A 112,137-nucleotide genomic window follows, 5' to 3' on the forward strand; every position below is an offset into this window, starting at 1 on the left:
TTCTCACGACGCCCACTCCGTCAGCCGGTCGGGTTTCTCAGCTCACCACGCACGCCGGCCTCCTCCTCGATGTGAACGGGTCCGAAGGGTAGCCAACGCCCTTGATAGTAAATTACCTTTCTTACTACCAAGGGTGGTCGCGGGAAAGGAAACACGCGATGGGCCGAGGATGGAAGACGTTCCCCGTTGTGGCAGTCCTGCTGGCGGCCGCCTGCGGCACCGGCTCCGGCGGCGCGCCGGGCGCTACCACATCCGCCGACTCCCAGCAGGAAGGGGCGACGATCGCCCTGTTCCTGCCGGAGTCCAAGACCACGAGATACGAGGCCTTCGACCGGCCGCTGTTCGAGGCGAAGGTGAAGGCTCTCTGCGCCACCTGCCAGGTGCTCTACAACAACGCCGACCAGGACGCCGGCAAACAGCAGCAGCAGGTCGAGGCCGCTCTCACCCAGGGCGCCGACGTGCTCGTGCTCGACGCGGTCGACGCCGCCGCGGTGGCGCCGCTGGTCAACCAGGCCAGGCAGAAGAAGATCCCGGTCATCGCGTACGACCGGCTGATCTCCGGCATCGGCTACGACTACTACGTCTCGTTCAACAACGTACGGGTCGGCGAGATGCAGGGTCAGGCGCTGCTCGACGCGCTCACCGCCAAGGGCACCGCCGGCAAGGGCCAGATCGTGATGATCAACGGCGCACCGACGGACCCCAGCTCGGCCGACTACAAGAAGGGCGCGCACAACATCCTCGACGGCCAGGTCAGGATCGGCAAGGAGTTCGACACCCCTGACTGGAGCCCCGACAAGGCCCAGCAGCAGATGGAGCAGGCGATCACCGCGCTCGGCCGCGACTCCGTCGTGGGCGTGCTGTCGGCCAACGACGGCATGGCCGGCGGCGCCATCGCGGCGATGAAGCGCGCCGGATACACCGAACTCCCGCCGATCACCGGCCAGGACGCCGAGCTCGCCGCGGTCCAGCGCATCCTCACCGGCGAGCAGTACATGACCATCTATCTCGACATCAGAGCCGAGGCCGAGAAGTCCGCCGAGCTCGCCGTCGCGCTCACCAAGGGCCAGGCACCCGCCGCCCCCGCCAAGGTGAACAACGGCACCGCCGACATCCCCGCCTTCCTCCTCGACCCCATCCCGGTCACCAAGGACAAGATCAAGGACACGATCGTCAAGGACGAGTTCTACAAGGCCGCGGACATCTGCACGGCCGAGGTCAAGGACGCGTGCGCGAAGGCGGGCATCCAGTAGATGTTCTCCGTCACCGGCATCTCCAAGACCTACGGCGCGGTCCAGGCCCTCGACGGTGTGCGCCTGGACCTGCGCGAGGGCGAGGTCGTGGCCCTCGTCGGCGACAACGGCGCCGGCAAGTCCACGCTCGTCAAGGTCCTGGCCGGGGTCGTCACCCCCGACGCCGGAACGATCTCCGTGGCGGGCCGTCCCGTCAGGATCGCCACTCCCCGGGACGCCCAGTCCCTCGGCATCTCCACCGTCTACCAGGATCTCGCCCTCTGCGAGAACCTCGACGTGGTCGCCAACCTGTATCTCGGCGCCGAACTCCGCCGCTGGTCGGTGCTCGGCCACCTCGCCATGGAACGCGCCGCCCGCGACCTGCTGACCTCCCTCGACGTACGGATCCGCGACATCAGGGTGCCCGTCGCGATGCTCTCTGGCGGCCAGCGCCAGTCCGTGGCCATCGCCCGCGCCCTGATCGGCGCTCCCCGCCTGGTCATCCTCGACGAGCCCACCGCCGCGCTCGGCGTGGAGCAGACGGCCCAGGTCCTCGACCTGATCGCCCGCCTGCGCGACCGGGGCCTGGCCGTGCTGGTCATCTCCCACAACCTCGCCGACGTACGGGCGATGAGCAACCGGGTGGTCGTGCTGCGGCTCGGGCGCAACGCCGGCGAGTTCCCCACGGCCGAAGCCTCCCAGGAGACCATTGTGGCCGCGATCACTGGAGCGAGCGCAGATGGGCGCTGACATGTTGACGCGCACGCCGTACACGCCGAAGGAGGCGGTGAGACGGCTGCGGCGCGGAGACCTCGGAGCCTGGCCGGTCGCCGGTGGGCTCGTCGTCATCGCGGCCGTCTTCGGCACGCTGAACGAGCACTTCCTGTCCGCCGAGAACCTCACCAACCTCGCCCTGCAGATGGCGGCCACCGGCACGATCTCGCTCGGCATCATCATGGTGCTGCTCCTCGGCGAGATCGACCTCTCGGCGGGCTCCGTCAGCGGCCTGTGCGCGGTGGTGATGACGATCCTGTACGTCAAGCAGTCCTGGAACCCCGTGGCCGCCATCGCGGTCGCGCTCGCCGCCGCCGGAGCCATCGGCCTGCTGCACGGGCTGATGCACACCCGGCTGCACATGCCGTCGTTCGTCGTGACGCTGGCCGGCCTGATCGGCTGGCAGGGGCTGCTCCTCTACCTGCTCGGCCAGGGCGGCACGATCAACCTGCCGTTCGACGGGTTCGTCTCGAAGCTGAGCGACACCTGGCTGCCGGCCTGGCTCGCCTGGGCGCTGGTGGCGGCGCTGGCCGGCGGCTGGGCGGCGACCGCGCTGATCGGCAGGCGGGCGCGCCGGGCGGCGGACCTGCCGGTGCCGCCGGTGTACCTGACCGCGCTGCGGATCGGCGGGGCGGCAGTGGTGCTCGCGGGGGCCGTGACGATCCTGTCCGCCGACCGGGGCGTGCCGCTGCTGCTCGTCATCTTCGGCACGCTGGTGATCGTGCTCGACCTGGTGCTCAGGCACACCGTGTTCGGCCGGTGGATGTACGCGGTGGGCGGCAACACCGACGCCGCCCGCCGCGCCGGGATCAACGTGTTCAGGATCCGGGTGCTCGCGTTCGTGCTGGCCTCCGTGCTCGCCGGATTCGGCGGCATCCTCGCGGCCAGCCGCCTGTCCGCGGTGAACCAGGCCTCCGGCGGCAGCGACGTCCTGCTCATGGCCGTCGCCGCCGCGGTGATCGGCGGGACGTCGTTGTTCGGGGGCCGCGGCCGGCCGTACGCCGCGCTGCTCGGCATCCTGGTGATCCAGTCGATCACCAACGGGATGCTGCTGCTCAACGTGGACTCCTCCGTCAGGTTCATGGTGACCGCGGCGGTGCTGGCCCTGGCCGTGGCGATCGACTCGGTCGCCCGCAGGGGCAGCGTCAAGTGAGGCTGAACGGCCTACTTCGCAGGTCGGAGATCGACGCCCCTTTACGCGCCAAGGACATCCAGAACATTGTTCTGTACTGTGTTCCTATGACGGAGATCTTCGACGACCTCAAAGCCGAGTACGAGCAGCTCGACGCCGTCCTGGCCGAGCTCACCGCCGACCAGTGGGCCCACCCCTCGGCCGCCGCGGGCTGGACCGTCTCCGACGTCGTCCTGCACCTGACCCAGAGCGAGGAGCTGGTCGCCGCCTCGATCGCGGGCGATGAGCTGATCCGGCCGCCGGGCGACGTGGACGCCGTGGCGGACGCCCTCGTCGCCGCCCAGCGGGACATCGCCCCCGCCGCCCTCCTGGCCCGGTGGCGCGCGGCCGCCTTCGCCACCCCGGGCGCGCTGCGCGCCCGGCCCAAGGGGGCCCGCCTGTCCTGGGTGGCCACCTCACTCTCCCCGGCGACCCTGGCCACCACCCGCCTGGCCGAGCACTGGGCCCACGCCCACGACATCACCGACCCGCTCGGCATCGCCTACCCCGACACCGCCCGGCTCCGCCACATCGCCTGGCTCGGCCACCGCACCCTGCCGTACGCCTTCGAGGTCGAGGGCATCGAGGGCGGCCCCGTCCACTGCGAGCTCACCGCGCCCGACGGCGACCTCTGGCGGCTCGGCGACCCGGCCGCCGCCTCTGCCATCACCGGTGCCGCCGCCGACTTCTGCCGCGTCGGCGCCCGCCGCCTGTCCCCCGCCGACTCGGCGCTCAAGGCGACGGGCCCGTACGCCGCCCAGGCACTGACCGTCCTGCGCAACTACGCGCTCTGACGAGCCGGCTGCCAACGCCACGTGGGACGCTCGGCACCCGCCCGATCGGCCTCATCCCTGCCGGCTGGCCGGGGCAGCCAGGCGACTGGCGGCCTCGGCGAGGACTCGTGGATCGGGGCGCAGGCGTCGCAGGCCCACAGGCACAGCGCGAGCGGCTCCGCGAGCAGGCCGACCAGGCGGCCCGCGCCCGCGCCCGCGCCGACGCCGACGCCGAGACCTGGCTCCAGGCGGTCACCGAAGATCTGCGAGCGACGCGCAGCCAGCCAAGTGGCCGCCGTCCCCCCGAAGATCTGCCGTTGGGTCAGCGCCGAAACGATTTCTAGTTACTAGAGTACCTTAATAGGATACTTAAGGTTCCTATTTGGTGGGGATCAGCCGGAATGCCCGGTCGGCGAACGTCGTGGACCACGGAGCGGCACGCCGGCGATCGGCCAATGGCTCAGCCGAGGGAACGGCAACCGGGGGTTGAGTGGTGTCAGACGGTGGCGGTTACCTTCTTGGCGTGATCGCGGGGCTGCTCGTTCCTGCGCTCGTCGCCGGCGGGCTCTGGTTCGGAACCGGCCGTACGCGTGCGGATGCCCGCGCCCGTTTCGTGCGGGTGGCGTGGTTCGGGTTGGTCTGTTCGTGGCGGGATACGTCCTGGTCGCAGTCGCGTCCATGGCCTGGCTGACGAGTCCGGGCCCCATAACATGGCTGATGAGCCCCGGCCCGTCCATGGCCTGGCTGGTGGATCACGATGAGCTGCGCCGCGTGCCGTTCGGCACCTATGTCGTCCTTGGCTTGGCGGTGGTGGTGCTGGTCGGGCTGGTGGTCGCCCTGGACAGGCTCAGGCGGCTGGTGACGGGCGACGAGTCGCTGCCGCATCGGTGGCAGCGCCGGCCGCGACTGGCGCTGCGATCCGCGCGTCGGTGGGCCTGGGGGCGCGTCGCTCTTTTCGTGGCCCTGGCCGGCTTCGCGTGGTCAAAGGTCCCGTCGGCGCCCAGGGAAGGACTTCCCGGCTTCGTCGTGCCCGGGTTCGCCGTGGGGTTCACCATGGTGGTGGCCGGTCTGGTCGTGCTGGCGGTGCTGGTGTCGGCAATGCGGTGTGAATCGCCGGCCAGGCCTTGGTCGCCGTCCCAGTCCGGCGCGGGCAACTGTGCGGGGTGGGGGGCGATGATCGCGATCACCGAACTTCCCGTTTACGCGGTCACGGCCGAGCAGGCCGGTTCCGGAGTCGGTCAGCACGCCGCATGCGCTTGCTGGGCGTCACCTCCAACCCGACCGGCGGCCGCATGACCCTCGTTCGCACAAGCGACGGAGCGTCCGGCCTCGCTGGGGAGGCCGGACGCGTGAGTCTCGTCGCGGGGCTTACTTCGCCTTGGAGGTCAGTTCGGCGGCGATGTGGCCGGCCATGGCGGTGTAGCCGGCGTCGTTGGGGTGCAGGTGGTCGCCGCTGTCGTAGGCGGGATTGAGCACGTCGGCGTCGCCGGGGGCGGCCATGGCGCGGTCGAGGTCCACCACCGCGTCGTACTCGCCGGAGGTGCGGATCCACCGGTTGACGGCGTCGCTGACGGTGGCGGCGTGCGCGCCCCAATGGTCGGAGCCCTTGAAGGGCAGCAGCGTTGCCCCGACCACCTTGATCCCCTTGGCGTGCGCGAGTCCGATGAGCCGCCGGTAGCCGGCGATCAGTTCGTCGGCGGAGACCACGGGTGCGGGCGTGTAGGTGGGGGTGACGGACTCGCTGAAGCCGATGTCGTTGACACCTTGCAGGACGACCACCGTGCCGGTGCCCGGCTGGTCGAGTACGTCGCGGCGGAAGCGGGACGCCGACCGGTCGCCGTACCAGGCGGAGTCGTTCAGCACGAGGTTGCCGCCGATGCCGGCGTTCAGAACCGGCCGGGACGTGCCGCGGGCGGCGAGCTGCTCGGCCAGTTCGTCGGGGTAGCGGCCGTTGGCGTCGTTGGCCGAGCCGAAGCCGTCGGTGATGGAGTCGCCGAAGGTCACCACGGCGTCTCGTTCCGGATCCTTGCCGCCGGTGACGTCGATGCGGGACAGGTAGTACCAGGAGTGGGTCGCCTGGCTGAAAGCGGTGGCGGCGGTGTCGGCGCGGTGGTCGCCCTGGGCGCGGTAGCTGGTGGCGTAGGCCTGGGAGTGGAAGGTCGCCGGGCCGGTGGTGCCGGCGAAGTAGAGCGTCACGGCCACGGACTGGAACGGCTGGACGCGCAGCCGTACCGGATCGCTGGTCAGGGCGCCGTGCGCGGGGAGGTCGGCCGACGGGGCGCCGTCGAAGGCCAGGCGCCGCACCGGCTCCTGCCGCACCGATGCCCCCTGCCCGGCGTAGGCCACGGTGGCTCCGGTCAGGCGAACGGCCGAAGGGCCGTAGTCGTTCGACAGACGGATGCGCACGGAGGACCCGGCGGCGGTGAGCCGTACCACCTGGCGCACGCTCTGGCCGCTGAAGCCGTCCTCCGACCAGTTGGGCTCGAAACCGGTGCTGGCCCGTTGCGGCGCGGCCATCCATGCCGCCTGCCACTCCGCCTGCCGAACGACCTCAGCCTGGGCGGGGACGGCGGCGGCCGCGGGCGCCCCCGAAGCGATCATCAGTGCGGCCAGCGCGGTGCCGGTCCTGGTAGCAAAAAGGTTCATCACATCTCCCATTAATGGGAATTTAGTTCCGTTAGATGGGAATATAGCGGCATGCAGGCTTAATGGCAATGTAGTTCCGTTAAGGGCGGATGGCGGGCACGATGCGCCAGTCGCGCTGGAACACGAGGTTGTGCAGATCGGCGGCGGCGATGGCCCGCAGGACGGGAACGAGCTCCGCCGCGTGCTGCGCGTCAGTGACGTTGAGCGGCCACTCCCTGACAGTGGCGCCCCGCAGGTGCGGGTGGTGAAATCCAGCGCCGAAGTGGGCGGTCAGGGTGATCGGCGCGATGCCCGCCGCCCGCTGCGCCGGCCACGACAGCGACCAGGTGGCGAAGCTGCCACCCGCGGCGTCGGCGCGCAGGCCGGTGGCCTCGATGGTGCCGGCGCCCAGGAGGAGGTGCCGGTCGAACTCGGCCAGCACCTGCCGTGCGGGCGCGTCGAGGAGGCCGACGGCCTGCCCGAAGGCGCGCTCCTTGCCCTGGCGGGTGGCGTGCCCGGCATGGGTGCCGTCGCGCAGGTCGACGAAGTGGCGGACGAGAGCCTCAAGCGAGGCGGGGGGAACATTCACGGTTATCGCGAGTCCTTTCGCTGGTCGGATGGGGCGAGCCTGCGCAGAGCCTCGGCGAGGTGGAGCAGGGCTCCGCCCGCGGGGTTGCTCTCCAAGAGCGGCAGCACGGCCCTGGTCATCCGGACGGCGGCGTGCAGGTTGAGCTCGAAGGTGGCGTGCCACTGGTCGTCGCCGATGGCGGCGAAGGAATCGCGGGAGGTCAGGGCGGCGGCGTTGTCGACCAGGCCGTCCAGCCTGCCGTACCGGTCCATGACCTGGGCGACGGCCCGTGCCGGGGTGGCCGCGTCGGTGAGGTCCGCGCGGATGAGCAGCGTGCCGGGCGGCAATGCGGGGGTGCCGGAGTCGCCGCGCGCCAGGGCCGCGACGCGAGCTCCCTCGGCGGCCAGCACCTGGGCGGTGGCCAGGCCGATGCCGCTGGTCGCGCCGGTCACGAGGATCACCGTGCCGGTGAGCTGAAGATCCATGATGTGCTCCGTGAAGACAAGGCGGGGTCGGTCAGGATTGGGCGCGGTCGGCCAGGGGTGAGCGGGGCCGGTCAGGAGTGGGGGCCGGTCAGGTGTGGGCGCGGTCGCGCCGGGCGCGCAGGAAGAGCGCGGCGATGAGCACGCCGAGCAGGACCAGGGCTGCGTTGGCCGCGATGGCGACGGTGACTCCGTGCAGGACGGCGCCCGCGGTCACGACGCCGCCCGTAGTGGCGGTGACGATCGCGGACATGATCGGGGTGCCCATGGTGATGCCGACCTGCTGGGACATCGAGGCCAGTCCGGTGGCCAGGCCCTGCTGGTGGTCGGGCAGCCCGGTGGTGGCGGTGACCATGAAACCGACGATGACCAGCATGTTGCCGACGCCGCCGAGGAAGGTGGCGGGCAGCAGCAGCCCCATCGAGGCCGGGGTGCCGCCGAGGAGGAGCAGGACGGCGGTGCTGACCGTCTGCAGCAGCCCGCCGCCGACCAGCACGGTCACGACCGAGGTGCGGGCGATCGCCTTCGGGGCGAGCAGGCCGCCGATCACGGTGCCGAGCCCGAGCACGCCGAAGGACAGCCCGGCGGCGAGGGCGGAGAAGCCGAGGGTCTTCTGCAGATAGAGGGTGAGCAGGTACACCAGCGAGGTCTCGGTGACGAAGGCGAGCAGGCCGAGCAGATTCCCCCAGGCCACGGTCGGCTTCCGCAGCACGTGCAGGGGGACCAGGGGCTGGGCGGCCGTGCGTTCGACGCGGTGGAAGACGATGAGCAGGGCGGCGCCGGCCAGCAGCCCGATCAGGGCCAGGGGGTGGGTCCAGCCGTGCTCGCCCGCCTGCGTCAGGCCGTAGACGATGCCGAGCAGGCCGAGGGTCACGCTGAGCGCGCCGGGCAGGTCCAGCCGGGGCCGGGCGGCGGGGCGGGACTCGGCGATGACGGCGGGGGCGAGGAGAAGCACGGCGAGGGCGACGGGCACGTTGATGAAGAACGCCCAGCGCCAGGACAGCAGGTCGGTCAGGACGCCGCCGAGCACGGCGCCGGTGGTGAACCCGGCGGACATGAGAGCCCCGTTGAGGCCCAGCGCCTTCTGCCGCAGCGGCCCTTCGGGGAAGGACGTGGTGAGCAGCGCGAGCCCGGCGGGGGTGGCAGCGGCGGTCGCGAGGCCCTGGGCGACCCGGGCCGCGATGAGGATCTCGGGGGTGGGGGCGAGGCCGCCGGCGAGGGAGGCCGCGCCGAGGAGCGCGAGGCTGCCGAGGAAGATGCGCTTGCGGCCGATCAGGTCGCCGATGCGGCCGAAGAAGAGGGTGAACCCGGCCGCGCACAGGGCGAAGGCGGTGGCGATCCACTGCAGGCCGGCCAGGGGGAAGCCGAGGTCGTCCCCGATGGCGGGCAGGGCCACGTTGAGGATCGAGAAGTCGACGGCCAGCATGAACTGGGCGACCAGCAGCACCGCGAGGATGACACGCAGGCGGCCGGTCAAGTGTCGCGGCGCTTCGTGAGCGGACGCCGGCAGGGTTTCTGTGGTGGTCATGACGGGGCTTCCTCTCAGACGTGCCGGACGGCACGCCGCAGCAAACGGGTTCACAGTTCCGTTAAGATGAGAGAACGGTAGCACCAGATAGCGCGTTAAGGGAACCAGGGTCCCGATAAGTGCTCACGCAAGAAGGAGTTCGTCATGACCGCCGCCCCACCACCCGGTGCCATCCGTCCTGGCGGACGCACCGCCCGCGTCCGCGAGGCCGTCCTCCAGGCCGCCGGCGACACCCTGGCCGAGAAGGGCTTCCACGGGCTCGACCTCGGCGAGGTCGCCCGCCTCGCAGGGGTCGGGAAGACCACCGTCTACCGCCGCTGGGGCACGCCCGGCGCGCTCGCCGCCGACCTCCTCAAGGACATGGCGGAAACCTCGCTCCCCCGCGCCCGCACCGGCAGCGTGGCGGAGGACCTGCGCGACAACGCCCGGCTGGTCGTCAAAACCCTCACCGACCCCCGCCAAGGACGCCTGTTCAAGGCACTGATCGCCGCCTCGCTCTGCGATGAGGAGGCCGCGCGGGCGCTGCACTCCTTCTACGCCGTACGCATCGACGAATGGTCCGGCTGCGTCACCGACGCGATCGCACGCGGTGAGCTGCCTCCCGGCGCCGACCCGCACCGGGTGATCGCCGCCGTCTCCGCGCCCTTGTACTACGCCTTGCTCAACACCGGGGAAGCGCTCGACGAGGCCGCCGCGGACCGGGCCGCCGCGGCGGCACTGGCGGCGGCCCGAAACGGGGTCATCTGATGAGGCGGAGACGATGAGCACGGCTCAGTCGCCGGTCAACCGCGGGTGTCGGCCGGGACGTGCGGCGAGAGGTGCGGGGACAGGGCGCGCAGAAAGCCTGAGGCTTCGAAGATCGCGCCCGCGGAGGCGACGCCGGTGGTCATGGTCCGGCCAGATCGGCGTCAAGCTCGGCGGCACCCTCACCGGGACCCGCTCGGTGGACCTCACCCGCAGGTACGTCGCAGCCTTCCTCGACCTGCACCTGCGCGGAAAGCGGCAGCCACTGCTCGACAAGCCCTCCCTGCGCTACCCCGAGGTCGCATTCTGCTCGCCGCCGGCGACGACCTGCCGATAGCGGATCGCCCGCACGCAGTGCTCACCGGACCGGAGGTGTCGCGTCGGTCCGGTGGACCCAGCCGAGGAACACGCCCTCGGGGCTGTGCGTCGCCAGCGCCGCCGCGATCGAGCCGTGCAGGATGGCGTCATTGGGCAGCGTGAGGGAGTGCTCGTCCGGCTGATCGTAGAGGGACAGGTCGAGCCGCACCGACGGGTGCCTGCGGACGCCGTCCACGACCGCCGCTTCGCCCTGGTAGGAGAGGGCGACCGAGCGGAGCCTGGACCAGGGGTGCTCGTTGATGTGCCGCTCGGTGATGGTCAGTACGCCCATCGCCCCAGCCTGGAGATTTATCCGGATATATCCGGCGATGCCGATGATCACCACCAGCACCACACCGACCATGAAGGCGGTGTAGTCCAGAGCGTTCATCCCCCGGCCAGCGGGCAACATGGCGCCGATGACGCCGACCACGAGCAGCATGAACACGGTGACGACGATCATCAGGCAGCCGAACCTGCCCCTGTTCTGCCGGAGTGCGGCGGCCCGCAGGTCGAAGGCGGTTCCGTCGGGCGGCTGGCGGACCATCCCCACCGCGACGGTCGACTGGCTCCACCTCTTGACGTCCCCGCGGCTGAGCAGCACCCCGCCGGCGATCCCGCACAACGCGGCCGCGACCCCGATCAGCTGCGACGGGTACACCTCACCGTCAGTGATCCCGATGGCCACGGCACTGGCACCAATCATGATCGGGCAGATCGTGAACAGGGCCTTGCGCATCAGCCCGATCGCCATCGGCCCACCGAGCCAGATCCGGGCAAGCCAGAAATACCAGACCGCGCTCCAGAACACCCCCACGAAGATCTCGAAGGGGACGACGTCGTTCCGCCAGACGAGCACGAAGCCGGCGATGAGGCCGAGCCAGAGGACGGCGAGCAGGCCGACGGCCAGTTTGTGGGCAAAGGGGCGCTGCATGCGCGGCATCCTAGCCCTCCCGGCTTCACCGACATCAGCCGGCCGAACACCGGAGGCGAGCAGGCAGGGCGGGCGGGCGAGCGCAAGACGCGATCTTGCGAGACCGCAGCGCGGCGGAAGTGTTCGTGACGGTCAGATAGGCCAGGCGAAGAAGCACGGCCGATCATCATGCCGCACGCGCTTCCCTCCCCTGGCGGCCGGAACTCGCGCACACCACGCGAAACCCTCGCAGGGTTGTGACGTGAGCGAATGTGATCATCGGCAGGCGAAGTGCTCGCCGCCCTCCGCAACCTTGCCCTCGGCCTGTTCGACGACTGGTCGGTAACGTTGTGCGGTCTGGACTACGATTCTCGATCGGCTAGCGCGAACCGGCCTGATTTCGCCTAACCGGCGGACCGCAGAAGCATGGCCTCTAGCTCTGCGCCGACGTCAGCCGTGCAGGCGTACGCGTGGCTTCCGGACACCGGATCAACCATGTACAGGGTCGCACGCTTGCCGCATTTCGAGCACCAGGTGCCCTGCTCGCCGCCGAGTTCGGCCAGGCCGACCTTGATCTCCGGGATAACAAATGCCATGCCGGAAGCGTAGATCAGCCTGGCCAAGACACATCCGGGCTGACAGCGCGCCTTGCCGAATTCATGCCCCGTAGAGTCTTCGACGTGGGGCAACGACCCGAACTCTTCGCCGGGAGACGGCATCCAAGGAAGGGATACCGACGGCTGCTCGGAAGAACGGGGCGATGGGGATGCGCATGACGCGACCGGTAAACGGCGGCAGTGATGGCCGCGAGTGCTGCGCTGATGATCGTGAACCCGGCGGGTGCCGCCACCACCGGACCGGGCACCTTCGGCCCGTACGGCTACGGCGGTGTCAAGCTCGGGATGACCGTCAAGCAGGCCAAGGCCACCGGCAAGATCGTGCTCAAGCGGCGCGACAACTGCTCCCGCTGGGACTTCAAGGCCCACCGCGACAAGGGAGGGCTCTACATCTCCAAGAAACGCGGCGTCGCCGTCATCTTCGCGCCCACCGGGGCACGCACCCCCGGCGGCATCGGCGTCGGCTCCACCCTCCGCCAGGTCAAGCGGGCCTACCCGAGCGTCAAGAAGGCGGTGAGCGGTTATTACGTCACCGTGCCGGGCAACCGCAAGGCGTACTTCTACTTCGGCGTCAACCGGCGAGACAAGGTGGCGGAGCTCGGCCTCGGCCTCAACACTCAGGACTGCGTGAACTGAGTCCTGCCCGCCCCGGGCGCCATCCGCGGCACCGGCCGGGCGCATCGGGCACGGGGATGACCAGGTCGACGGGATCGGGACGAAGCCGTGGCCGGGCGGTCCGCCGATGCAGTGCAGTTCCATGACCGTAACCGTTCCGGCGCGACCGCCTTTCCTTGAAACGCCCACCCTTGAAACGCCCCGCCTCGAACACGCCAGCTGATCCGGAGCCCGCGCATCGCGATTCACGGCGTCGCACCTGCTCCGCTCTGCCCTACCCCGGAAACGATCACAGACCCCGGGCGAATCGCCGGGGCTGTCTCCACGGGTCCAACGGTCGGCCGAGCATGGGGCAGTTGTTCACTCGAGCCGGCGTGAGGCGGTTGCCGAGAGCTCCGGAGCGGTCGGGATGCCGGGCGACGTGTGCAGCGCCATCGCCTCCCAGACCGGGAGTTGAGGGGCGCCGACCGGACGGACCGGTTGGCGCCCCGGGTTCATGGGAGAGGTGTCCGCGTTCTCGTCGTATCAGGTCGCGGACGAGAGCAGGTGCAGGGCGAGAAAGATGATCACTGCGCTGGAGATCAGGGCGGTGGCCAGCCGCCCGCGGCTGCCCGTGATGAGCCGGCCGAGCAGCGCACCACTGCCGGCCAGGAGTAGTTGCCAGCTCGCCGAGGCCGCGAAGGCGGCTGCGACGAACACGGCCTGTTCGAGGACATGCACGGTTGCCGAGGTTTGCATGCCGAGCACCAACGCCGCGAAGTAGATCACGGTGAGGGGGTTCAGCATCGTCAGGCCCAGCAGCGACCAGAAGGCACCTGCCGGACTGATCGGCCTGTCATCGGTGGTGGTGGGGCTCCGGCGTTGGCGGAAATGCCTGATCGCCGTCGTCGTTCCCCGAAGGGCCAGGGCGATGAGGACCAGCGCCGCGCCCCAGCGCAGTGGGGCCACGACCGGTTGCACGAAAGGGGTGAGCGCGGCACCGCCGAGGGCGGCGATCAAGGCGTACAGACCGTCTGCGGCCGCCACCCCGAGGGCGGCGAAGGCTCCGGTCTTCAGGGACGTTCGAGCGGTGAGAGCCACCAGATATGTCGCGACCGCGCCCACCGGGATGGCGATGCCATAACCGGCCAGGAGCCCCGCGACCAGGGCGGCGATCATGCTCGGAAGAGCATCGGCCTCCAGAGGCGGCGGATCTGCTGTCGGCCCGGCACCGCCGGGGCGGCGGCGTGGGCGAGCGACAGGAAGAAGGGGGTTTTGATCATGGCGAAGAGTATCTGGGGAGCTCGGTTTGTCCCGCAAGCGAATTTGGGGCTTGTCAGATGATCCGTCCGGAGAGCGCTTCCAGTGCGGCGGGCAGTTCTTGCTCCACGACGATGTCCCCCAGGGCGAGGGCGGACAGGAACCCGCTGGCGGCGATGGCGTCCAGGGCGTTGAGCAGGGGGCTCCAGAAGCCGCCCGCGTTCAGGAAACCCACGGGCTTGTGGTGGAAGCCGAGTTGCCGCCAGGTCCACACCTCGAAGATCTCTTCCAGGGTGCCGAGCCCTCCCGGCAGGGCCAGAAAGGCGTCGGCCTTCTCCGCCATGATCGCTTTACGCTGGTGCATCGTCTCGCAGACGTGCAGTTCGGTGATGCCGTCGTGGGCCCATTCCCGCTCGACCATGCTGCGCGGGATCACTCCGATCACCTCGCCGCCGGCCTCGCGGGCTCCGTCGGCGAGGGCTCCCATGAGCCCGGCGCGCCCGCCGCCGTACACCACGCCGATCCCCCTCCCGGCCAATTCGCGACCGACAGCGGCGGCCAGGTCCGCGAAGCCGGGGTCGGCGCCGGACGACGAACCAGCGAAGATGGCAATGCGCTTCATACGTCTCCATCTGATGTGAGCAGCGTTCTCGGAGCGATGTCATGGCTCGACGAGGTGCGGGGTTGATCGTGGGTGGTAGCCGGCTGGGATCTGAGTGCGGCGTCACGCACCGACAGGAGCTGTGCTTCTGGGGCGATGTATCCTCTATAATGTCTCACATAAGAGACATTTTCCCATATACGAGATCCATGGGCCAGCTGACGACCTAGGAGCGAAATGAACATCGTCGTGGACGACCGATGCGGGCCGCAGCGCGCAAAGGACGCCATATGAGCCGCTCACATCTGGTCGTCGACCTCGGTGGCGTGCTGTTTCAGTTCGACCACGCCCGTCGCCTGCGACACATGGCGGATACGTTCGCACTCCCCGCGGACCAGATCGACAAGCTGCTGTGGCAGTCCGGGTTCAGCGCCGACTGTGACGCGGGCAGATACCCGAACCCCGTGGAGATCCGGCAGCGCATCCGGGCCGCCACCGGCTTCATCGGCAGCGACGACGATCTCGACGTCGCCTGGTGCAGTGCCTTCCGGCCGGACGAGGCAGTCCGCAAGACCTTGGAACACCACCGCGGAGCACGGTCCTTGGCACTTTTCACCAACAACGGTCCGCTGGAGGAGGACGTGCTGCTCCGGCTGTATCCCACGATGTTCGCAGGCTTCGAACACCTGCTGTTCAGCCATCGCCTCGGACACCGCAAGCCCGCCCCGGCCGCCTTCGATGCCGCCTTGAAGCGCTTGGGCGCCGCCCCCGGCGACATTCTGTTCATCGATGACAGCGCCGCCAACACTGACACGGCACGCGCTGCGGGCTGGAGCGCCGTCCTCTTCCGGAGCGTGGACGCCCTTGAGCAAGCCGTGCGTCCTCCGAGCGCGTAGACACCACGATCGCGCTGCCAGGCAGCCGGTTCCCGATCGAGGCCCCGCGAGCAGCCCGTCCGCTGCGACTGGCTTCCATCCGGGCGAAAGCCGCATGCGGCCGCTCGAAGATCGCGGTTTAGATGAAGAGCCATCGGGCCAACGGCCGGCATCCCCCGGGCCTGGGTGAAATCGAGTGGTCCGCAAGACCGGGACAGACGTCGCCGACTGAGCCGATGTGCGTACTTCCCACTTACGTGGCTGCTTTCGGTCGCCCATGATGGACTTGGGCTCATCGAGGGCTAGATCTCTTGTCACGATAAGGAAGGCACCATGCCCCCTGCCATCGTCGGACACGACGGCCCCCTCACCGACCGCCGCTTCCCGCTCGGTGACACGCCGACCACCTTCGGCCGCAGGCAAGACTGCAGCGTGGTGCTCTCCAGCGAACGGGCTTCGCGCCGCCACGCCGAGATACGCAACGAGGCAGGGCGTTACATCCTGCACGACCTGGGAAGCCGCAACGGAACGCTGGTCAACGGCAGGCGCGTCACCTCACACGTGCTCCAGGCCGACGACCTGATCACGATCGGCGACGAGCAGTTCCGCTTCCAACCTTCCGACGACGTCGCGACGATCCTCGGCCCACCCCCGCTGCCGCAGGCGAGCGGACCCGCCCCGCCGGTCAATCCGGAGCCGGTACTCCGGGTGACCGTTTCCGGCGGTGGGCCCGTCGGGCTGAGCTTCGCGCTCCTCCTGGAGCACCTCATGGGCGCACGGGTGGTCGTCACCGTCTATGACGGCCGCTGGACCCAGGACGGTCCTCAGGTCAGGTGGAAGGGGCAAGATCAGGGCAATGTACGGCGCCAGCAGGTCGTCACGGTTCAGAGCCGCCAGTACATCAACCTCCCCGGCCCGGTGCAGGCTCGGCTGTTCAAGCCCGGGGCGTACTCCGAGATGTGGCCGCCCGGCCCCGACTCCATCCGAGGACACGCCCCGCGCAACCTCCGCATCGCCTACATCGAGGACACGCTCCTGGAGATGGCCGGCGAGAAGCCCGACCGCATCCGGCTCATCCCCACCCGCTTCGATCCCGGCGAGCATGGCGACAGCGCGAAGCAGGATCATGTGCTCGCCATCTGCGAGGGTGGCCGTTCGCGCACGCGGGAGCATTTCACCGGCAAGTTCGGCACCGCCGACAGCTCGATCTACTCCCTGGACGGCAAGCACCTGCAGGATGTCGTGCTGGGCTTACGCGTCAAGTCCGACCTGCCTGACGCCATGTCGGTCCTGCTGACCGTGGCCCAGAACCGCTACCTGCTCAACGCCCTGGGCGGCGAGGGTTTCCTCAACATGCGACTCACCGACGAGGAGGCCGAGGAGGTCGTCGGCATCGATCCCGTCCGTCGCGTGTTCGAGGAGTGTGTCGCCGCCAACCCGTGCATGATGGGCCGTACCGACGACGGTGACTTCCACTGCTCCACTCACGGCACCTTGTTCCTGCCCGCCCTGATCAAAGGCTCTGCCCTGTGGCGGCGGGTGCAGGAAGGGCTGGCGATGTTCGGTGTGGCCGACTACAACCTCAGCGCCGTCACCGCCTTCCGCCTCGACATGGTGCAGCGGCCGCGCTTCACCGCGCGCCTGCACGCCCCGACGTCCGCCACCCCGGGCACCTACGGCTTCCTGCTCGGCGACGCCGCCAACGCCATCCACTTCTGGCCGGGTCGCGGGCTCAACAGCGGGCTGGCCTCGGCCATCTCTCTGGCCCGGTCGCTCAGCCAGGCCTGGCGCGGGCGGGCCTTCCGCGACGCGGACTTCATCCGCCACGAGGCAGCCATGGCGATGCTCCAGTACCGGCACAAGAGCCGTGCCTGGCAGGCGATGGTCACGGCCGACGAGGACGGCGTCACCCGTGCCATCAAGGACAACATCACCAAGGGCTGCGCCGGCGCGCAGACCGCTCCGAGTTCCGAGGCGCAGGTCGCGGCGGACATCGACACACTGATGGACCGGCTTGGGATCATCCGGGGCCGTCTGTCACAACGCGTCTCCGGCCTGCCCGACGACGCCGCCCTGCGTGCCCACCTCGGCCGGCTGTCGGCTGAGACCCTGCGCATCCTGGTCATCAGCGATGAGTGGGACACAGTGGTCATGGGCGGCGAGGAGGTCGACATCGACATCTTCTACCGCGAGGAGCCCGCGTCAGCTCCGAGTGGAGAACCTGTGTGGGCTCCACGACTCGCCAGCGAACGCGAACAGCACACCATGCTGATCTCCAGATCGGCAACCCGATCGCCACAGCCAACGGCACAGGCCCCCCGGTAGATCCCGGCCCGGCGCACCGAGAAGGTGGACCGGGCCGGCCTGACCGCCGCCAGATCCGCCTCCCTTGACCCCGGCGGCCCAGATCACCCAAGGGTCGTCGGGCATGCGGACGGCAAGCCTCTTATAGACGATCTTCGCGGACGCGGCCGACCGAGGAAACCCCAGCTCACGGATGCGGGCTGCTCGAACGGCGTCGGGCGGCTGGACACACTTCGATCACCGTGCTGTGTGATCTGCATCGCCGCAGGTCGGCTCGCTGCTTCTCGCGAGGGCTCCGTCTCCGTCCAGAGCTGGGTAGGCTCCGAGCTATGGCCTCGATTGACGTGACTCGGTGAGCGCCACCCGTCTGCTGGTCATCGGAGCCGATGCGGCAGGGATGAGCGCGGCGCACCAGGCGATCCGGGCGGCCGGGACCAAGCTGGCTGTGACCGCGCTGGAGGCGACCGGCGATACGTCGTACTCCGCCTGTGGCATCCCCTACTGGGTCGCCGGAGACGTCTCCAGCGGCGACGCCCTGGTGGCCCGCACCGCCGGGGAGCACCGGGCAGCCGGGATCGACCTGCGGCTCGGCGCCACCGCGACCGGGATCGACCGGCAGGCCCGCACCGTCACCTACCAGGACGCCGGCGGTGAGCAGGTGCTGGGCTACGACGAGCTGGTGATCGCGACCGGCGCGTCGGCCGTGGTGCCGGACTGGGCCATCGACCCGAGCACCGGGCAACGGTATGCCGGCGTCGCGCCGGTCAAAACACTCACCGACGGCGCTGTCTGGCTGGACCTGCTCACGGGCCTGCCCAAGGGCGGTGGCCGGGTGGTCGTCGCCGGCGGCGGCTACATCGGCGTCGAGATGGCCGAGGCCGCCACGAGGCGTGGCTACGAGGTCACCGTGATCACCCGCACTCGGGTGATGAGTTCCTTGGACCCTGACTTCTCCGCTCGAATCGAGAAGGGGATGCACGAGGCGGGAGTCCGGGTCGTGGTCGGCTCACCGGTCGTGCGGCTGGACGTGCCGGACGGACGGGTGCGTGGCGTGTACACGGCGGAGGGCGAGCTCTATCCGGCGGACCTGGTCGTGCTGGCGCTGGGGATCACACCGAACACCGGCTACCTTGACCTCGGCAAGTTGCCGAGCGGCCCAAGCGGCGGTTTGCGACCCGAGCCGGACGGGAGCCTGGCCGACGGGATCTGGGCCGCCGGTGACTGCTGCGAGACCCGGCATCGGCTCACCGACACCTGGACCTACATCCCGCTCGGCACCCATGCCAACAAACAGGGCCGGATCGTCGGCACGAACCTCGTCACACCAGGCGCGCTGCGGTTCGGCGGCGTGCTGGGCACCGCGATCACCCGATTCGCTGTGGGCACGACCTACCTGGAGATCGCCCGCACCGGTCTGAATGAGCGTGAGGCCGCCGCCGCCGGCATCGAGGTGACGTCCCTGGTCACCGAGGGCAGCACGGCCAGCGGCTACATGAGCGAGGCCGACCCGATAGCGGTGAAGTTGCTGGCAGCGCCGTCGGATCATCGGCTGATGGGCGCGCAGATCATTGGCGGGCGTGGCGCGGGCAAGCGTATCGACACCGTTGCCACCGCGCTGTGGCACGGCGCGACCGTTGATGACCTGGCCTGGTCCGACTTGTCCTACGCGCCGCCGTTCGCCACCGCGTGGGACATCGTACAGGTCGCGGCCCGGCGGCTGGCCGAAAGGTTCTGAGCCAGAGGGGTCAGGGGGCCGGCGTGGCCAAGTAATCGCCGTGCTCCAGGTCTTCGAGCAGTGTCGGATGGGTGGGTGACCAGCCGAGCAGCTCCTGGGTGTAAAAGCTGGAGACAGGCCCGTCGAAGCCGTAGGCGATGGCCATGAACGGGCTTACGAAGTGCGTGGCGGCCTCGTCGGGGGTCAGCGAGACCGTGGGCAGATCCAGGCCCCGGGCGATCGTCTCCGCGATGCTCTTCAGAGTGACGCCGCTTTCGGCCGCCCCGTGCAGCACACTGCCTGCCGGTGCCTTCTCCACTGCCAGACGGAACAGGACCGCCGCGTCGAGCCGGTGCACCGCAGGCCACCGGTTGGCGCCGTCACCGACGTAGGCCGAGACGCCGGTCTTTCGCGCGGTGGCGACGAGCATGGGGATGAAGCCGTGGTCTTCTGGGCCGTGGACGGTAGGAGCGAGGCGGACCACGCTCGCGCGCACTCCCCGGGCGGCGAAGCCCAGGCACGCTCGCTCACCCGCGATGCGGAAGGCGGCGATCCCGGCGGTGTCGGGCTCGTCCTTCTCGGTGGTCTCCCGGCCGGCGGGCATGACCAGGGTGCCCGAGGTGACGACAAGCGGCTTGCCCGAGTGTTCCAACGGCCGGCCGAGCGCCTCGATCGCGGTCCGGTCGCGCCTCATCATGTCGTCGAGGTCAGAGAAGTCGCCGCCATAGGCCATGTGCAGGACACCGTCGGCGGCTTCGGCGCCGCTGCGCAGACTGTCGAGGTCGTCCAGGGAGCCGCGGTGTGGCGTGGCTCCCAGTGACTCCAACCGGGCGGCGGCGGTGTCCGAACGCGCCAGACCGGTGACGGTGTGGCCGGCCGCGACGAGCTCGGCGACGACCGCGGGGCCGGTCTGGCCGGAACCACCGGTGACAAAGACGTGCATGAAACGCTCCCCCACTTTACGTCAGTGACTGGCACTACGCAGCGCCAGTTGCTGACTTTAGGTAGCGCCAGTTGCTGGCGTCAAGTAGCGCCAGTAACTGACACATGCGATAGCCACGTAGCGGAGCCGGGAGGTCGCGATCTGCGCCATGGACAACGCCCACCAGTAGCCGGCAGCGGTCAGCTGGACGTTCGTTGATCAACGCCAGGTCCTGGTAGACGGTGTCGATGCCGAGCGAGCGGGCGTGGTCGACGGATTTGAGGGACACCTGTTCGCCGTCGAGCAGGATGCGGCCGGTGTCGGGCTGGTGGAAGCCGCAGATGATCTTCATGAGGGTGGACTTGCCGGCGCCGTTGTCGCCGATCAGGCCGAGTACTTCGCCTTTGGCCAGGCGGATGTCGACGTCGCGGAGCGCGGTCACGGTGCCGAAGCGCTTGGAGACGTGCTCGACACGCAGTACGTCCACTGCGTCGTCGGCTGGGCCGGTGGCGTCGGCGTTCGGAGAGGTCACGTCGTCTTGCCTGCCCTTCTCAATCGGCTCAGGTACACGTTGGCGATCATCGCCAGGAGGATCGAGCCTCCTAGGTTCAGGAAGTACGGGTCGGCGGAGATGCCGATCAGGTTGAAGCCGTCCTGGAGCTCGGCCAGCACCAGCGCGCCCAGGGCGCCGCCGATGATCGTGCCGGAGCCGCCGGCGAGGGCCGTACCGCCGATGACCGCCGCGGAGACCGCGGTGAACATCAGGCCGGTGCCGCCGCCCAGGTTGGGGTCGATCGTGTGCAGCCCCACCGCGTACGCGTGAACAACACGTGGAAGAACGCCACGATCACCAGCGCCCACGCGAGATGCGCCCAGACGGCCGCCCCCAGCCACTGCCCGACCTGGTTGTCCACCGACGCGGGAATCTCGGCCGGATAGGCGCCGGACGTGGTCAGCACGATCCCGGTCACCAGGTAGAAGCTGCCCAGCGTGGTGATGAACGAGGGCACCTTCAGCACGACCGTGACGAGCCCGTTCCCCAGCCCGACAGCCGTGCCGGTCAGCAGGGCGAGCACGATCGCCGGGACACCCGGCAACCCCCAGTAGTCGATCGCGTAGTGCATCATGAACGGCGCCAGCGCCGCCACCACCCCGACCGACAGATCGATCTCGCCGCTGACCAGCAGCAGCACGATGCCACAGGCGACGATGGCGCTGGGTGCGGCCGCCTGGGTGATGTTGACCATGTTGTCGCCGGTCAGAAACGCTGATGTCGGGCACGCCGCCCTCCTCCTCATGGAGGTACGGCTCGCGCCGGTCGCGGACGCAAGCCGTACGTCACGAACCCCGGCCGACGCCTCAGGCGCGGGCGATGGCCCCGGACCGTTCGACCACCTTCTGGGCGGTGTCCGAGCCCTCGAAGCGGGTCTTGGTGGTCTGGTACGGCCCCACGTTGTCCTTGGTCACGAAGAGCAGACCGGTGTTGGTCTCCGACGGGAACAGCAGTCCGCCGGAGAGCTTGTACAGGTAGAGGTAGAGCACCGGCAGGAATCCCTGCAGGTCACCGGCCCCGCGCAGCTCATATCTCGCAGCCGGCCTCGGTGTCGCCGATGTCGGAGAAGCAGGTGTCGGTGCCCGCCCCGCCATCGAGTGAGTCGTTGCCGCCGGTCCCGTCCGCAGCGTTGAGCGTGTCGTTCCCGCCCAGGCCGCTGATGGTGTCGGCGCCTTGTCCTGCCCGGATCTCGTTGGCCGCGCCGTTCCCCTGGACGACGTCCGGCCCGAAGCCCGCGAACACGTTCTCCACGTCTGCTCCGACGTTGTCGCCCTCGCCCGCGGCCCCGTCATTGGCCACGCCGTTCAGGGTGATGGTCAGGGCGGCCGAACGGTTGTTGTAGGCGGCGGTGTCCACCCCGGACCCGCCGGCGAAGGAGTCGGCGCCGTCGATGGGGAGATCGGCGTTGTAGATGTCGTTGCCGCCGTTGCCCACCGTGGTGTCGTTGCCCACGCCGCCGAAGAACTGGTCGGTGCCACTACCGCCCCTGAGCGTGTCGGCCCCGGCGTCGCCGTGCTGGTGCGAGCTCACCGGCGAGTTGTTGGTGACGGTGTCGGCCAGGTCGCCCGCGAAGACCCGGACCAGGTTCACGCCTGCGCACTCGACCGTACTGGAGTTGATCTGAGTGCACCCGGCGCCGGCGCGGACCGTGTCCGCGGTGTCGTTGATCACCACCTGGCCGAATCCGTTGACGCTGATGGTGATGTTGTTGGCCTTGCCCGCGGCCGCCGAGACGTTGAGGTTGCCCAGCGTCACGTTCGTCAATGTGTCGGCGTGCGACGGCAGCGCGAACACCGTCTGAAACCCGATCGCCGCCGCCGCGAGGGCGGCCACGGCTAACACTTTGCGCATGGTCTCCGCCTTTCCAGGAAGGTGGCTCCAGTAGCCCAGGACTCGCGCCGTGGAAGTACGTACAAAGCCGCACCCGGGCTGTGCCGGAGGGCATTGCGCGCCTGATAGCTGTGGGCAATCGGTTTGTAAGCGCCCTCAGAAGAATGGCTGTCATGACGAACTCTCCGGGGGTGCGGCGGACGGGTGCCGTCCTCGTCCTCACACTGATGGCGCTCGCGGGATGCGGACTCGGCAGCGGTGCGGACCGGAACGCCGACCCTGCCCCCGCGTCCGTGACCAGCAGCGCGACCACCGTACCCAGGCGAAGCCCGTCCGCTCAGGCGGAGAGCACACCCGCAGGAACCGCGACCGCGCAGCCCGACACCGGCCGATCCTCGGCGAAGGTCGAGCCGGGAGGCGTCCTCGTCGACGGCAGCACGGTCTCGGCCGAGCTGACCCGCGCGGGGCAGAAGGACACCTTCACCCTGGACCTGGGCGATGCCAGGGAGTTCTACGTCGCCGACATGCAGGGCGACGACATCCAGCTCCAGGTGTTCGCCGAGGTCGACGGCGAGCCGCTGGGCCCGTCCAGTGTCGCGATGAGCTTCGGCACCTCGATCTTCAAGCTGACCAAGGCGGGCAGGCACCGGCTGGAGGTCTGGGGGAACACGAATGTCATCGGGTCATACGGGTTCCGGATCGCGACCGTGAAGGTCCGGACGTTCCCCGCGGCGATCGGCCTGAGCATCGGCGAGGACAGCCCCGCCGGGGCCGGGCGGCTGGACGTCCCAGGACGGATCGACCGCTTCGAGTTCTACTCGGACGGCGCCACGGCCATCAAGGTCCTCGGAGGCGCGGGAGCGTGCATGGCCATCCAGCTGGAGCTGTACGACGCCGCGGACAAGAGCGTCGCCGGCGCCCGGCAGCCCGTCCCGCTGTGCGGCTACGAGTTCGACATCCCGCTCTCCAACGGGGACGGACGCTATGCCCTGGTCGTCAGGTCGGGCGAGGCGAAGACCGGCGCGTACTCCTTCCAGATAGTGCGCGCCGGCTGACCGGTCAGGAGTGGCGCAGGCTCCCGCGGTATTCGAGGGAGCCCGCGCCTTCCTGCCGCACCAGGTTCAGGGTCCCGGGCCCGGCCAGTGCGAGGGTCATGTCCCCGCCCACGCACGTGCCCTGCTGCGCGAGGGACATCTCGAGCTCGGCGTCGCTCCTGACCCGGGTCAGCGTGGCCCGCAGCACGCAGTCGTCGTCGGTCCACGTCCCGGTGCTCTGCCCGGCCGCCAGGCTGATCGTCACATCGACGCTCTCGTTGTGGTTGTCCTGTGAGACGACCTGTCCTTTCCAGACCCCCGCGAAGTCCGGGGGAATCGCGCCTGCCTTGGCCGGGGGCTGTTCGGGGGTCGATTCAGCGGCCGGCGTGCGTTCCGCGGATGGCCCTGAGGACGTATCCGGTGCCGCCTGTGTCGTCGGGCCATCGTTCGTCCCCCGCAGGTACAGCACAGCGGCGGTCGCGAGAGCCGCGACGGCGATCAACGCCACGGCCGGCCGCAGCCGCCGGGTGATCCGTTCGCCGTACGGTGCCGTCGATCCATCCACCGGCAGAGGGGCCGTGCGCAGCCCGGGCTCCGGCGGGAGCACCCTGGTCGAGCCGGGCCAGTCCGGCGGAACGTACACGCTGGGGACCGGGCCGACGTCGGGCACCGTGACGGTACGGTCCCCCGGGTCGACCAGGCCGATGAGGAGCGATCGGGCAGAAGGGCGTGTCCGGGGGTCCTTCGACAGGCAGGCGGCGAGGGTTCCGCGCAGACTGTCCGGAATGCCGGAAAGGTCGGGTTCCTGGGTGAGGATGCGGTTGAAGACGGCGGCGACGGTGTCACTGCCGAACGGCGCCCGGCCCGTCGCGGCGTAGACCATGGTGGAGGCCCAGGCGAAGACGTCGGCCGCGGGCGACCCGTGCTCTCCCCTGAGCTGCTCGGGCGCCATGTACGGAGGGGTTCCCGACAGCACCGAGGGCGCCGTGCTGGCGTCGAGTGGCCGCGCGATGCCGAAGTCGACCACGCGTGGCCCGTCGGGACCGAGCAGCACGTTGGCGGGTTTGAAGTCCCGGTGAACGACCCCGGCGGCGTGGATGGCCGCGAGGGCGCAGGCCGTGCCGACCGCCAGCCGGTCAAGGTCGCCGTGCCGCAGCGGGCCCTGCGCGCGTACGCGCTCCTGCAGTGACGGGCCCGCGACGAACTCACTCACCACGTACGGAGTCGGCTGGTCAGGCTCGGCCCCCAGCACCCGGGCCGTACAGAACGGAGCCACCCTGCGGGCCGACTCCAGCTCCCTGGTCAGCCGTCGGCGGGTTTCCGGATCGGCGCCACCTTTGAGGATCTTGATCGCGACGCGTTCGCCGGACGCGCCGCGTCCCTCGTAGACGATCCCCTGGCCGCCCTCGCCCAGGCGCGCGAGCAGCTGGAACGTTCCGAGCACACGAGGGTCTCCTGGCTGCAGCGGGTCGGCGGGCATGAACTCCTCCACGCGCGTTGGGACGAGCTGCCACCGGCACGACGTGCACCTCCAGGCTCACGCCCAACGACCGCCGCGGCGCTGTGAAAGAGATACTAGTGATAATTCGCGAGCGCGGGCAGAGGGCGCCGGCGGGCCCGCCGGCGAGCGGGGACTCAGCGCGTACGAGGCCGGGGCGAGCAGGGCCCGCCCCGGCCTGCGGGGGTCAGGTTCCGTATACCTGTAGGTCGTAGAGCGAGTAGCCGTACGGGGTGGCCCTGGTCGTGCCGTACATCCGCAGGTATCGCCCGGTGCCGTTGACGGTGAGGGTCTGAACGCCACCGGTGCCGGTGGTCGTGGAGTGGATGGTGGTCCAGGTGGTCCCGTCGGCCGAGGTCTGGATCTGGTAGGCGCGGCCGTAGGCGGCCTCCCAGTTCAGGACGACCTTGGTGATGGCGTAGGAGCCACCGAGATCGACCCGGATCCACTGCGGGTCGCTGAACGCGCTGGACCAGCGGGTGGCGGTGCTGCCGTCGACCGCGGCCGAGGCCGGGAAGGCGGCCGACTCGGTGCTGGAAGTGGTCGCCGGCTTGTTCAGCGCCAGGTTCGGGGCCGGCGGTTGCGTGCCTGATTCCTTGATCCGGACGTTGCGGAAGGCGACCTGGTCGGCGCTGCTGTGGTTCTGCAGGCCGAGGTATCCGTCCAGGTTGCGGTTGGGGTCGGTGTTGGTGAAGTCGTTGATCAGGGAGCCGTTGAGGTACACGCGGATGCGCTGGCCCTCGACGAGGATCTCGAAGGTGTTCCATTCGCCCGGCGGGTTGAGCGCGGCGTCGCGGGCGGCGAGGTTGGCGGCCTTGAACCCGTAGATGGAGCCTGTGGTGCGGTCCGGTGTGTCGCTGGCGTCGATCTGGATCTCATAGCCCTGGTTCACCGCGACGTTCGGGTCACCGCCGGGGTTGGGGAAACCGACGAAGATGCCGGAGTTGCTGTCCCCCGTGAGCTTCCAGTCCGCCTTCAGCGAGTACGAGGTGTACTGCTTGGCGTTGTACCAGAACAGGCCCATGCCGCCGGAGGAGGTCAGGGTGGCGTCGGAGTTGCCGAAGCTGCCGGGACCGGACTGCGCCCAGCCGGTGGTGGAACCGTTGTAGAGGGCGGTGTAGCCGGTCTCGGGCCGGCAGTCGGCCTTGGCCCGGGCGGCCGCGTACCGGATGCCGCCGAGGAGCTGGGAGCGGAAGGCGGGCTCGGTGAACGACTGCTGGGTGTGGCCGAAGCCGGTGTAGAACGACCGCCCGGCGTCGATGGTCTTGCACCAGGTGATCGGGTGGTCGCCCCCCATCGAGCCACCGGAGTAGGACGACTCGTCGAGGGTGGCCAGGACGCGGGCCGTGCTCCGTACGTTGGACTGGTAGTTGTACAGCTCGTCGGTGCGGGTCCAGGTCTGCGGCAGGTGCGCCGTGGCAGGGTGGGCCCGGTTCTCGGTCTTGGAGTTGACCTGCTGGATCGCCGGGTGGCTGGCGAACCAGGCGCCGACGAGCTGGCCGTAGAAGGGCCAGCCGTATTCGGTGTCGGCGGCGGCATGCACGCCCACGTAGCCACCGCCGCCGCGGATGTAGGACTCGAACGCGCTCTGCTGGCTCGCGTTGAGCACGTCACCGGTGGTGCTGACGAAGGCGACCGCCTCGTACTGGGCGAGGTTGGCCGTGGTGAACGCGCCCGCGTCCTCGGTCGCCGTGACCGTGAAGGAGTTGGCCGTGCCGAGCTCACGGATGGCCTGGATGCCGGCCGGGATCGAGTCGTGCCGGAATCCCGCGGTCTTGGAGAAGACCAGGACGTCGTAGGGGGCGTCGGCGGCCGCGGCCGGCGAGGCGTGGAAGGTGCAGGCGGCCAGGGCGATGGCCACGCTCACACCTGATAAGAGTCTGCGCATGGATCCTCCAGTTGCTGCGGTGCGGCGTGGTGCTCAGTTGCTGCCGTAGACCTCGAAGGAGAACAGGGAGTACCCGTAGACCGAGCCACGAGCCGTGCCATTGATCCGAACGTACCGGGTGGAGGCGCTCAGGCCAGTGTTGTCGTCCTCACCGCCGTTGCCACCTGTCACCGACCGGACGGTGGTCCAGGTGGTGCCGTTCGGCGACGTCTGAATCTGGTACGCCGAGCCGTAGGCGGCCTCCCATTGGAGCCGGACCCGGTTGACGGTGTAGGTGGCGCCCAGATCGACCTGGATCCACTGCGGGTCGGAGAACGCGCTCGACCACCGGGTCGTCGCCGAGCCGTCGACCGCCGCCGAGGCCGGGTAGGTGGCCGACTCCGCGCTGGAAGCGATGGCCGGCTTGTTCAGCGCCAGGTTGGAGGGCGGTGGCTGGGTGCCGCCGTTGAGGGTGAAGGTGTCGATGTCGAACAACGATCCCGCGCCGCCGGTGAAGACCAGGAACAGGTTGGACATACTCGACGGCGGTGTGACGGTGCCGGTGACATTGGTCCAGGTCTCCCATCCTCCGGTGGGTGCGACCGTGGCAGAGCCGATCACCGTGCCGGTCGCCGAGCCGGAGCGCAGCGTCAGCGTCCCGCCCGTCCCGCCGGAGGCGACCCGGGCGGTGAAGGAGGTGACTCCGGACAGGCTGTACGGCGTGAAGGAGATCCAGTCGCCGTTCTCGATGTAGCCGACCGCGTTGCCGCCGTTGGCCGAGGCCTTGGCCACGATCGTCACGCCCTGCTGGGCGCTGTAGTGCTCGGCCTGGCGGGTGCGTGGCTCCAGGACGGCCTGCGGCGCGTGCACGGGCGTGGTCGAGCCGACCGGCGTGTACTCGGCGTCCAGCACGCCGAAGATGTTGGCGTTGGCGTCGTGCTCACCGTCGGCGGTGGTCTGGATGGTGCCAGAACATCCGGTCGCGCTGGTGATCGCGTGGCCGTGGCTGTCGTGGCCGAGGATGTAGGTGAGCTTGACCCGGCTGCAGTCGATGGTGGGGGCGTTCGGGTCGGAGACGGTGATCTGGAACGGTATCGCGTCTCCGAAGCTGAACACCCTTCCGTTGACCGGCGTGTTGAGGGTGACCGTCGGCTGGCCGAGGTTGATCACCACGCTGGCCGTGGCGCTGCGGCCGGTGTTGTCGCGCACTGTCAGCGTCGCGGTGTACTGGCCGTTCGCGGTGTAGGTGAAGGTGGGGTTGGCGGCGGTGGAGTCGGTGCTGCCGTTGGTGGTGAAGTCCCACGCGTAGGTGATCGGGTCGCCGTCCGGGTCGCTGGAGCCGGCCGAGCTGAACTGCACGGTGAGCGGCGCGTTCCCGGCCTTCGGGTTGGCGTCGGCCGCCGCGATCGGGGCCCGGCCGGTGCCGTCGTTGTACTCGATGCGGTACACCGCCGAGTTGGCGTCGCCGCCGAACCAGCCGGTGCCGTAGTCGAGCACGTAGAGCGCGCCGTCCGGCCCGAACTCCAGGTCCATCACCTGCGTGCCGGTGAAGGCCGAGAAGGCCTCGATCGGGCCCACCCCGCCGGTGCCGGTCACCGTGGCCGTCTTGATCCAGCGGCGCCCGAACTCACCGAGGAGAACCTTGCCGTTCATCGACTGCGGGAACTTCACGTCCGAGGCGAGCGCCGCGTCGTAGTTGTAGACCGGGCCACCCATCGGTGACAGGCTGCCGCAGCACAGGTCGGCCCTGTCCTGCCCGTAGCCGTACGGCAGCCAGGCCGTCCTGGAGGCCGGGAGCTGGGTGATGCCGGTGTTGCGGGGCGAGTTGTTCACCGGCCCGCCGGCGCAGTTGAAGGCGGAGCCTGAGGGCCCGCTCGGGAAGGTGTAGTCGATGTAGGGCACGTTGAACTGCGAGCAGTAGGGCCAGCCGTAGAAGCCGGGCTGGGTGATCCGCTCGAACGCCACCGACCCGGCCGGGCCGCGCGCCGAACTGGCTGTGCCCGAGTCGGGCCCGTAGTCGCCCAGGTAGACGGCGCCGGTCGCCCTGTCCACGCTCATCCTGAACGGGTTGCGGAAGCCCATCGCGTAGATCTCGGGCCGGGTGCCCGCGGTGCCGGCCGGGAACATGTTGCCCGCCGGGACGGTGTAGCCGCCGGTGGCGCCCGGCTTGATCCGCAGCACCTTGCCCCGCAGGTCGTTGCTGTTACCGGCGGTGCGTTGCGCGTCGAAGGCCGGGTTGCGGTCGGATCGTTCGTCGATCGGCGTGTAGCCGGCGGAATCGAACGGGTTGGAGTCGTCACCGGTGGACAGGTAGAGGTTTCCGGCCGCGTCGAAGTCGATGTCGCCTCCGACGTGGCAGCACATGCCGCGTGAGGTGGGGACGTCCAGGATGGTGACCGCGGAGGCCGCGTTGATCGTGAAGTCCGCGTTGACGGTGTAGCGGCTCAGCCTGTTGACCCCGTTGAACGGGGCGAACTGCGCCGCGGTGCCGGTGGCGGGGGCGTCACCGGCCGGGGTGCTCAGCGGCGGGGCGTAGTAGACGTACACCCACCGGTTGGAGGCGAAGTTCGGGTCGGCCTTGATGCTCTGCAGGCCTTCCTCGTCGTGGGTGTACACCGGAATGGTGAGCGCCACCTTGGTGTTGCCGAGCGGGTCGGTGTAGCGGATCGTGCCCTCACGAGAGGTGTGCAGGACGCCCCGGTTGGTCAGGACGGTCAGGCCCATCGGCTCGCCGGTCTCGGCCGCGCCCTTGGCCAGGGTTATCTGGGTGTAGCCGGCCGCCACAGCCGGGGACGGGGCGGTGAGGCCGAAGGTGGCCACCACGATCGCGATGCATAAAGCCATTCTTCGTAACATGCTCGGTGATTCCGCTTCCTGTCGAAGGGCTTCCAGACAGGCGTTCGCCGATCACGCCGACGACGGCGGTCCGGCCCGGCGATCAGTTCGACGGCCGGTCGGCCTGCTGCACGTACCGTTCATGCCGACCGCCCGCAGCGAACGTGGCCGAGGCTTCGCGAAAAGCTCGCAGGCGTGGTGGAGGAGACGTCCCGCTCATCGGCCGGGCGGAGCCGGTCGGTCAGATCCGCCGCGCCGTCGTCAGGCGCGGCGCCTTCGCCGTCGTGCCAGTCGTCACAAGGGTGCGGTGGGCGCGGTCGGTGGTGTCATGACGACCTCCAGGCCGTGGGTGAGGGGGGTGTGGGGATCGGTCAGCCGCCGGCCGAGCGACCCGCAGGAAAGGTCGAGCCGGTTACCGATCTTGGTGTGAGGCAGCGGCCGTTCATCGCCCGGGAGGCGGAGCATGCGGTGCTGGGCGTCCAAATCGCTGCACCTCCTGCCGCTTTTGGGCATCTATGCAGGCTCGTTGTGCCGCAACATTAAGATGTTACGTCCAGATTGTCCAGATGTTTCGTTGATTGTTCGCAACTTCTGCGTTGATTAGCCGAAAGATCGGTGCGGATCGACACTTTCATTGATCAGAAGAACAAAAGGAAGCCCGGCGGGCCACCGTACGATGACCCGGCCAAGCTTTCAAGATTCCGGCGGTTATCCGACAGAACGCCTTTCCTACCGCAGCGGAAGCGCGGTACGTTCCCACCGGCGCCGGTTGCGCCGAGCAAGCGCTACATCGAGGAGTGGCGGGGTGAAGTCGAACCGGCCGGAGAACTCTCATCAGGCGGCTCTGTTGCGGGTGTTGCGGGACGGGCCACGATCGCGGGCCGAACTCGCGGATCTCACCGCGGATCCCTCCGCCTCGGGAGGCTTCCCGATGATCGGGCTCCCGGTCAGCGGCGTCTACCCGCACCCGGGCCGGATGTCGCGCTCCAAGCTCAACTCGGAGCTCGACCGGCTGGTGGGGCTGGGCCTGATCGAACCGGACGGGCTGGCGGCTTCCAGGGGAGGCCGCCGATCCGGCCAGGTGCGGCTGTCGCGCAACACCCGCTTCGCGGGAATCGACATCGGCGCGACCTCGGTCGACGTGGCCGTGACCGACGGCGAACTGCGCGTGCTGGGGCATGTGAGCGAGCCGTGCGACATCAGGCTCGGCCCCGCGCACGTGCTCGACCGGGTACTCGTCCTGGCCGGCAAGCTGCGGGACCAGGGGCTGTTCACGCAGTTGCACGGGGCCGGCATCGGGGTGCCGGGACCGGTGAGCTTCGCCGAAGGTTTCCCGGTCGCGCCACCGATCATGCCGGGCTGGGACCGCTATCCCATGCGCGAGGCTCTCAGCCAGGAACTCAACTGCCCGGCCATGCTGGACAACGACGTCAACATCATGGCGCTCGGAGAACTGCACGCCGGGGTGGCGCGCCAGGTCGGCGACTTCCTGCTGCTCAAGATCGGCACCGGGATCGGCTGCGGCATCGTCGTCGACGGCAAGATCTACCGCGGTGTATCGGGCAGCGCGGGTGACATCGGGCACATGCGAGTCGACGAACAGGGCCCGCTGTGCGCGTGCGGCAACACCGGCTGCCTGGAAGCCTATTTCGGCGGCGCCGCCCTGGCCGGCCAGGCACAGACCGTGGCGCGCTCAGGAAATTCCCCCTTCCTGGCCGAGCGCCTGGCCGCGGCAGGAACGTTGTCCGCCGAGGACGTCGCGGCGGCGGCCGCCCAGGGCGACGCGGCGGCGATCCAGCTCATCAGGGACGGCGGCCGCCGCGTGGGCCAGGTTCTCGCCGGCTTGGTCAGCTTCTTCAACCCGGGGCTCGTGATCATCGCGGGCGGGGTGGCCCGGCTGGGCCACGTCCTGCTCGCGGAGATCCGCAGCGTCGTCTATCGTCGCTCGCTGCCTCTCGCGACGGGCAATCTGCCCATTGTCCTGTCCGAACTCGAGGACATCGCCGGCGTCGTCGGCGCGGCCCGCCTCATCAGCGACCACGTCTACTCCGCCTGATTGGTTCCGTCTGCCGATCGGTGATATCGGCACGTCGTGAGCCCGGCTCCTGTGGTGTCATGAGAAGTGACGCGCCCTGCCGGACACGAGGTCGTGATGACCATGTCTACGGAACCACCGCGCAACGGCTACCGCTTCTGGGCGTTCATCTCCTACAACTGGTCCGACAAGCGGCAGGCCCGGTCGCTGCACCAGCGGCTGGAGCGCTTCACCGTCCCGCGCCTGGTGCGGCGGGCACTTCGGGTGCGGGGTTTGCGGGATCGCCACCTGCGGCCGGTGTTCAGGGACGACGAGGAGATGACCGCCTCCGGCGTTCTCGACGAGCGTCTGCGCGAGGCGGTCGACGGTTCGGCTGCCATGGTGCTGCTGGCGTCACCGGCGTCGGCCCTGTCGCCGTACGTCGACCTGGAAGTCGCCCGCTTCACCGCCACCCGGGGTGTCCAGCGGCTGGCCATCGTCGCGATCGGGGAAGGCGGGCAGCGCCATCCGCCCCTGCCCGCCTCGCTGCGGAACCTGGAAGGCGAACCGCTCTGGATCGACTGCCGGGACGACCGCGGAGTGAGTCGCCGCTCGCTCGTGCGCATCGCGGGATCAGTGTCTTCGTGACGAGGCGGCCGGGTGAGTATGTGGAGGTCCTGTCCCTGCTCGGCGACTCCACACCGCGGGTCCGCGCCGTCGGCGGTCAGAAGCAGATCGTGATCACCGATCTGACCGTCGATCGCGAGCCGCTGTATTCCGTGTACGTATTACGCGGCGCGAAATACGAGAAGATCAGTTACGAGTTCTGCGACGGCCACGGTCGCCGGCGTGGTGCCCGGCCGGCAGTGGTATCTGGTCCGGGGCTCCGCGAACGCGGACCGCAACCGGGCGGGTTTCGTCCGGGCGTCAGCCGTCCGGCACTGACCACGTAGGCTCTCCCGGCCCGAGACGCGTGCCCCTGCGGCATGGAGCAGGAGCACGCGCCCCTTTGTACCGGGGGCCCTACGCCAAGACGGGGAAGTTGGCGCGCAGCACGCCGTGCGGGTCGGCGGCCCGCTTGATGTCCCGCAGCCGGGCGAGGTCCCGCTCGGAGAAGGCCGCCGCGGCCCGCTCCCCGCGCGCCAGCATCGTGTACGGCTTGCGCCCGCTCGCCCCGAGCTCCCCGGCGAAGCGTTCCTGCACGGCGCCCACGGCCTCGGACATCTGCGGGTTGAAGCCGACACCGAGCAGGTAGAGCAGGTACGGCTCAGTGATCGGCCCGCTGGGCCCCGCGTCCGGGCGGGTGGCGGCCAGCGCCCCGCCCAGGTGCCGGACCTGCACGCCGACCAGCGGCTCCATCGGCGCGTCCAGCAGGACGTCCACCGCCGCGTCGTCCAGGCCGGTCAGCAGCTCGGCCTTGGAGCGCGCGGGCACCGGGTCGGTGGGCTCGGCGGTGATGGTGCCCAGGTCGGCCACCGCCAGGGGTCCCCGCTTGTCGGCGATCGGGTCGCCGATCTTGTCCAGCGCGGCGAGCAGCGCGCGTCCCTCGCTCTCCTCGCCGAGGAAGGCGGCGTCCAGGGCGACCATGGCCGGCGCCCCGGGGAACTGTAGGCGGTTGAACCAGACGGCCAGTTCGGCGGGCGCGTCGGCGGTGACGTGGCGGAAGACCTCGAACACCTCGCGGGCGCGGTGGCCGGGCCACATCACGCGGCCCCCGTACAGGGAAGGCGCCGGATAGAGCCCGAACTCGATCGCGGTGACCAGCGCGAAGTCGCCGCCGCCACCACGCAGCGCCCAGAACAGGTCGGGGTCGGAGGCGGCGGTCACCGTGGCGGGCTCGCCGTCGGCGCGCACCACCTCGAAGGAGCGCACGCTGTCGGCCGCGAGGCCGTGCGCGCGGCTGAACCAGCTCACGCCGCCGCCCAGGGTGTACCCGGTCACGCTCACGATGGGGCTGCTGCCCGCCAGCCCGGTCAGGCCGTGCGGACCGATCTCGGCCAGCGCCTCGCCCCAGGTGACCCCGGCGCCCACGCGGGCCAGCCGCTCCCCTGGGCGTACCTCGATGTCGCGCAGCCGCCCGGTGCGCAGCAGGATGACCCCGTCGGCGTCCCCGGTGGCGCCGTGGCCGCTCGGCTGAGCGCTCACCGTCAGCCCTGCCTTGACCGCGTACCTGACCACCGCGGCCACGTCGGCGGCGTCGGCGGCCTCCACGACGGCGGCCACGCGCTGCTCGGACAGGTTCCACGGCTTGGCCGCGGGTTCGAACCCGTCGTCTCCCGGCAGCAGCACGCGGCCCTCCACCGCGCCCCGCAGGTCGGTGTTCGTCATGTTCCCTCGCTCCCATGTCGTCATCGGCCCCGGTCGTCCGGGGACACCGATATGACGGATGCCATGGAAGAGATGTGACGGAAGCGAGAGAAAATACTCGTTTGCCTCTTCAGCCCGCGTTCGGGCATATTTCCGCAGATGGAACGCGATCTGATCAGCCACGTCGCACACGGCGACCACCCCATCGCCGCGCCCATCAGCGGCGACAACCTGGACCGCCTGCTCACCCGGGCGAAGCTGCCGCCGCGGGCCCGCATCCTGGACCTGGGCTGCGGCGAGGGGCAGTGGCTGCTGAGGGCGCTGGCGCTCTACCCGGACGCGACGGCCGACGGGGTGGATCTCTCCGAGTCCGGCCTGTCCGCCGCGGCCGAGGAGGCGGGGCGTCTCGGGGTGTCGGACCGGCTCCGGCTGCACCGCGTGCCCGCCGCCGACCACACGGCCGCCGAGCCGTACGACCTGGTCCTGTCCGTCGGGGCCACCCACGCCTTCGGCGGCCTGGAGCCGACCCTGCGCGCCGTACACGATCACGTGCGTCCTTCGTCAGGGCTGGCCCTGGTCGGCGAGGCCTTCTGGGAGCAGCCGCCCTCGCCCGAGCTGCTCACCGAGTTCGGCGCCGAGCCCGGCGAGTACGCCGACCTGGCCGGGACCGTGGAGCGCATGGAGGCCGCCGGCTTCGCGACCGTCTACGGCCACACGAGCCCGTTGACCGATTGGGACGAGTACGAGTGGTCCTGGACCGGCACGCTGACCCGCTGGGCCCTCGACCACCCGGGCCCGGACGGGGACGCCGCCCTGGCCGCCGCCCGCGAGCACCGTGACCTGTGGCTGAACGGCTACCGGGGCTTCCTGGGCTTCGTCACCCTCCTGCTGCGCCCGCTCACCAGGTGACGTGGAGGGCCGACGGGCCGAGGTCGAGTCCGTCGCGCTCCCATACGACCTCCTCGGGCTTGCCGTCCAGGCGCAGGCCGGGCAGCCGCCGGGCCAGGGCGCCGAGCGCGGCGGCCATCTCCAGGCGGGCCAGGGGCGCGCCGAGGCAGTAGTGGATGCCGTGGCCGAACACCAGGAGCGGGCTCGACCGGCGCTCCGGCAGGAAGGTGTCGGGGCGGTCGAAGTGGCGGGGGTCGCGGTGGGCGGCTTCGAGCCGCACCAGCACCAGGTCACCGGCCCTGATCGCGGCCCCGGCCAGGTCGAGGTCGGCCTGGGCGAAACGCGGGAAGGGCTCGCCGGTCAGGCCCGACTGCAGCCGCAGCAACTCCTCGACGGTCGCGCCGATCCCATGTCCTTCAGCGAGCTTCCCGGCGGTGGAGGTCCGGTGTTCTTCGGCGAGGAGGCGCAGGATGGCGGTGGAGATGGCGTTGCGGGCCGAGAGGTGGCCGGCGGAGACGATGGTGGCGGCCATGGCGACGAGCTCGGCGTCGCTGAGCCGCCCGCCACGACGCGGAACCGCTCCCGATCGCCGGGGTCCACCCCGAGCAACTCACCGATCACCGTGATCGCCATCGGCGCGGCCAGCCCCGCGACGAGATCGGCGGGCGGTCCGGTAAGAGCCAGCGTCGCCACGTGCTCGTCGGCGACCCGCTCGACACGCTCGCGCAGCAGCTCGACCCGGCGCGGGCTGAACGCCTTCGCCACCAGCCGCCGCAGCCGCGCATGCGCCTCCCCGTCCTGGAACAACGTCTCGTTGCCGGAGCCCGGGGTGCCGGGCGGCGTGAGGCCGAACCGCCGGTCGGCCAGGACGGCGGCAGCGGCGTCGTAGGAGGTGACGAGCCACGCCGGGCGCCCGTCTGGGGTACGCACCCGGGCGACGGGCGAGGTCTCGCGGAGGCGCGCGTACTCGGGAGGGGGCATGAGGGGATCGGGACGGTCGAACGGCAGAGTCAACACTTTCGGCAAGCCTTTCCTGGTGTCTGTGCCGTCCAGTCAAAACGTTGACGTCGCGTCAAGGTCAAATGAGGAAAACGCGTTGTCAGCGGCTTCGTACCCCTGGGAGGATCACGTCCTAATGACCACCGATATCCCGACCGGCCCCGTGCCCGCGATCGTCGCCGCGCTGGCGCGGGAGGACACCATCACCTCGTCTGCGAGGGGTACGGGATCGAGCCCGACGGCGAGCGCCTCGCCTACTACCGGCTGTTGTGGGACCTCGCCTAGCCGCGAGGATGACAGGACATTCCTCCTCAAGTCGGATGACCTTGTCGGAACAATTGGCCACGATCGTTACATGCGGAGAACTGCTCTGATTTTCGGTCTCTTAGGCGCGCTGGCCGTGCCCCTCCTGCCCCTCGCCCCAGCCGCGGCGGAAAGCCCGGCGGAGAGCGCCGCGGCGATCTCGTGGGCGCCCTGCGAGCAAGACCCCACGGCCGAATGCGGCACGCTGACCGTGCCCGTCGACTACGGCAAGCCCCGCGGCGAGACGTTCGAGCTCGCGCTGGCCCGCCGCAAGGCCACCGACCCGGCGGCCCGCACCGGCTCCCTCGTCATCAACCCCGGCGGTCCCGGGGGCTCCGGCGTCCAGGCCGTGGTGGAGAACTGGCTCGGCTTCTCGCCGGAGATCACCAGCCGCTTCGACGTCGTCGGGTTCGACCCGCGCGGCGTGGGGCTCAGCCATCCGATCCTGTGCTCGCTCGACCTCGCCGTCCAGGCGCCCGACCCGCTGGCGGTCAAGAGCCAGGCCGACTTCGAGGCGCTCCTGGCCTTCAACGAGCGCTACCGGCAGGACTGCAGGCAGCGTACCGGGCCGCTGTTCGACCAGGTGCACACCGGCAACGTCGTACGCGACCTCGACGCCCTGCGCGCCGCGCTCGGCGACGACAAACTGACCTACTATGGCATCTCGTACGGCACGCTCATCGGCCAGCAGTACGCCGAGCGCTACCCCGGCCGCGTGCGGGCCCTCGCGCTGGACAGCAACATGGACCACAGTCTCGGCACTTCGGCCTTCCTCGACACCGAGTCGTGGACCTCCCAGGACTCCTTCAACGAGTTCGTCGCCTGGTGCGACAGGACCGCGTCGTGCGCGCTGCACGGCAAGGACGTGCGCGCGCTGTGGCGGGACCTGCTGGCCAGGGCGGATCGGGGCGAGCTGGACTTCCCCGGCGTCCCCGGTGCCAAGCTGACCAAGATGGGCCTCATCCAGCAGGCGTTCGGCGCGTTCTACGGACCGGCGTACAAGGAACTGGCCGAGTTCCTGGTCGCGCTGGACAGCGGCGCGCAGAGCGCGCGGGCCTTCCTCACGCCCCCGGCCGCCAAGGCCGATGAGGTGATCAACGACGCCGGCCGGATCTTCTGCCAGGACTGGGCGCTGCCCATCCGCGACTACCGCGAGTACGAGCGGCACCTGCGCAGGTCGGCGGCCATCGCGCCGGACATGCTGACGAGCGCCGCGGCTCTCCCTGCGACGACCTCGTGCCTGGGCACGACCGCCGTGCCGAACCCGCAGCACCGCCTGCGCGTGTCCGGCACGCCCACACTGCTGGTGGGCAACGCCCTGCACGACCCGGCCACCGGCTACCCGTGGGCGGTCAACGCGGTGCGGCAGATCGGGCGCGAGGCGCGGCTGCTCACCTACGAGGGATGGGGGCACGGCATCTACGGGCGCGGCGAGTGCCCGACCGGCGCCATCGACGGCTACCTGACCTCGCTCAAGGTGCCGGGCCATGGCACCCGGTGCGAGGCCGTGCCGCCTGCCGAGGTGAGCCCTCTGCGGGCGCGTCCGTTCCCTGGTCCGGTGCCCGGGATGCCGGGATGGACGTTCGCACGGTCGTGACAACCCCTGGCACGGCTCCGCGAATCCGCGGGGCCGTGCTCAGCGGTGGCCCTCAATGGTGACCCACAGTGGTGACCCACAGTGGTGGTAGGTGAAGCCGAACAGGCCCGCCGCTCCGGCCGCGTACACGGCCGAGCCGTCGGGGTGCCAGGCGCAGGCGTGGAGTTCGCCGTCCACGACGGTCGCGGACTCGCAGGTGCGGCCGGCCAGGTCCCATATCCGCAGGCACCCGTTGTCGCCGGTGGTGGCCAGGAGGGTGCTGTCCGGGGAGAAGGCCAGGCCGGTCAGCCGCTCGTCCTGGCCGAACATCGCCACCTCTCCGGCCGGCAGGTCGAGCAGCTCGACGCCGTCGCGCGTGGCCGCCGCGACGTAGCGGCCGTCCGGGGAGACGGCGAGAGCCTCGACGCAGGTCTCCGTCTCCAGCCAGGTCCCCTCCTGCTCCCCGTCCGGGCACCACAGCCGTACGTGCTCGTCCCACGCGAGCGCCAGCCAGGAGGAGTCCGGGGCGATGGCCACCGCGCTCACCGCCTCGTCGTACGGTCCCAGGACCGTGGTCACCTCCCCGTCCGGCGCCAGGATCCGTACCTCCTTGTCCACGGCCACGGCCATCCAGGCGCCGTCGGGGGCGATCGCCACCGACGGAACGTCGCACAGATCCTCCTCGGAGGACATCTGCTCGGTCCCGCGTACGGTCCCGTCCGGGTCGTACAGCCTGACGCGTCCCCTGTAGCCGCCGCTGAGCAGGGAACGGCCGTCCGGAGCGACGGCCACGCTCAACGTCCTGCCATCGGATTCCCGCCATCGTCGGTTCCCGTCGGCGTCCCACCGCGTGAGCCCCTGCACTCCGGCGGTGACCACGTACGAGCCGTCGGGCGCCACCGCGATCCCGCGCAGGTCGTGCCGCTCGCGCGGCTCGGCCGGCTCCCGCACGGCCAGGTCGGCGTCCCAGATCCGGGCCGTCCTGTCGCCGCTCGCCGAGACCACCCTGCGGCCGTCGGGTGTGATCGCCAGACCGGTGATCGCCTTGGTGTGGCCGGGCAGCCTGGCCCGTACCGAGCCGTCCAGGCCCATGATCAGGATGTTCTCGTCGATGTCGCCCACGGCCAGCCAGTCGCCGTCGGGGGCGATGGCCAGGCCGTAACCGTGGAGGAGGTCGTCGTCGAACGCGGCGCGCGGGCTGCCGTCGGCGTTCACCAGGTAGAGGGAGCCGTACTCGCCGAGGATCGCCAGCCACTCGCCCGAGGGCGCGATGGCGACCGCGTCGGCCCCCTCGTCCTCGTCGTCGCCCACGCTGAGGAGCGCCCTGCGCGTCCCGTCGGCGTTCCACAACTCGATGACCTCCGCTCCGACGGCGGCCAGCCACGTGCCGTCGGGAGCGATGGCGAGGTGCCGGTAATCACCTTCTCCCGCGGTGGCACGCGGTGTCCCGTCGGCGTCCCAGAAGCGCAGGAAGCCGTCCCCGCCGGCGACCAGCCAGGTCCCGTCCGGCGCGATCGCGACGGTCTCGGCCGTGGCGGGCAGGTCGTCGAGGACGGCGCGGGGTGTCCCGTCCTGCTCCCACAGGCGGACGGTCTCGTCCCAGCTCGCGGTGGCCAGCCAGGAGCCGGTGGGAGCCACGGCGACCGACGTGACCCACAACTCGTGGCCCAGCAGGCTGTCCATGCTGGTGCCGTCCAGGCGCAGGCGCGTCACCCGTCCCCCGCTCGCCGAGGCGGCCACCCAGGCGCCGTCCGGAGCCATGGCGAGGCCGGTCATCCCCTCCGACCGGCTGTGGTGGGTGGCCAGCAGCGCCGGGTGCGGCACGTGCGGCGGCGTCCAGCGGCACTCCAGCCACGGCCGGCCGCCCTCCGCCGGCCATCGGCTGAGGTCATCGCCCACGTGCAGGATCGGGTACAGCAGGGCGGCGAGCGTGGGCGCGACGCTCACGCTCAGGTCGCGTGCCGTTTCGAGCAGGTGCGCCGAGCTCGCCAGAACACGGTGGAGCTCCTCGGCCACGACGGTGCCGGCCTTGGACAGGTCCCGCATGGCCGCGCTCACGCCGGAGCGCTGGATGCGGACGGCCATCCACGCCGGGTCGCAGACCAGACCCTCCAGCCGCTGTACGTCCCCGGTGCCGGCGTACAGCCCGGCGAGGTTGCGCAACATCCACTCGGCCGAGCCGGGAAGGTCGCCCCAGCCCTCGGGCGTCTCGTCCGGGTCGGCGTCGGCCAGCGCCTGGCGGGCCCGCTGGAGACCCTCGGGGCCGAGGAGCTCGCGGACGCGGGCTCCCACGGCGTCCGCGAAGACCAGCACCGGGTGATCGGTACGCCGGCTGACCAGCGACAGCCCCTCCAGCCTGGCGATGAGCGCGCCGATCTGGCCGCCGGTCATGGCCGCGCCCGAGCTCCACATCGTGGCGGCCACGCCGATGGGGATGGCCTCGCCCGCGCCGAACAGACCGAGGCGCAGGAACCGTTCCGCGGCGGCCGGGTCCACCGCGCGCAGCCAGCCGACCGATTGGTCCACGAGCGCGCCGATCAGCGCCGTCCGTGAGGCGGGGTCGGCGAGGTCCACCGGGCCGGGCAGCCGCCCGGCCAGGCGCCCGGTCAGGCGCCCGGTCAGGCGCAGGGCCGCGTCGGTGGCCGGCTCCCCCGTGACGACCTGGCTGACGACGAGCCCGTGCACCAGGGCCAGGGCGAGCGGCCAGCCGCCGGTCAGCTCCACCAGCCGCGCGGCCGTGCCCTCGTCCAGGGCCGGCAGGTCACGGCGCAACATCGCCACGCCCTGCGCGGACGTCATCGGGCCGACCCGCACGGTGATGGCGAACGGCAACTCCCCGTCGTCGGCGTCCGCCGCGACCAGCCACGCGCATCCCGGCACCGCGAGCGCCGGCAACATCGCCTCCCGGGCGTACCGCAGCCCGTCCACCGCCACCAGCCGGGGCCCCGGCTTGAAGACCCGCTCTTCCAGGAGCCCGTTGATCGCCTCCTCGTCGTGCACGAGGTTCGCGAAGTCGAGCTCCTCAGCCCAGGAGTAGGGCTCGACGTCCTCACCGTGCAGATGGTCCAGCACCGGGGTCAGCTCATTCACCCACTCCTCCCGGTGGGCGCCGTCGGCGCTGAAGCGGCCGATGCCCTCGGGGAAGCGCTCGGCCACCTCGGGACGGCGCAGCGCGGCCGCCACCACGGCGCTGACGCCCATCCCCTCGGCCCCCTCCACCTCGGGCACCACCAGCACCAGGCCGCTGTCCCCCGAGGTCAGCGCGGCCACGACACGGTCAACGTCCGCTGCCCGCTCGATCCAGCCATCCACGTCAAGGACCCCCTCTGATGCCGTTTTCCGGATCAACGAGGAGGGACACCGCGAAGTTCGCCGCGAAGCTTCGCAAAACGCTGAAGCGTGACGGGACGACTCCCGACCGCGACTAACGTGTCCTGCCATGCACCAACCCCCATACAACGCCCCCTATCCGCCCCAGCAGCCCCCGCCGCCGCCTCCCGTGGTGATCGACGTCGGCGGCGACGCCAAGGTCAAGGCGCTGATCGGCGGCTCCATCGCCGGCCTGATCGGGCTCATCTCGATCTTCTCGGGGCTGACCGGGCAGGTCACGGGCGGGGCGGGCACAGCGGTCGTCGTCGTGATCCTGGGGCTGATCTTCCTGTTCATCGGCCTGCTGCCGATCATCGCGTGGAAGAAGGTCGGCCGGCCGCGCAAGCTGGTCTTCGACGGGTTCGGCGTGCGCTGGGACGACCCGCAGGGCAGGCCGTGGGCCGTGGCGTGGGCGGAGTTGTCCGGGGTGGGCATCTCGCGCACGCAGCAGCGGCGGGTCAAACTGGCCGACTACATCGTGCGCAGGACCATGGTCCGGCTCGACCTGTTCCCCGGCGACCAGGGGTTCCGCGGGCGGCATCCGGACATGGAGCACCTGTGGGAGTTTCACACGGTTAAGAACGGCTACCGGCTGCCGCTCGGGTCGAGCCCGAAGTACATCCCGGTCATCGAGCACGCGATGCGGCAGTATCGTCCCGCGGTGTTCCTGGGTGTCAAGGACGAGGGGTTCATGGTGGGGCTGGTCTAGGCTCGCCGGGCAGGACCAGGCCCGTCTCGTACGCCAGGACGACCGCCTGGGCGCGGTCGCGCAGCGCGAGCTTGGCGAAGATGCGGGCGACGTGCGTCTTCACCGTCGCCTCGCTGAGCGTCAGCGCGCAGGCCAGCTCGGCGTTCGACAGGCCCTTGCCCATGAGCGTCAGGACCTCCAGCTCGCGCGGCGTGAGCGTGGCCAGGTCGTGGTGGACGGCGGGCGCCCGCGGGGCGCGGTCGGCGGCGGTGAAGCGCTCGACCAGGCGGCGGGTGATCGAGGGGGCCAGGAGTGCGTCGCCGGTGGCGACCAGGCGCACGGCGGCGGCCAGGTGCGCCCACGTCCGGGCTCAGCCTGAGTGCCTCCGTCACCGCCTGGGCGCCGTCGGCGGCCTCGCCCACGACGTCGATGCCGCGGGCGGTGAGTATGAGCCGGAAACCGGCGCGCACCAGCTCCTGGTCGTCGGCGATGAGCACCCGGGGCCCCGCGCCGGTCATGGCCGTTCCAGCGGCAGCCGGGCGCGGACGCGGTAACCGCCGCCGAGGCGGCGCCGTGCGTCGAGGTCGCCGCCGTACGCTGCCGGCGTTCATGGTGGACGTCTGGGGGGTTGCGATACTGGCGCTGCTCACGCCGGCGGGCGCGGTGATCGCGGTGCTGGGCGCCTACGTCCCGGCCCGCTCGGCGGCCTGGCTCACCATCGCCACCGTGCTGCACGACGAATGAGCGGGGTGAGCGTCGTGAGCGTCGTCAGGTGAGGCGGCGGTTGGTGAGCGGGGTGAGCTGGTCGATGTCGTGGCGGGCGCGCAGGTCCGAGATCGCCGACGGGTTCGGCGGCCCGCCGGCCGTGAACAGCCCGGCCAGCTCGCGCAGGTAGTCCTCGTGGCCGGGCGGGGAGACCAGGAAGATCATCCGTGCGGGGGCGGGGCCGGGGTTGAAGAAGGCGTGCGGGCAGCCGGCGGGCACGAACATGGTGCTTCCCGGCCCGCCGCGGAAGACGGGCGTGCCGGTGTCCGACCTCCAGGCGCGCCAGTCAGGCCCGGCCGGGCCCGCCGGGTGGAAGGCCAGGAGCTCCATCTCGCCTTCGAGGACGTAGAAGACCTCCTCGGCCGCGCGGTGCTGGTGCGCGCCCACGTCGAACCCCGGCGGCACGTCCACCTCGAACAGGGACCAGCTCTTCGAGCTCTCCGCGCCCACCTTGAGCGTCATGCCCGCAGGCTGGATGCGGCTCCCTGAGCCAGGTGGCAGCAGTAATCCGTCAGTCATGCTCGATCGCCCTCTCATCGTGGGGCTTCGGCCGGACGTGCGGCGGAGCGGGGCCCGCGCGGCGCCATCCGTGGGGGACGCTGATCAGCGTAACCGGGCGCGCCCCCCGCGGATAGCGGTGTTCAACCGTCCTGTCTGGCCGCTCGGCGGGCCGCGTCGATGGCCTCGGCGGGCGCCGAGCGGGCGGGCCTGGTCAGGATGCGGCGGACGGTCTCCGGCGGCAGTTTGGGCACGCGGTCCTCGGTCAGCAGGCCGTTGGTCTCCTGCTCGGTGTCGGTGAGCTGGGTCCAGCAGAAGCCGGCCAGCTCGACGCTGTCCAGGACGGCGTCCACGATCTGCCGGAACTCCTCGGCCAGCTCATCGGTGGAGGTGACGGTGGCGTACCCGTGCCAGGACTCGCCCGCCTGGGGCCGCAGGCTGAGCCCGCCGATCTCCGACAGCACCACCGGCCGGCCCCGCTGGGCCGGCTCGCCGAGCAGGGCGACGCGGCGCGCGGGCGGACGGTCGGACAGGACCCGGGCGATCGCCTCCCGATCGGCGTAGCGCTCGCGGATGGAGGCGCCGGTCGGGGCGTAGTCGTGCAGGCCCCAGATGTCGCTCTCGGTGTGCTCCCAGCCGTCGTTGGAGATCACCGGCCGGGTGCCGTCGAGTGCCTTGGTGAGGTGGTAGAGCGCGGCGGTGGCGTGCCGCTGCTCCGGTACGTCGAGCGAGTGCCAGACGCCCCAGCTCTCGTTGAACGGCACCCAGGTCACCACGCTCGGATGGCTGCGGTCGCGGGCTACGACCTCCAGCCACTCGCGGGTGAGCCGTTCGACGGTCCTGGGGGCGTACTCGTAGGCGCTGGGCAGTTCGCTCCACACCATCATGCCGAGCCGGTCGCACCAGGCCAGGAAGCGCGGGTCCTCGACCTTCTGGTGGATGCGCACCCCGTTGAAGCCCAGCTCCTTGGCCAGCTCCACCTCGCGGCGCAGCGCGTCCTGGCCCGGGGCGGCCAGGTGCGATCCCGGCCAGTAGTTCTGGGCCAGGACCAGGCGCAGGAAGCGGGGCTGGCCGTTGAGCAGGAACCGGCCGTCCCTGACGGCGGTGCTGCGCAGGCCCACGTACGAGGTCACGGCGTCGATCACCTGGCCGTCGCGGCTGAGCTCGACGCGGGCGTCCAGCAGGGTCGGCCGTTCGGGCGTCCACAACAGCCGCGCCTGCTCCATCTGGTGCCGGGCGGCGGGCACGGCGACCACCCAGCGGCCGTCCCTGGCATGGGTGCGGCACGTCTGGTCGGCCAGGACCTCCTCCCCCAGGGTGAGCACGACGTGCACGTCCACAGGGGTCTCGGGGGTGCGGGAGAGCTCGACCTCCAGGGTCGCCGCGGCGCCGGGCACGTCGGGGGTCCAGTGCAGGGCGCGCAGGTGCAGGCCGGGCACGACCTCCGCCCAGACCGGCTGCCAGATGCCGGTGGTGCGGTGGTACCAGATGTCGTGCGGCTCTGCCCGCCAGTCCTGCTTGCCGCGCGGCTGGGTGGCGTCGTCGCACTCGTCCTCGGCGCGGACCACGACGACCTGCTCGCCGCCGGGCACGAGGGCGTCGGTGACGTCGAAGGAGAAGGGCGTGTGCCCGCCCTCGTGCCCGCCCAGGAACACGCCGTTGACCCAGACGCGGGCCCGGTAGTCCACGGCCCCGAAGTGCAGCAGCAGCAGCTCCCCCGGGCCGGGCTCCCGGTCCAGGGCCAGCGTGCGGCGGTACCACACGACGGGGTGGGGATCGGTGTCGCGCAGCCCGGACAGCTCGCTCTCTGGCGGGTACGGCACGGTGATCGTGCGGGTGAACGGCCCGTCGTCGCGGTGCCAGCCGAGGCCCAGGCCCCGGTCCTCGTCGTCGGTAGCGAATCCCCAGGGGCCGCTCAGGTCCTGCCAGTGCGGGCGTACGAGCAGGGGGCGGGGGTGGTCGATCAACGCTCCCCCAGGGTCAGCACGGTCACGGAGTGCGGCGCGACGGCCCAGGCCCCGCCGTCCGCCTCGACGACCCCCAGGTCCCGTACGGTCACGGCGTCCGGCGCGGCCAGGGTGTTGACGGTGCCGAGGTCGCCGGACAGCGTGCGGACCCGCGCGGTGGCGGGGGTGTCGCCGTCGGCGCCGTCGAGGACGAGCCGGAGCCGGACGGCGGCGTCGCGGTGCCGGTTGACCACGGCGATCCGCACGGAGCCGTCGTCGGCGCGGGTGGCCGAGACGTCCACGTAGGGGACGGTCATGGGCGCGGTGAGCAGGCGGCCGTCGGGGCCGCGGTTGTCCCCGAGCGTGACCGAGGTGGTGCGCGCGGGTCCCTCCACCTCGCACGGCAGCACGACGCGGCCGGTGTGGTGCCGGTAGAGGTGCCAGACGTGGTAGATGGCCGAGCGCAGCGCGCCGCCGGGGCGGGCCACGACCAGGCCGTTGGCGTTGACCAGGTTGACCGGGTTGGCCATGGCGACGGGCGCGGGCAGGCCGGCGGTGCGGTGGATGGCGTGGAAGACGCCGGCGCAGAAGAGCGCGTCGGCGATCGTCCTGGGGCTCCACCGGTTCACCCGCACCTTGGCGGGGTCGCTGACGCCGGTGGTCTCGCGGGGGGCGATGCCGCCGTCGTCGCCGGGCAGCGGCTGGGGCCAGTCCTGGGGTTCGAGGTGGCGCATCGTCCACTCGTCCAGGGCGAGCGCGGGCGGGCGGTCGAGACCGGCCTCGGCGGCCAGGGCCGTGACGAGCTGGGAGTAGGCGTGGATCTCACGCTCGAAGTAGAGCGACTGGGCCACGATCGCGTCGTAGTCGTCGCCGGTCCACAGGTGCCTGCTGGCCCCGTACAGGTGCAGGGAGAGGTAGTCGAGCAGGGAGCCGGCCCGCTTCAGCAGCGGGCGGGTCCACTCCTCCTGGCGCCAGGGGATGCCGACGCCGATCAGGCGGACGTCCGGGTCGACCAGGCGCATGAACAGGGCGTGCTCGCGGGCCGCGGCGGCGTACTCGTCGGCCGTGCGGTGGCCCATCTGCCACGGGCCGTAGACCTCGTTGCCGACGCCCCAGTAGCGCACCTTCCACGGGTCGGCGCGCCCGTTCCGCGCGCGGGCGGCGGTGAGGGTGGTGTCCCTGGCGGAGTTGGTGTACTCGATCCAGCGCACCGCCTCGTCCACGTCCCGCGCGGAGTGCACCAGGTACGGCTCCGCCCCCACCGCCTCGCACCAGGCCAGGAACTCGTCGGTGCCGAACCGGTTGCTCTCCCGCCCGCCCCAGGCCAGCTCCAGCCGGCTGGGCCGGGCGTCGCGGGGGCCGATGCCGTCCTCCCAGTGGTAGGCCGAGGTGAAGTTGCCGCCCGGCCAGCGGATCGGGCCCGGCCCCAGCTCGCGGCAGAGCTCCAGCACGTCGGCACGCACGCCGTGCAGCGGGCCGGGGTCGGTGACGGACAGGGGCGAGCCCTCGTCGAACACCCCGCCCTCGATGTTGCCGAAGAAGGCCGATTCCAGGAAGTGCCCGTAGACGTCGTCGTCGAGGCGGCCCGCCGGGTGGCGGGTGTCGACGGTGACGAGCGCTTCGGGACTGGGGACAGGCATGTCAGGAGAACTCCGTTCCATTGGTACAGGTCATTGCTTGACGGCGCCGGCGAGGCTGTCGACGAACTTGCGCTGCAGCGCCACGAACACGGCGACCACCGGGATCAGCGAGATCACCGCGGCCGCGGCCAGGCCCGACCAGTCCGTGCTCCGTTCGCCCACGAAGACCGTCATGCCCACGGCGAGCGTGCGCAGGTCGGGCTCGCTGAGGGTGAACACCAGCGGCAGCAGGTAGACGTTCCAGGCGAACAGGTAGGTGAGGATGACCACCGTGGCGGTGATCGGCCAGGCGAGCGGCAACATCACGCGGAAGAAGATCGTGAAAGGTCCGGCTCCGTCCAGGCGGGCGGTCTCCTCCAGTTCCTTCGGCAGCCGCCGGAAGTAGCCCGCGTAGAGCAGGGTCGAGGCGATCTGCCCGCCCGCGCCCAGCCCGAGGATCACGCCGGCATGCGTGTTGAGCAGCCGGAGCTGGTCGGTGAGCTGGGTGATCGGGATGATCGTGTAGCCCTCGGGCAGGAAGAAGGTGATCAGGAAGAGGCCGACGAGGATCTTCTTGCCGATGAAGTCGTAGCGGCCCAGCACGTACCCGGCCAGGGCGCTGCGGATGACGACGAGCAGCACCGTGCCGACGGTGACGATGAGGGTGTTGACGAAGTAGTTGCCGAAGCCGACCTCCGTCCAGGCGCGGGTGTAGTTCTCCCACACCGGCTCCTCCGGCACCAGGCCGAGGCCGTTGAAGATCTCGGGCGAGGTCTTCAGCGACGCCGACACCAGCCAGGCGAACGGGTAGACCCACAACGCGCCCAGCACCGCCAGCAGCACGACGGTCACCACCTGGCCGGTGCTCGGGCGGCGCCGCGACCGGGTGCTCATGAGGTGCCCATCCTTCCCCGCGCCCACCGCATGCCCAGCGCCTGGGCGATCGCGAAGAGCACGGTCAGCACCCCGAACAGCACGGCGGCGGCCGAGGCGTAGCCGAGCTGGGGGACGTTGGCCTGGAAGGCCGTGCGGAAGATGAAGATCTCGATCACCTCGGATGAGAAGGACGGGCCGCCACCGGTGAGCGTCTGCATCAGGTCGAAGACGTTGAACGCCGCCACGGTGTCGATCAGCGTGATGATCACCAGGAACGGCACCAGCAGCGGCATCGTCACGTGCCGGAACTCCGCCCACGCGCCCGCGCCATCGATCATCGCGGCCTCGTGCACGCCCTGCGGGACCGTCTGCAGCGCGGCCAGCCAGTAGATCAGCGTGATACCCAGCCACTTCCACACCCACACGGCGATGCCGGCATACAGGGAGGTGCCGGCGTCGGCCGCGAAGTTCGCGGGCGAGTCGATCAGGCCCGCCCAGACCATCGACACGCTGATCGGGCCGCTCGCGTCGAGCAGCAGGGTGAACACCACGCCGACGATGGCGCCCGTGGTGACGACGGGCAGGAAGAACAGCGTGCGGAAGAAGCCCTTGAACGGGGTCTTCTTGCTGTTCAGCACGATCGCCAGCCCGAGCGCCAGCCCGACCCGCAGCGGCACGGCGATCACGAGGAAGACGATCGAGTTCCAGAAGGCGTTCCAGAACAGGTCGTCTTCCAGCAGCCGGGCGAAGTTCTCGAACCCGACGAACGTTCCCACGTCCGCGAACCCCGGCCAGTCGAGGAAGGCGAACCACCACGAGGCCAGCAGCGGATAGACCGTGTAGGCCCCGTACCCGAGGATCGTCGGGAGCAGGAAGAGGTAGATCCACCAGTCTTTGCGCAGACGCCGGGCCCAGCCCGGGCCCCGCTCGGCCCGCGGGGCCTCGATGCGCGGGCGCTCGCGCTCATGCGTTGTCGTTGTCATCGCGCTCCTGTGCTCACTGCGCCGTCAGCGCTCGGCGTAGGACTTCTGCTCGTAGTCCGCCTTGCGGTCCCAGTTGGCGAACACCCACGCCTTGAGGTCCACCTCGACGCCCTTCTCCTCGCGCACGGCCTTGACGGCGCGCTCCCGCTCGGCGCTGATCTGGTCGTTGAAGCGGCGCAACTGGCCGCCGACGTCGGTGGCGGAGCCGGTCAGGGCGGACTGGACGATGTCGCCGAGGTTGGGGTGGATGTCGCGCATCTCGGCCAGCACCTGCCAGACGCCGGGCGTGCCGACCTCGGGCGCCGGGCCGATCCTGACGTCGTCGGCGAAGTTGTTCACGCACTTCTTGTACGAGGCGTGTACCTCGGCCTGGTCGATGACCTCGGCCGCCAGCGCGGGCGGCTGGTCCATGGCGGCGGCCAGCTTGGTCTGGAACTCCTTGGTGGTCATCTGCAACATGACCTCGGCGGCGGTCTTGGCCTGCTTGGACTGGCTGGACACCCAGAACGTCCCGCCCGCCGGCGGGTTGTAGACGAAGTTCCTGGTGGTCTCGGGGCAGGGGATGTGCCACGTGCCGACGCCGCGCTCGACCGCCTCCGGCTCGTCCACGAGCAGGCCGCCGATGAACCACGCGCCCCACAGGTAGATGCCGGCCTGCCCGGCGGCCCATCGGGCGCGGGCGTCGCGGGCGCCCATCGAGGCCGAGGCCGGATGCACGACCTTGTCCTTCTGCAGCGCGAGCAGGAACTCGATGGCGTCGATGTAGGGCTGGGAGTCGTAGATGTACTCACCCGTCGCCCAGTCGATGGCGCCGGGTCCCGGCGCGCCGGCGGTCATGGCGAGCCGGTTCACCAGGATCTGCAGGTACTCGGTCTCCTTGCTGGGCACCACGATGCCGTAGGCGCCGCTGTCATTGCCCTTGGTGACCTTGCGGGCGATCTCCCGGAGCTTGTCCCAGGTGCCCGGCTCCTCCTCCGGGTCGACGCCGGCCTGCTTGAGCATCGCGGTGTTGAACCACGGCACCGCCTCGTGCCAGCGGCCCGAGAACGGCGGGAAGGAGTAGACCTCGTCGTTGAAGCGGTGGATGCCGTCGTACAGGGAGTCGCCGACCGGGCTGCCCGCGAAGTCGGCGAGCTTGCCGATCGGCTGGAACCAGCCCTGGCTCACCAGCGCGGCCGGGGAGATGCCGCCCAGGCCGGCCAGCGAGTGCACGTCGGGCATCTGGTTGCTGCGCCGCCCGACCTGCAACGCCTGTCCCAGCTCGGGGGCGTCCATCTGGCGCCGCTCGATGGTGACGCCGGCGTGCGCCTTCATGAACGGGGCGAACAGGTCGTTCTGCAACATCTTGGTCAGCGGGCGGAACTGGTCCCACCATTGCAGGGCTCCGCTGCCGCCGCTCGCGCTCTTCTGGCTCAACTGGCCGCCGCCGGTGCATCCGGCGAGTGCCGCCGCGAGGACGGCGGCGCCCGCACCGCCGAAGAGGCGGCGCCGGCTGATATCGCTTGGCCCGGCGTTGCGAGCGCCGGAGCGGGTTTCAAGGATCGGGTGATGCCGCCGCATGGCGACTCCTCTACGTCTTTGACTCGGTCACCGACCAGGTCCGCTGCCCTGGTGGCCCCAGGGATCCCCGTGGAGCGGATCTATGTTTGCGCTAACCTAAGGCCGCCGCCTATCAGCGTCAAGGATGCGGTGGTGAGGATTCTCGCGAACGTCCTGGGTTTTCCCCACGGCACGCGACCGAGCCGGTTCCCGCCGATGTACCGTTTTCCAGCCGGGCAGCCCATCACGCGCTGCCATGACGAAGGGAGACACGCCGCCGTGGTTCGACCACCGGGGACGAGGGCGTCAGGAGGGCCCTCCATGGCGGACGTGGCCAAGCTCGCCGGAGTCTCGGGCCAGACCGTCTCGCGCGTCGTCAATGGCAACGACCGGGTGACCGCCGAGACGCGGATCAGGGTCGAGTCCGCCATGAAGCAGCTCGGCTACCGCGCCAACATCGCCGCGCGGGCGCTGGCCACGGGCCGGTTCGGCACGATCGGCGTGGTCATGTTCAACCTCAGCGCGGTGCTCAACGTGCGCATCGTCGAGGCCGTCGTGTCCCACGCCCAGGCGCGCGGTTACTCGGTCAGTCTGGCCGTGGTGGACGAGCCCACGGAGAAGGACGTGCGCGCCGCCGTACGCGGTCTCACCGACCGCGCGGTGGACGGCGTGATCGTGATCGAGGCCCGCGTGCTGGACACCCCTCACCTGCGCCTTCCCGAGCAGGTGCCGCTCGTGATCGCCGACAGCAGGGCGGCGCACAAGCACCCCACGTTCGGCATGGACGAGGCCGCGGGCGCCCGCGCCGCCGTCGACCACCTGCTGGAGCTCGGGCACGCCACCGTGCACCACGTGGCGGGCCCGGCCGGCTCCAACCCGGCGCAGCGGCGCAGGGCGGCCTGGCAGCGGCAGCTCAAACGCTCGGGGCGGGCGATCCCGCCGGCCGTCGTCGGCGACTGGTCGCCGCGGTCCGGCTACGACGCCGCGCGCCGCCTGCTCATGGACGACGACGTGACCGCCGTCTTCGCGGCCAACGACCAGATGGCCGTGGGCGTGCTGCGGGCGGCGGCCGAGCTGGGGCGGCGGGTGCCCAAGGACCTGAGCGTCGTGGGCTTCGACGACCTGGACGTCGCGCCGTTCCTCACGCCGCCGCTGACGACGGTCCGCCAGGATCTGGCCGCGGTGGGGCGGCGCTGCGTGGAGCAGCTCATCGCGCGCGTGGAGGAGCCGTCCGGGGGCGGTTCCGGCCAGACGACCAGCAGGTTCGTCCGGCCGGAGCTGGTGGTCCGCGCCTCCACGGCCCCGCCGCCGCCGCGGAGCGCCTGACCCCTCACAACGGGGGCCTGCCCATTGACAGGCTGATCAAGTTAGCGCAAACATGAACGCGCTAAGCGCCGCCGGTGTCCCCCCGAGCCCCCATGGGAGCAGCACGCATGCTTCGCCGACTGTCGATCGTCGCGCTGACCGCGGTCCTCGCCGCCGTCACGCCCCACACCGCCACTGCCGCCGTCCAGGGAGGCAAACCCGTGAACAGACCACTGCCCACCGCGTACGGCGCGCTGGGCGCGAACTTCAACCAGAACCTCGACGCCCTCGACTACCGCGAACTCCGCGAGTCGGGCACCCGCTGGGTCCGCGGCTTCTACCCGATGCCCGCCACCGACCAGGGCGACCCCGCCGACCACTTCGCGATCACCACCATCACCGGTGCGGGCGAGCGCGGCTACGACACCATCCTGAGCCTGAAGTTCCCCTACAACCAGGCCTCCTTCCCCGCGCCCGGCAGCGCCGGGATGGCGAAGGAGCTGGCCCGCCTGGACCGCGTCCTGCCCACGGTGCTGAACAAGGTGGACATCCTCACGATCGGCAACGAGCCGTTCATCGAGAGCCTGCCCGCCGAGCGCGACAACCGGCTCAACACCTTCTACGAGACCGTCGCCCGGCACGTGATCGACTACCGCCGCGAGCACTGCGGAGCGAACTGCCGCACCACCCTGTACATGGGCGCGCTGAACCGGCTCGACCTGGCCGACCGCCGCACGCCGGCCGCCGAGCGCTGGATGACGTTCGTCCGCGAGACGCCGGAGATCCAGGGCGTCGACATCCATCCGCACATCCCGGCGCCGCAGGCCGCGCAGGACTTCCTGGACTACATCCTGCCGAGGATGCGGCCCGACCAGACCTACCTCGTCACCGAGTTCTCCCTGGTGTGGTACTGGAAGCAGCACCTGCAGGACCCCATCGCGGCCGGCTTCGCCAAGCAGTACGGGTTCGACCCGGGCACCCGGGTGTGGCAGGTGATCAAGGCCGCCATCGACTCGCCGTTCAGCCGCAAGCAGTGGGACGACTTCCTGGCCGGCAGCCCGTGGTTCATGGAGCAGTCGGACTTCCTGCGTGACCAGATGGCGCTGTATCGCGGCACCGGCCGGCTGGCGGTAGCCACATACGGGTTCAAGCAGGACGACATGATGGTCGCCGACTTCGGCCCGAACAAGGACCCGTGGCTGCTCAACAGCATCTTCGTCCCCTACACCGTCAAGGCCCGCGGGAACGGCCTGTCCGCCCCGAACTACTGGCTGAAGGACTTCAAGGCTCTTCAGCACTGATCCTCATCTGACGTTAAGAATCCCCGCTTAGCGTTGGTTGTCGTGCTGGTGCAAGAAGAAGTGGAGACGGCGCGGCCGGTGCGTCCCCGCTGCGTGTGGCGGGGACGGGTGGCCACAGCGGTGGCCGTGTTGTTCGCGGCGGGGGCGGCCGTGCGGCTCGGCGGGCTGGAAGCGGGCGTGTTCCTGGTGCCGCTGGTCTCCTTCACCCCTTATTTCGCGCTCGCGGCCCTGATCGTGCTGGGGATCGTGGCCGTCCTGCGCTGCAGGGCCGCGATCGCGATCATGCTGGCGGCGTGCGCCTGCCTCGCCTGGTGCGTGGTGCCACGGGCGATCGCCGGTGAGTCCCCCTCCGGGGGCCGGGCGTTGCGAGTGCTGACGGCCAACCTCAACGGCGGGCGGGGCGACGCGGCGACGATCGTCGCTCTCGTACGCAGGCTCAACGTGGACGTCCTGAGCATCCAGGAGCTGACGTACTCCGCCCGTGACCGGCTGGCGGCTGCCGGGCTGACCGGGCTGCTGCCGTACCAGGTTGGCCAGGCCGACTACCGCGGCCCCGAGGGCAGCGGCGTCTATTCCCGCCACCCCATGACCGAGCGGATCGGGCTGTTCCAGCCGGTCGGGCACCACATGCCGGTCGTCGAGGTGTCGCTGCCCGGCGGCTCGGCCGTGGAGGTCGTGGTCGTGCACCCGGTCGCGCCGGTGCCCTCGACGGTGCCGGAATGGGAGGCCGGGGTCGCCGCCCTGCCTCCCGCGCCGTCCTCGGGCCCGCCGCGGATCCTGGCGGGCGACTTCAACGCCACCCTCGACCACGCGGTCTTCCGCCGGCTGCTGGACACCGGCTACACCGACGCGGCCTCCTCCACCGGGCAGGGCCTGAACCCCACCTGGCCGCAGGGCCGCTCGCTGCCGCCGCTGGTGACCATCGACCACGTGCTGACGGACGCGCGGGGCGGGGCGGTGGGCGTGCAGGTGTTCGACGTGCCGGGCTCCGACCATCGCGCGCTCTTCGCCGACCTGCGCGTCCAGGGCTGATCCGCCGCCCCGGCCGCTGCTCGGATACGTTCACAAGCATCAAGATGCTGACGGTGAGGGGGGATCATGCCGCGTACGTGGCTGACGGAACGGTTCGGGCTGGAGGTGCCGCTGGTCGGCGCGCCGATGGCGGGCGTGGGTGACGCGCGGCTGGCCGCGGCCGTCTCCGTGGCGGGCGGGCTGGGCATGTTCGGGGCCCCCGCGACCGCGCCGGGCTCGTGGATCGCGAAGCAGGCCGAGGTCGCCGGCGCGAGTGGCAGGCCGTTCGGGGTCGGCCTGATGGCCTGGGCGCTGGCGGACAACCCGGGCCAGCTCGACGCGGTGCTGGAGGCGCGGCCCGCCCTGGTCTCGGTGAGTTACGGGGACTTCGCCCGGTACGTGCGGCCGCTGCGGGAGGCCGGGATCGTCGTGGCCGTCCAGGCGGGCACCACCGAGGAGGCGCGGGCGGCCGAGCGGGCCGGGGCGGACGTGGTGGTGGCCCGTGGCGGTGAGGGCGGCGGGCACGGCCGCGACGAGGTGGCCACGCTGCCGTTGTTGCAGAGCGTGCTGGACGCGGTCGGTGTCCCGGTGCTGGCGGCGGGCGGTATCGCGACCGCCCGGGGCCTGGCCGCCGTGCTGGCCGCGGGGGCGGAGGGCGGCTGGGCCGGGACGGCGTTCCTGGGCTGCGCCGAGACGACGCTGTCCGAGGCGGGCCGGGCACGGGTGCTGGCCGCCGGGGAGACGGGCACCGCGTACGGGCGTGTCTTCGACGTGGCGCAGCGGCTGGCCTGGCCGCCGGAGTTCGGGGGGCGGGCGCTGCGCAACACGTTCTTCGACCGGTGGGACGGGCGGGAGGAGGCCCTGGCCGCGGACGAGGCGGCGCGGGCCGAACTGGAGGCCGCGCGGGCGGCGGGCGACTTCGACACCGCCTACGTCTACGCCGGGCAGGCGGTCGGCATGGTGACGGGCGCAGCGCCGGGCACAGCGGCGGGCACAGTGGGCACAGCGGCGGGCACGGTGGCGGCGGCCGATGTGGTCGCCCGCTTCGCCGCCGTGGACGACCTGCTGCGCCGCTTCACCGGCTCCTAGCCCGCCAGGAACGGGTGGAGCAGGCCGAGGAGCGCCTCTGGGCGGTGCAGCGGGATGATGTGGCCGCAGTCCTCGATGATCCGTCCGGTGAGATCGTCCGCGATGGGCCGGAGCTGGCGTTCCAGCACCGTGCCGACCGGGTGCGCGCCCACCGCCAGTGTCGGCACCGTCAGCCGGGTGGTGGCGACGGCCCGCTCGATCTGCACGGCGCTCTCCGGCAGGGCCCGGTAGTAGGAGAACGCGCAGCGCAGCGCCGCACGCCCGGTGTAGGCGCGGACGAAGGCGTCGCGCACCTCAGGCCGCAGCCCCTCACCGAGGGTGCCGGCGTTGAGGAACCAGTCGATGTAGGCGGCCTCGTTGCCCTCCACCACCGTCTCCGCGAGCCCGGGGACGGCGTGGAAGCCGAACCACCACGGAGCCCCATGGGCCAGGAAGTCCTCCGCGCCGGGAAGCCCCCCGAGCAGGGCTTCCATGACGACGAGCCGCCGCACCCGCTCCGGGTGGCGCAGGGCGAGGAGGAAGGCCGGCGCCGTGCCCGCGTCGATCCCCACCACCGCGGCCGAGGGCACGTCGAGCGCGTCCAGCAGGGCCGCGGCGTCGCCGGCCAGGGTGGCCGCGTCGTACCCCGTCCCGGCCCGGGTGCTGGCGCCGAAACCACGCAGGTCCGGAGCGATGACCTGGTACCGGCCGGACAGCGCCGCCATGATCTCGCCCCACACCTGCCAGGTGTGGGGGAAGCCGTGCAGGAGGAGGACGGCCGGTCCTGACCCGGCCGTGGCCACGTTCAGCTCGATGCCGTTGACGGGGACTCGGCGCAGTTCAGGCATGGGGAAGCTCCTTGGTAACCAATGGTGACAAGGAAACGTTAGGGAACTACCCTGGGCTTTCCAAGACGGCACTTTCCCTTCAGGTGGTGAGCTCCAGGTGACCACGGCGAGGCGCGGCGACCTCTTCGACCCGAAGTGCCCGACCCGGCAGCTGCTCGATCGCATCGGCACGAAATGGACCTCGATGGTGATCAAAGTGCTGGCCGATGCGGCCCCGGGCGAGGTCCGCTTCGGGGAGCTGCGGCGTCGTATGCCGGGCATCTCCCAGAAGATGCTCTCCGCCACCCTGCAGAGCCTTGTCCGCGACGGCCTGGTCGCCCGCCGCGTCGAGCCCACCGTGCCGCCCGGCGTGCACTACCGGCTCACCGAACTGGGCCTCTCCCTCGACGGCCCCCTCGCCGCCCTGCGCGCCTGGGCCGAACGGCACATGTCCGCCGTCGACCACAACAACCACCTCGCCGACGGGCTGCCCCAGCGGTCCGAGTAGGCGTGCCTGACCTGCCGCGCCACGGCGTTGCCTGCCCTCGGGCCGGTCAGCGGTCCGCCTCCGGGATCCGCGCGAGAACGGCGTCGAACATCGCCCAGCCGTCCAGCTCCACGTCCTCTCCCCACCGTCGGCGCAGGACCTCGTCCAGGACGGCGCGGGCGGCCGCCGGCCGGCTGAGGTTCACGTAAGCCCCGTCACCGGCCCGCATCACACCGCCGGCGTGCACGTCCGCTCCCCCGCCACGAGCCGCCGATACGCCCCATCCCGCCGCACCATGACGGCACCTTATCCGGGTAGGGGTGACGGCATCGAGGGAGGTGGGAACGTGGGTGACGAGGGTGAGCGGGTCCTGGGCGGGCTGCTGCAGGCCATGCACCTGACCGCGATGGAGGACCTGCCGGCCACGGTCGCCGAGCACGCGCGGCTGGTCGGATTCTCCGAGATCGTGATCTACGTGACCGATCTGCAGCAGTTGCTCCTCATACCGCTGCCGGGCCAGCGCGGCGCGGACGGTGAGCCGCTGGACGCCATGCGGATCGACGGCACCGTGCCGGGCCGCGCCTTCCGCGGGGTGGAGCTCGTGCGCGTCCGGGAGCGGCGGTGGTGGTTGCCGTTGCTGGACGGCACCGAGCGGGTCGGGGTGATCGGCCTGACGGTGGATCAGGAAGGGGAGCCGGCCGAGAGGCAGGCCAAGGCGCTGGCGTCGCTGGTGGCGGTGCTGGTGATCAGCAAGCGGCCGCACAGCGACTCCTACGCCCGGCTGGTACGCGCCCGCCCGCTGACCCTGTCGGCCGAGGTGTTGTGGAATCTGCTGCCCCCGGGCACGTTCGCCACCGACGACGTGGTGATCAGCGCCGCCCTTGAGCCCGCGTACGAGATGGGCGGGGACGCCTTCGACTACGCCCTCGACGGCCGCATCCTGCACCTGTCGATCTTCGACGCCATGGGCCACGACACCTCCGCCGGCCTGACCGCCACCATCGCCGTGGGCGCGGGACGCAACCATCGCAGGCAGGGCATGGATCTGTGCGCGATGGGCGAGGCCATCGACGAGGCGATCAGGGAGCAGTTCATCGGACGGTTCGCCACGGGGATCCTGGGTGCGCTCGATCTGCGTACCGGCCTGCTGACCTGGGTCAACCGGGGGCATCATCCGCCCCTGGTGCTCAGGGAGGGGCGGCTGGTGGCGACGCTGGGCGGCGTGCCCGACCCGCCGATGGGCTTCGGCCTGGACGTCTCCACCGGGCTGCTGCGCTACCAGCTCCAGCCCGGCGACCGGCTGCTGTTCTACACCGACGGCGTCATCGAGGCGCAGAGCCCGGACGGGGAGTTGTTCGGGCTGGACCGGTTCATCGACTTCGTGCTGCGGCGCGAGGCGGACGGGGTGTCGGCGCCGGAGACGCTGCGGCGGCTGATCCAGGCGATCCTGGAGCACCAGCGCGGCCGGCTCCAGGACGACGCGACCGTGCTGACGGTGGAGTGGCAGACCCGGCGCCGGTACCACTTCCTCCTGTGAGATCGCGCTCGTGGGAGGATCGACGGCGAATCGACGATCGCGGAGAGAGGCAGCCACATATGAAGACTCCCTTGGAGCCGGTGACTCTCGGCACGTCGGGGCTCGGCCGCAATCCGGGGGACGAGCGGCTGGCGGAGGCGCTCCTGTCGGGCCGGTTCCGCCTGCTCGACACCTCCAACGAGTACGCGGAAGGCCGCAGCGAGACGTTCATCGGCCAGGCGCTCAAGAACGTGCCGGACGCCGACGTGACGATCTTCTCCAAGGCGGACCGGGACGTGGCCACGGGCGTGTTCGACGGTGACCGGGTGATGCGCTCCTTCGAGGAGACGACCTCGCGGCTCGGCGTCGAGACGTTGCCGATCTACCACCTGCACGACCCGATGACGATCACGCTGCGCGAGGCGATGGCGCCGGGCGGCGCCGTGCCGGCCCTGGTGTCGCTGCGTGAACAGGGGCTCGTCGGCGCGATCGGGATCGCGGCGGGCGGCTGGGGCACGATGGTGCAGGACTACATCCGTACGGACGCCTTCGACGCGGTCCTCACCCACAACCGCTACACCCTGGTGGACCGGCGGGCGGAGGACATCCTGGAGCTGGCCACGGAGCGGGGCATGACGGTCTTCAACGCGGCCCCGTTCGGGGGCGGCATCCTGTCCGGCTCCCCGCGCCACGCCGGCCGCTACGGCTACCGGCCGATCTCCCCCGAGTTCGCCGCGCACGTCGAGCGGCTGCGCGAGCTGTGCGAGCGGCGGGGCGTCGGGCTGGCGGCGGCGGCGCTGCACTTCTCGCTGGCCGAGCCGCGCATCCACTCCACGGTCGTGGGCATCACGTCCCTGGCGCGGCTGGAGGGGCTGGACGCTCTGGTGGACACGGTGATCCCCGACGGGTTCTGGGCGGAGGTGGACGCACTCGGCACGCCGCCCGCCTCACCGGTCGACTGACCTGATCACGGCAGCGCGCCCGCCTCGCCCGTGGGCTGACCTGGTCACGGCAGGCCGCCGGCCTCGCCGGCCGGGGGTCCGGTCACGGCAGGCCGCCCGCCTCGCCGGCCGGCTGATCCGGTCACGGCAGGGGCATGAGTCCTTCGTGCCGGACCGCCCACGAGGCGGGGAAGCCGGGCGTGGGCAGGCCGCCGTCCCAGCCCTTGGCCATGAGCGCGACCGCCGCCAGCAGGCCGCCGTTGCCCGGCAGGTAGACGGGGAGCCTGGCGTTCTGGCGGTTGTGGCCGTTGGGCAGGTAGGTGTTCTTGGCGGTGGGCATCAGCAGCGCCTCGATCGCGGTACGGGGGTCGCCCAGCCTGGTGGCGGTCATGGCGATCGCCGGGTAGTCCCAGCCCCACGTGCTCTCCAAGTCCCAGCCGGCCAGCACGTCCTGCAAGGTCGCCCGCATGGTCCGGGCGTCGATCAGGCCGGTCGGGGGGACGAAGCCGAGCGCCACCGCTGCGCCACCCCCAGGGCCCACGACCAGTACGCCGGCTCGAACGTCGGGTTGGCCGCGCTCGCGCGCACGTCCGCGTACGACTCCTGGGCCGGCACCAGCGGCGGCCCCAGGCCGTACCCGCCGGGCCCTTCGACCGCGAAGGCCGCCATGAACGCCGCCGCTGACCACGGTGTCGATCCCCAAGAGCGAGCTGGGCGGCCAGGCGTGGGAGCGGCTCTGGGCGCTGATGAACGGCGAGGGCGGCGGCTACAACGTGCGCTACCAGCCCCGCCTGCTCATCCGCGACAGCACGGGACCGGCGGGCTAGCTCACCACTCGGCGAAGGAGCCGTCGGAGTGGCGCCAGATGGGCCCGCGCCAGCGGTGGCCGCGCTCGGCGCCGCGCTCGACGGCCTGCTCGTCGATGTCGATGCCGAGCCCTGGCCGGGAGGTCCGCTTCGCGTACCCGTCCCCGAACGTGAGCGGCTCCGGATCCGCGAGGTAGTCCAGGACGTCGTTGCCCTGGTTGTAGTGGATGCCGACGCTCTGCTCCTGGATGAGGAAGTTCGGGATGGCGAAGGCGAGTTGCAGGCTGGAGGCCAGGGAGATGGGGCCGAGGGGGCAGTGCGGGGCCATGCTCACGTCGTAGGTCTCGGCCATCGCGGCGATCCGGCGGACCTCGGAGATCCCGCCGGCGTGGCTCACGTCGGGCTGGGCGACCGCGATGCCGTGCCCGATGACGTCGCGGAAGTCCCAGCGCGAAAACAGGCGCTCGCCGGTGGCGAGCGGGATCGACGTGCTCGCGGCGAGCGAGGCCAGGTTGCGCGAGTGCTCGGGCAGCACCGCCTCCTCCACGAACAGCGGCAGGTACGGCTCCAGCAGCGGCAGCAGTCTGCGCGCCATGGCCGTGGACATGCGTCCGTGGAAGTCCACCACCAGGTCGTTGTGGTCGCCGATCGCCTCGCGCACGGCCGCCACCCTGGAGACCACCTCGTGGGTGCGGGCCGGGGTGTCGATGGGGGTCAGCTCGGCCGAGCCGTTCATCTTGACGGCGGTGAACCCGGCCTGGATCTGCGCCGCAGCCTGCTCCGCCACCTCGGCCGGGCGGTCACCGCCGATCCAGGCGTACATGCGGACCTTCTCGCGCACGGGCCCGCCCAGCAACTGGTGCACCGGCAGCCCGGCGGCCTTGCCCGCGATGTCCCACAACGCCTGGTCGATCCCGGCGACCGCGCTGGACAACACCGGCCCGCCCCGGTAGAAGCCGCCCTTGGTCAGCACCTGCCAGTGGTCCTCGATGCGCAGCGGGTCCTCGCCGACCAGGTAGTCGGCCAGCTCGGCGACGGCCGCCCTGACGGTCTCGGCGCGTCCCTCCACGATCGGCTCGCCCCAGCCGGTGATGCCCTCGTCGGTGCGCACCCGCAGGAACAACCAGCGCGGCGGCACGAGAAAGGTGTCCATGGAAACGATCTTCATAGGGGTTCCGTCCTCGGGGGAATGCTCAACGCCACGATTTAATACTATTACTTCTCTCAGCGGAGCCGGTTCAGCAGCGAGCCCAGCGCCACCAGCCCCACCGACCTGCCCCGGTGGATGGACGGCTACTTCAACTCCATGATCGACATGGACGACCCGCGGCACGCCAAGATCCGCCGGATCGTGTCCAGGGCGTTCACCCCCAAGACGCTGGCCAAGGCCGGGGACGACGTCGCGCTGCGGGCCCGCCGCATCGTGGACGAGCTGATCGAGCGGGGCCCCGGCGACTTCGTGGCGAGCGTGGCGATGCGGCTGCCGGTCGAGGTGATCTGCGACATGCTCGGCATCCCGTCGTACGAGCACGCGTGGGTCGTCTGGCTGACCAACATCGTCATCGGCTACACCGACCTGACCTCCGCCCTGGTCAACGCCAACATCGACGGCGAACGGCTGAGCCCGCGCGAGTTCGCCACGTTCTTCCTGCTGCTCGTCGTCGCCGGGAACGAGACCACCCGCACCGCCATCGCGCACGGCCTCAAGCTCTTCACCGACCACCCCGGCCAGCGGGAGCTGCTGCCGGCCGACTTCGACGCCCGCATCGGCGGCGCCATCGAGGAGATCGTCCGCCACAGCTCCCCCGTCATCTTCATGCGCCGCAACCTCACCCGCGACCACGACCTGAACGGGCACCTGTTCAAGGCCGGCGACAAGGTCACCCTCTGGTACATCTCGGCCAACCGCGACGAGAGCGTCTTCGCCGACCCGGACGCCTTCGACATCACCCGCTCCCCCAACCCCCACGTCGGCTTCGGCGGCCCGGGCCCGCACTTCTGCCTGGGGGCCAACCTGGCCAGGCGGGAGATCGCGGTGATGTTCCGCGAGCTGTTCACCCGGGTGCCGGACATCAGGGCGGGCGAGCCGGACCGGCTCCTGTCCAGCTTCATCAACGGCTACAAGCGCCTGCCCTGCACGTTCACCCGTACGGAAGTAGCCCATCCCCCGGGTGCGAGCCACCTCGCGGTGCCATCACCTACGGATGAGCCCGGCTGACTGAACAGCGCGGGGGCGGACTGCGTACCTCCTTCTAGAGCGTTGTGAAGGAGGCGGAGTGAGGATGTCCAGGCTCGTTAGGGCGGCGGCGGCCGTGACCATGGGCATGGGCGTGATCGCCGGCGCGCCGGGTGCCGCCGCGGCCGATCCGACGCCCGCCCAGGCCAAGGCCAAGCTGGTGAAGCTGAACGAGCAGGCCGACCGGCTCGTCGAGCGCTACAACCAGGCGACGGAGGCGCACAAGAAGGCCCGGCAGCGCTACGAGAAGCTGGAGACGGAGCTCGAGCGCAAGACCGCGCAGGCCGAGGCGCTGCGCGGCGAGGTCGCCGAGATGGCGGTCAACGAGTATCGGCTGGGCGCCTCGCTGGGCTGGCAGCGCTACGTCATCCAGGGCCGCCCCGAGGCGGTCCTCGGCAGCATGGCCACTCTTGAGCAGATCGCCCTGGACAGGGCGGCCACGGTGCGGGCCTTCGAGGCGGCGACCAAGGAGCTGCGCGAGCGGCGCGACTCGGCCAAGGACGTGCTGGGCGAGGCCGACAGGGCGCGTGACGACGTACGCGATGACAAGGCGAAGGTCGAGAAGCTCGTCAGCGAGCAGATGAAGTTGCTGCGCCGGCTGGGGGCGTACAAGAGCGGCAACACGCGCGGCACGGGCGCCACCTACACCGGCCCGGCCTCCGGGAACGCGCGTCAGGCGCTGCAGTTCGCCTTCGCCCAGGTCGGCAAGCCGTACCGGTACGGCGGCACGGGGCCGGGCTCCTTCGACTGCTCGGGGCTCACCCAGGCCGCCTGGCGCGCGGCCGGCGTGCAGTTGCCGCGCACCACGTACACGCAGTGGAGCTGGGGTTCCGGGCGGCGCGTCTCCGTGAGCGAGGCGCAGCCGGGCGACCTGCTGTTCAGCAGGGGCCTCGGGCACATGGGCATGTACGTGGGCGGCGGCAAGATGCTGCACGCCCCGCAGACCGGGGACGTCGTCAAGATCGTCGACCTCGACGCCTACTGGCGTAACCGCCTCATCGGCGCGATCCGCCCCTGAGCATCGGGCACACGGAGTTTCCCGATTCTGCCGATCGCACACGGGTACGTCATGGTATGGATCTGTAAGCGCTTTGCCCGCACCCCTCGCGAGCTCGCGCCACGGTCATCCGCCCACCCAGCGTTGACCACACACCGCTATTGAGCGGCTACCCATCGTCAACCTAAGGTTGTGAGACAGATCGAGACGCATGACGGAGGTCCCGGATGCCCTACCTGACCCAGCTCGCCGACGTCGCCCGCCGCACCGGGCACCCGGTGACCGAGGTGACGGGGTGGCAGACCCGCGGCCACGGGCCGCAGCCCGAGGTGCAGGGCATCGTCTGCCACCACACCGCGGGCCCGGCCAGCGGCGGCGACTATCCGTCGCTCGCCGTGGTGCGTGACGGACGGCCCGGTCTCGACGGGCCGCTGTCGCAGTTCGGGCTCGGCAGGTCCGGCGGCATCTACGTCATCGCCGCCGGCCGCTGCTGGCACAACGCGCCCTCGACCTCACCGCAGCACGACAACTCCTCCTCGATCGGCATCGAGGCCGAGAACAACGGCTCGCAACCATGGCCGGAGGTCCAGCTGGACGCCTACCGGCGGCTGTGCGCGGAGTTGTGCCGCGAGTTCGGGCTGCCCGCCTCGCGTGTCAAGGCGCACCGGGAGGTCAACACCTCCAAGCCCGACCCGCACTCCATCGACATGAACGCATTCCGGGCGGCCGTCGCCGCCCTCATGAACGGCGCGCCCGCGCCGGGATCCTGGACGGAGGAGATCGTGAAGGAACTGCCGCTGATCCGGCCCGGCGACGACAACCACGACGTCAAGACCGTCAGAGGCTGCCTGTTCGCCCGGGGCCACGTTCCTCCCGGCGCGTACACGGGCATCCAGGACGGGCTGGAGGGCTGGCTGAAGTCCACCCAGTGCGACAACGGGCTGGTGGAGCTCGTACGCGGGTTCCAGCGGGCCGAGGGCATCGACGAGGACGGGCTCGTCGGCCCGGAGACGTGGGCGCCGCTCCTGCGCGTGTAACCGGTCACCGCAGGTTGGGCGGCGTGGTCACGACCAGGCCCCAGTCGCGGTCATCGCAGGTTGAGCGGCGTGGTCACGACCATGCCCCAGTCGGACGCGACTCCGTAGTCGATCCAGGCGATCACCGGCCGTCCCCGGCCGTCCAGCGTCATCGTCACGCGCTCGCCGAAGCCGTGCGGCGCCCTGCTCACCGCGACGGTCGCGCACCGTGTGCCGGCGCACCTGGCCACCGCGATCCGCCGCCCGCCCTCGTCCTGGTAGGCCACCAGAGTCCGCCCGGCCCGGTCCACGACCAGGGCGGGCGGGCCGTTCACCGCCCCGGCCAGCTTGACCGTGTCCCCTTGGGCGCAGTCGGGGGTGCGGCAGTCGAGCAGGGTGACAGAACCGTCGTTGACGTCCTGGTAGGCGATCACCGGCCGCCCGTCGGCGCGCATGCCCATGGCCAGGCCGATCACGGGCAGACTGTCGTCCTGGCGGGGCTTGCCGGCGGCGGGCCGGGCCACTTGCGGGCGGTCGCAGGCCGGGTCTTGGCAGGAGATCACGTAGATCGTGCCGCTCGTGTCGTCCACCTGCGCGGCCACGGGGCGGCCGTCCGGGGTTACGGCGAGGACGAAGCCGTTCTCCCCCAGCAGGTGCGCGCCGATGTCCAGCCGCGCGACCTGCTTGGTGACCGGAACGGAACAGACCGGATCCGCGCAGATGGTGAAGGTGACCGTCTCCGTGCCGGTCACCGTCGACTCCTTCGCCGGAACGTCCCGGGCGTGAGCGACCACCAATCCGCCGCCGGGTCGTGCCGCCAGCGCCACCGCCGACTCCTGCGCCCCCACCCGGACCTTGGCGATGGGCTCGCGCGCCGGAGCCCGTACGCAGCCCTTGGGGTCGCAGATCAGCAGGCCGAGCCAGGCCTCGCCGAAGACGCCGCCCAGCATCCGCCACGTCGTCAGGACCAGCCGCCCGTCCGGCAGCGGGGTGCTCGCCGTGACGGGCCACGGGTTGGCGTCCGCGGGCTCGGCCACGACCAGGTGACTCTCACCGCATGAGGCGTCGGAGCAGGTCAGCAGCTTGGCCGGGTCTTGCCAGCCCTCGATGAGCAGGACCAGGCGGGCGTCCCGCCCGGCGTAGGCGGTGCGCAGGTCGCGGGGGCTGAGTTTCCCGGCGAGGGGACCGCCGGTTCGCCAGTCCGCCGACAGGGTGTCCTGCCTGACCTCCAGCCAGCCGAAGGGGTTGATCAGCGCGGTCGCGCCGTGGAGGAGGCCGGGCAGCAGCAGGGCGGCGACGACGAGCCTGGTCCGGGCCGGTGCCGGAGCGTCCGGCGGGTTCTCGGGGAGGGCGTCGATGACCCCCTCGATCCCGCCCTGAGCCGGTCCCGCCCGAGCTGTCCCTGCCTGAGCTGTCCCTGCCTGAGCCGTCTCCGCCCAAGGTGTTCCCGCCCGAGCCGTCTCCGCCCGAGCCGTCTCCGGCTGAGCGGCTTCGGCGCGAGCCGTCTCGTACGAACGCCAGGCCAGCCGCTGGAGGAACATCCGGGTCAGGACGCTCGCCTGGAACGGGATGGTGAGCAGGGCCAGGACGGCGCCGGCCGTACCGGAGGCGAAGGCCGCGAGCGCGTCCGGCACGTGCGGCAGCGCCCAGGCGAGCGCCCGCGCGGCCAGGACCGGCAGGATCAGCACGCCGCACGTGAGCGCGACCAGATCCGGCCAGGTGCCTTCCACGCCCAGCGCGTACGCCCGCCCGATCGACCCCAGCGGGGAGCGGCGCTCCAGGACGAGCGCCGGGCCGGCCAGCAACATCGGCAGCGCGGCCACGGCGAACGGCGCCATCACGATGTACGCCAGCCACACCTGATCGGTCGCCAGCCGCACGCCGAACCCCACGGCCGCCACCGCCAGGAAGGCGAGCAGGACGATCACGACCAGGACGAGCAGGGCGGGCCAGCGGCGGAGCGCGGCCCGCAGCGCGGCTGACGGGGCTATGTGCGCTCCGGTCTGCTGTCCGGCGGCCAGGATCAGGGTCGCGGCGAACACCAGCGTCTGCGCCACCGCCGACCCGATCACCAGCGCCGCCCACCAGAGCGTCATCCCCGTGCCGGGATCGTCCACCACCGCGATCTCATCGTTGACCACCGCGACGGAGCCGGTCAGCGGCAGGGCTCCGAGCAGCGTGAGCGCGCCCACCGGCACGAACACGACGATGCCGGGAACGGCCAGGCACACGAGGTTGCGCGCCGCGGCCACGTATCCGCGCCAGAGCACGCCGCCCCAGCGCGACCGCTCCACGATGGCCGCTGTGTCCACGCGGCCGACTGTGCCAGGCACCCCCGCCCTGTGCCGGGCTGATGGCGAAATAGGTCTGACCGTCCCATCGAGGGCATGCGGGCGGGACAGCGCCCGGCGGGAGCACGCCCCTGGGTAGGCGGGGTGGTGGGCGTGGGATACTGCGGGGATGGCGCGGATCGTCTTCATCGGGGTCGGGGACGTGGAGTTGACGCGCCGCGTCGTCTCCGCCCTCGTGCTCGCCCCCATACTCCGCGGCGAGCTGGAGATCGTGCTGCACGACGACGACCCCGGCAGGCTGGCGACGGCCGAGACGCTGGTGCGGGCGCTGGACGCCGAGGCGGGCGCCCAAGCGAAGATCCGCAGCGTGTTCGACCGGCGGCAGGCGCTGCGCGGGGCCGGGTTCGTGGTCAGCCATCTCGACGTCGGCGGGTTCGAGGCGACCCTGCGCGACTTCGAGATCCCCCATCGGCACGGGCTGCGGCAGACCATCGGCGACACCATCGGCATCGGCGGCGTCTTCCGTGGGTTGCGGACGATCCCGGTGCTGGTGGAGCTGGCCGAGCAGATGGCCGAGGAGTGCCCTGACGCGTGGTTGCTGAGTTGCAGCGACCCGATGGCGATGAGCGGCTGGGCGGTTCACGAGGCCACCGGTTTCGAGCGGTTCGCCGGGTTGTGCCACTCGGTGTGCGACACGCACGCGTACCTGGCGGATCTGGTCGGGCGGGACGAGGACGAGGTGGACTTCCTCAGCGCGGGGCTCAACCACCAGTCGTTCGTGTTGCGCTTCGAGGCGGACGGCCGCTCGCTCTATCCCGAGCTCGACGCCGTGCTCGATGCGGACGCGCAGCTCAGGCGGCACGTACGCGCCGAGCTCTACCGCAAGTTCGGCTACTTCCCCACGCAGTCGAGCGAGCACGCCGCCGAATACGTGCCCTGGATCATGCGCCATCCGGAGGAGACGAGCAGGCTGGGCGTGCCGGTGGAGGAATACCTGCGCCGCGTCGGCAAGAGCCTGCACCTGTACGAGGAGACGCGCCGCGCCCTGTCCGCCGGCCATCCGCTGCTGATCAGGTGGCAGCACCAGGAGCCCGCCGCCGCGATGATCCTGGCGATGTTGTCCGGCGAGGAGAAGGAGATCTACGTCAACGTGCCCAACCGGGGACTGATCGGCAACCTGCCCGAGGGGTGCTGCGTGGAGGTGCCGGCCCAGGTCGGCGCCGAAGGGGTGCGCCCGCGGGCCGTCGGCGACCTGCCCGTGCAGCTCGCCGCGCTCAACCGTACGTTCCTGAATGTCGTCGAGCTGACCGTGCGGGCGGTGCTCGACGGCGAGCGCGCGCACGTCTACCACGCGGCGATGCTCGACCCGAACACGGCGGCCACGCTGACGCTGCCCGCGATCGAGGCGCTCTGCGACGAGCTGATCGAGGCGCACGGCGACCTGCTGCCGCCGGCGGTCCGTGCATGATGGAGTCGATGCCGACCGAGGTGCGGCGCGAGCGCATGCTGGCGATGCTGAGCGAGCAGGAGTTCGCGCGGGTCGCGGAGCTGGCCGAGGCGTTCGGGGTGTCCAGCGTGACCGTCCGGGCGGACCTGGACGCGCTGGAGGAGCTGGGCAAGGTGCGCCGGGTGCGCGGCGGCGCCATGGCGGCCGGGCCCGCGCCGCACGTCGAGCCGTCGTTCGAGCTGTCGCTGGGCACGGCGGCGGTGGAGAAGTCGCTGATCGGGAAGATCGCGGCGGGGCTGGTGGGCTCGGGTGAGAGCGTGCTGATGGGGGCGGGGACGACCACGTCCTACGTGGCCAGGGAGCTGGTGGCGCGCTCCGGCCTGACCGAGGTGACGGTGTTCACCAACGGGTTGCGTACGGCGCTGGAGCTGGAGCCGGCGCTGCCCAGGATCTCGGTCGTGGTGACCGGTGGCAGCCTGCGGCGGCAGCAGCACTCGCTGGTCGATCCGCTGGGCGGCAAGTTGCTGGAGGGCATCAGGGCCCACACCGTCATCCTGGGCTGCGGCGGGGTGGACGCGGCCGGTGGGGTGACGAACGTGAGCCTGCCCGACGCGGAGATGAAGCAGCGGATGTTGCGTGCCGCGGCCAGGAAGATCCTGGTAGCGGACGCGTCCAAGCTGGGCGTGGTGGAGATGGCGCCGATCTGCGCGATCGGGGAGATCGACCTGCTGATCACCGGGGAGTCGGCCGATCCCGAGTGCGTCGCGGCGCTGCGTGACAAGGGGCTGGAAGTCGAGATCGCCCGCTGAGCCCGACGCGGACCGGAGTGCGGAAGGACGGCTCCCTGGCCGGCGGCGGGTAGGTGCCACCGGCCAGGGGCCGCCGTGGTCACGCGCGCAGGGACTCCGGGAGGAGGTCGCCGTGGGCGCGGGTCAGGTCGTCGGCCATGCTCCAGATGGCGTTCAGCGGGAGGGAGGCGGCCGTGTTCGGGTCGATCATCAGGGCGTGCCTGACGTGGCGGGGGTCGCCCTCCAGCGCGGCACGTACAGTGAGCTCATTGACGCTGACATAGGTCCTGTTCAGGGCGGCGAGCTGCGGGGGCAGCGCGCCGATCGCGGTGGGCCGGACGCCGGTGGCGTCCACCGCGCAGGGCACCTCCACCACGCAGCCGTGCGGCAGGTTCGAGATGAGCCCGTCGTTGACGACGTTGCCGTAGATGACGCGCGGTGTGCCGGTGACGATGCTGTGGATGATCTGCGGGGCGTACTCGCCGGTGCCGGAGATGTCGAGTTCGCCGCCGCCGCGCACGAGGTCGCGGGTCTGCTTGTACTCGGCCAGGTTCTCCTCGCTGACGCGCAGGTACTCACCCACCGGGATGCGCAGCCGGTCGAGCTCGTCGTCGTGGTGCATCAGCCAGGGCACGTACTCGGCCGAGTGCTCGCTGGTCTCCGTCGGGTAGTAGCCCAGCCGCCGGTACATGTCCACCCGCACCCGCCGGAGCAGTTGCGGGTCGGCGGCGGCCTCGGCGTCGAGGCGCGGGTACAGGTCCTCCCCGTCGCGCTCGAAGCGCAGCACCCACGCCTGGTGGTTGACGCCGGCCGCCACGTAGGAGATCTCCTCGTACGGCACCTTCACCAGCTCGGCCAGCCCCTGCATGGTCCAGTAGACCGAGTGGCACAGGCCGACGACGTTCTTGACCTTGCCCGACAGATACCAGACGTTCATGGCCATCGGGTTGGTGTAGTTGAGCAGGAGCGTGTCGGGGCAGACGGCGGCGATGTCCGCGGCCAGCGCGTCGAGCAGGGGGAACGTGCGCAGCGCCCGGAAGATGCCGCCCGCGCCGATGGTGTCGGCGATGGTCTGGCGCAGGCCGTACCTGGCGGGGATCTCGAAGTCGGTGACGGTGGAGTCGTAGCCGCCGACCTGCACCATGTTGATCACGAAGTCGGCGCCTTCGAGCGCCTCGCGGCGGTCGAGGTGCGCGGTGACCGTGGCGGCGTCACCGGTGATGCGGTGGGCGACGGCCTCGGCCACCTGGAGCCGTTCGGGGTCGATGTCGTGCAGGGCGATGCGCATGCCCCGCAGTTCCGGGTATTTCACCAGGTCGGCGAGCAGCCCATGGGTGAAGACGACGCTTCCCGCCCCGACGAACACGATCTTCTTCATGAATTTGCTTCCTCCCAGGTGGGCTGCGCCGCGGTGCCCCCGGCGGCGCGGGTGGAAAGGGTGCCGCAGGCCACGGCCACCGCCATGCTCTGCCGCAGGGGCAGGCCGCGCAGGAGGGCGGCGAGCAGGCCGGCGTTGAAGCTGTCTCCCGCGCCGACGGCGTCGACCACGGTCGCGGGCCTGGCGGGCGCCTCGACCAGCTCGCCGTCGGCGAAGGCGAGCGCGCCCCGCTCGCCGCGCTTGACGACGGGGAGCGTCCCGAGGGCGGCCAGCCGCCGCACGGCCGGTTCGAGTCCATCCGTTCCTGGAGTGAGGGCCCCGGCGATGGACCCGGCAATGGACTGGGCCTCGGCCTCGTTCGGCAGGAGGACGTCGGTGAGCGGCAGGACGTCCGCCAGGCCCGCCCAGCGGCCCGCCGGGTCGTCGTTGGTGTCGAGCGAGGTGGACGCGCCCGCCGCCCTGGCCAGCTCGAACAGTCCGGCGAGGCCGGCGGCGAGCAGCGGTTGCAGGAAGTACGACGACACGTGAACGTGCGCGGCCCGTTCCAGCAGCCCTGGCGGCACGTCGGCCGCGGCGAGCCGGTCGAGGCAGCCGGGGGCGGTGAGGATGGCCCGGTCGTCGCCGTCCACCAGCACCACGGTCATCGCGGTGGGCACGGCGGGGTCGACGACGCAGGCGGAGACGTCCACGCCGCCGCCGCGCAGGGCGTCCAGGACGAAGGCGCCGGCGGGGTCGTCCCCGACCCGCCCGACGAAGGCGGTGCGCAGGCCGAGCCGGGCGGCGCCGTACGCGGTGATCGCGCCGGAGCCGCCGAGAACCAGGCCGGCGGCGGGGACGAGCTGCTCATGCTGGCCGAACTCGGGATGGCGAGGCGAACCCGACACGATCACGTCCGGGTTGGCGTCGCCCACGACAAGAAGGTCGAAGGTCGTTCTGGACACCACGGCACGGTCCCAGGAGTTGTGAAACCTTGTCAACCCTTGCGGATTTTCGAAGGTATTGACAAGACTTCGAAAGTCACCATGATTGGCTCCAACATTCCGGGAGGAGCATCCACGATGCGAAGAAGAACCGCGGCGGCCTTGGTCGTGGCGATCATTCTGGCGGTCTCCGGCTGCGGAGGGTCGTCACAGGAGGGCGCCAAGACGGTGGATCCGCAGGCGAAGGTGAAGCTCACCTGGTGGACGGGCCAGCAAGCCGACGCAGAGAAGATCCTGGAGGGGCTGGCGGCCGAGTTCACCAAGCTGCACCCCAACGTCACCATCGAGGTCTCCTCGGGCGCGTCCACCACCGACGAGCTGCTGCAGAAGTTGTCCGCGGGCTTCGCCAGCGGCGTCTATCCCGATATTTCGTATGCTTTCGGGAACTGGGCCTCGCAACTTCAGGAGTCGGGCAAGGCGCTGGACCTGACGGACAAGGTGAAGGACACGGCCGTCAAGTGGGAGGAGTTCCCCGCGGCCGCCCGCACCACCGCGACGCCGAACGGCCAGGTCATCGGCTTTCCCGCCATCGTGGACAACCTCTCGCTGCTCTACAACAAGACGGTCTTCGACGCCAAGAAGGTGCCGTACCCGACCGACGACTGGTCCTGGGACGACTTCAGGGCGGCGGCGAAGCAGCTGACCGACCCGGCGGAGAAGATCTACGGGACCGCGTACTCGGTGAGCGCCTCCGAGGACACCACCTGGCACTTCTGGCCGCTGTTGTGGCAGCGCGGCGGGTCCGTCCTGTCGCAGGACCAGAAGAAGGCCGCGTTCAACTCGCAGGCCGGGGTGGACGCGCTGGAGTTCCTGCGGGCGATGGCGGTGGACGACAAGAGCGTCTACCTCGACCAGACAGACGAGCGGTACGCGCCGCTGTTCGAGGACAACCGCATCGGAATGATCATCTCGGGCCCGTGGACGCTGTTCGAGCTGAAGCAGAAGAAGACCGAGTACGGCGTGACGCACCTGCCGGGCACGAACGGCGACCACCAGACGGTGTCCGGACCTGACCTGTGGACCTTGTTCGACAACGGCGACGCCAACCGGGCCTACTGGTCGTTCGAGCTGACCAAGTGGCTCACCTCGGCGGAGGTGGACGCCCGCTGGAACCTGGCCCAGGGCAACCTGCCGCTGCGCAGCGCGGAGACGTCCCTGCCGGAGTACAAGACCTACATCAAGGAGTTCCCCGGCGTCGAGAAGCTGGTCGACAACCTGAAGAACGCCAAGCAGGCCAGGCCCACGGTCAGCGGGTACGTCGAGATGTCCCGCCACGTCGGCGAGGCCATCGCCAAGGCGCTCCAGGGCGCCGCCACACCCAAGGACGCGCTGGACGAGGCGGCGGCCAAGTCGGCCCAGGCCCTGGCCGGGGGCTGACGATGTCGCTGCTGTTCGCCGGGCGCCGCCCGGCCACCCACCGGACGGCGGCCCCGGCCGCCAGGGTGCGGTGGCTGAACCGCACCCTGGTCGGCTGGGGGTTCGCGGGCCCCGCCACCGCGCTCGTGGTGGGCCTGTCGATCTTCCCGGCCGTGTGGGCGTTCCTCATCTCCCAGCAGAAGTGGAACGGCATCTCCCCCGCCAAGCCCATCGGCTGGCTGAACTACCAGCTCATGGCCCAGGACCCCGACCTGCTCGGGGCGGTCCAGCACACGATCGTGTTCACGCTGCTGTTCGTGCCCTCGTCGATCTTCCTCGGGATGCTCGTCGCCGTCGCGCTGAACCGGCCGATCAAGCTGGTCGGCTTCTACCGCACATGCATCTTCGTGCCGTTCGTGGCCTCGGCGGCGGCCACCGGCATCCTGGCCAACTTCGTCTTCAACCCCCAGTACGGCGCCGCCAACAGCGTCCTGCGCACGCTCGGCCTGCCGCAGCAGCAGTTCCTGGAGAGCCAGTCGCAGGCGCTCCCGGTGATCTGCCTGATCGCGTTGTGGGGACAGGTCGGGTTCACCGTGGTCGTGTACCTCGCCGCGCTGCAGGACATCCCCAAGGACGTCATCGAGGCGGCCAGGATGGACGGCGCCAACCGCTGGCAGGTGTTCCGGCACGTCACGCTGCCCGCGCTGGGCCCGGTGACGGTGTTCACCTCGATCTGGCAGACGATCACCGCGCTGCAGTTGTTCGACCTGGTCTTCACCACGACCAGGGGCGGGCCGCTGGGCGCGACCCAGACGATCGTCTACTACGTCTACACCCAGGCGTTCAAGCTCACCAAGTTCGGCTACGGCTCGGCCGTCGCGTACGGGCTGTTCGCCGTGACCATGCTCATCACCGTCGGGATGATCCTCTACTCCCGGCGCAGCAAGATCGAGGCCTTCTGATGAGACGCCTGCCGTTCAGCCCGTGGCACCTGCTGCTGATGCCGCTGGCGCTGCTGTTCGCGCTGCCGCTGGTGCAGATGGTGCTGACCGCGTTCATGCCGGACAGCGACATCAACCGTTTCCCGCCCCGCTTCATCCCGAGCCGGCTGCAGCTCGACGGCTTCATCGGCCTGTTCAACGAGTCCTCGGCGCTGCGGTGGCTGCTGAACACGGTCATCGTCGCGGCGATCGCGGTCGTCTCGCACCTGATCCTGTGCTCGATGGCCGGGTACGGCTTCGCCCGGCTGAAGTTCTTCGGCAAGAACGCCGGATTCCTGGTGATCCTGGCGACCATCATGATCCCGGCCCAGCTCCTGATGATCCCGACGTACGTCATGTTCAGCCGGCTCGGCCTCATCGACACCCTGGCCTCGGCGTTCGTGCCGTGGCTGGCGTCGGCGTTCGGGATCTTCCTCATGCGGCAGTTCTTCCTGTCGCTGCCCGCCGAGCTGGAGGACGCGGCCCGCATCGACGGGTGCACGACGTTCGGGGTGTTCTGGCGGGTGGTGCTGCCGCTGGCCAAGCCGGCGCTGGCCACGCTCACCGTGTTCACGCTGCTGGGCTCGTGGAACGACCTCATCTGGCCGCTGATCGCGATCAGCGACGAGAACATCTACACGATCCAGCTCGGCCTGGCCAACTTCCAGGGCACCCGGCACACGCAGTGGTCGCTGCTCATGGCGGGGAACGTGGTCGCCACGATGCCGCTCATCATCGCCTTCGTGGTGGCGCAGCGGCAGTTCGTGGCGACCATGACGTTCAGCGGGCTGAAGGGCTGACTACCAGGCCACCTGGAAGGAGGTCAGCCCGTACACGATGTTGAAGGAGCGGAACTCGGCCGGCGGGTCCGCCTCGCGCAGGCCGGGGAAGCGCTCGAACAGGGCCGGGAAGGCGATGTGCATCTCCATCCTGGCCAGCGGCGCCCCGAGGCAGTGGTGCACGCCGTGGCCGAACGCGACGTGTCCCAGCTCGCCGCGGCCGATGTCGAGCCGGTCGGGGTCGGGCACGAGCGCCGGGTCGCGGTTGGCCGTGGGCAGGGCGCATGCCACCAGCGAGTCCTTCGGGATCGTGGTGCCCGACAGCTCGACGTCGGTGGTGGTGAACTTGAACGTGCCCGAGTGCACGATGCTGAGCCAGCGCAGCAGCTCCTCCACCGCCGCGTTGATCCGCTCGGGCTCCTTCCTGAGCAGGTCGAGCTGGTCGGGGTGGCGCAGCAGGGCCAGGGTGCCGATCCCGAGCATGTTGGAGGTGGTCTCGTGGCCGGCCAGCAGCAACAGGCCGGCGGTGCCGATCAGCTCGTCGGTGCTCAGGTCGTCGCCGTGCTCGCGGATGAGCATGCCGAGCAGGTCCTCGCCCGGGTCCGCCTGGGCGCGGGCGACCAGCTCGGCCATGTACGCGCGCGACTCCAGCTGCACCGCGACCCGCTCCTCCACGGGCAGCGAGAGGTCGAGGCTCTTCGAGGTGCGCCGCTGGAAGTCGTCCCTGTCCTCGTACGGGACGCCCAGCAGCTCGCAGATCACCAGAGACGGGACCGGCAGGGCGAACGCGCTGACCAGATCGACCGTCGGCCCCGCGGCCTCCATCGCGTCGAGGTGCTCGGCCACGATCTCCTTGATGCGGGGCTCCAGGCGGCGCATCCGGCGCATGGTGAACTCAGGAGTCAGCATCCGGCGCAGCCGGGTGTGCTCGGGCGGGTCGAACAGCAGCAGGTTGCCCGCCCGCATCCTGCTGAGCTCCTCCTCGCTGATGTCCTGCGCCCCCGCGGGGCGTGGCCGCCCCACCTGCCGGGCGTTGCTGAACCGCGCGGAGTCGCCGAGGACCTCCCTGACGTCGGCGAATCTGGTAATGACGTAGACATCTATATCCAGGCCGAACATGTTGCTGACCCGCGTTACGCCCTCTTTGTCCCGAATCTGGGACAGCTCCGGGATGGGATCGAACCCGGAGCGCCTCATGTAGATGGGCAAGGCCGGGGATTCGCTCATGTCATCTCCTCTGGGACTGCCTGAAATCCCATTATTCGTCCGGAGAGACGCCGGTGCGGAGTGAGGCCAGGTGCGCGATGGCGCGCCGCTGCTCCTGGGCGATGTCGGGGGCGGGCATGCGCAACGCGCCCGTGCCGTGGCCCAGGTGGCTGAGGGCCAGTTTGATGCCCTCCACGGTGCCGCCCAGTGTGGCGAGCACCTCGTCGGCGCGCGCCTGGGCGACGCGCTCCGCTGCCGTGTCCCCGGCGGCCACGGCGGCGGCGAGCCGCGTGAACGGCTCGGGGAAGGCCGCCGACAGCCCGGAGACGACCCCGGCCCCGCCGTTCCTGACGACCTCGGCGAGTCTGGTGTCCGAGCCGGACCAGAGCCGGCTTCCCGGTGGGAGCGCGGCGACGTACTCGGCGAAACGATCGGCCGCCAGGCCGCTCAGCTTGGCCCCGGCCAGCCCGGTCTCGGCGGCGACGGCGGCCAGTTCGCCGGGCTCGACGCTCACGCCGGTGCGCTCGCTGAACAGGTACCCGTAGACGGCGGCCGGCCCCGCCGCGTCCGCCACCGCCGCGAAGTGCCGCAGGACGGCGCCGGTGTCGGCGGGCAGATAGTACGGAGTCAGCGCCGCCACCCTGCGCGCCCCCAGCGCCACGGCGTCGCGCGTCACCGCCACCGACTCCCTGGTGGCGGCGGCCCCCACGTGCACCACCACCCGCTCAGGCCCGAACGCCTCCAGCGCCGCCCGCGCCACCGCCCGCCGCTCCCCCCGCTCCAGCGCGGGGAACTCGCCGGTGGTGCCGCACACGAAGACCCCGTCCACCCGGCTCGCGAGCCGCGCGAAGTACGCCTTGGTGACGCCGAGGTCGAGCTCACCCGCCTCGTCGAAGAACGTGGGCACCGCGGCGAGCACCTCGGGGACGGCGGTGGTCTGGGGCATGCGGAAGCCTCCGAGCGGGGAAGGGCCGGTCCGTGTCAGGAGGTTCACCACGGACCGGCCCTGGAACAGGGGGTTTTCAGAAGACGGGCTGCGGGCGAGGACGTGAGCTGAGCGTGGCGCGGATGCGGCCGCAGGAGCCGTCGAGGTGCTGCTTGAGCGCGGCCAGCGCCGCCTCGGCGTCGCCGGAGCGGACGATACCGCTCAGGTCGGCGTGGTCATCGGCGACGGGCACGAGGTCGCGGTCGGTGTTGGTGATCTCCAGGACGGTGGCGAACAGGGGCCGGTGCAGGGCCCAGGTGGCGGTGAGCCAGCGGTTGCCGCCGAGGGTGTAGAAGCCACTGTGGAAGTCGAGGTCGGCGGCGGCGAACTTGGCGGGGTCGCAGGCCACGGCGGCCGAACGCATCTGCTCGATCGCCGCGTCCATCGAGGTCCAGTCGGCGGCGTCGAGGCGGGCGATGGTCTCGGTGATGGCCAGGCTCTCCAGGGCGCCGCGCAGCGAGTAGAGCTCGACGAGATCCTGGTCGGACAGCCCGCGCACGAACACGCCCCGTTTGCGCGTCTCGACCAGCCCCTCGATCTCGAGCTGGCGGAGCGCGTCGCGGACCGGCCCGCGGCTCACCCCGAAGCGCTCCGCGATCCTGCCCTCGACCAGGTGTGTGCCCACGCTCAGCTCTCCGCGCACGATGAGCGAGCGGAGCTGGGCGAGCAGCTGGTCTCCGAGCGGTGGGTGACGCAACGGATTGGTGATCGTCACCAGCTCTCCTCTCCTGTACTCCACCGGTCCGGAGCCTACCCGGCACCGCTGCATACGGTCAACGTTAACCGTTGACGGTTAACCGTTTGCGGAGTCATAGTGTGCGACAACCGAATCCCGTCGGAAACGTCGCAAGCCGCCCGGCAGAAAGGGAGTCGCCATGGTCGCGACCTCTCCAAAGTCAGACCTTCGCTACACCTGGAAGGTCACGGCCTCCAGCTTTCTCGGCAACACCCTCGAGTACTACGACTTCCTCGTCTACGGCACGGCCGCCGCCGTCGTCTTCCCCAAGGTCTTCTTCCCCGACGCCAGCGGCTTCGTGGCCACGCTGTCCGCCTTCGGCACGTTCGCGGTGGGCTTCCTCGCCCGTCCCCTGGGCGGCCTGTACTTCGGCAGCCGCGGCGACCGGCACGGCCGCAAGTCCACGTTGATGATCACGCTGGTCGTGATGGGCCTGAGCACGATCCTCATCGGCCTGCTGCCGGGGTACGGCACGATCGGGATCTGGGCGCCGATCCTGCTGGTCGTGTTGCGGTTGTTGCAGGGCTTCGCGGTCGGGGGCGAGTGGGGCGGCTCCATGATCATCGTGCTGGAGTCGGCGCCGCCGCGCCGCCGGGGCTTCTTCAGCGCCTGGCCCAACACCGGCGGCTTCTCCGCGCAGATCCTCATCACGGGGGTCTTCGCCTACGTCTACACTCTCTCCGACGAGCAGTTGCTGAGCTGGGGCTGGCGGATCCCGTTCCTGCTGTCGGCCGTGGTGCTGGTGGTGACGTACTGGATGCGGCGCAGCTTGAGCGAGACCCCCGTCTTCACCGAGGCCGTCGCCACCCAGGACACGAAGCAGGCCAACCCGATCCGGCGGATCTTCGTGGACGACTGGCGCAACCTGCTGCTGATCGTCGGGTTGCGCTTCGCCGAGGCGCTGCCGTACTTCCTGCTGACGGTGTTCGCCCTGTCGTACGGGAGCGGCCCGCTCGGGCTGGACAAGGGTCAGCTCAACACCGCGATCCTCATCTCCGCCGTGCTCGCGTTCGTCAGCCACGGGGTGTTCGCCGCGATCTCCGACCGGATCGGGCGGCGGCCGGTCTACTTCTTCGGGGCCGTGGTGGTGTTCGTGATGGCCTTCCCGTTCTTCGCGATGTTGCACAGCGGGTCGATGGTGCTGATCGTGCTGGGCTACGTGCTGGTGCTGAACGTCGGGCACAACGCGATCAACGCCATCCAGCCCGCGTTCTACGCCGAGTTGTTCCCCGCCGAGCGGCGCTACACCGGGGCGGCGGCGGGGCGGGAGATCGCCTCGATCTTCGCGGGCGGGCTGACGCCGTTCATCGCCACGGCGCTGGCCGGGGAGGACGGAACGCGGTGGCCGCTGGTGGCGGCGTACGTGATGGTGGGGGCGGTGGTGACGATGGTGGCGGTGTACAAGGCGCCGGAGTCCTTCCGCCGGGATCTCACCGCCACGGGCACGAGCGTCCGCTGATGGGTGTGGTGATGGCCGGGGAGAGGTGCCCGGCCATCACCGCCGTCAGCCTCCCAGCGCCACCGGCCCGGGCCGTTCGCAGGTGCTCTCCACGTCCACCGCCCGCCCCGAGTGGGCCGAGGAGAGCAGCGACTCCATGACGTCGAGCACGTGGAAGGCCAGCCGGCCGCCCGCCCTGGGCTCCCCTTCCGCGAGGAAGTCGATCAGGCCCACGCCGCGACCCGCCTCCGCGTACCCGGCCGAGACCGGCAGCTCCCGCGAGCCCTCGTCGCCCAGCCGGGTCAGCAGGACGGAGCCGTCGAAGCGATTGGGGTCGGGGACGACGAGCGAGCCCTGCTCGCCGTGCACCTCGATGTTGGGCGCCTTGGTGGCCACCGCGTCGAAGCTCATCACCAGCGTCGTCAGCGCGCCCGACTCGTGGACGAGCACGCCGGTGACGTGGGTGTCCACGGTGACCGGGATCTCCTCGCCCTGGCGGGGGCCCTTGCCGATCGTGCGCTTGGCCCGTGTGCGGCCGGCCGCGCCGATGACCGTCGCCACGGGGCCGAGCAGCGTCACCAGGCTGGTGACGTAGTACGGGCCCATGTCCAGGAGCGGCCCGCCGCCCGGCACGTAGTAGAAGTCGGGGTTGGGATGCCAGCGCTCGTGGCCGGGCGTCATCATCGTCGCCGTCGCCGCGACCGGCCTGCCGATGAGGCCGTCGTTGATCGCCTTACGGGCCGTCTGCGTGCCGGTGCCGAGCACCGTGTCGGGCGCGCACCCGACCCGCACCCCCGCCGCCTCTGCCGCCTCCAGGATGCGCCGCGCGTCCGCGCCGGTCGCGGCCAGCGGCTTCTCGCAGTAGACGTCCTTGCCCGCCGCGATGGCCAGCAGGGCGATCTCGGCGTGCGCGGCCGGGATGGTGAGGTTCAGCACGGCGCCGACGCGCGGGTCCGCCATCAGCTCCGCCACGCTCATCACCTCGACCTCCGGGTAGGCCGCCACCGCCTCCCGGGCCCGGTCCAGGTCCAGGTCGGCCACCGCCACCAGCCGCACCTGCGGCAACCGCTCGATGGTGGCCAGGTATTGAGCCGAGATGGCCCCGCAGCCGACGATGCCGAGGTTCAGCGGCTGGCCCACAACAGTCCCCTTTCGATGATCGTACGCACGCTGTCATGCTCCAGGACGTCGACGCTGTGGCCCGGGGTGGCCACGAAGATCTTCCCCTTGCCCCACCGGCGGGTCCAGATCGCCGGCGAGGTGACCTCCCGGTGCCAGGGGTCCCACTCGCGCACCTTCTGCGTGGTGGTCGCCAGCACGTCGATGTAGCCGTCGCTCAGCACCCAGTACTGCTCGGTGACGAGGTCGAAGTCGCCGATCCCCTCCGTGATGGGGTGCTTGTCCTGGAGCATGTTCACGGTGTACGGGACGAAGTTGTGCCGCTCCGTGCCCGCGTCCTCGTCGTCCGGGTGCTTGCCGGGGTGGCAGGCGAACTGCCCGCCGATGAGGTGCAGGTAGTCGGAGGAGTTGCGGTAGGAGTCGGCTATGCCGCCGTGCCAGCCCGCCATCCCGGTGCCCGCCTCGATCGCCGCCTTCAGGCCCTTGAGCTCGGCCTGCTCGATCGTGCCCATCGTGTAGCACTGCACGATGAGGTCGACTTCCGCCATGTACGCGGGGTCCGCGTAGGGCGCCGGGCTGTCCGCCAGCCGCACCTCGAAGCCGTTCTTCTCAAGGAAGGGCACGAAGAGGTCGGTGGCCGCCACGGGGGCATGCCCCTCCCACCCGCCCCGCACCACGAGGACCCTGCGCGTGTTCTCGCCCGCCATGCATTTCGCCAATCACTCGATGAACCATAAATCGGCTGTGCGCCGCCCAAAGCCGCGAAAGCGGCACACTTCCGCCAATTGTGTCTGAGTCCGGCGGAAAACTCCCGCACTTATTGGCGCCGCTCGGCCCGAGAACTCACGCCGTTATGTGGGACTGGGAGGTGAGGGCGTGGCGGGCGTGGGCGCGGACGTCGGCGTCCGTGTCGGTGAGGGCGGAGCGCAGGGCTTCGGTGACCTCCGGGGCACCCGCCCACGGTGCGGAGGCCAGGACGGCGGCCTTGCGGACGTCCAGATTGGTGTCCGACAGTGCGGTCACCAGCGGTGGCACGGCGGTCGCGGGGTCGGCGATCTGCCGGGCACGATCCGCCCTGCGCCGCCGATCGTCGAGGCCCACTCGCCCTCTAGCCTACTTAATAGGTAGGAAAAATGGAATAACGGTGGGGTTGCGCCACTTCCTCAGCCCTTCATGGCGGTCCTGACCTGCGCTTACACCTACGGCCCGCGAAGATCTGCCACCCTTCAGCGCGGCACGGGCAGGCGGGGGACGGCGGCGACCAGGTCGCGCGTGTACGGGTGCCGGGGCTGGGTGAACACCTCGTCCACGTCGCCCTCCTCCACCACCCGGCCGTCCTTCATGACCAGCACCCGATCGGCGAGGTGGAGCACGACGCCCAGGTCGTGGGAGATGAACAGCAGCGCGGTGCCGTACTCGGCCTGGAGCTCGGCCAGCAGGTCGAGCACCTGGGCCTGGATGGAGACGTCAAGCGCGGAGACGGGCTCGTCGCAGACCAGCACGTCGGGGCGGGGGCCGAGGGCGCGGGCGATGGCGATCCGCTGGCGCTGCCCGCCGGACAGCTCCCTCGGGTGGCGTCCGGCCATGTCCGGCGGGAGGCCAACGCGGGCCAGCAGGTCCAGGACGCGGGCGCGGCGCTCCTGCCTGGGCAGCGACCGCAGCGGCTCGGCGACCAGGCGGCCGCAGGTGTGACGCGGGTCGAAGGAGTCCAGGGGGTTCTGGGAGATGAGCTGGATCCGGGGCCGGAGGGGGCGGCGCAGGCGTTCGCGCAGGGTGCTCCAGGGCTGCTGGTGCAGGGTGACCAGGCCGTCGCCGGGGGCGAGCAGGCCGAGCGCCAGCCTGGCCAGCGTGGTCTTGCCCGAGCCCGACTCACCGACCACGCCCAGGGTCTCGCCTCGGTGCAGGGTGAAGGAGACGTCGTCCACGACGCGGCGGGGGCCGAAAGAACGGGTGAGACCGGCGCCGGCGAGCACGGGCACCGGCTCAGCCGCCAGCCCCTTCACCGCGCCCTTCACCGCGCCCTTCACCGCGCCCTTCACCGGGCCGGTCGCCGGGCCTGATGGTGTGGCGCCGGTGGGGCGAGCGCTGGCGACATGCCGGATGCCCGGGGTGGGCCGCTCGGCCTCGGTCAGGCGGGTGCCGCGGGAGGCCGCCGACGGCACCGCCGCCAGCAGCGAGCAGGTGTAGTCGTGGGCGGGCGTGGTCAGCACGTCGCGGGCAGGGCCCTCCTCGACGATCCGGCCGTCCCGCATGACGAGGATGCGGTCGGCGATCGACCCGACGACCGCCAGGTCGTGGCTGATCAGCAGCAACGCGGTGCCCGCCGCCTTGCGGTCGGCGAGCAGCCGCAGGATCTGGGCCTGTACGGTGACGTCGAGCGCCGTGGTGGGCTCGTCGGCGATGATCAGCTCGGGCCCGGCCGCGATGGCTGAGGCGATGAGCACGCGCTGCCTCAGCCCGCCCGACAACTCGTGCGGGTGCTGCCCGGCCCGCACCTCCGGCTCCGGCACGCCCGCCGCCTCCAGCAGCTCCAGCACCCTGCCCGCGCGCCGGGACCGCGGCACCACGTCGTGCACGGCCAGCACCTCGGCGATCTCCGCCCCCACCGTGCGGAGGGGGTCGAGCGAGACGAGCGCGTCCTGCAGCACCAGCCCGGCGAACCTGCCCCGCAGCCGCCGCCACTCCCCCGGTCCGAAGCCTCGCGCGTCCTGGCCCGCGATCGTGAACGTGCCCGCCCGCACGGCCGAGCCCGGTCCCGCCAGGCCGAGCAGGGTCCGCGCGGTGACGCTCTTGCCGGAACCCGACTCCCCGACGATCGCCACACACTCTCCCGGGGCGACCGACAACGAGATCCCCCGCACGACCTCGCTCCCGCCGAAACTCACCCGCAGATCCTCGACGGCCACGAGAGGAGCCGCGTCGGGGGAACCAGTGGAGCGCTCACCAGCGGAGGCGCCGGCGCGACCATCGGCGGCCGACGCGGCATCCCCGCGACCGCCGGTCGTAGCCGCGTTATCCCCGCGACCGGCCGCTTCCGTTCCAGTGGTCGCCGGGGCGTTTCCTTCGTGCGTGGTGGTCATGAGGTCCTTCCTTCGAAGCGGCGCTGGAGGCGGCGGCCGACGACGGTCAGGCAGGCGACGGTCAAGGTGATCGCCAGCCCCGGGAACAGCGCCTCCCACCAGGCCACCCGCAGGTAGTTGCGAGCCTCGGAGAGCATCGCGCCCCACTCGGCGGCCGGGGGTTGCGGGCCCATGCCGAGGAAGCTCAGCCCCGAGCTGGCGATGATCGCCCCGCCGAGTCCGATCGTGGCCAGGACCGGGATCGGGCCGAGCACGTTCGGCAGCACATGTCCCGCGTTGATCGCCAGGCGGGAGCGGCCGAACGTGACCGCCTGCTCGACGTAGCCGGAGCGGCGGACGACGAACGTCTGGGCGCGGATCACGCGGGCGTAGTTGGGGATCTGGGCCACGGCGATGGCGAAGATCACGTTTCCGGTGCCGGGGCCGATGATCGCCACGATGAGGAGGGCGAGCAGCAGTTCCGGCAGGGTGGACAGGACGTCGAACGCGCGGGCCAGGGCCTCGTCCAGCCACTTCGGGGACAGTCCCGCGGTCAGGCCGAGCAGGACGCCCGAGGTGACGGCCAGGGCAGTGGCGGCGACGCCGATGCTGATGGAGTGGCGGGCGCCGTAGACGACCCTGGCCAGCACGTCGCGGCCGAGATGGTCGCTGCCGAACCAGTGCTCGCCCCCCGGCGGCGCGAGCGCGCTCAGCGGGTCGGCCGCCAGCGGATCCACGCCGGCGAGCAGCCCCGGCACCGCCACGGCCAGCGCGAGCAGCAGGAGGAACACGATCGGGGGCAGGAGTCTCGGGGCGGGCATGGGGTCAGCCTCGGATTCGGGGGTCGATGGCGCGGTAGGCCAGGTCGAGCACGGTGCTGATGGTGACGTACACGACCGCCGACAACAGCACGACCGCCATCACCACCGGCATGTCCCGCCCCGTCACCGCGTCCATGGCGACCCGGCCGAGGCCGGGGCGGCCGAACAGGACCTCCGTGATCACGGCCCCGCCGAGCAGGGTGCCGGTGAACCAGCCGGCCAGCGTGACCGCGGGGATCAGCGCGTGCCTGAGCGCGTGCCGGGCGACCAGCGCCCGCTCCGTGAGGCCGCGCGCCCTGGCCGTGACGGCGAACGGCTGCTCCAACGCCCGCTCCAGCCCGCCCCGCAACACCTGCCCGAGCACGCCCGCGACGGGCAGCCCCAGCGCGAGCGCGGGCAGCACCAGCGCCTGGGGGCCGGCCGCGCCCGAGACGGGGAACCAGCCGAGCGTGAAGGAGAACACCGACAGCAGCACGATCCCGATGAGGAACGGCGGCACCGACACCGCGACCAGTTCGGCGGCCGAGGCGGTGCCGCGCGCGAGGCGTCCCCGGCCTCCCGTGACGAGGGCGATGAGCGCGGCCAGGGTCACACCGGTCCCGGCCGCCGCCAGGGTGAGCTGCGCGGTCGGCCCCACCTGCGTGAGCAGGATCTCGCCGACGCCGCGCTGGAGCTGGTAGGAACGCCCGAGGTCGCCGTGCACCAGCCGCCACAGGTAGGACACGTACTGGATGACCTCGGGCCGGTCGAGCCCCCACTCCGTGATGATCTTGGCCCGGATCTCGGGCGTGTCGGGGCCCTCGCCCACCAGGATGTCCACGGTGTCACCGGGGGCCAGCAGGAGGGCGAGGTAGGAGGCGGTGGCGGCGGCCCAGAGGACCGCCAGCCCGGTGCCGAGCCGCTTGATCACGTCCCGATCCGTACGTCGTAGGCGCCGGCGGGCGTGCCGGAGGCGGGGTCGAAGCGCAGCCCCTGCACGCTCTTCAGCGAGGCGATCTGGTCGGCGGGCACGTAGATCGGGAACACGATGGCCTTGTCCAGCACCACGGTCCGCTGCACCTTGGTGTACAGCTCCTTGCGCCGGCCCTGGTCGGAGTCGGCCCCGGCCTCGGCGAGCCACTTGTCCATCGCGGGATCGGCGTAGCCGGTCCTGTTGATCGCGCCGCCGCGCGGCAGGATGAGGTTGAGCGCGGCCCCGGCGTCGGAGTCGCCGCGCGAGTTCTCGAAGACCTCGTACTCGTTGTCGTCGAGGGCCTTCTGCGCCGAGCCCTGGTCCACGATCTTGACCTGGAAGTCGATCCCGGCGTTCTGCTTGACCTGGGCCTGGATGGCCTGGGCGAGCACGTCGCGGCGGTCGCGGACGAAGGCCGCGGAGGCGAGCGTGCGCACGGTCAGCCGTTCGCCGTCCTTGACCCGGTAGCCCTCGGCGTCGCGCTGCTTCCAGCCGGCCTCGTCCAGCAGCGCGTTGGCCTTGGCCGGATCGCCGCCGTAGCGCTGCTCAAGGCTGGGGTCGTAGAAGGGGCTCGACTTGCCGATGACGCTCCACGCCCTGGTGGCGGTGCCCTGGTAGACCGAGCGGAGCACGGTGTCGACGTCCACGGCCTCGCGGAACGCCTCGCGTACGCGCTGGTCGTCGAAGGGGGCGCGAGAGAGGTTGAAGTAGTAGGAGAAGGAGGTGCCCGAGTTGAGCGCGGTCTGCAGGCTGAGGCCGGGGTCCTTCTTGATCAGGCCGGCCTCGGTCGCGGGCACGCCCTCGATGACCTGCACCTGGCCGGAGGTGAGCGCGCCGACACGGACGGCCGCCTCGGGCAGGAACCGGTAGGTGATCTCCGGCAGGTAGGCGGGCCCCTGGTGGGCAGCCCCTTCCGGCGGCCACTTGTAGGCCGGGTTGCGGCGGTAATGGATCTCCTGCCCCTGCACGTACCTGTCCAGGATGAACGGCCCGGTCCCGACCAGGTCGGGACCGCCGAACTTGAGGTCCTTGACGCTCTTGAGCGACTTCGGCGAGATCTGCCCGGAGTAGGGCGAGGCGAGGAAGTCGAGGAAGAGCCCGTCCGGCTCCTTGAGCGTGATCTCCAGCGTCGTCGGGGAGACGACCTTCGCCTCCTTGTACGCCCTGAGCTGGATCGACGCCACGGCCGCGTTGTAACCCGGCACCAGGAACTGGTCGAGGTTGGCCTTGACGGAGGCGGCGTCGAACCTGGTGCCGTCGTGGAAGGTCACGTCGTCCCGGAGATGGAGGGTGTAGGTCAGCTCGTCGTCCGACACCTTCCACGACTTGGCCAGCCACGGGTGGAACGAGCCGTCCTGGGCGCGTGACAGGAGCGCGTCGAACTGGTTGAACACCAGCAGCCTGGCCTTGTTCTGCGACCACTGCTGCGGGTTGAGGGTGATCGGCTGGGTCTCGATCGCCCAGGTGAGCGAGGCGGGCGCGGCCTCCTGGGCGGACTGGCTCCCGCAGCCGGCCACCGCCAGGGCCAGGACGAGAGCGTAGGCGATGCGCTTCACGGGCGGTTCCAGGCCTGCGCGAGCAGCTCGTGCGAGCGCACGCGGTCGTCGTGGTCGTGGGTGATGGTGGTCACCAGCAGCTCGTCGGCCCCGGTCACCCGGCGGAGCACGCGCAGCCGCTCCGCGACCTGGTCGGGCGTGCCCACGAACTGGGTGTCGACGCGGTCCGCGACCAGCTCCCTGTCGGCCTCGGTCCAGACGTGGGCGGCGGCCTCCTCGGGCGTCGCGTACGGCATGGCGCCGGATCCCGTCCTGATGCTGCGTACCCACAGGCCGTAGGGGGCGGCCAGCTCGCGCGCCCTGGCCTCGTCCTCGGCGACGACCACGTCGGCGGAGACGACGACGTACGGCTCGGCCAGGTCGTCCGACGGCTTGAACGCCTCCCGGTAGGCCTCCACGGCCTGCAGCACGTTCGCCGGGCTGACGTGGTAGTTGGCCGCGAACGGCAGCCCGCGCTCCCCCGCCACCTGGGCGCTCTGCCCGCCGCTGCTGCCCAGGATCCACACCTCCAGCTCGGCGCCCTCACCGGGCACGGCGTGCGCCTCGTGCGTGCCGTTGAGGAAGGCGAGCACGTCGTCGATCTGGCCGGCGAAGTCGGGGGTCTCCGCGCCGGGCTGCTGGAGCAGGGTCGCGTAGTGGGCGAGCTGCGGGTGCGTGACGAGCTTGGAGAAGTCGAACGGCGGCGGGATGAGCAACCCGTCCACCGTGCGGGAACCAGGCCGTTCGGCGGGCGGAGCGGCGGCAGTCCTGGCAGCGGTCCTGGCAGCGGTCTTGGCGGCGAGTTCGGCGCGGCGCTGGCCTGAGCGGCCGATGCCGAGGTCGATCCGGCCCGGGTGCAGCGCGTCGACGAGCCCGAACTGCTCGACCACCGACAGCGGCGTCTGGTGCCCGAGTTGCACGGCCCCTGAGCCGACCCGGATGGTCGCGGTGGCCGCCGCGACCAGGGCGATCAGGACGGCGGGCGCCGAACTGGCCACGCCTGGCGCGAAGTGGTGCTCGGCCAGCCAGTAGCGGCGATAGCCGGCCCGCTCGGCCCGCTGGGCCAGGTCGATGGTGTTGCGCAGCGCGTCGGCGGCCGTGTTCCCCGAGGTGATGGGGGCGAGATCGAGAATGGACAACGTCATGAGGATTCTCCATCAGGGGCGGTGACGGCGAACGGACGGCTGGGGACCTCGGCGCGCAGCACGGGCGCGATCTCGCCCTGGAACAGCTCCAGCGCCTCCCGGTGCTGCCCCGGCGTGAGCCCGTCGGCGTCGGCGTGCAGGTGCATGACCTCGTGCCCGAACCGCTTGTGGTAGCGCAGCACCTTGTCGACGATCTGCTGCGGGCTCCCGACCAGGATGGAGCTGCGCTCGATGGCGTCCTCCAGCGTCGGGAAGACGATCGGCAGGCCGAGTCCGCGCTGGAGCGCCACCCGGGCGTCGAAGATCGGCCGGTAGGTGGCGATGGCCTCCTGCGAGGTCCTGGCCGCGTAGTAGCCCGCCGACCCGGCCCCGACCAGCGCCTCCGCCGGGTCGTGCCCGTAGTGCGCCCACCGCTCCCGGTAGTGCTCGATCAGCTCGGCATAGGGCTCGATGGGGTTGGTGACGTTCGCGGAGAACAGCGGGTCGCCGTAACGCGCGGCCAGGTCCACCGACTCCTTGCTGGTGGCGCTCCCGTGCCAGACCCGGATCGGCCGTTGCAGAGGCCGCGGCCAGGTCTCGGCGTCGGTGAGCGAGGGCCGGAACCGGCCGCTCCAGGTCACCTTGTCCTCCCGCCACAGGCGGCGGAACAGCTCGTAGGACTCCCGGTTGCGATCCCACTGGTCCTCGGCTGTGACGTGGAACAGCTTGGCCTGGGCGGCGCCGTTGCCCTTGCCGATGATCAACTCCAGCCGTCCGCCCGACAGGTGGTCGAGCGTGGCGTAGTCCTCGTAGGCGCGTACGGGATCGAGCAGGCTCAGCGTGGTCACCGCGGTGAACAGCCGGATCCTGGAGGTCTTGGCCGCGATGTGGCTGAGCACGACGGGCGGCGAGGAGGAGATGAAGGGCCGTTCGTGCCGCTCCCCCACCCCGTACCCGTCGAAGCCCAGCTCCTCGCCCAGCACCGCGTTCCCGACGACCTCGCGGAACCGCTCGGTCGCCGATCTCTCATCGGTGTGTGTGATCAACGTGATGAGCAGGAATTTCATCGCGCCTCCGCGTAACGGCTGACCGGACGCGGCAGGCCGAGCAGTTCGCGCAGCGTGCCGGCCTCGTACCGGCTCCTGAACTCGCCCCGCCGCCGCAGCTCGGCCGTCAGCCCCGAGGTGATCTGCCACAGGTCGTACGGGACCGCCCCCGGCCGCAGCCGGAACCCCTGGATCCCCGCGCGCCGCCACTCCAGCAGCAGCTCGGCCAGCTCCCGCACGTGCCCGGTGAAGATCGCGGCGTCGGAGATGAGCTCGGCCCCGTCCAGCTCGTCGAGCCGCGCCTTGCGCCCTGCCGCGTCGTCGCCCAGGAACACGACGAGGTCGGCGAAGATCATCAGCTCGCCGGAGAGCCCCCTGATCTCGGTCACGATGTCGCGGGCCTGCTCGGCGGAGTGCGGCGTGACGTAGACGACGTCGGCGCCGGCCGCGGCGAACTCGTACGGCAGGCGCGCGTGCGCCAGCGCCGTCACCACCGGCTGCCCCTGCGGCGAGCGGGGCGTGATGGAGGGCCCCTTGACCGAGAAGAACGGCCCCTCGAAGTCGATGTAGTGGAGTTTGTCCCGGTCGATGAACCGGCCGGTGGCCTCGTCCCTGATCTCGGCGTCGTCCTCCCAGCTGTCCCAGAGCCGCCGCGCCACCTCGACCGCGTCACTGGCCTCGGTGAACAGGTCGCGCACATGCGAGTCCGCGCCTCCACCGGGCGGGATCTGCCTGCGTCCGAACAGCCGCGCCTCGGAGGGGCTCGGGGAGACCCGCGCCCGCCATCCCGCGCGGCCGCCGCTGATGTGGTCGAGCGTGGCGATGCCGATGGCCACGTGGAACGGCTCGGTGTGGGTGGTGGTGGCGGTCGGCACGAGCCCGATCCAGCGGGTGATCGGCGCCAGCCGGGCGGCCAGCAGCACGGCGTCGAAGCGCCCGCGCACCTGGTCGGCCCGGTCGTCGGGAGCGCCGCGCAGGGAGGACTGCAGCCCGAGCGTGTCCTCGATGGTGACGAAGTCGAGCAGCCCCCGCTCGGCCTCGGCGACCAGCCCGGCCCAGTAGCGGGCGGAGAGCAGGGCGCGCGGCGCCGCGTTCGCCTCCCGCCAGGCGGCCGGGTGCCAGCCCGCGCCGTCGAGCGCGACGGCCAGGTGCAACGTCATGCCAGCTCCAGGTGTTCACGCAGGGTAGTGCCTGTGTAGTCGGTACGGAAAACGCCCCTCTCCTGCAACAGCGGCACCACCTTGTCCACGAAGTCGTCGAGCCCGCCGGGCGTCAGATGGGGCACGAGGATGAAGCCGTCGGCGGCGCCGGCCTGCACGTGCTCGTCGATCCGCCGGGCCACGTTCTCGGGGGTGCCGACGAACGTCTGCCGCCCGGTCACCTCGATGACCAGGTCGCGGATGGAAAGGTTCTTCTCCTGCGCCAGCGCCCGCCATTTGGCGGCCACGGCGGCGCGGTCCTTGATCGCCACCCGCCCTTGGGAGACGCCTTCCGACAGGTCGGGCTCGACCTCCGGCAGCGGGCCTTCCGGGTCGTAGGCCGACATGTCACGGCCCCACACCTGCTCCAGGAAGGCGATCGCGGTCTGCGGCCCGACCTGGCGACGGCGGATGCCGGCGGCGTTCTCGGCGGCCTCCTCCTCGGTGTCGCCCAGCGCGTACGTCACGCCGGGCATGATCTTGAGCTGGTGCGGCTCGCGGCCGTGCCGGACCACGCGGGCCTTGACGTCGGCGTAGAAGCGCTGCCCCTCCTCCAGCGTGCCGTGCCGGCTGAAGATCACGTCGGCGGTGGCGGCGGCGAACTCCCTGCCCTCGTCGGAGTCGCCCGCCTGGATGATGACGGGGTGCCCCTGGGGGGCGCGCGGCAGCGTGAACCGGCCCTCGACCGAGAAGTGGGCGCCGTGGTGCGTGACCGAGCCGATGGCGCCCTCCCGTACGAATCGGCCCGCGGCCTGGTCGGCGAGGATCGCGTCGGGCTCCCAGGAGTCCCACAGCTCGCGCGACAGGCGGACGAACTCGGCGGCGCGCTCGTACCGGTCGGCGCGGTCGAGGTAGCCGCCGCGGCGGAAGTTCTCGCCGGTGAAGGCGTCGGAGGTGGTTACCACGTTCCAGGCGGCCCGGCCACCGCTCAGGTGGTCGAGCGTGGACAGGCGCCTGGCCAGCTCGTACGGCTCGTTGAAGGTGGCGTTCACGGTGCCCGCGAGGCCGAGGCGGGAGGTCACGGCGGCCAGGGCGCTGAGCACGGTGAGCGCCTCGGGCCTGCCCACCACGTCCAGGTCGTGGACGCGGCCCTTGAGCTCGCGCAGCCGCAGCCCCTCGGCCAGGAAGAAGAAGTCGAACTTGCCGCGCTCGGCGGTCCTGGCCAGGTGGGTGAAGGAGGCGAAGTCGATCTGGCTGCCGGAGCGCGGGTCGGTCCAGACGGTGGTGTTGTTCACGCCGGGGAAGTGGGCGGCCAGGTGGATCTGCTTGCGGGGGGTCATCGGCCGCGCCCGTGCGGGGTGTCCCACTCGGCGGGCAGGTCCTCGGTGGTCTCGCGGAAGGCCAGCCGCTGGTAGAGGTCGCGGGCGTAGCCCCACAGGTGCTCGAACCCGGACAGGTCCCACTCGCTGATGAGATGGTCGCGGTTGTGCTCGGTGTCGAACCTGGCCAGCGTCACCCACAGCCGCACATCCGCCTCGGTCACCGTGTCCCCGGTCAGGAACCGCTGTCCGGCCAGGCGCTCGTCCAGCCACTCCAGCGCGGACAACACCCGCTGCCGTTCCTCGTCGCGCTCCCGGCCGTAGGCGCGGGCCACGCGGGAGACGCCGGAGTTGACGTCGTGGTAGAGCCACGCGTTCAGCTTGTTGATCTCCGGGCGCAGCGGTTCCGGGTAGAGGTCGACTGAGCGGTCGGCCCACCGCTCGAACTGGGTGGCCAGGTCGATCGTGATGTCCGGGAAGTTGTTGCTGACGATCCTGCCCTTCTCCCTGTCCCAGAGCACGGGCACCGAGATGTGGCCGGGGTAGCCCCTCTCGGTGGCGTCGTAGGCCTGCTCCAGCAGCGTGAACCCGTTGACGGGGTCGGGTCCGCGGCGCTCCCTGAAGGCCCAGCCGCGGCCGTCGCGCTCGTCGTCCACGTACGACAGCGAGACCACCTCCTCCAGACCCTTGAGCTTGCGGACGATGGCGGCGCGGTGGGCGTACGGGCAGACCCAGGCGACGTAGAGGTGGTAGCGGCCGGGCTCGGCGCGGTGGCCGCTGGAACCGTCGGCCGTGATCCGGTCCTGGAAGGGGTAGACCGGGCGGTCCCAGCCTGCCGACAGGTGCAGGCGGCCGGGTCCGTACTCGCCGTAGGAGACGTGGTCGACGGGACTCGCGTAGGTCGGAGTGCCGATGGAAACGGTCACAGGTGGCTCCGGATGGATCAGTCTTCTGGGTGGGCCAGGAACCGGCCGAACCGGCCCTGGTGGTAGAGGAGGGGGCGGCCCTGGCTGTGCGTGTTCGCCTCGGCGACCAGCCCGACGACCAGGGTGTGGTCACCGACCTCGGCCGTCTCGTACGGCAGGCAGATCAGGTGCGCGGAGACGCCCATCAGCAGCGGCGCCCCGAGCGGCCCAGGCCGCCAGCCGGTGGGCGGCGCGAACCGGTCAACCCCCTTGGTGGCGAACCTGGCGGCCAGGTCGGCCTGGTCGCTGGCCAGGATGTTGACGCAGAAGTGGTCGGCGCCGCGCAGCAGAGGCCAGGTGGTCGAGGACTGGTCGACGTAGAAGGAGACGAGGGGCGGTTCGAGGCTGACCGAGGAGAACGACGTGGCGGTCAGCCCGACGGGGACGCCGTCGTTCTGCGCGGTGATCACCACGACGCCGCTGGCGTGCACGGCGAGCGCCCGCCGGAACGGCTCGGCGCCGACGGCGCCCACGGCGCGCCCGGGCAGTGTGTCCGTCATGCCCGGCTCCTCCTCTCGGGCTCATGGCGGGAGGATGACGGGACGGGCCTGGCTGCGATCACGGGATGGTTCCTCACGAAAAGCACGCTCCAACGGCGGTGCGGAAGGGTTCGTCGGCGGGAGCGTGGACGGCGTCGGCCACGCGGGGAGCACGAGGGTTGAAAGGCGCGCGGACGCGTGCCACGCCGGTGGGGGCGGGCGAGCGCGGGCCGCGCCGCTGCTTATCGGTCCGTGATCAACGACACTGGGCGCTGGTGACGTGGCCGAAGTCCACGTGGGGGCGCCTGGTCAGGAGGGGTCCCTGGCTCATGTTCTCGACGCTAAGCCGCGATTCCGGATAAGTCAATATTTCCTACAGGTATTGAGGGAAATTAGCGGCGGTAGAGTGTCATATAGCATCGAACCGCGCTCGTGCTCCTGGAAGCGGACGAAAGGGGCCAACTCCGTGGCTATCCCCTCAGCGCGCGCCGGGAAGCCCGTCACCATCAGGGACGTCGCGGCGGCCGCCGCCGTGTCCATCGGCACCGCCTCCAAGGCGCTCAACGGCCGCGGCCGGATGCGGGAGGAGACCCGCGACCGGGTGTTCGCCGCCGCGGAACGCCTCGGTTTCCGCCCCAATCCCCTGGCCCAGGGGCTGCTCGCGGGCCGCACGTACACGGTCGGCCTCGTCACCGGCGACAGTTACGGCCGCTTCAGCATCCCGGTGATGCTGGGCGCGGAGGACGCCCTGGGCGCGGGCCAGATCTCGGTGTTCCTCTGCGACACCCGCGACGACCCCATCAGGGAGCGCCATTACGTGGAGCGCCTGCTGGCCAGGCGCGTCGAGGGCATCATCGTCACCGGCCGGCGCACCGAGCCGCGCGCCGGCCTCGGCAGCGGCCTGCCCGTCCCGGTCGTGTACGCGATGACCAGGTCCGCCGACGAGTCGGATGTCTCGATCATCCCCGACGACGAGGGCGGCGGCGCCCTGGCCACGCGGCACCTGCTGGCGACCGGCCGCACCCGGATCGGCCACATCACCGGCCCCGAGCGGTTCGAGGCCGCCCGCGAGCGGGCGCGCGGCGTGAAGGGCGCCCTCACGCGGGCGGGCCTGGAACCGGCCGGCGAGATCCTGTTCGGCCAGTGGAGCGAGGAGTGGGGCAGGCAGGCGGCCGACATCCTCCTGCACACCGCCCCCGACGTGGACGCGATCTTCTGCGGCAGCGACCAGATCGCCCGCGGCGTGGCCGAGACGCTGCGCGAGGCCGGGCGGCGGGTGCCGGACGACGTGGCGCTGGTGGGGTTCGACAACTGGGAGCCGATGGCGCTCGGCTGCCGCCCCCCGCTGACGACCGTGGACATGAACCTCGGCGAGATCGGCCGCCTGGCCGCCCGCCACCTGCTCGACGCCATCGCGGGCCACCCGTCGCCCGGCGGGGTCCGCACGGTCCCCGGCACGCTCGTCCCCCGCGCCTCGACCCGCCGCAGCACGTGAGCCCGCGCCTCACCGTCCGCGGGCGCGGGGGGCGCGGCCTCGCTCGCGAGCCGGCCGCCCCTCACGCGGGTTCAGCCGGCCTTGATCGTGAAGTCCTTCGTCAGCGGGACGCCGCGCTTGTCGTAGTCCCTGAGCTGCACGGTGAAGGACGCGCTCCCGGCCGCGCTCGGGGTGCCGGTGATCTGGCCGGTGAACCTGTCCAGGCTGAGCCCCGCGGGCAGGGCGCCCTTGGTGACCTGCCAGTCCCGTCAGGGCGATGGCGGCGGAAGTCCTTCTCAAGAGGGGGGCTCCTGTCAGTTCTTGATGCCGGTGAGCGTGACGCCTTCGATGAAGTAGCGCTGCAGGAAGAAGAACAGGATGATGATCGGGGCGATGACGGCGGCGGAGGCGGCCATCAGATAGCCCCACTGGGTGATGAAGACGCTCTGGAACGAGGCCAGCCCCAGGGAGAGCGTGTAGTTCTCCTCGTTGTTGAGGTAGAGCAGCGGCCCGAGGAAGTCGTTCCAGGTCCCGATGAACGTGAAGATCGTCACCACCACGATCGCGGGCTTGGACAGCGGCATGACGATCGTCCAGAAGACCCGCCACGGGGAGGCCCCGTCGATGTAGGCGGCCTCGTCCAGCTCGAACGGGATCGTCAGGAAGAACTGCCGCAGCAGGAACACGTTGAACACGCCGCCGCCCGCCCCCGCGAACCAGCTCGGCACGGTCAGCGGGATGAAGGAGTCGAGCGCGCCCAGCTCCTGCCACATGACGAACGTCGGGATGAGCGTCACCGCGTACGGCAGCATGACCCCGCTCAGCAGCACCGCGAACGCCACGTTCCGGCCCCGCCAGCGCAGCCGGGAGAAGCTGAAGGCGGCCACCGAGCAGGTGAGCACGGTGCCGATCACGCTGATCACGGCGATGATCACGGTGTTGACGAAGTACAGCCAGAACGGCTGCGCCGTGAGCGCCTCGGTGAAGTTCGTCCACTGGAAGGGCGAGGGGATCCATTCCGGTGGCGCGACGAACATCTGGGCGTCCTGCATGAGCGCGCTGCGTACCAGCCACACGAACGGCAGCAGCGTCGGCACCGCCCCGGCGGCGAGCGCCACGTACAGCAGCGCTTTGTTGTACCTGCGCCGCTTGCGCAGGCCCGCCGTGGGGGCGACGCGGCCGGTGCGCGTCGGGGCTTCGATCGTGGTCATCGCGCGCCCGCCATCTCGTAGTAGACCCAGCGGCGGGCGTTCCTGAACATCAGGAACGTGATCACCACGATGATCATGAAGAGCACCCAGGCGAGCGCGCTGGCGTACCCCATCTCGCTCTCCCTGAACGCCTTGCGGAACAGGTAGTAGACGTAGAAGAGGGTGGCGTTGTTGGGGCCGCCCTCGGTCATCACGTACGCCTGGTTGAACACCTGGAAGGTGCCGACCACGCCCACCACCAGGTTGTAGAAGATGGTCGGCGTCATCATCGGCAGCGTCACGTGCCAGAAGCGCCGCCACGCGCCGCCGCCGTCGATGGAGACCGCCTCGTACAGGTGCTTGGGCACCCCCTGCAGCCCCGCCAGGAAGATCACCATGGTGTTGCCGAAGCCCCAGGTGCTCATGACGATCAGCGAGGGGATGGCCGTCGACTCGTCGTAGACCCACTGCCCGGCCGGCAGCCCGGTCTGGCGCAGCAACGAGTTGAGCAGGCCGAAGTCCGGGTTGAAGATCCAGATCCACAACACCACGTTGGCGATCGCGGGCACGAGCGTCGGCAGGTAGAAGACGGTCCGCCAGAAGGCCAGGCCGCGTACCTTCTCGTTGAGCAACATGGCGACCGCGAACGACACGATCAGCACGAGCGGGACGGCACCGAGCGTGTAGTACGTGGTGGCGCTGAGCGAGGTCCAGAACAGCTCGTCCTGGACCAGTTCGGTGTAGTTGCCCAGCCCGACGAAGGCCGGCGTGCCGCCCACCTGCCAGTCCGTCAGGCTGAACACCAGCGAGGCCACCATCGGCCCGGCCGTGAAGATCGCGAAGCCGAGGATCGCCGGCACCGCCATGAGCAGGCCCCAGCGCCGCTCCATGCGGCGCTGCCCCGACAGTCCGGCCACCTCACAACTCCTGGACGTGCTGCCAGCCCTGCAGCATGCCGGTGATCTTGGGGCTGACGGCCTTGAGGATCTCGGCGGCGGGCCGTTTGCCGGACTCGATCTCCTGCAGCGCAGGGGTCAGCACGTCGCTGGAGATCGCCGAGAGGTTCTTGACCCGGTTGCGCAGGTCGGGCACCCCGTGGTCGCGGGCGTAGTCCACGACCGCCGTGCGGAACTCGGGCGGGTGGCCGTCGGTCTTGGTCCAGGAGTCGATGGCGGCCTGGTCCTCGTAGTACTTCTTCTCCTGCGGCATCCACAGGCCCAGCTTGTACAGGTCCACGTACCGGGGGTCGATGTGGAAGGCGAACAGCTCGACGGCCTCCTCCACGTGCTTGGAGCCGCTGAACACCGAGGAAGCGCCCGCGACCTGCGAGGTGGTGAACGGCTCGGCGTACTTGGGGAGCACGCCGATGCCGTAGTCGGCCTTGCTCTCGTTCATGTCGAGCAGCGCCCAGTGGCCGTCCACGACCATGGCCACCCGCTTGGTCTTGAGCAGGATGTTGGTGCCCGGCACGTCGTCGCCGGTCGCGGCGAGCTGGCCGGGGCCGGGGGCGACGCGGTGCTTGTAGATGAGGTCCTGCAGGTTCTGGAACACCTGGATGGCCTCGGGGCTGTCCAGCAGGCACTTCTTGCCGGCCTCGTCGGCGAAGTCGCCGCCGTTGCCGCGCAGGAACCCGTACCAGGCGGCGGCGTAGGTGATGCTGACCGAGATGCCGAACTGGCGGACCTGCTTGGGGTCGAAGCCCGACTCGTCGGGGTGTTTGCCGTTCTGGTCGACGGTGAGCTTGTAGGCGTTCTGCACCAACTGGTCCCACGACCAGGCCTGGTCCGCGACGGCGGGCGGCGCGGCGACGCCCGCCTCGGCGATGGCCGGCTTGCTGTACCAGAGCAGCTCGATCTCGTTGGCGGTGGAGACCCCGTGCAGCTTGTCCGGCCCGTACCAGAGGTAGGCGTCCGGCAGGTAGCCGGATAGCTGGGGGTATTTCTTCAGGTACGGGAAGAGGTTGACCAGGTTGCCCTGCTCGGCCAGGCGGAAGGACATCGACATCGGCACGTAGCCGAGGTCGGGCGTGTTGCCGCCGGCCAGGAGGCTGTTGAGCTTGACGTCATACTCGTCGGGCGTGAAGACCGGCTTCACCTTGACGCCCTGTTTCTTCTGCTCGAAGGCCTTGAGCATCTTCTCGATGGCGGCCTTCTCGAACGTCGAGCCCCAGTACATGAACTGCAGCTCCGTGGAGCCTGCCGCACCCGTGCCACCCGAGCCGCAGGCCGCCGCCGCCGCGCCGAGTGCGGCGAGGGAACCCATTCTGAACAGGTCTCTTCTCTTCATTCGTACGGTCCTTACGCGAGGGGTGTCCAGACCCGCATCACGCCGCCGTCCCGGTTGTCCCACTGGTAGTAGGGAACGGCCGTGGCGGTGACGGGGGTGCGAGCCTGGAGGTCTTGGGGGGTGGTGCCGTACGGCAGACCGTCCGGCGTCGAGGGCGGCAGGCGTAGGGCGTCCGCCTCGATCTGCACGGTCCTGCCGACGCCGGGCAGGTCGCGCTCCACGGTGCGCAGCCGCGCTTCGGGAAGGAGTGCCAGGTCCTCGAGGTCGTCGCCCTGGTCGATCTGCTCGAAGCAGTAGACGAGCGGGCCGCGCTCGATCGCGGCGCAGCCCCGGAGGGCGTCGATCTTGCGGTGCGGCCGGACGAGGCGGGGCGTCAGGTCCAGGTCGAGGGTGAAGGTGTCGCCGGACTTCCAGTCGCGGCGGATCTCGGCGTAGCCGTCGGCGTTCGGGGCGAGGTCACCGGGCGCGCTCCAGGCGGGCACGCGCAGCTTGAGCGTCCATTCGCCGCCCGGGGTGTCGCGCACGGTGAAACGCACGCGGCCGTCCCAGGGATAGCCGGTCTCGACGGCGAGGGTGATGCCGCCGGCGCGGATGGTGCCGGGCACGTACTGGTGCACCGACAGGCCCTCGGCGTCGGTGGTGGCGACGTAGTGGCCGAGGGAGGCGACCAGGCGCATGATGTTCGGCGGGCAGCAGGCGCAGGCGAACCAGTCCCTGCGGCGGCCCAGGTAGGCGTCCTCGAACAGGTCGGCGCGGCGCTGCAGCGGGTTGACGTAGAAGAAGCGGGTGCCGTCGGCCGAGGTGGAGGCGGCGAAGGCGTTGTAGAGGGTGCGCTCGATCAGGTCGGCGTAGCGGCCGTGGCCGGTGGCCAGCAGCAGCCGCCAGTTCCAGTGGATGCTCGCGATGGCGGCGCAGCTCTCGTTGTAGGCGCGGTCGGGCGGCAGCTCGTAGCGCTCGCCGAACGCCTCGCCGTCGTGGCGCGAGCCGTGGCCGCCGGTGATGGAGGTCTTGGTGGCGACCAGGTCCTCCCAGCGGCGCACGGAGCAGGCCAGCAGTTCCTCGTCGCCGGTCTCGACGGCGACGTCGACGACGCCGGCCTCCAGGTAGAGCTGGCGCACGGCGTGCCCGACGGCGGTGTCCGCCTCGCGTACGGGCAGGTGGTCCTGCGCGTAGAGGGGGCCGAGGCCGGTCTGGGCGATCAGGCCCTTGCCGCGGTTGTCGATCAGCTTGCGCGCCAGCTCCAGGTACGGCCGCTCCCCGGTCAGCCGGTACAGCTCGACCAGCGCCGTCTCCACCTCCGCGTGCCCGTCGATGCCGTCGTCGCCGTCCACCAGGAACCGCTGGACCAGCAGGTCGGCGAACCTCCGCGCGACCGCGGGCAACTCCTCGCCGAGCCCCGCCCGCGCCGCGGCCACGGCCGCCTGGAAGAGGTGGCCGGCGCAGTACATCTCGTGGCTGTACTCCAGCTCGGCGAAGATCTTGTCCGGCTTGACCACCTGGTAGTGCGAGTTCAGGTAGCCGTCGGGGCGCTGCGCGCGGGCCAGCAGCGCGGCCGACTCGGCGACGAAGGCGCGGTAGCCGTCGTCGGGCCTCCTGGCGTGCTCCCAGGCGACCGCTTCGAGCTGCTTGTACAGGTCGGAGTCCTGGAAGCGGTAGCCCTGGAAGGACCCGCCGCCCTCCCCCGCGGCCAGTCTCAGGTTGGGCGCCGCGCCCGACTTCTCCATCTGCTCCAGGCCGAGCGGGATGCCGGCCTCCCGGTTGATCTGCTGCCAGCGGCCGAACGGGCCTCCCTCGATCTCGACGTCGTCGATGCCCAGCGGCTGCTGAACTCCGGTGGAAGGTGCCAGCGGGCCGCGGACGCGGTCCGTGAGGTCAGACATCGTGCTCCCTGAGAGAACTGGGAATAGGTTTTCTCGCCCGCAATGTAAGATGTGATACAGCACTAGTCAATAGACCTGCCTGTGCGGGCGGGACGCGGGGAAAACGGTTGCTCTCCCTTGCTCCCGCAAGACACCCCCCGATCGCAACAGCATCCGCCGAAAACCTTTTCTTCGTTATAGGAACGTTGCATTGCTGCAAACGGCGGTGAGCGGCCTTGACAGACCTCTTCACGGTGGGCTTTGCTTCCGAAAACCTTTCAGTTCTTTCGCCACGCACCCCCGGAAAGAAAGGTTTCGTCATGAAGCGACTGGCCGTCCTGGCCGCCTTACTCGCGTCCTTCCTCGTCACCGGGCCATCGGCCCCCGCACACGCCGCCCCCACCGCCACGGTGGTGGACATGTTCGGCAGGACCGTCAACTCCTACGGCGTCAAGCTCGTGGACTGGCAGGGCTACCTGGCCAACCCCTACATCGAGCTCACCGTCAGGCCGCCGGCCGACGTGCGCTTCCCGGCCAGCGTCGATCTCAAGGCCGAGGGCACCTCGCGGCTGATGATGGACCTGCCCAGCCAGCTCACCGCCACCGGCGCGACCAAGACGCTGACGTTCGCGAACGCGTCGGAGTCCAAGATCTTCCGTCTGGCCATCCACTCCAAGCGCGGCGCGGGGCAGGACGAGCAGCACACGCTGCGGCTGACGATCAGGGACGCGGGCGGGGCCACCTACCAGCAGTCCATGCCCATCTACGTGCAGCAGGACGAGAAGACCGCGCTGCAGCCGTCGCTCCCGATCGCCTTCGACTACCGCTACGACACCATCACCGGCTACTTCAACCAGCCGGCCTTCAGGACCGCCGCCGAGGAGGCGGTCAAGGACTGGTTCCGCTTCTTCGACATGGCCCCCTTCGACACCGTGGCGGCCGGCGCCGAGAGCAACCACCTGCCGGGCAACGACTGGCAGAACACCGTCAACGTCACCAACAACGCCGCCTACAACGGCATGTACGTCTACTTCCGCGGCATCCAGACCCCGTACTCGACCGGCTACCCCGCGGCCAACGGCCGCTACAGCACCCGCGCCGGCCAGCAGCTCGCGGGACCGCTGCACCGATCCACCGCGATGATCTTCGAGTACGACGAGGCGAACAAGCAGCTGTTCACCTCGCTGGCCGACGAGGACTGGTACAAGACGGAGATCGCGGGCTCGGTCCTGGACGTGCACGGGCTCGTCATGCACGAGTACGGCCACGCCGTCGCCTTCCACAGCGACTGGGCCGGGATGCGTTCCTACGTGGCGGGGGGCGGCACCGACCCGGACGTCGTGGCGTACCAGGGGCGCGCGGTTCCGCTCGACTCCAGCTACCACATCCCCGGCGACCAGCCCAACTGGGACCGGATCAGCGGGCAGAGCGGCGGCTGGACCCACCTGTTCCCCACCCGCAGGTGGATGCTGACCAAGCTGGCCCTGCTCGTCGCCGAGAACGCCGGCTGGAAGCTCAACCGCAACCTGACCCCGTTCCTCGCGCCCTCCATCGTCACCACATCCCTGCCGTCGGCCACTCCAGGGACCGCCTACCAGCAGACGCTGGCGGCCAAGGGCGGCGTGCCCTTCTACGACTGGCAGGTCACCAGCGGCTCCCTGCCCGCCGGGCTGAGCCTCGACCGCTTCACCGGCGCCATCACCGGCACCCCGGCCGCCGCCGGCACCTCCACCTTCACCGTCCAGCTCAGGGACTACGACCGCCTCAGCACCCCGGTGACCAGGTCCTTCACGCTCACCGTCGGCGGCGCCACCGCCGTCAACTTGGCCAGGACCGCCACGCCGTCGGCCTCCTACACCTCGCCGTGGGAGAGCGTCGCGGCCGTCAACGACGGCATCGACCCGCCCTCGTCGAACGACACCGTCAACCGCCGCTGGGGCACCTGGCCGCAGACGGGCGCGCAGTGGGCCGAGCTGACCTGGCCGTCCGCTCAGACGCTCCGCTCGGCCGAGGTGTACTTCTTCGACGACAACGGCGGCGTGCGGGTGCCGTCCTCCTGGAAGTTGCAGTACTGGAACGGCAGCGCCTACACCGACCTGACCGCCACCTACCCGGTCTCGACGAACGCCTACAACCGGGCGACGTTCGCGGCGGTGGACACCAGCCGGCTCAGGGTCGTGCTGCAGAGCGGGCAGGGGTCGGTCGGCCTGCTGGAGGTGAAGGCCTACGCCTGACGGCGCCGGCCTGAACGTTCGCCGGCCGCCGCACTCCGGCTCTCGCGAGAGGTGCGGGAGGTCATGGCGGCCGGCGATCGCCGTGGGACCGGGTGCGAGGGCGGCCCCACGGCGCAGGCGCTCGGCGGGCGCACCGGACCGGAGGTCAGCCCAGGGCGGAGGTGGGCAGCGGGATGGCGGGGAACGGGTTGTCGGGCAGGAGGATGACGCGGCGCGGGTGGCGGGCCTGGCCGGCGGCGTCCAGGTGGAGCAGGGCGGTGCCGATACCGGCCGCGCCCACCATGTAGCCGGTGTCGGCCGTCACCTCGCCGGGCCGCAGCCGCCGGTAGGCCTGGTACCAGCGGTAACCCTGGCTGTTGTGGTCGGTGGCGCGGCCGATCAGGTCGGCGGCGAGGGTGCGGGCGTAGTCCAGGTGGGACTCCTCGCCGGTCGCGGCCCACAGGCCGACGAACAGCTCGATCACCCCGGCCGTGCCGCAGCACTGGCAGGCGACGTTCCAGTAGCCCTCGGTACGGCGGTTCGGCACGCCGCTGCTCACGATCCCCCGCGCCAGCCGCTGCGCCCACTCCAGGTCGCCCGGATCGCCGGAGACCCGGTGGAGCTCGTAGAACATCCTGGCCACGCCCGCCGAGCCGGAGCAGAACCCGAGATAGTGCAGGCCGCGGGCGTGCGGCACGTGGTGCGGGACGACCGCGCAGCCGCCGGTCACCAGGCTGACCTCGCGGACGAAGGCCGCGCCGCTGCGGGCGGCCTGCAGGAAACGGTTCTCGCCCGTCACCCCGTACAGGCGGGCGAGCAGGAAGGCCGTGCCGGCCGTGCCGGCCAGGAAGCCGGGGGTGACGGCGTCCACCGGCAGGTCGGCACAGTCGCCGAAGCGGTGCCCCGGCACCGGGAGGCGGGCGATGCGCAGGCCCGCCTCGATCGCCGCCTCCTCGTACGCGGGCACCCCCAGATGGGTGGCGGCCCGCAGCAGCCCGAGGATGATGCCCCCTTCGCCGCGCTGAGCCGGGTCGCGGGACCACATCACCCCGTCGCCGGAGTCGGACTCGCGGCCCCGGCGGACGATCACGTCGGCGATCGCGGCGGCCTCGGCCTCGAACTCGGCCTCGCCGAGCGTCCAGCCCGCCTCCATGAGCGCGATCATCACGCCGGTCAGCCCGTGGTAGAGGGTCAGGTCGTCCTGCTCCCTCCAGGTGGCGGCGAGCCTGCGGGCCCCGGCCCTGGCGTCGTCCAGGTACGCCTCGTGGCCCGTGGCGGCGGCCAGTTCCAGGAAGAACAGCACGATGCCCGCCGCCCCCGAGTAGAGGGACCAGGGCTCCGCGGTGACCGCCGACGCGCCGCGTGAGTCGGGGTTGGCCAGCCACCGCCGGCCGTGCTCGTCGTCGATCGCGGCCGATCTGATCCACCGGCCGGCCAGGATGGCCGCGGTCAGCGGGGAATCGGCACGGGCGCTCGACGCGCGCGTCTCTTCCAGGCTCATGGTCCTATTTTCCCATAAGTTGAGTAGGAATACTCGGAATCCCTAGGATGCCGCGCATCCGGCCGCGGGTCCAGGTCTTCCGTTCATGACTCCCCCGTCACCCCGAGCGCCCGCAGGAGCGCGGCCCGGGTATCGGCGGGGCTGGTGTGCGAGCCGAGCCGTTGCTCGGTCGCGATCTTACCGTCGTCGAGCACGAGCACACGGTCGGCCAGCGCGATCGCCTCGTCCACGTCGTGCGTGACCAGGAGCACGGCGGGGCGGTGCTGCTCCCACAGGCGGCGCAGCAAGCGGTGCATCTTGAGCCTGGTCAGGGCGTCGAGCGCGCCGAACGGCTCGTCGGCCAGAAGCAGGCGCGGCTCGCGCACCAGGGATCGGGCCAGCGCCACGCGCTGCTGCTCACCCCCGGACAGCTCGTTGGGCCAGGCCCGCTCCCGGCCCGCCAGCCCCACCTCCGCCAGGCTGTCGCGACCGCGCTGGTCGGCCCCGGTCAGGCCGAGCACCACGTTCGGGAGCACCCGCTGCCAGGGCAGCAGCCGGGCGTCCTGGAAGACCACCGACACCTGGTCGGGCACCTCGGTCCGCCCGTCGCCCGCCACATCCCAGTCGAGCCCGGCCAGCGCCCGCAACAACGTGCTCTTGCCGGAGCCGCTGCGCCCGAGCAGCGCGACGAACTCGCCGGGCGCCAGCTCCAGGTCCAGGTGGTCGAGCACCTTGCGGTCCCCGTACACCCGGGTCAGGCCTTCTACCCGGATCAGCTCGCCAACGTGCGTCGCCATGTCAGCGTCCTCCTCTCCACGAGCCGGACGGCGGCGTCGGAGAACAGGCCGAGCAGCCCGTACAGGACGATGCCGACGAGGATGACGTCAGTCTGCCCGTACGTGCGCGCCAGGTCCATCATGTAGCCGATGCCGCTGGTGGAGTTGATGAGCTCGGCCACCACCAGGAACAACCACGCCGTCGTGACCGCGAACCTCAGCCCGAGCAGGAACCCCGGCAGCGCCCCCGGCAACACGACCTTCCTGATGAACGTGCCCCGCGCGAGATCGACCGTCTCGGCCAGCTCGACGTAGCGGCTGTCGATGCCGCGCAGGCCGTTGTGGGTGTGGATGTAGATCGGCACGAGGACGCCGACGGCGATGACGGTGACCTTCATGCCCTCGCCGATGCCGAGCCAGAGGATCAGCAGCGGCATGATCGCGAGTGACGGGATGGAGCGCTTGATCTGGACGGGGCCGTCGATGATGGCCTCGCCCCAGCGGCTGAGCCCGGACAGCAGCGCGAGCGCCGTGCCGAGGGGCACGCCGATGGCCAGGCCGAGCGCGACCCGGCCGACCGAGGTCAGCAGGTTGTCCTGCAGGCGGCCGGTCTCGATCAGCTCCCCCGCGGTGGTGATCACGGTCCAGGGCGCCGACAGGAATCTGGGGTCGAGCCAGCCGGCGGCGGAGGCGACCACCCAGAGGGCGAGCAGCAGGAACGGGCCGATCAGGAAGCCCAGCTTGATCGGGCGGCCCGGCCTGAGGCGGCGGTGGGCGCGCGGGCGTGTGCCGGAGGCGGAAGAGCGGGCACCGTCCTTGACCGAGGCGAGCAGCGTCATCGGGCACCGCCCTTGATCGAGGTGAGAACCGTCATCGGGCACCACCCTTGACCGAGGCGAGAACCGTCATCGGGCACCACCCTTGATCGCGTCCGCGCCGACCGTCTGGTAGCGCAGGTCGTACAGGTCCTTGGCGTTGAGCTTCGGGTTGCCGGTCTCGGCGGCCAGGATGTCGACGGTCTCCTGGTTGCGGGCGATGGCCCCCGACCAGTCGGCCGGGATGTCGGGTTCGCCGGCCTGGTTCACCAGGTACTGGCCGTCGGCGGCGCTGAGGCCCTGGTCCTTGACGTAGTAGCCCTCGATCCACTCCTTCGGGTGCTCGTAGACCCAGCGGGAGGCCCTGGCCCAGGCGGCGACGTACTCGCGGATGGCGGCGGCCTTGGCCGGGTCCTGGAGGGTGACGGTGCGGACGTAGAGGTGGCCGGGGTCGTCGCGCAGCCCGTGGGCGATGGTCGTGGCGCCGTCACCGCCGAACTTGGCGAGGTACCGCTTGATGTTGACGCCGCCGATCGGGGCCACGTCCACCTGCTTCGAGGCCAGCGCGTTGGGATAGACGTCGCCGGTGCTCGGCAGTTCGACGAAGGTGACGTCGTCCTTGGTGAGCCCGGCCTTCTTCAGCACCTTGAGCACCAGCGCCCCCTGCGCCTGGCCGGGGCTGTAGGCGATCTTCTTGCCGCGCAGGTCGGCCAGGGTCTTCACGCTGACTCCTGGGGCGATGCCCAGCTCGTACGTCGGATGGCCGATCGGGTCCTTGCGGAACTTCGAGGCGACGATCTTCACGGGCAGGCCGGTCCAGGTGGCGTGGATCGCCGGGATCTCCGCGACCGCGCCGACGTCCAGCGCGCCGGCCCTGAACGCCTCGCTCGTCTGGGGGCCGCCGCTGAGGTTGGCCCACTCGACGGTGAAGGAGAACTTGTCGATCTCGCCGGAGAGCTGGAGCGCCACCTTGGTCGGGGGATCTCCGACGATCAGCTTGGTGCCTTGGGGGACCGTGGTCGGCAGCGGCGCGTCGGGCGCGAGTGCCGGGCCGTTCGCCTGCTGCTCGCCGGGGCGGGCGCAGGCGGTGATCAGGGTGAGCAGGAGGAGTGCGGCGAGCGCCGGTCGTATCCGTCTTGCGGTGGGGGGAGGCATGGAGATGGTCCTCTGGGTCGTCGCGGACATGGGTGTTCGGCCCGTGCGTGCGGGCGGATCGCTCCAGTCTTTGATCAGCGACACTGCGCGCTGGCGACGTGACCGAAGTCCACGTGCGCGCGCCTGGTCAGGCGAAGGCCCTGCTTCATGACCTCGAAGCTACGAGCCCCGTTCGAATAAGTCAACATTTCCTACCAGATATATGGGTTTTTTCTCCCGTACGCTGGTGACGACCCTGGAGGCCGCCGCCCACACCGCCGACGTCCACCGGGCGTTGCCGGCGCTGGCGGGCTGGTGCCGCCGGCTGGCCGAGGCGGTGCGGCGCCGCTGGCCGGACGCGGACATCGACGTGACGGCGCTGCCCCCGTACACACCGCGCCGCCACTGACCCCAAGGCGCTCGGTTCGCCGCCAGGGTGATGACGGTGGTCAGGCGGTGCGGAGGCGGTGTGGAGACGGTGGTCAGGCGGTGCGGAGAGGGTGGTCAGGTGGTGTGGAGGCGGTGGAAGTCGGCCAGGCTCTGACGGTAGAAGGCGAGGTCGCTTTCCAGCTTCGTCCGGGTGAAGCGGCCGGGGTCGGCGTCGCGGGCCGAGTTGCCCATCTCCGTCCAGAACGCCTCCTCGGGCAGCTCGGCGGCGCCATGCGGAAGGAACTTCAGTGCTTCGACCATGGCGTCGGCGGCGAAGGCCCAATCCGCGGTGACGTTGTCGAACTCCTCAGGATCGGAGGAGTCGGCGGCGTAGAACAGCCCGGCCTCCAGGGCCCTGCTCGCGTACGTGGCGCCGACCAGCACCCACTGACCGGCGTCGAGCAGCTCGGACAGGCCCGTGCCGAAGGTCGCGCCCTCATGCTGGGCGGCGTCCTCAGCGTCGTACGGGACCAGCACCTCGACGCCGTCGGCCCGCACCGCCCAGCCGTCGCTCTCATCGGTGACGCCCGCCTCCTCGGACCCGCCGGACGCCGCCAGGTCGAGATAGACGTACGCCTCCACCAGCGATCGTGCCAGGCCGCGCTCAGGCATGCCGCACCACCAGGTCACGGTAGGTGTCCCGGACGATCAGCAGCCGGTCGAGCTCGAACCTGCCCGGCTCGGCCGTCCGCACCTCCTGCCCCCGCCGCGACCAGAAACCGTCGTCGGGCACCGCGTCCGCTCCCGGCGGGATGAACTTCACGACCTCCTCGACGGCGGCCGTGGCCACCGCCAGCGTGCGGCGCGCCTCGGCCTCGTCGTCCACCGGCACGTTGCCCGCCGTCAGATCCGCCACCCACAACCACTCCCCCGCGTCGAGGAGCTGCGACGGCTCCTCACCCCCGAACGTCGGGTACCCCGAGGGCATCACGGGCCGCTCCGGCAGCCCGAACACGTATTCCCGCTCCGCGCCGCACCCTCCGCAGGTGCCGGAGTAACGATTGGCCGGGCCGCCGTCGGCGCTGACCAGGCCGCTGCGCCAGGTCGTGTCCACCGAGCCGCACGGGCACGGGTGCAGGTCGAGGTAGAGATGCGCCTCATCCCTCGTCCGTGCTACCGCGAACGTCATAGCCGTCCTCTCCTCAGGGTTCTCCCTATCATGCCCGCACCCCGGCGGACCGCGCTCGCAGTCCGCACCCGCACGGCCCGTCCTCCGGGCATCGGCACTTCTCCTCCGGCGGCAGCAGCCCGGTGCCGTTGGTGACCTTGCGCATGCGCTCCCAGTACGCGTGCCGGGCTCCGGGGCGCGGCCCGTCGAGCAGCACCGTCAGTTCTGCGGCCAGCGGGGCGGGGACGAACTGGAGGGGCGCGGTGGCGGCCAGATCGTGCAGGACGCCGAGCCGTCCCGGGCGTTGCGCGATGGTGGCCGTCCTGACCTGGCGCACGGCCTCGTACAGCCCGGCCAGCTTCTGGTGGTCACCGGGCGCGATGCCGCGCGCCCGGGCGACGGCGCCCGCCGCCATGGTGGCGGCGGCCCGCTCGTTCGCCCCGATCGTGCGGTGGCCATCCACCTGGAACGTCAGCACGCCCCCGTCGGGCCCGGGCTGCCCGGCGGGGCGTATCTCGACGGGGATGGCCGGGTGGCCGGGGATCTCGATGCCGAGCAGGCCGGGGCCGTAGGTGCGGACGCGGGCGCCCATCTGTGCCGCGCCGCGCTCGAACGCCTTGGCGGCGGCCATCTCCGGCAGCGCCGTCGGACCGCGCAACACCTCGACGTGCTGGGGGCTGAGCTCGCCCGCCCGGACCAGCTCCACCGTCCTGGCCGCCGCCCCCGGCTGATCCGCCGCCAGCCCCGCCCTGCGCGCTTCCGCCCGCACTTCGGCGGCGAGCCCGGCCTTCTTCCCGCCCAGGGCCGAGGCGAGCGACCCGGCGACGGACGACTCACCGCTCAGAGCGGAGGCGAGCGGCCCGGTGGCCGGCGCGCCGCCGTTCGCCGGTGCGCCGTTCAAGGCGGAGGCGACGGAGCGGCGGCCCTGGGCGGGCACCGTCCCGGAGAGGGCGTCGATCAGGCCGCGCAGCCGCGCGATCGCGGCGGCGTCCTCGGCCCCGGGCGCAACGGCGTGCCGCGCCCCCGCTTCCTGCCCGCCGGGGGACACCGCGCGCTCGTGGCCGGGCGTCGCCGCAGGGCCCGGCGCGGGTGGTGGCGTGTGTTCGTAGCCGGGTGGTGGCTTGTGCTCGGTGCTGAGGGTGGTGGGGCCTGTGGCCCACGGTGGCGCGGGTGGGGTGTGGCCGCGGCGTTCGATGTCGGCGGCGATCGTGTCGATGGCCGCCGCGATCCGCTCCCGCGCGGCCGGGTCCCCCGCCGCGCGCCACTTCCGTGACAGGTGCGCGTGCTCGTCCAGCCGCGGCGTCAGGCAATGGTCGGTCCCCTCGGCCTGGTCGGGCGAAAGGGCGGCCCTGACGACGCCCTGCTCCGCCCCTGCCTGGGCCGCCGCCGTCTCCTGGGCGACGTGGGAGACCTCGTGGACCAGCACCGACGACACGACCTCGGGGGCCACCCGGAGCCCGATCCGCACCACGTGCGGGTTCCCGGCCGTGCCCAGCTCGGTGCGGCCGAGCAGCCCCTCCCCCGGGTCCTCGGCCAGAACCTGGAAGTGCTGGTCGGGACCGGTGGCGAACTGGACGACGAGCCGGTCGTCCCCGGCCCAGAACAGGTTCGTCACCGCGCCGCCGAAGTCGGCCGGGGACACGTTCTGCCCGCGTATCTCGGCGACGGTCAGGTCGGGCACCCCGTCGGGACGGGCGGAGGCGTCGAACGGGGTGCTGGCGATGGCGGGGTCGGTGACGGACGTTGGCGTGATGCCCTGGGCGACGCTGCCGCCCGCCGGGGCCTGCGACGGCGCGGTGACGGCCGGCCAGGCGGGATCGGGCGCGGCGGGGACGGCGCCGGCCGGCAGCGCGGCCGTGACCTGGTGGGCGAAGGTGCCGGGCTCCTGGGAGTTCAGGAAGATGTGCCGCAGGTCCGCGTCGTGCTGCTCGGCCGCGGTGAGCACGCCGGGGGGAAGCGTGGAGAACGCCTCGGCGAAGCCGCCGTCGGGGGTCTCGCTGTGGATGGTCCCGTCGGGCGCGGCCCGGTAGCGGTGTACGCCGTCCGCCTCGCGGACCGCGACCACGGCCGCCTCCCCGCGCTCGCGCGCCGCGATCCGGGCGTCCCCGAGGATCTGGAGGAGCCCCTCCCGGCCGCGCTCGGGCACGAACCGGAACGTGCGCAGGCCGGCGGGCTCGTTCCCGAGGCGGACGCCGGCCTCCATCCGGTCGAGCAGTTCCTCGATCTCCTCGCCGAAGAGCGTCACGTCCGCCGTGCCGGTGGTGGCGCCGGGCAGGTGGACGGGGTCGCCGACGCCCCGTACGTTGCCGTCGCGCTCCCGGGTCACGTACCGGAAGGTGAGGTCGTAGTCCACGCGCAGCCGCACGGTGTACAACTTGCCGCTCTCGAACATGCTGCGTTCCCTGCGCGCCCCGTGGTGGTCGTTCACGGTCTCCGACGCCTGCTCGCCGGCCTTGGCGCCGAAGTCCAGGCCCAGCTCGCCGTTCTTGACGGTCCCGCCGAGGCCGGCGGGCAGGACGCGGCCGCGGGAGGTGGAGATGTTCTGGGCGTCGGCCTTCCTGTCCACCTGGCCCTTCTCGCCGTCGAACGGCCCGGCCACGATGGTGAGGTCGGACAGGCGGGCCTTGACCCTGACGTCTGCGCCCTGGTTCTTGAACTTCTGCCTGGCCATCCCACCGACGATGACGCCCTCGGTCCCGGCCATCCGCTCGAAGGCGGTGATCAGCGCGGACGGGGCCAGCCAGGCGGCCACCTCGGCCCGGCGTTCTGTGACCGTGTTCGAGCCCAGCATCTTGGACAGCCGGGCCGTGACGATCTCGTACAGGGTGGGCTTGCCGGGGTCCTCCAGCAGCGTCGCGGGGAAGTGGCCGGGGTGGAGCTGAACCTCGCGCGGGTCGGTCACCATGGTGACAGGTCCCGGGTCCTCGGCGACGGGCCTGGTCATGCCGGTCGGGATGCGGCGTACGAGCGTGGCCCTGTAGCGGGGCGGGCCCGCGGACCTGCGGCGGCGGACGCGGTCGGCCGCGGCTCGGATCGCGGCGGCCGCCCTGTGCGCGCCGGGCAGCTTCCTCCTGGTGCGGGCGGGCTTGTGCTCGATCTCGATGACGAGCGTCATGCCCTGCTGGACGCGGTCGAGCCCGTTGAACAGGCCCAGGCGCTGCAACCTGGTGGCCTGCTGGTTGCTGGAGGCGGAGTAGGAGCGGCTGCGGTCGGTGGACACGCCGCCGCCGAGGCCGTCGCCGTCGTCCGTGGCGGAGTAGTCGAGGCCGGCGGAGTAGGAGCCGTTGTACGCCTCCGTGTGCGTCAGGTCGTTGTAGCGGTAGCGCTGGATGATGATGCCGGCGTTGTCGGTGTGCCCGAGGAGCTCCCCCCTGCGGGGGTCGCCGTCGGGCTCGACGCGTACGCGGACGGTGACCGTCCCGGCCTGGTCCGCCTGGGCGCCGGTGTGTACGTGGTAGGTCTTCTCGAACCCGTTCCGCGACCACATGTCGGAGATGTGGATGTCCGCACGGTCGCCGGAGAAGTCGACGCTCATCTCCTTGCGCAGGGTCGGCGTGCCCTCCTCGGCCCCGGGCACCGCGGCGTTCACGGCGTCCAGCACCGCGTCGATCAGCTGGACCTCCTCGCCCTGCTCGTCGGTCACGGCGAAGGACTCGACCGTGCTGACGCCCATGCCGTTCTCGTGCTGGGGCGCCACCACGACGTCCTTCGCGCGGGCGATCTGGTCCGCCGCCGTGCTCAGCGCCTGGTCGAGCTGCCGTTCCGCCTCTCCCTGCCGGACCTTGGTGGCCGCCGGGCCGAGCCCCGCGACGTCCTGGACCGCCTTGAGCAGGTTCTGGGGAGTGTGCTCGGCGGCGATCGCCGGTGCCTCGCCGCGGGCGCGGGCCTCGGTGAGGGCTTTGACGTACGCCTGCACCAGGGGCACGGCGAGGGTTCTGTCCAGGGACAGGCTGCCGTTGCGGAAGCGTTCGACGGCGTCGGCGACCAGGGACAGCTCCAGGTCGAGCTCGCCGTCGGAGTACATCAGCAGCGCGTCGTACTCGGGGAGGGAGAACAGCGCGCTGCCGTCGGCCGTGGTCGTCTTGGGCCGGCCGAGCGGGATGCGGTCCCCTTCCACCGGCACCGCGTTCGCGGCGCTCTCGGAGCCGGTGAGGGTGAGGATCGTGTCGGCGTGCACCAGATACTGGCGGCCGGTCTCGATCGTCAGCTCCTCGGTGCCCCAGATGTCCATGACGGAGGTCGAGGTCGAGGAGCCGCCCGATCGCGAGGGCAGTGAGAGCGACCCTCCGTCGCTCGACGTGCCGCCGTCGTCGAGGTCGGTGCCGGCGGCCGAGGAGCCGACCGAGATGCCCGACGAGCCGCCCCACGACACGCCGGCGCTGCCCAGCCCGAAGATGATGCGCCCCGTCACATGGTCGATCACGCCCACGACCCGCGCGTCGACCATCTCGCCCGTCACCGAGACCGACGACCGGCTGACCGCCGCGCCCTGCGGGCGGACGGCGATGTCGGTGGTGAGCGGGGTGTCCATCAGCTCGGGGTGGGAGATGAGGTTACGCACGTTGAGGAACGCCGCGATGTGGTGGAACGCGGGCGAATCCTCGCGCATCGCCCTCGGCGCCACTCGTCGTGCGGCGTCCACCGCGTTCCGCACGTCCATGTGCAGGAGCGTCGCCCGCCTGCGCAACTTCTCGCTCGGCTTGCCGATGGAGGCCGGCGGCGCCGTCGTGCCCTTCGTGGGAAGGAGCTCGGCGGCGAAGGCCAGGCGGGCGCTGCCCTCGCGGGAGTCCAGCGAGATCGTCTCGCCGTCGTGCAGCAGGTCCACGGAGAGCTTGTGGCGGACGTTGAAGATCGCGACCGGGCCGGTGCTCTCCGCCAGCGTCACGATGTTGACCGTGCTGCCGGTGCTGGAGCCCGCCGTGCGGGTGCGGTTGCCGCCGGCGTTCGGGCCTACGTCGTGCGACAACCCGTCCTGTCCTTCGCCGGGGGCCTCGCTCAGGCCCGTGGAGGGCCCGCCGCCGTACGTCCTGGAGCGGCTGATGCCGCGCGCGGAGGTGTCCGTGCCGATGTCCAGGTTGACCACGGCCTCGGCGTCGGTCAGTCCGGCGTACTGCCCCCGGTCGCTGAAGTCCTGCTGCAGCGACACCCGTACCGTGTAGTGCTCGGGGGCGGCGTTCAGGCCGTGCAGGGTCAGGTCGATGAGAATGCCGTCCTGGGCCACCTGGTCGTACCCACTGCGCAGGCGGTGCTCCGAGAGCTGCTGGACGATCTCCTGCTGGTTGAGGATCTGGCTGGCCCTGGCGAGGCGGTTCCTGGCGTACTGGGGGACGCCGTCGACGACCTTCGGCACCACGCCGCGCTCCGCGAGCTGGTCCAGCACGGACCGGGCGAGCCCGTCCAGCCCGGTGATCTCCTCTACGACGCCCAGTCCTCCCACGCCGCGCATCTGCCCGGGGCCGTCCCCGAGCCACTCGGGCAGCTCCGTCTTACGGCCCTTGATCGGAACCGGCCTGGGGTCGCCGCGCAGCACGTCGTTGCCGTCGGCGTCGGTCATGACCTTGCCGTTCTCGCGGATCAGCGCCTCGGCGTCCACGGGCAGTCCGAAGCGGTAGGCGGCGGACTCCTGCATGCGCACGACGGCGGTGCTCCTGTGCGGCGGCAGTGTGACCGGCGGCTTCCCGATCGTCTCCACGATGAACGTGTGCCGCAGTTCGAGGCGGTACCCCTGCGTGGGCCGGGTCTTCCTGAGGACGCTCGGGTGGATCGCCTGCCCGTTGGCCGTGGACGAGTACGACTGCGACGCCGACCTGCTGCCCTTGAGCTTGGGCCCCAGCGTCGGCTGGTAGTCGCCCAGGTCGCCGAGTACGTCCACGTCCTGGAGTCCTGGGATGTTGAGCCC

At 71.0% G+C, this 112,137-nt stretch carries 101 protein-coding genes and 2 pseudogenes (1 of these 103 running past the window's edge); 39 read left to right on the top strand and 64 right to left on the bottom strand.

What is annotated here, in order from left to right:
* The first annotated feature begins 158 nt into the window (after positions 1 to 158).
* The 5 genes from ACFPZ3_RS60820 to ACFPZ3_RS60840 all read left to right on the top strand — a co-directional run bounded on the left by ACFPZ3_RS60820 (position 159) and on the right by ACFPZ3_RS60840 (position 5,246).
* Entirely contained in the window at positions 159 to 1,253 is a 1,095-nt protein-coding gene (locus ACFPZ3_RS60820; protein ID WP_379523576.1) for a sugar ABC transporter substrate-binding protein, read from the top strand.
* Positions 1,254 to 1,982: an ATP-binding cassette domain-containing protein gene (locus ACFPZ3_RS60825; RefSeq protein WP_379523577.1), complete on the top strand. Its 729-nt coding sequence runs from the start codon at positions 1,254 to 1,256 to the stop codon at positions 1,980 to 1,982.
* 1 nt (position 1,983) lies between these two features.
* Positions 1,984 to 3,159, top strand: a complete 1,176-nt coding sequence (locus ACFPZ3_RS60830) for a sugar ABC transporter permease (RefSeq protein ID WP_379523578.1) — start codon at positions 1,984 to 1,986, stop codon at positions 3,157 to 3,159.
* 86 nt (positions 3,160 to 3,245) lie between these two features.
* A complete protein-coding gene (locus ACFPZ3_RS60835) occupies positions 3,246 to 3,971 on the top strand; it encodes a maleylpyruvate isomerase family mycothiol-dependent enzyme (RefSeq protein ID WP_379523579.1) in 726 nt (241 codons plus the stop codon).
* Between the two features lie 696 nt (positions 3,972 to 4,667).
* Entirely contained in the window at positions 4,668 to 5,246 is a 579-nt protein-coding gene (locus ACFPZ3_RS60840) for a hypothetical protein (RefSeq protein WP_379523580.1), read from the top strand.
* Between the two features lie 72 nt (positions 5,247 to 5,318).
* Here the strand turns inward: ACFPZ3_RS60840 and ACFPZ3_RS60845 are convergent, their stop codons facing one another.
* The 4 genes from ACFPZ3_RS60845 to ACFPZ3_RS60860 form a co-directional block, all read right to left on the bottom strand.
* Positions 5,319 to 6,596, bottom strand: coding sequence for an SGNH/GDSL hydrolase family protein (locus ACFPZ3_RS60845; RefSeq protein WP_379523581.1), 1,278 nt, complete (start codon positions 6,594 to 6,596; stop codon positions 5,319 to 5,321).
* A 79-nt stretch (positions 6,597 to 6,675) separates the two neighbouring features.
* Positions 6,676 to 7,164, bottom strand: coding sequence for a hypothetical protein (locus ACFPZ3_RS60850; RefSeq protein WP_379523582.1), 489 nt, complete (start codon positions 7,162 to 7,164; stop codon positions 6,676 to 6,678).
* Positions 7,165 to 7,166: 2 nt separating this feature from the next.
* Positions 7,167 to 7,628, bottom strand: a complete 462-nt coding sequence (locus ACFPZ3_RS60855; RefSeq protein ID WP_379523583.1) for an SDR family NAD(P)-dependent oxidoreductase — start codon at positions 7,626 to 7,628, stop codon at positions 7,167 to 7,169.
* A gap of 88 nt (positions 7,629 to 7,716) precedes the next feature.
* Complete coding sequence (locus ACFPZ3_RS60860; RefSeq protein WP_379523584.1) at positions 7,717 to 9,153, bottom strand: MFS transporter; 1,437 nt, start codon at positions 9,151 to 9,153, stop codon at positions 7,717 to 7,719.
* 144 nt (positions 9,154 to 9,297) lie between these two features.
* Between ACFPZ3_RS60860 and ACFPZ3_RS60865 the strand changes: the two genes are divergently transcribed.
* Positions 9,298 to 9,900 carry a TetR/AcrR family transcriptional regulator gene (locus ACFPZ3_RS60865; protein WP_379523585.1) on the top strand — a complete coding sequence of 201 codons (603 nt, stop codon included), beginning with the start codon at positions 9,298 to 9,300 and terminating at the stop codon, positions 9,898 to 9,900.
* 196 nt (positions 9,901 to 10,096) lie between these two features.
* Positions 10,097 to 10,234 carry a hypothetical protein gene (locus ACFPZ3_RS60870; protein ID WP_379523586.1) on the top strand — a complete coding sequence of 46 codons (138 nt, stop codon included), beginning with the start codon at positions 10,097 to 10,099 and terminating at the stop codon, positions 10,232 to 10,234.
* 21 nt (positions 10,235 to 10,255) lie between these two features.
* On the opposite strand, the gene ACFPZ3_RS60875 is transcribed toward ACFPZ3_RS60870, so the two are convergent.
* Together ACFPZ3_RS60875 and ACFPZ3_RS60880 are read right to left on the bottom strand one after the other, a co-directional pair.
* Positions 10,256 to 11,188, bottom strand: coding sequence for a hypothetical protein (locus ACFPZ3_RS60875; protein ID WP_379523587.1), 933 nt, complete (start codon positions 11,186 to 11,188; stop codon positions 10,256 to 10,258).
* Positions 11,189 to 11,571: 383 nt separating this feature from the next.
* Positions 11,572 to 11,790 (bottom strand): hypothetical protein, encoded by a 219-nt coding sequence (locus tag ACFPZ3_RS60880; protein ID WP_379523588.1) that lies wholly within the window; start codon positions 11,788 to 11,790, stop codon positions 11,572 to 11,574.
* 177 nt (positions 11,791 to 11,967) lie between these two features.
* Between ACFPZ3_RS60880 and ACFPZ3_RS60885 the strand changes: the two genes are divergently transcribed.
* On the top strand, positions 11,968 to 12,420 hold the full coding sequence (locus ACFPZ3_RS60885) for a hypothetical protein (protein WP_379523589.1): 453 nt from the start codon (positions 11,968 to 11,970) through the stop codon (positions 12,418 to 12,420).
* Positions 12,421 to 12,924: 504 nt separating this feature from the next.
* Here the strand turns inward: ACFPZ3_RS60885 and ACFPZ3_RS60890 are convergent.
* Both ACFPZ3_RS60890 and ACFPZ3_RS60895 read right to left on the bottom strand, forming a co-directional pair.
* On the bottom strand, positions 12,925 to 13,557 hold the full coding sequence (locus ACFPZ3_RS60890; RefSeq protein ID WP_379523590.1) for a LysE family transporter: 633 nt from the start codon (positions 13,555 to 13,557) through the stop codon (positions 12,925 to 12,927).
* Between the two features lie 157 nt (positions 13,558 to 13,714).
* Positions 13,715 to 14,260, bottom strand: a complete 546-nt coding sequence (locus tag ACFPZ3_RS60895) for an LOG family protein (RefSeq protein WP_379523591.1) — start codon at positions 14,258 to 14,260, stop codon at positions 13,715 to 13,717.
* A 269-nt stretch (positions 14,261 to 14,529) separates the two neighbouring features.
* Between ACFPZ3_RS60895 and ACFPZ3_RS60900 the strand changes: the two genes are divergently transcribed.
* The 3 genes from ACFPZ3_RS60900 (at position 14,530) to ACFPZ3_RS60910 (ending at position 19,153) form a co-directional block, all read left to right on the top strand.
* Positions 14,530 to 15,135 (top strand): HAD family hydrolase, encoded by a 606-nt coding sequence (locus tag ACFPZ3_RS60900; protein WP_379523592.1) that lies wholly within the window; start codon positions 14,530 to 14,532, stop codon positions 15,133 to 15,135.
* A 312-nt stretch (positions 15,136 to 15,447) separates the two neighbouring features.
* Positions 15,448 to 17,439: an FHA domain-containing protein gene (locus tag ACFPZ3_RS60905; RefSeq protein ID WP_379523593.1), complete on the top strand. Its 1,992-nt coding sequence runs from the start codon at positions 15,448 to 15,450 to the stop codon at positions 17,437 to 17,439.
* 331 nt (positions 17,440 to 17,770) lie between these two features.
* Positions 17,771 to 19,153: an FAD-dependent oxidoreductase gene (locus ACFPZ3_RS60910; RefSeq protein WP_379523594.1), complete on the top strand. Its 1,383-nt coding sequence runs from the start codon at positions 17,771 to 17,773 to the stop codon at positions 19,151 to 19,153.
* 10 nt (positions 19,154 to 19,163) lie between these two features.
* Here the strand turns inward: ACFPZ3_RS60910 and ACFPZ3_RS60915 are convergent, their stop codons facing one another.
* The 6 genes from ACFPZ3_RS60915 to ACFPZ3_RS60940 form a co-directional block, all read right to left on the bottom strand.
* A complete protein-coding gene (locus tag ACFPZ3_RS60915) occupies positions 19,164 to 20,075 on the bottom strand; it encodes an SDR family oxidoreductase (RefSeq protein ID WP_379523595.1) in 912 nt (303 codons plus the stop codon).
* Positions 20,076 to 20,109: 34 nt separating this feature from the next.
* Positions 20,110 to 20,586, bottom strand: a complete 477-nt coding sequence (locus ACFPZ3_RS60920) for an ATP-binding cassette domain-containing protein (RefSeq protein ID WP_379523596.1) — start codon at positions 20,584 to 20,586, stop codon at positions 20,110 to 20,112.
* A complete protein-coding gene (locus ACFPZ3_RS60925; RefSeq protein WP_379523597.1) occupies positions 20,583 to 20,864 on the bottom strand; it encodes a hypothetical protein in 282 nt (93 codons plus the stop codon). The genes ACFPZ3_RS60920 and ACFPZ3_RS60925 overlap by 4 nt, the downstream gene beginning before the upstream one ends.
* Complete coding sequence (locus ACFPZ3_RS60930) at positions 20,816 to 21,301, bottom strand: ABC transporter permease (protein ID WP_379523598.1); 486 nt, start codon at positions 21,299 to 21,301, stop codon at positions 20,816 to 20,818. Before ACFPZ3_RS60930 ends, ACFPZ3_RS60925 begins: the two co-directional genes overlap by 49 nt.
* A 112-nt stretch (positions 21,302 to 21,413) precedes the next feature.
* A complete protein-coding gene (locus ACFPZ3_RS60935; protein ID WP_379523599.1) occupies positions 21,414 to 21,596 on the bottom strand; it encodes a hypothetical protein in 183 nt (60 codons plus the stop codon).
* 37 nt (positions 21,597 to 21,633) lie between these two features.
* On the bottom strand, positions 21,634 to 22,458 hold the full coding sequence (locus tag ACFPZ3_RS60940; protein WP_379523600.1) for a calcium-binding protein: 825 nt from the start codon (positions 22,456 to 22,458) through the stop codon (positions 21,634 to 21,636).
* A gap of 152 nt (positions 22,459 to 22,610) precedes the next feature.
* Between ACFPZ3_RS60940 and ACFPZ3_RS60945 the strand changes: the two genes are divergently transcribed.
* Complete coding sequence (locus ACFPZ3_RS60945) at positions 22,611 to 23,492, top strand: hypothetical protein (protein WP_379523601.1); 882 nt, start codon at positions 22,611 to 22,613, stop codon at positions 23,490 to 23,492.
* Positions 23,493 to 23,496: 4 nt separating this feature from the next.
* Here the strand turns inward: ACFPZ3_RS60945 and ACFPZ3_RS60950 are convergent, their stop codons facing one another.
* The 3 genes from ACFPZ3_RS60950 to ACFPZ3_RS60960 all read right to left on the bottom strand — a co-directional run bounded on the left by ACFPZ3_RS60950 (position 23,497) and on the right by ACFPZ3_RS60960 (position 29,680).
* On the bottom strand, positions 23,497 to 24,951 hold the full coding sequence (locus tag ACFPZ3_RS60950) for a serine/threonine-protein kinase (protein ID WP_379523602.1): 1,455 nt from the start codon (positions 24,949 to 24,951) through the stop codon (positions 23,497 to 23,499).
* A 205-nt stretch (positions 24,952 to 25,156) separates the two neighbouring features.
* Positions 25,157 to 26,857: a ThuA domain-containing protein gene (locus tag ACFPZ3_RS60955; protein ID WP_379523603.1), complete on the bottom strand. Its 1,701-nt coding sequence runs from the start codon at positions 26,855 to 26,857 to the stop codon at positions 25,157 to 25,159.
* Between the two features lie 33 nt (positions 26,858 to 26,890).
* Positions 26,891 to 29,680, bottom strand: a complete 2,790-nt coding sequence (locus ACFPZ3_RS60960) for a carbohydrate-binding protein (RefSeq protein WP_379523604.1) — start codon at positions 29,678 to 29,680, stop codon at positions 26,891 to 26,893.
* Positions 29,681 to 30,476: 796 nt separating this feature from the next.
* On the opposite strand from ACFPZ3_RS60960, the gene ACFPZ3_RS60965 reads away from it, so the two are divergent.
* The 3 genes from ACFPZ3_RS60965 to ACFPZ3_RS60975 all read left to right on the top strand — a co-directional run bounded on the left by ACFPZ3_RS60965 (position 30,477) and on the right by ACFPZ3_RS60975 (position 32,638).
* Positions 30,477 to 31,727 (top strand): ROK family protein, encoded by a 1,251-nt coding sequence (locus ACFPZ3_RS60965; RefSeq protein ID WP_379523605.1) that lies wholly within the window; start codon positions 30,477 to 30,479, stop codon positions 31,725 to 31,727.
* Between the two features lie 102 nt (positions 31,728 to 31,829).
* Positions 31,830 to 32,333, top strand: a complete 504-nt coding sequence (locus ACFPZ3_RS60970) for a toll/interleukin-1 receptor domain-containing protein (protein WP_379523606.1) — start codon at positions 31,830 to 31,832, stop codon at positions 32,331 to 32,333.
* Positions 32,334 to 32,353: 20 nt separating this feature from the next.
* A complete protein-coding gene (locus ACFPZ3_RS60975; RefSeq protein WP_379523607.1) occupies positions 32,354 to 32,638 on the top strand; it encodes a hypothetical protein in 285 nt (94 codons plus the stop codon).
* Positions 32,639 to 32,708: 70 nt separating this feature from the next.
* On the opposite strand, the gene ACFPZ3_RS60980 is transcribed toward ACFPZ3_RS60975, so the two are convergent.
* A complete protein-coding gene (locus tag ACFPZ3_RS60980) occupies positions 32,709 to 34,013 on the bottom strand; it encodes an FAD-binding oxidoreductase (protein ID WP_379523608.1) in 1,305 nt (434 codons plus the stop codon).
* Positions 34,014 to 34,151: 138 nt separating this feature from the next.
* Between ACFPZ3_RS60980 and ACFPZ3_RS60985 the strand changes: the two genes are divergently transcribed.
* The gene (locus tag ACFPZ3_RS60985) at positions 34,152 to 34,901 is read left to right on the top strand and encodes an SAM-dependent methyltransferase (RefSeq protein WP_379523609.1); all 750 of its coding nucleotides are present in this window, start codon (positions 34,152 to 34,154) and stop codon (positions 34,899 to 34,901) included.
* On the opposite strand, the gene ACFPZ3_RS60990 is transcribed toward ACFPZ3_RS60985, so the two are convergent.
* Both ACFPZ3_RS60990 and ACFPZ3_RS60995 read right to left on the bottom strand, forming a co-directional pair.
* Complete coding sequence (locus ACFPZ3_RS60990) at positions 34,891 to 35,352, bottom strand: cytochrome P450 (RefSeq protein ID WP_379523675.1); 462 nt, start codon at positions 35,350 to 35,352, stop codon at positions 34,891 to 34,893. The two genes, ACFPZ3_RS60985 and ACFPZ3_RS60990, sit on opposite strands and share 11 nt — an antisense overlap.
* Positions 35,241 to 35,906 (bottom strand): cytochrome P450 family protein, encoded by a 666-nt coding sequence (locus ACFPZ3_RS60995; RefSeq protein WP_379523676.1) that lies wholly within the window; start codon positions 35,904 to 35,906, stop codon positions 35,241 to 35,243. Before ACFPZ3_RS60995 ends, ACFPZ3_RS60990 begins: the two co-directional genes overlap by 112 nt.
* 328 nt (positions 35,907 to 36,234) lie before the next feature.
* Here ACFPZ3_RS60995 and ACFPZ3_RS61000 point away from each other — a divergent pair, with 328 nt between their 5' ends.
* Positions 36,235 to 37,779, top strand: coding sequence for an alpha/beta fold hydrolase (locus ACFPZ3_RS61000; RefSeq protein ID WP_379523610.1), 1,545 nt, complete (start codon positions 36,235 to 36,237; stop codon positions 37,777 to 37,779).
* A gap of 39 nt (positions 37,780 to 37,818) precedes the next feature.
* Here the strand turns inward: ACFPZ3_RS61000 and ACFPZ3_RS61005 are convergent, their stop codons facing one another.
* Positions 37,819 to 41,070: a hypothetical protein gene (locus ACFPZ3_RS61005; RefSeq protein ID WP_379523611.1), complete on the bottom strand. Its 3,252-nt coding sequence runs from the start codon at positions 41,068 to 41,070 to the stop codon at positions 37,819 to 37,821.
* A gap of 127 nt (positions 41,071 to 41,197) precedes the next feature.
* Between ACFPZ3_RS61005 and ACFPZ3_RS61010 the strand changes: the two genes are divergently transcribed.
* The gene (locus tag ACFPZ3_RS61010) at positions 41,198 to 41,836 is read left to right on the top strand and encodes a hypothetical protein (protein WP_379523612.1); all 639 of its coding nucleotides are present in this window, start codon (positions 41,198 to 41,200) and stop codon (positions 41,834 to 41,836) included.
* Here ACFPZ3_RS61010 and ACFPZ3_RS61015 read toward each other — a convergent pair.
* A complete protein-coding gene (locus ACFPZ3_RS61015) occupies positions 41,817 to 42,155 on the bottom strand; it encodes a response regulator transcription factor (protein ID WP_417629175.1) in 339 nt (112 codons plus the stop codon). The genes ACFPZ3_RS61010 and ACFPZ3_RS61015 overlap by 20 nt on opposite strands.
* Before the next feature lie 233 nt (positions 42,156 to 42,388).
* On the opposite strand from ACFPZ3_RS61015, the gene ACFPZ3_RS61020 reads away from it, so the two are divergent.
* Positions 42,389 to 42,559, top strand: a complete 171-nt coding sequence (locus tag ACFPZ3_RS61020) for a hypothetical protein (protein ID WP_379523613.1) — start codon at positions 42,389 to 42,391, stop codon at positions 42,557 to 42,559.
* A 24-nt stretch (positions 42,560 to 42,583) separates the two neighbouring features.
* On the opposite strand, the gene ACFPZ3_RS61025 is transcribed toward ACFPZ3_RS61020, so the two are convergent.
* From ACFPZ3_RS61025 to ACFPZ3_RS61050, 6 genes are all read right to left on the bottom strand, one after another.
* A complete protein-coding gene (locus tag ACFPZ3_RS61025) occupies positions 42,584 to 43,042 on the bottom strand; it encodes a cupin domain-containing protein (RefSeq protein ID WP_379523614.1) in 459 nt (152 codons plus the stop codon).
* A 179-nt stretch (positions 43,043 to 43,221) separates the two neighbouring features.
* A complete protein-coding gene (locus ACFPZ3_RS61030) occupies positions 43,222 to 45,045 on the bottom strand; it encodes a glycoside hydrolase family 2 protein (protein ID WP_379523615.1) in 1,824 nt (607 codons plus the stop codon).
* A complete protein-coding gene (locus tag ACFPZ3_RS61035; RefSeq protein WP_379523616.1) occupies positions 45,042 to 46,664 on the bottom strand; it encodes an alpha-L-arabinofuranosidase C-terminal domain-containing protein in 1,623 nt (540 codons plus the stop codon). The genes ACFPZ3_RS61030 and ACFPZ3_RS61035 overlap by 4 nt, the downstream gene beginning before the upstream one ends.
* 30 nt (positions 46,665 to 46,694) lie before the next feature.
* Positions 46,695 to 47,537, bottom strand: coding sequence for a carbohydrate ABC transporter permease (locus ACFPZ3_RS61040; protein ID WP_379523617.1), 843 nt, complete (start codon positions 47,535 to 47,537; stop codon positions 46,695 to 46,697).
* Positions 47,534 to 48,502: a carbohydrate ABC transporter permease gene (locus tag ACFPZ3_RS61045; protein WP_379523618.1), complete on the bottom strand. Its 969-nt coding sequence runs from the start codon at positions 48,500 to 48,502 to the stop codon at positions 47,534 to 47,536. The genes ACFPZ3_RS61040 and ACFPZ3_RS61045 overlap by 4 nt, the downstream gene beginning before the upstream one ends.
* A gap of 24 nt (positions 48,503 to 48,526) precedes the next feature.
* Positions 48,527 to 50,062 (bottom strand): ABC transporter substrate-binding protein, encoded by a 1,536-nt coding sequence (locus ACFPZ3_RS61050; protein WP_379523619.1) that lies wholly within the window; start codon positions 50,060 to 50,062, stop codon positions 48,527 to 48,529.
* 300 nt (positions 50,063 to 50,362) lie between these two features.
* Here ACFPZ3_RS61050 and ACFPZ3_RS61055 point away from each other — a divergent pair, with 300 nt between their 5' ends.
* From ACFPZ3_RS61055 to ACFPZ3_RS61070, 4 genes are all read left to right on the top strand, one after another.
* Positions 50,363 to 51,367, top strand: a complete 1,005-nt coding sequence (locus ACFPZ3_RS61055; RefSeq protein WP_379523620.1) for a LacI family DNA-binding transcriptional regulator — start codon at positions 50,363 to 50,365, stop codon at positions 51,365 to 51,367.
* Positions 51,368 to 51,474: 107 nt separating this feature from the next.
* Positions 51,475 to 52,647, top strand: coding sequence for a hypothetical protein (locus ACFPZ3_RS61060; RefSeq protein WP_379523621.1), 1,173 nt, complete (start codon positions 51,475 to 51,477; stop codon positions 52,645 to 52,647).
* 42 nt (positions 52,648 to 52,689) lie between these two features.
* Positions 52,690 to 53,679 carry an endonuclease/exonuclease/phosphatase family protein gene (locus ACFPZ3_RS61065; protein WP_379523622.1) on the top strand — a complete coding sequence of 330 codons (990 nt, stop codon included), beginning with the start codon at positions 52,690 to 52,692 and terminating at the stop codon, positions 53,677 to 53,679.
* Between the two features lie 66 nt (positions 53,680 to 53,745).
* Positions 53,746 to 54,747, top strand: a complete 1,002-nt coding sequence (locus ACFPZ3_RS61070; protein ID WP_379523623.1) for an NAD(P)H-dependent flavin oxidoreductase — start codon at positions 53,746 to 53,748, stop codon at positions 54,745 to 54,747.
* Here the strand turns inward: ACFPZ3_RS61070 and ACFPZ3_RS61075 are convergent.
* Positions 54,744 to 55,574 (bottom strand): alpha/beta fold hydrolase, encoded by an 831-nt coding sequence (locus tag ACFPZ3_RS61075; protein ID WP_379523624.1) that lies wholly within the window; start codon positions 55,572 to 55,574, stop codon positions 54,744 to 54,746. The two genes, ACFPZ3_RS61070 and ACFPZ3_RS61075, sit on opposite strands and share 4 nt — an antisense overlap.
* A gap of 97 nt (positions 55,575 to 55,671) precedes the next feature.
* Here ACFPZ3_RS61075 and ACFPZ3_RS61080 point away from each other — a divergent pair, with 97 nt between their 5' ends.
* The gene (locus ACFPZ3_RS61080) at positions 55,672 to 56,061 is read left to right on the top strand and encodes a winged helix-turn-helix transcriptional regulator (RefSeq protein ID WP_379523625.1); all 390 of its coding nucleotides are present in this window, start codon (positions 55,672 to 55,674) and stop codon (positions 56,059 to 56,061) included.
* Between the two features lie 46 nt (positions 56,062 to 56,107).
* On the opposite strand, the gene ACFPZ3_RS61085 is transcribed toward ACFPZ3_RS61080, so the two are convergent.
* A complete protein-coding gene (locus ACFPZ3_RS61085; protein ID WP_379523626.1) occupies positions 56,108 to 56,287 on the bottom strand; it encodes a hypothetical protein in 180 nt (59 codons plus the stop codon).
* A gap of 99 nt (positions 56,288 to 56,386) precedes the next feature.
* Between ACFPZ3_RS61085 and ACFPZ3_RS61090 the strand changes: the two genes are divergently transcribed.
* Together ACFPZ3_RS61090 and ACFPZ3_RS61095 are read left to right on the top strand one after the other, a co-directional pair.
* Positions 56,387 to 57,577 carry a PP2C family protein-serine/threonine phosphatase gene (locus ACFPZ3_RS61090; RefSeq protein ID WP_379523627.1) on the top strand — a complete coding sequence of 397 codons (1,191 nt, stop codon included), beginning with the start codon at positions 56,387 to 56,389 and terminating at the stop codon, positions 57,575 to 57,577.
* Between the two features lie 59 nt (positions 57,578 to 57,636).
* Positions 57,637 to 58,518, top strand: coding sequence for an aldo/keto reductase (locus tag ACFPZ3_RS61095; RefSeq protein ID WP_379523628.1), 882 nt, complete (start codon positions 57,637 to 57,639; stop codon positions 58,516 to 58,518).
* Positions 58,519 to 58,639: 121 nt separating this feature from the next.
* Here the strand turns inward: ACFPZ3_RS61095 and ACFPZ3_RS61100 are convergent, their stop codons facing one another.
* Together ACFPZ3_RS61100 and ACFPZ3_RS61105 are read right to left on the bottom strand one after the other, a co-directional pair.
* Positions 58,640 to 59,014 (bottom strand): hypothetical protein, encoded by a 375-nt coding sequence (locus ACFPZ3_RS61100; RefSeq protein ID WP_379523629.1) that lies wholly within the window; start codon positions 59,012 to 59,014, stop codon positions 58,640 to 58,642.
* A complete protein-coding gene (locus tag ACFPZ3_RS61105) occupies positions 58,981 to 59,166 on the bottom strand; it encodes a hypothetical protein (protein ID WP_379523630.1) in 186 nt (61 codons plus the stop codon). Before ACFPZ3_RS61105 ends, ACFPZ3_RS61100 begins: the two co-directional genes overlap by 34 nt.
* A gap of 11 nt (positions 59,167 to 59,177) precedes the next feature.
* On the opposite strand from ACFPZ3_RS61105, the gene ACFPZ3_RS61110 reads away from it, so the two are divergent.
* Positions 59,178 to 59,324, top strand: a complete 147-nt coding sequence (locus ACFPZ3_RS61110; protein WP_465263608.1) for a hypothetical protein — start codon at positions 59,178 to 59,180, stop codon at positions 59,322 to 59,324.
* 1 nt (position 59,325) lies between these two features.
* Here ACFPZ3_RS61110 and dgoD read toward each other — a convergent pair whose 3' ends face one another.
* Positions 59,326 to 60,471, bottom strand: coding sequence for a galactonate dehydratase (gene dgoD / locus ACFPZ3_RS61115; RefSeq protein ID WP_379523632.1), 1,146 nt, complete (start codon positions 60,469 to 60,471; stop codon positions 59,326 to 59,328).
* A gap of 69 nt (positions 60,472 to 60,540) precedes the next feature.
* On the opposite strand from dgoD, the pseudogene ACFPZ3_RS61120 reads away from it, so the two are divergent.
* The 3 genes and pseudogenes from ACFPZ3_RS61120 to ACFPZ3_RS61130 form a co-directional block, all read left to right on the top strand.
* Positions 60,541 to 61,521: pseudogene (locus tag ACFPZ3_RS61120) on the top strand (cytochrome P450); the annotation flags it as partial.
* Between the two features lie 64 nt (positions 61,522 to 61,585).
* Positions 61,586 to 62,557 carry a C40 family peptidase gene (locus ACFPZ3_RS61125; protein ID WP_379523633.1) on the top strand — a complete coding sequence of 324 codons (972 nt, stop codon included), beginning with the start codon at positions 61,586 to 61,588 and terminating at the stop codon, positions 62,555 to 62,557.
* A 206-nt stretch (positions 62,558 to 62,763) separates the two neighbouring features.
* Complete coding sequence (locus ACFPZ3_RS61130) at positions 62,764 to 63,573, top strand: peptidoglycan recognition protein family protein (RefSeq protein WP_379523634.1); 810 nt, start codon at positions 62,764 to 62,766, stop codon at positions 63,571 to 63,573.
* Between the two features lie 50 nt (positions 63,574 to 63,623).
* Here the strand turns inward: ACFPZ3_RS61130 and ACFPZ3_RS61135 are convergent, their stop codons facing one another.
* Positions 63,624 to 65,864 (bottom strand): hypothetical protein, encoded by a 2,241-nt coding sequence (locus ACFPZ3_RS61135; protein WP_379523635.1) that lies wholly within the window; start codon positions 65,862 to 65,864, stop codon positions 63,624 to 63,626.
* Positions 65,865 to 66,012: 148 nt separating this feature from the next.
* Between ACFPZ3_RS61135 and ACFPZ3_RS61140 the strand changes: the two genes are divergently transcribed.
* Entirely contained in the window at positions 66,013 to 67,311 is a 1,299-nt protein-coding gene (locus tag ACFPZ3_RS61140) for a family 4 glycosyl hydrolase (RefSeq protein WP_379523636.1), read from the top strand.
* 8 nt (positions 67,312 to 67,319) lie between these two features.
* Positions 67,320 to 68,099 (top strand): DeoR/GlpR family DNA-binding transcription regulator, encoded by a 780-nt coding sequence (locus ACFPZ3_RS61145; protein ID WP_379523637.1) that lies wholly within the window; start codon positions 67,320 to 67,322, stop codon positions 68,097 to 68,099.
* Between the two features lie 79 nt (positions 68,100 to 68,178).
* Here the strand turns inward: ACFPZ3_RS61145 and melA are convergent, their stop codons facing one another.
* Both melA and ACFPZ3_RS61155 read right to left on the bottom strand, forming a co-directional pair.
* Positions 68,179 to 69,456, bottom strand: a complete 1,278-nt coding sequence (gene melA, locus ACFPZ3_RS61150; RefSeq protein WP_379523638.1) for an alpha-glucosidase/alpha-galactosidase — start codon at positions 69,454 to 69,456, stop codon at positions 68,179 to 68,181.
* The gene (locus ACFPZ3_RS61155) at positions 69,453 to 70,397 is read right to left on the bottom strand and encodes a carbohydrate kinase family protein (RefSeq protein ID WP_379523639.1); all 945 of its coding nucleotides are present in this window, start codon (positions 70,395 to 70,397) and stop codon (positions 69,453 to 69,455) included. The genes melA and ACFPZ3_RS61155 overlap by 4 nt, the downstream gene beginning before the upstream one ends.
* Before the next feature lie 117 nt (positions 70,398 to 70,514).
* On the opposite strand from ACFPZ3_RS61155, the gene ACFPZ3_RS61160 reads away from it, so the two are divergent.
* The 3 genes from ACFPZ3_RS61160 to ACFPZ3_RS61170 are packed head-to-tail and all read left to right on the top strand — an operon-like array spanning position 70,515 to position 73,572.
* The gene (locus tag ACFPZ3_RS61160) at positions 70,515 to 71,813 is read left to right on the top strand and encodes an ABC transporter substrate-binding protein (protein WP_379523640.1); all 1,299 of its coding nucleotides are present in this window, start codon (positions 70,515 to 70,517) and stop codon (positions 71,811 to 71,813) included.
* Between the two features lie 2 nt (positions 71,814 to 71,815).
* Complete coding sequence (locus ACFPZ3_RS61165; protein ID WP_379523641.1) at positions 71,816 to 72,754, top strand: carbohydrate ABC transporter permease; 939 nt, start codon at positions 71,816 to 71,818, stop codon at positions 72,752 to 72,754.
* Positions 72,754 to 73,572 carry a carbohydrate ABC transporter permease gene (locus tag ACFPZ3_RS61170; RefSeq protein ID WP_379523642.1) on the top strand — a complete coding sequence of 273 codons (819 nt, stop codon included), beginning with the start codon at positions 72,754 to 72,756 and terminating at the stop codon, positions 73,570 to 73,572. The genes ACFPZ3_RS61165 and ACFPZ3_RS61170 overlap by 1 nt, the downstream gene beginning before the upstream one ends.
* On the opposite strand, the gene ACFPZ3_RS61175 is transcribed toward ACFPZ3_RS61170, so the two are convergent.
* From ACFPZ3_RS61175 to ACFPZ3_RS61185, 3 genes are all read right to left on the bottom strand, one after another.
* The gene (locus tag ACFPZ3_RS61175; protein WP_379523643.1) at positions 73,573 to 74,778 is read right to left on the bottom strand and encodes a cytochrome P450; all 1,206 of its coding nucleotides are present in this window, start codon (positions 74,776 to 74,778) and stop codon (positions 73,573 to 73,575) included.
* Positions 74,779 to 74,809: 31 nt separating this feature from the next.
* Complete coding sequence (locus ACFPZ3_RS61180) at positions 74,810 to 75,703, bottom strand: dihydrodipicolinate synthase family protein (protein WP_379523644.1); 894 nt, start codon at positions 75,701 to 75,703, stop codon at positions 74,810 to 74,812.
* A gap of 76 nt (positions 75,704 to 75,779) precedes the next feature.
* Positions 75,780 to 76,457, bottom strand: coding sequence for a GntR family transcriptional regulator (locus ACFPZ3_RS61185; RefSeq protein ID WP_379523645.1), 678 nt, complete (start codon positions 76,455 to 76,457; stop codon positions 75,780 to 75,782).
* Positions 76,458 to 76,617: 160 nt separating this feature from the next.
* On the opposite strand from ACFPZ3_RS61185, the gene ACFPZ3_RS61190 reads away from it, so the two are divergent.
* Entirely contained in the window at positions 76,618 to 77,937 is a 1,320-nt protein-coding gene (locus tag ACFPZ3_RS61190) for an MFS transporter (protein WP_379523646.1), read from the top strand.
* Positions 77,938 to 77,982: 45 nt separating this feature from the next.
* Here ACFPZ3_RS61190 and ACFPZ3_RS61195 read toward each other — a convergent pair whose 3' ends face one another.
* The 13 genes from ACFPZ3_RS61195 to ACFPZ3_RS61255 all read right to left on the bottom strand — a co-directional run bounded on the left by ACFPZ3_RS61195 (position 77,983) and on the right by ACFPZ3_RS61255 (position 91,495).
* Positions 77,983 to 79,056, bottom strand: coding sequence for a Gfo/Idh/MocA family protein (locus ACFPZ3_RS61195; protein ID WP_379523647.1), 1,074 nt, complete (start codon positions 79,054 to 79,056; stop codon positions 77,983 to 77,985).
* A complete protein-coding gene (locus tag ACFPZ3_RS61200) occupies positions 79,041 to 79,742 on the bottom strand; it encodes a ThuA domain-containing protein (RefSeq protein WP_379523648.1) in 702 nt (233 codons plus the stop codon). The genes ACFPZ3_RS61195 and ACFPZ3_RS61200 overlap by 16 nt, the downstream gene beginning before the upstream one ends.
* Before the next feature lie 136 nt (positions 79,743 to 79,878).
* The gene (locus ACFPZ3_RS61205) at positions 79,879 to 80,136 is read right to left on the bottom strand and encodes a HEAT repeat domain-containing protein (protein WP_379523649.1); all 258 of its coding nucleotides are present in this window, start codon (positions 80,134 to 80,136) and stop codon (positions 79,879 to 79,881) included.
* Between the two features lie 125 nt (positions 80,137 to 80,261).
* Positions 80,262 to 81,920 (bottom strand): dipeptide ABC transporter ATP-binding protein, encoded by a 1,659-nt coding sequence (locus ACFPZ3_RS61210; protein ID WP_379523650.1) that lies wholly within the window; start codon positions 81,918 to 81,920, stop codon positions 80,262 to 80,264.
* Between the two features lie 191 nt (positions 81,921 to 82,111).
* Complete coding sequence (locus ACFPZ3_RS61215; RefSeq protein ID WP_379523651.1) at positions 82,112 to 82,915, bottom strand: ABC transporter permease; 804 nt, start codon at positions 82,913 to 82,915, stop codon at positions 82,112 to 82,114.
* 4 nt (positions 82,916 to 82,919) lie between these two features.
* Complete coding sequence (locus ACFPZ3_RS61220) at positions 82,920 to 83,825, bottom strand: ABC transporter permease (protein WP_379523652.1); 906 nt, start codon at positions 83,823 to 83,825, stop codon at positions 82,920 to 82,922.
* Positions 83,822 to 85,423, bottom strand: coding sequence for an ABC transporter substrate-binding protein (locus ACFPZ3_RS61225; RefSeq protein ID WP_379523653.1), 1,602 nt, complete (start codon positions 85,421 to 85,423; stop codon positions 83,822 to 83,824). Before ACFPZ3_RS61225 ends, ACFPZ3_RS61220 begins: the two co-directional genes overlap by 4 nt.
* Positions 85,420 to 86,547 carry an MsnO8 family LLM class oxidoreductase gene (locus ACFPZ3_RS61230; RefSeq protein ID WP_379523654.1) on the bottom strand — a complete coding sequence of 376 codons (1,128 nt, stop codon included), beginning with the start codon at positions 86,545 to 86,547 and terminating at the stop codon, positions 85,420 to 85,422. Before ACFPZ3_RS61230 ends, ACFPZ3_RS61225 begins: the two co-directional genes overlap by 4 nt.
* Positions 86,544 to 87,593, bottom strand: a complete 1,050-nt coding sequence (locus ACFPZ3_RS61235) for an LLM class flavin-dependent oxidoreductase (RefSeq protein ID WP_379523655.1) — start codon at positions 87,591 to 87,593, stop codon at positions 86,544 to 86,546. Before ACFPZ3_RS61235 ends, ACFPZ3_RS61230 begins: the two co-directional genes overlap by 4 nt.
* On the bottom strand, positions 87,590 to 88,732 hold the full coding sequence (locus ACFPZ3_RS61240) for an LLM class flavin-dependent oxidoreductase (protein ID WP_379523656.1): 1,143 nt from the start codon (positions 88,730 to 88,732) through the stop codon (positions 87,590 to 87,592). Before ACFPZ3_RS61240 ends, ACFPZ3_RS61235 begins: the two co-directional genes overlap by 4 nt.
* A complete protein-coding gene (locus ACFPZ3_RS61245; RefSeq protein ID WP_379523657.1) occupies positions 88,729 to 90,051 on the bottom strand; it encodes an NtaA/DmoA family FMN-dependent monooxygenase in 1,323 nt (440 codons plus the stop codon). The genes ACFPZ3_RS61240 and ACFPZ3_RS61245 overlap by 4 nt, the downstream gene beginning before the upstream one ends.
* A complete protein-coding gene (locus ACFPZ3_RS61250) occupies positions 90,048 to 90,956 on the bottom strand; it encodes a glutathione S-transferase C-terminal domain-containing protein (RefSeq protein ID WP_379523658.1) in 909 nt (302 codons plus the stop codon). The genes ACFPZ3_RS61245 and ACFPZ3_RS61250 overlap by 4 nt, the downstream gene beginning before the upstream one ends.
* Before the next feature lie 17 nt (positions 90,957 to 90,973).
* Positions 90,974 to 91,495: a flavin reductase family protein gene (locus ACFPZ3_RS61255; RefSeq protein ID WP_379523659.1), complete on the bottom strand. Its 522-nt coding sequence runs from the start codon at positions 91,493 to 91,495 to the stop codon at positions 90,974 to 90,976.
* A gap of 445 nt (positions 91,496 to 91,940) precedes the next feature.
* On the opposite strand from ACFPZ3_RS61255, the gene ACFPZ3_RS61260 reads away from it, so the two are divergent.
* A complete protein-coding gene (locus ACFPZ3_RS61260) occupies positions 91,941 to 92,969 on the top strand; it encodes a LacI family DNA-binding transcriptional regulator (RefSeq protein ID WP_379523660.1) in 1,029 nt (342 codons plus the stop codon).
* 71 nt (positions 92,970 to 93,040) lie between these two features.
* Here ACFPZ3_RS61260 and ACFPZ3_RS61265 read toward each other — a convergent pair.
* From ACFPZ3_RS61265 to ACFPZ3_RS61285, 5 genes and pseudogenes are all read right to left on the bottom strand, one after another.
* Positions 93,041 to 93,193 (bottom strand): annotated as a pseudogene (locus tag ACFPZ3_RS61265) (Ig domain-containing protein); the annotation flags it as partial.
* A 69-nt stretch (positions 93,194 to 93,262) separates the two neighbouring features.
* Entirely contained in the window at positions 93,263 to 94,159 is an 897-nt protein-coding gene (locus ACFPZ3_RS61270; RefSeq protein WP_379523661.1) for a carbohydrate ABC transporter permease, read from the bottom strand.
* Positions 94,156 to 95,055, bottom strand: coding sequence for a carbohydrate ABC transporter permease (locus ACFPZ3_RS61275; RefSeq protein WP_379523662.1), 900 nt, complete (start codon positions 95,053 to 95,055; stop codon positions 94,156 to 94,158). The genes ACFPZ3_RS61270 and ACFPZ3_RS61275 overlap by 4 nt, the downstream gene beginning before the upstream one ends.
* A gap of 1 nt (position 95,056) precedes the next feature.
* A complete protein-coding gene (locus tag ACFPZ3_RS61280; RefSeq protein WP_379523663.1) occupies positions 95,057 to 96,424 on the bottom strand; it encodes an extracellular solute-binding protein in 1,368 nt (455 codons plus the stop codon).
* A gap of 11 nt (positions 96,425 to 96,435) precedes the next feature.
* Positions 96,436 to 98,304 (bottom strand): glycoside hydrolase family 127 protein, encoded by a 1,869-nt coding sequence (locus ACFPZ3_RS61285; protein WP_379523664.1) that lies wholly within the window; start codon positions 98,302 to 98,304, stop codon positions 96,436 to 96,438.
* A 299-nt stretch (positions 98,305 to 98,603) separates the two neighbouring features.
* On the opposite strand from ACFPZ3_RS61285, the gene ACFPZ3_RS61290 reads away from it, so the two are divergent.
* On the top strand, positions 98,604 to 100,517 hold the full coding sequence (locus tag ACFPZ3_RS61290) for an Ig domain-containing protein (protein WP_379523665.1): 1,914 nt from the start codon (positions 98,604 to 98,606) through the stop codon (positions 100,515 to 100,517).
* Positions 100,518 to 100,662: 145 nt separating this feature from the next.
* Here the strand turns inward: ACFPZ3_RS61290 and ACFPZ3_RS61295 are convergent, their stop codons facing one another.
* The 4 genes from ACFPZ3_RS61295 to ACFPZ3_RS61310 all read right to left on the bottom strand — a co-directional run bounded on the left by ACFPZ3_RS61295 (position 100,663) and on the right by ACFPZ3_RS61310 (position 104,722).
* Positions 100,663 to 101,997, bottom strand: coding sequence for a lanthionine synthetase LanC family protein (locus tag ACFPZ3_RS61295; protein WP_379523666.1), 1,335 nt, complete (start codon positions 101,995 to 101,997; stop codon positions 100,663 to 100,665).
* An 83-nt stretch (positions 101,998 to 102,080) separates the two neighbouring features.
* A complete protein-coding gene (locus ACFPZ3_RS61300; RefSeq protein WP_379523667.1) occupies positions 102,081 to 102,773 on the bottom strand; it encodes an ABC transporter ATP-binding protein in 693 nt (230 codons plus the stop codon).
* Complete coding sequence (locus ACFPZ3_RS61305; protein ID WP_379523668.1) at positions 102,749 to 103,591, bottom strand: ABC transporter permease; 843 nt, start codon at positions 103,589 to 103,591, stop codon at positions 102,749 to 102,751. Before ACFPZ3_RS61305 ends, ACFPZ3_RS61300 begins: the two co-directional genes overlap by 25 nt.
* Positions 103,592 to 103,657: 66 nt before the next feature.
* Positions 103,658 to 104,722, bottom strand: coding sequence for an ABC transporter substrate-binding protein (locus ACFPZ3_RS61310; RefSeq protein WP_379523669.1), 1,065 nt, complete (start codon positions 104,720 to 104,722; stop codon positions 103,658 to 103,660).
* A gap of 226 nt (positions 104,723 to 104,948) precedes the next feature.
* On the opposite strand from ACFPZ3_RS61310, the gene ACFPZ3_RS61315 reads away from it, so the two are divergent.
* On the top strand, positions 104,949 to 105,110 hold the full coding sequence (locus ACFPZ3_RS61315) for a hypothetical protein (RefSeq protein WP_379523670.1): 162 nt from the start codon (positions 104,949 to 104,951) through the stop codon (positions 105,108 to 105,110).
* Between the two features lie 95 nt (positions 105,111 to 105,205).
* On the opposite strand, the gene ACFPZ3_RS61320 is transcribed toward ACFPZ3_RS61315, so the two are convergent.
* The 3 genes in view from ACFPZ3_RS61320 to ACFPZ3_RS61330 are tightly spaced (at most 28 nt apart) and all read right to left on the bottom strand, a layout consistent with a single transcriptional unit that may run on beyond the window.
* Positions 105,206 to 105,742, bottom strand: coding sequence for a hypothetical protein (locus tag ACFPZ3_RS61320; RefSeq protein ID WP_379523671.1), 537 nt, complete (start codon positions 105,740 to 105,742; stop codon positions 105,206 to 105,208).
* Positions 105,735 to 106,259 (bottom strand): hypothetical protein, encoded by a 525-nt coding sequence (locus ACFPZ3_RS61325; RefSeq protein ID WP_379523672.1) that lies wholly within the window; start codon positions 106,257 to 106,259, stop codon positions 105,735 to 105,737. The genes ACFPZ3_RS61320 and ACFPZ3_RS61325 overlap by 8 nt, the downstream gene beginning before the upstream one ends.
* A gap of 28 nt (positions 106,260 to 106,287) precedes the next feature.
* Positions 106,288 to 112,137, bottom strand: the 3' portion of a protein-coding gene (locus ACFPZ3_RS61330; RefSeq protein ID WP_379523673.1) for a hypothetical protein. It continues 2,580 nt past the right edge of the window; 5,850 of the gene's 8,430 nt are visible here — the last part of the coding sequence; its start codon lies beyond the right edge, outside the window; its stop codon occupies positions 106,288 to 106,290.

The sequence above is a fragment of the Nonomuraea insulae genome, from assembly GCF_042656245.1.

What these genes read in the sequence shown, in the direction of transcription:
- ACFPZ3_RS61040 (WP_379523617.1), bottom strand. Translation starts at nt 47,537, where the DNA reads ATGAGCACCCGGTCGCGGCGCCGCCCGAGCACCGGCCAGGTGGTGACC.
- ACFPZ3_RS61285 (WP_379523664.1), bottom strand. Translation starts at nt 98,304, where the DNA reads ATGTCTGACCTCACGGACCGCGTCCGCGGCCCGCTGGCACCTTCCACC.
- ACFPZ3_RS61290 (WP_379523665.1), top strand. Translation starts at nt 98,604, where the DNA reads ATGAAGCGACTGGCCGTCCTGGCCGCCTTACTCGCGTCCTTCCTCGTC.
- ACFPZ3_RS61325 (WP_379523672.1), bottom strand. Translation starts at nt 106,259, where the DNA reads ATGACGTTCGCGGTAGCACGGACGAGGGATGAGGCGCATCTCTACCTC.
- ACFPZ3_RS60985 (WP_379523609.1), top strand. Translation starts at nt 34,152, where the DNA reads ATGGAACGCGATCTGATCAGCCACGTCGCACACGGCGACCACCCCATC.
- ACFPZ3_RS61170 (WP_379523642.1), top strand. Translation starts at nt 72,754, where the DNA reads ATGAGACGCCTGCCGTTCAGCCCGTGGCACCTGCTGCTGATGCCGCTG.
- ACFPZ3_RS60980 (WP_379523608.1), bottom strand. Translation starts at nt 34,013, where the DNA reads ATGACGAACACCGACCTGCGGGGCGCGGTGGAGGGCCGCGTGCTGCTG.
- ACFPZ3_RS61240 (WP_379523656.1), bottom strand. Translation starts at nt 88,732, where the DNA reads ATGACGTTGCACCTGGCCGTCGCGCTCGACGGCGCGGGCTGGCACCCG.
- ACFPZ3_RS61245 (WP_379523657.1), bottom strand. Translation starts at nt 90,051, where the DNA reads ATGACCCCCCGCAAGCAGATCCACCTGGCCGCCCACTTCCCCGGCGTG.
- ACFPZ3_RS61000 (WP_379523610.1), top strand. Translation starts at nt 36,235, where the DNA reads ATGCGGAGAACTGCTCTGATTTTCGGTCTCTTAGGCGCGCTGGCCGTG.
- ACFPZ3_RS61025 (WP_379523614.1), bottom strand. Translation starts at nt 43,042, where the DNA reads ATGACGCTCAAGGTGGGCGCGGAGAGCTCGAAGAGCTGGTCCCTGTTC.
- ACFPZ3_RS61125 (WP_379523633.1), top strand. Translation starts at nt 61,586, where the DNA reads ATGTCCAGGCTCGTTAGGGCGGCGGCGGCCGTGACCATGGGCATGGGC.
- ACFPZ3_RS61320 (WP_379523671.1), bottom strand. Translation starts at nt 105,742, where the DNA reads ATGCCTGAGCGCGGCCTGGCACGATCGCTGGTGGAGGCGTACGTCTAT.
- ACFPZ3_RS61280 (WP_379523663.1), bottom strand. Translation starts at nt 96,424, where the DNA reads ATGAAGAGAAGAGACCTGTTCAGAATGGGTTCCCTCGCCGCACTCGGC.
- ACFPZ3_RS60840 (WP_379523580.1), top strand. Translation starts at nt 4,668, where the DNA reads ATGAGCCCCGGCCCGTCCATGGCCTGGCTGGTGGATCACGATGAGCTG.
- ACFPZ3_RS61295 (WP_379523666.1), bottom strand. Translation starts at nt 101,997, where the DNA reads ATGAGCCTGGAAGAGACGCGCGCGTCGAGCGCCCGTGCCGATTCCCCG.
- ACFPZ3_RS60865 (WP_379523585.1), top strand. Translation starts at nt 9,298, where the DNA reads ATGACCGCCGCCCCACCACCCGGTGCCATCCGTCCTGGCGGACGCACC.
- ACFPZ3_RS60825 (WP_379523577.1), top strand. Translation starts at nt 1,254, where the DNA reads ATGTTCTCCGTCACCGGCATCTCCAAGACCTACGGCGCGGTCCAGGCC.
- ACFPZ3_RS60820 (WP_379523576.1), top strand. Translation starts at nt 159, where the DNA reads ATGGGCCGAGGATGGAAGACGTTCCCCGTTGTGGCAGTCCTGCTGGCG.
- ACFPZ3_RS61215 (WP_379523651.1), bottom strand. Translation starts at nt 82,915, where the DNA reads ATGCCCGCCCCGAGACTCCTGCCCCCGATCGTGTTCCTCCTGCTGCTC.
- ACFPZ3_RS61075 (WP_379523624.1), bottom strand. Translation starts at nt 55,574, where the DNA reads ATGCCTGAACTGCGCCGAGTCCCCGTCAACGGCATCGAGCTGAACGTG.
- ACFPZ3_RS60855 (WP_379523583.1), bottom strand. Translation starts at nt 7,628, where the DNA reads ATGGATCTTCAGCTCACCGGCACGGTGATCCTCGTGACCGGCGCGACC.
- ACFPZ3_RS60905 (WP_379523593.1), top strand. Translation starts at nt 15,448, where the DNA reads ATGCCCCCTGCCATCGTCGGACACGACGGCCCCCTCACCGACCGCCGC.
- ACFPZ3_RS61230 (WP_379523654.1), bottom strand. Translation starts at nt 86,547, where the DNA reads ATGACGTTGTCCATTCTCGATCTCGCCCCCATCACCTCGGGGAACACG.
- ACFPZ3_RS61070 (WP_379523623.1), top strand. Translation starts at nt 53,746, where the DNA reads ATGCCGCGTACGTGGCTGACGGAACGGTTCGGGCTGGAGGTGCCGCTG.
- ACFPZ3_RS60960 (WP_379523604.1), bottom strand. Translation starts at nt 29,680, where the DNA reads ATGGCTTTATGCATCGCGATCGTGGTGGCCACCTTCGGCCTCACCGCC.
- ACFPZ3_RS61145 (WP_379523637.1), top strand. Translation starts at nt 67,320, where the DNA reads ATGCCGACCGAGGTGCGGCGCGAGCGCATGCTGGCGATGCTGAGCGAG.
- ACFPZ3_RS61180 (WP_379523644.1), bottom strand. Translation starts at nt 75,703, where the DNA reads ATGCCCCAGACCACCGCCGTCCCCGAGGTGCTCGCCGCGGTGCCCACG.
- ACFPZ3_RS61175 (WP_379523643.1), bottom strand. Translation starts at nt 74,778, where the DNA reads ATGAGCGAATCCCCGGCCTTGCCCATCTACATGAGGCGCTCCGGGTTC.
- ACFPZ3_RS61255 (WP_379523659.1), bottom strand. Translation starts at nt 91,495, where the DNA reads ATGACGGACACACTGCCCGGGCGCGCCGTGGGCGCCGTCGGCGCCGAG.
- ACFPZ3_RS61310 (WP_379523669.1), bottom strand. Translation starts at nt 104,722, where the DNA reads ATGCCTCCCCCCACCGCAAGACGGATACGACCGGCGCTCGCCGCACTC.
- ACFPZ3_RS60885 (WP_379523589.1), top strand. Translation starts at nt 11,968, where the DNA reads ATGGCCGCGAGTGCTGCGCTGATGATCGTGAACCCGGCGGGTGCCGCC.
- ACFPZ3_RS60950 (WP_379523602.1), bottom strand. Translation starts at nt 24,951, where the DNA reads ATGCCCGCCGACCCGCTGCAGCCAGGAGACCCTCGTGTGCTCGGAACG.
- ACFPZ3_RS61045 (WP_379523618.1), bottom strand. Translation starts at nt 48,502, where the DNA reads ATGACAACGACAACGCATGAGCGCGAGCGCCCGCGCATCGAGGCCCCG.
- ACFPZ3_RS61200 (WP_379523648.1), bottom strand. Translation starts at nt 79,742, where the DNA reads ATGGCGGGCGAGAACACGCGCAGGGTCCTCGTGGTGCGGGGCGGGTGG.
- ACFPZ3_RS60915 (WP_379523595.1), bottom strand. Translation starts at nt 20,075, where the DNA reads ATGCACGTCTTTGTCACCGGTGGTTCCGGCCAGACCGGCCCCGCGGTC.
- ACFPZ3_RS61165 (WP_379523641.1), top strand. Translation starts at nt 71,816, where the DNA reads ATGTCGCTGCTGTTCGCCGGGCGCCGCCCGGCCACCCACCGGACGGCG.
- ACFPZ3_RS60955 (WP_379523603.1), bottom strand. Translation starts at nt 26,857, where the DNA reads ATGCGCAGACTCTTATCAGGTGTGAGCGTGGCCATCGCCCTGGCCGCC.
- ACFPZ3_RS61055 (WP_379523620.1), top strand. Translation starts at nt 50,363, where the DNA reads ATGGCGGACGTGGCCAAGCTCGCCGGAGTCTCGGGCCAGACCGTCTCG.
- ACFPZ3_RS60890 (WP_379523590.1), bottom strand. Translation starts at nt 13,557, where the DNA reads ATGATCGCCGCCCTGGTCGCGGGGCTCCTGGCCGGTTATGGCATCGCC.
- ACFPZ3_RS60945 (WP_379523601.1), top strand. Translation starts at nt 22,611, where the DNA reads ATGACGAACTCTCCGGGGGTGCGGCGGACGGGTGCCGTCCTCGTCCTC.
- ACFPZ3_RS60970 (WP_379523606.1), top strand. Translation starts at nt 31,830, where the DNA reads ATGTCTACGGAACCACCGCGCAACGGCTACCGCTTCTGGGCGTTCATC.
- ACFPZ3_RS60900 (WP_379523592.1), top strand. Translation starts at nt 14,530, where the DNA reads ATGAGCCGCTCACATCTGGTCGTCGACCTCGGTGGCGTGCTGTTTCAG.
- ACFPZ3_RS61160 (WP_379523640.1), top strand. Translation starts at nt 70,515, where the DNA reads ATGCGAAGAAGAACCGCGGCGGCCTTGGTCGTGGCGATCATTCTGGCG.
- ACFPZ3_RS61035 (WP_379523616.1), bottom strand. Translation starts at nt 46,664, where the DNA reads ATGCCTGTCCCCAGTCCCGAAGCGCTCGTCACCGTCGACACCCGCCAC.
- ACFPZ3_RS60940 (WP_379523600.1), bottom strand. Translation starts at nt 22,458, where the DNA reads ATGCGCAAAGTGTTAGCCGTGGCCGCCCTCGCGGCGGCGGCGATCGGG.
- ACFPZ3_RS60895 (WP_379523591.1), bottom strand. Translation starts at nt 14,260, where the DNA reads ATGAAGCGCATTGCCATCTTCGCTGGTTCGTCGTCCGGCGCCGACCCC.
- ACFPZ3_RS61060 (WP_379523621.1), top strand. Translation starts at nt 51,475, where the DNA reads ATGCTTCGCCGACTGTCGATCGTCGCGCTGACCGCGGTCCTCGCCGCC.
- melA (WP_379523638.1), bottom strand. Translation starts at nt 69,456, where the DNA reads ATGAAGAAGATCGTGTTCGTCGGGGCGGGAAGCGTCGTCTTCACCCAT.
- ACFPZ3_RS61010 (WP_379523612.1), top strand. Translation starts at nt 41,198, where the DNA reads ATGCACCAACCCCCATACAACGCCCCCTATCCGCCCCAGCAGCCCCCG.
- ACFPZ3_RS61235 (WP_379523655.1), bottom strand. Translation starts at nt 87,593, where the DNA reads ATGAAATTCCTGCTCATCACGTTGATCACACACACCGATGAGAGATCG.
- dgoD (WP_379523632.1), bottom strand. Translation starts at nt 60,471, where the DNA reads ATGAAGATCGTTTCCATGGACACCTTTCTCGTGCCGCCGCGCTGGTTG.
- ACFPZ3_RS61050 (WP_379523619.1), bottom strand. Translation starts at nt 50,062, where the DNA reads ATGCGGCGGCATCACCCGATCCTTGAAACCCGCTCCGGCGCTCGCAAC.
- ACFPZ3_RS61300 (WP_379523667.1), bottom strand. Translation starts at nt 102,773, where the DNA reads ATGGCGACGCACGTTGGCGAGCTGATCCGGGTAGAAGGCCTGACCCGG.
- ACFPZ3_RS60830 (WP_379523578.1), top strand. Translation starts at nt 1,984, where the DNA reads ATGTTGACGCGCACGCCGTACACGCCGAAGGAGGCGGTGAGACGGCTG.
- ACFPZ3_RS60845 (WP_379523581.1), bottom strand. Translation starts at nt 6,596, where the DNA reads ATGAACCTTTTTGCTACCAGGACCGGCACCGCGCTGGCCGCACTGATG.
- ACFPZ3_RS61305 (WP_379523668.1), bottom strand. Translation starts at nt 103,591, where the DNA reads ATGACGCTGCTCGCCTCGGTCAAGGACGGTGCCCGCTCTTCCGCCTCC.
- ACFPZ3_RS60930 (WP_379523598.1), bottom strand. Translation starts at nt 21,301, where the DNA reads ATGGTCAACATCACCCAGGCGGCCGCACCCAGCGCCATCGTCGCCTGT.
- ACFPZ3_RS61270 (WP_379523661.1), bottom strand. Translation starts at nt 94,159, where the DNA reads ATGACCACGATCGAAGCCCCGACGCGCACCGGCCGCGTCGCCCCCACG.
- ACFPZ3_RS61105 (WP_379523630.1), bottom strand. Translation starts at nt 59,166, where the DNA reads ATGGCGGCCTTCGCGGTCGAAGGGCCCGGCGGGTACGGCCTGGGGCCG.
- ACFPZ3_RS60875 (WP_379523587.1), bottom strand. Translation starts at nt 11,188, where the DNA reads ATGCAGCGCCCCTTTGCCCACAAACTGGCCGTCGGCCTGCTCGCCGTC.
- ACFPZ3_RS61140 (WP_379523636.1), top strand. Translation starts at nt 66,013, where the DNA reads ATGGCGCGGATCGTCTTCATCGGGGTCGGGGACGTGGAGTTGACGCGC.
- ACFPZ3_RS60835 (WP_379523579.1), top strand. Translation starts at nt 3,246, where the DNA reads ATGACGGAGATCTTCGACGACCTCAAAGCCGAGTACGAGCAGCTCGAC.
- ACFPZ3_RS61190 (WP_379523646.1), top strand. Translation starts at nt 76,618, where the DNA reads ATGGTCGCGACCTCTCCAAAGTCAGACCTTCGCTACACCTGGAAGGTC.
- ACFPZ3_RS61095 (WP_379523628.1), top strand. Translation starts at nt 57,637, where the DNA reads ATGAAGACTCCCTTGGAGCCGGTGACTCTCGGCACGTCGGGGCTCGGC.
- ACFPZ3_RS60860 (WP_379523584.1), bottom strand. Translation starts at nt 9,153, where the DNA reads ATGACCACCACAGAAACCCTGCCGGCGTCCGCTCACGAAGCGCCGCGA.
- ACFPZ3_RS61130 (WP_379523634.1), top strand. Translation starts at nt 62,764, where the DNA reads ATGCCCTACCTGACCCAGCTCGCCGACGTCGCCCGCCGCACCGGGCAC.